111 protein-coding genes, 1 other RNA gene and 1 pseudogene (2 of these 113 only partly in view) are annotated in these 110885 nt (G+C 62.4%); 42 read left to right on the top strand and 71 right to left on the bottom strand.

What is annotated here, in order from left to right:
• Nucleotides 1-40, bottom strand: partial view of a DUF2059 domain-containing protein gene (locus SKZ59_RS17590; protein WP_319992481.1) — the 5' end (the start) only. 545 nt of this gene lie to the left of the window's left edge; 40 of the gene's 585 nt are visible here — the first part of the coding sequence; it begins with the start codon at nt 38-40; its stop codon lies beyond the left edge, outside the window.
• 151 nt (nt 41-191) lie between these two features.
• Nucleotides 192-2870, bottom strand: coding sequence for a DNA gyrase subunit A (gene gyrA, locus SKZ59_RS17585; RefSeq protein ID WP_128140252.1), 2679 nt, complete (start codon nt 2868-2870; stop codon nt 192-194).
• A gap of 138 nt (nt 2871-3008) precedes the next feature.
• On the opposite strand from gyrA, the gene SKZ59_RS17580 reads away from it, so the two are divergent.
• The 5 genes from SKZ59_RS17580 (at nt 3009) to ssrA (ending at nt 6312) form a co-directional block, all read left to right on the top strand.
• Nucleotides 3009-3362, top strand: a complete 354-nt coding sequence (locus tag SKZ59_RS17580) for a hypothetical protein (protein ID WP_319992480.1) — start codon at nt 3009-3011, stop codon at nt 3360-3362.
• A gap of 164 nt (nt 3363-3526) precedes the next feature.
• Entirely contained in the window at nt 3527-4237 is a 711-nt protein-coding gene (gene ompA, locus SKZ59_RS17575) for an outer membrane protein OmpA (RefSeq protein ID WP_034751810.1), read from the top strand.
• 127 nt (nt 4238-4364) lie between these two features.
• On the top strand, nt 4365-5060 hold the full coding sequence (gene ubiG / locus SKZ59_RS17570) for a bifunctional 2-polyprenyl-6-hydroxyphenol methylase/3-demethylubiquinol 3-O-methyltransferase UbiG (protein ID WP_034751812.1): 696 nt from the start codon (nt 4365-4367) through the stop codon (nt 5058-5060).
• 68 nt (nt 5061-5128) lie between these two features.
• On the top strand, nt 5129-5833 hold the full coding sequence (locus SKZ59_RS17565; RefSeq protein WP_219329243.1) for an HAD family hydrolase: 705 nt from the start codon (nt 5129-5131) through the stop codon (nt 5831-5833).
• 118 nt (nt 5834-5951) lie between these two features.
• Nucleotides 5952-6312, top strand: a transfer-messenger RNA (tmRNA) gene (gene ssrA / locus SKZ59_RS17560).
• Between the two features lie 495 nt (nt 6313-6807).
• Here ssrA and SKZ59_RS17555 read toward each other — a convergent pair.
• The 3 genes and pseudogenes from SKZ59_RS17555 to SKZ59_RS17545 form a co-directional block, all read right to left on the bottom strand.
• Entirely contained in the window at nt 6808-7833 is a 1026-nt protein-coding gene (locus tag SKZ59_RS17555) for a hypothetical protein (protein WP_319992479.1), read from the bottom strand.
• Between the two features lie 525 nt (nt 7834-8358).
• Nucleotides 8359-9210: a hypothetical protein gene (locus SKZ59_RS17550; protein WP_219329245.1), complete on the bottom strand. Its 852-nt coding sequence runs from the start codon at nt 9208-9210 to the stop codon at nt 8359-8361.
• 159 nt (nt 9211-9369) lie between these two features.
• A pseudogene (locus SKZ59_RS17545) lies at nt 9370-9960 on the bottom strand (phage portal protein); the annotation flags it as partial.
• 225 nt (nt 9961-10185) lie between these two features.
• Here SKZ59_RS17545 and SKZ59_RS17540 point away from each other — a divergent pair.
• Nucleotides 10186-10605 carry a hypothetical protein gene (locus SKZ59_RS17540; protein WP_319992478.1) on the top strand — a complete coding sequence of 140 codons (420 nt, stop codon included), beginning with the start codon at nt 10186-10188 and terminating at the stop codon, nt 10603-10605.
• A gap of 43 nt (nt 10606-10648) precedes the next feature.
• Here SKZ59_RS17540 and SKZ59_RS17535 read toward each other — a convergent pair whose 3' ends face one another.
• From SKZ59_RS17535 to SKZ59_RS17525, 3 genes are all read right to left on the bottom strand, one after another.
• Nucleotides 10649-11098 (bottom strand): GTP pyrophosphokinase, encoded by a 450-nt coding sequence (locus SKZ59_RS17535; protein ID WP_319992477.1) that lies wholly within the window; start codon nt 11096-11098, stop codon nt 10649-10651.
• 2 nt (nt 11099-11100) lie between these two features.
• Nucleotides 11101-11940, bottom strand: a complete 840-nt coding sequence (locus SKZ59_RS17530) for a hypothetical protein (RefSeq protein ID WP_319992476.1) — start codon at nt 11938-11940, stop codon at nt 11101-11103.
• 134 nt (nt 11941-12074) lie between these two features.
• Entirely contained in the window at nt 12075-13679 is a 1605-nt protein-coding gene (locus SKZ59_RS17525) for a sensor domain-containing diguanylate cyclase (protein ID WP_319992475.1), read from the bottom strand.
• Nucleotides 13680-14009: 330 nt separating this feature from the next.
• Here SKZ59_RS17525 and SKZ59_RS17520 point away from each other — a divergent pair, with 330 nt between their 5' ends.
• Nucleotides 14010-15164: a HAMP domain-containing sensor histidine kinase gene (locus SKZ59_RS17520; protein WP_319992474.1), complete on the top strand. Its 1155-nt coding sequence runs from the start codon at nt 14010-14012 to the stop codon at nt 15162-15164.
• 47 nt (nt 15165-15211) lie between these two features.
• Here the strand turns inward: SKZ59_RS17520 and SKZ59_RS17515 are convergent, their stop codons facing one another.
• Nucleotides 15212-15454, bottom strand: a complete 243-nt coding sequence (locus SKZ59_RS17515; protein ID WP_070303981.1) for a hypothetical protein — start codon at nt 15452-15454, stop codon at nt 15212-15214.
• A 274-nt stretch (nt 15455-15728) separates the two neighbouring features.
• On the opposite strand from SKZ59_RS17515, the gene SKZ59_RS17510 reads away from it, so the two are divergent.
• From SKZ59_RS17510 to SKZ59_RS17500, 3 genes are all read left to right on the top strand, one after another.
• Nucleotides 15729-16478: a hypothetical protein gene (locus SKZ59_RS17510; RefSeq protein ID WP_034759643.1), complete on the top strand. Its 750-nt coding sequence runs from the start codon at nt 15729-15731 to the stop codon at nt 16476-16478.
• 5 nt (nt 16479-16483) lie between these two features.
• A complete protein-coding gene (locus tag SKZ59_RS17505; protein WP_072454415.1) occupies nt 16484-16726 on the top strand; it encodes a hypothetical protein in 243 nt (80 codons plus the stop codon).
• Between the two features lie 63 nt (nt 16727-16789).
• The gene (locus tag SKZ59_RS17500; RefSeq protein ID WP_319992473.1) at nt 16790-17734 is read left to right on the top strand and encodes an SMP-30/gluconolactonase/LRE family protein; all 945 of its coding nucleotides are present in this window, start codon (nt 16790-16792) and stop codon (nt 17732-17734) included.
• Nucleotides 17735-17907: 173 nt separating this feature from the next.
• Here the strand turns inward: SKZ59_RS17500 and SKZ59_RS17495 are convergent, their stop codons facing one another.
• Nucleotides 17908-18975, bottom strand: a complete 1068-nt coding sequence (locus tag SKZ59_RS17495) for an SDR family oxidoreductase (protein WP_319992472.1) — start codon at nt 18973-18975, stop codon at nt 17908-17910.
• A gap of 98 nt (nt 18976-19073) precedes the next feature.
• On the opposite strand from SKZ59_RS17495, the gene SKZ59_RS17490 reads away from it, so the two are divergent.
• Nucleotides 19074-19973 carry a LysR family transcriptional regulator gene (locus SKZ59_RS17490; RefSeq protein WP_319992471.1) on the top strand — a complete coding sequence of 300 codons (900 nt, stop codon included), beginning with the start codon at nt 19074-19076 and terminating at the stop codon, nt 19971-19973.
• Nucleotides 19974-19988: 15 nt separating this feature from the next.
• Here SKZ59_RS17490 and SKZ59_RS17485 read toward each other — a convergent pair whose 3' ends face one another.
• The 13 genes from SKZ59_RS17485 to SKZ59_RS17425 all read right to left on the bottom strand — a co-directional run bounded on the left by SKZ59_RS17485 (nt 19989) and on the right by SKZ59_RS17425 (nt 32354).
• Nucleotides 19989-20924 (bottom strand): ABC transporter substrate-binding protein, encoded by a 936-nt coding sequence (locus SKZ59_RS17485; protein WP_034760291.1) that lies wholly within the window; start codon nt 20922-20924, stop codon nt 19989-19991.
• Nucleotides 20925-20996: 72 nt separating this feature from the next.
• A complete protein-coding gene (locus SKZ59_RS17480; RefSeq protein ID WP_070257549.1) occupies nt 20997-21971 on the bottom strand; it encodes an ABC transporter permease in 975 nt (324 codons plus the stop codon).
• Between the two features lie 20 nt (nt 21972-21991).
• Nucleotides 21992-23530: a sugar ABC transporter ATP-binding protein gene (locus SKZ59_RS17475; protein ID WP_413774569.1), complete on the bottom strand. Its 1539-nt coding sequence runs from the start codon at nt 23528-23530 to the stop codon at nt 21992-21994.
• 54 nt (nt 23531-23584) lie between these two features.
• Nucleotides 23585-24451: a fumarylacetoacetate hydrolase family protein gene (locus SKZ59_RS17470; protein WP_319992469.1), complete on the bottom strand. Its 867-nt coding sequence runs from the start codon at nt 24449-24451 to the stop codon at nt 23585-23587.
• A gap of 21 nt (nt 24452-24472) precedes the next feature.
• Nucleotides 24473-25228 (bottom strand): SDR family oxidoreductase, encoded by a 756-nt coding sequence (locus SKZ59_RS17465; RefSeq protein WP_319992468.1) that lies wholly within the window; start codon nt 25226-25228, stop codon nt 24473-24475.
• A 76-nt stretch (nt 25229-25304) separates the two neighbouring features.
• Complete coding sequence (locus SKZ59_RS17460) at nt 25305-25634, bottom strand: L-rhamnose mutarotase (RefSeq protein WP_319992467.1); 330 nt, start codon at nt 25632-25634, stop codon at nt 25305-25307.
• A gap of 100 nt (nt 25635-25734) precedes the next feature.
• The gene (locus SKZ59_RS17455; protein WP_200873083.1) at nt 25735-26565 is read right to left on the bottom strand and encodes an amidohydrolase family protein; all 831 of its coding nucleotides are present in this window, start codon (nt 26563-26565) and stop codon (nt 25735-25737) included.
• A complete protein-coding gene (locus tag SKZ59_RS17450; protein ID WP_319992466.1) occupies nt 26562-27581 on the bottom strand; it encodes an aldo/keto reductase in 1020 nt (339 codons plus the stop codon). Before SKZ59_RS17450 ends, SKZ59_RS17455 begins: the two co-directional genes overlap by 4 nt.
• 11 nt (nt 27582-27592) lie before the next feature.
• Nucleotides 27593-28816, bottom strand: a complete 1224-nt coding sequence (locus SKZ59_RS17445; RefSeq protein ID WP_319992465.1) for a UxaA family hydrolase — start codon at nt 28814-28816, stop codon at nt 27593-27595.
• Entirely contained in the window at nt 28813-29148 is a 336-nt protein-coding gene (locus tag SKZ59_RS17440; RefSeq protein ID WP_070303651.1) for a UxaA family hydrolase, read from the bottom strand. The genes SKZ59_RS17445 and SKZ59_RS17440 overlap by 4 nt, the downstream gene beginning before the upstream one ends.
• A 25-nt stretch (nt 29149-29173) precedes the next feature.
• Nucleotides 29174-30091 (bottom strand): GntR family transcriptional regulator, encoded by a 918-nt coding sequence (locus tag SKZ59_RS17435; RefSeq protein WP_072454407.1) that lies wholly within the window; start codon nt 30089-30091, stop codon nt 29174-29176.
• Nucleotides 30092-30205: 114 nt separating this feature from the next.
• On the bottom strand, nt 30206-31342 hold the full coding sequence (locus SKZ59_RS17430) for a mannitol dehydrogenase family protein (protein WP_319992464.1): 1137 nt from the start codon (nt 31340-31342) through the stop codon (nt 30206-30208).
• Between the two features lies 1 nt (nt 31343).
• The gene (locus tag SKZ59_RS17425) at nt 31344-32354 is read right to left on the bottom strand and encodes a zinc-binding alcohol dehydrogenase family protein (RefSeq protein ID WP_319992572.1); all 1011 of its coding nucleotides are present in this window, start codon (nt 32352-32354) and stop codon (nt 31344-31346) included.
• A gap of 339 nt (nt 32355-32693) precedes the next feature.
• Between SKZ59_RS17425 and SKZ59_RS17420 the strand changes: the two genes are divergently transcribed.
• Nucleotides 32694-33728: a MerR family transcriptional regulator gene (locus SKZ59_RS17420; RefSeq protein ID WP_319992571.1), complete on the top strand. Its 1035-nt coding sequence runs from the start codon at nt 32694-32696 to the stop codon at nt 33726-33728.
• A 67-nt stretch (nt 33729-33795) separates the two neighbouring features.
• Entirely contained in the window at nt 33796-34875 is a 1080-nt protein-coding gene (locus SKZ59_RS17415; RefSeq protein WP_319992463.1) for a hypothetical protein, read from the top strand.
• Here the strand turns inward: SKZ59_RS17415 and SKZ59_RS17410 are convergent.
• Nucleotides 34872-36074 (bottom strand): D-amino acid dehydrogenase, encoded by a 1203-nt coding sequence (locus SKZ59_RS17410; RefSeq protein WP_319992462.1) that lies wholly within the window; start codon nt 36072-36074, stop codon nt 34872-34874. The genes SKZ59_RS17415 and SKZ59_RS17410 overlap by 4 nt on opposite strands.
• A complete protein-coding gene (locus SKZ59_RS17405; protein WP_319992461.1) occupies nt 36071-36538 on the bottom strand; it encodes a helix-turn-helix domain-containing protein in 468 nt (155 codons plus the stop codon). Before SKZ59_RS17405 ends, SKZ59_RS17410 begins: the two co-directional genes overlap by 4 nt.
• A gap of 87 nt (nt 36539-36625) precedes the next feature.
• Here SKZ59_RS17405 and SKZ59_RS17400 point away from each other — a divergent pair, with 87 nt between their 5' ends.
• Nucleotides 36626-37819: an MFS transporter gene (locus tag SKZ59_RS17400; protein ID WP_072454402.1), complete on the top strand. Its 1194-nt coding sequence runs from the start codon at nt 36626-36628 to the stop codon at nt 37817-37819.
• A gap of 7 nt (nt 37820-37826) precedes the next feature.
• On the opposite strand, the gene SKZ59_RS17395 is transcribed toward SKZ59_RS17400, so the two are convergent.
• The 4 genes from SKZ59_RS17395 to SKZ59_RS17380 all read right to left on the bottom strand — a co-directional run bounded on the left by SKZ59_RS17395 (nt 37827) and on the right by SKZ59_RS17380 (nt 41236).
• Nucleotides 37827-38522 (bottom strand): Crp/Fnr family transcriptional regulator, encoded by a 696-nt coding sequence (locus tag SKZ59_RS17395; RefSeq protein WP_034759676.1) that lies wholly within the window; start codon nt 38520-38522, stop codon nt 37827-37829.
• A 155-nt stretch (nt 38523-38677) separates the two neighbouring features.
• Complete coding sequence (locus SKZ59_RS17390; RefSeq protein WP_034759680.1) at nt 38678-39325, bottom strand: response regulator; 648 nt, start codon at nt 39323-39325, stop codon at nt 38678-38680.
• Between the two features lie 32 nt (nt 39326-39357).
• On the bottom strand, nt 39358-40590 hold the full coding sequence (locus SKZ59_RS17385; protein WP_319992460.1) for a GAF domain-containing sensor histidine kinase: 1233 nt from the start codon (nt 40588-40590) through the stop codon (nt 39358-39360).
• A gap of 64 nt (nt 40591-40654) precedes the next feature.
• Nucleotides 40655-41236: a DJ-1/PfpI family protein gene (locus tag SKZ59_RS17380; RefSeq protein WP_058051378.1), complete on the bottom strand. Its 582-nt coding sequence runs from the start codon at nt 41234-41236 to the stop codon at nt 40655-40657.
• A 171-nt stretch (nt 41237-41407) separates the two neighbouring features.
• Between SKZ59_RS17380 and SKZ59_RS17375 the strand changes: the two genes are divergently transcribed.
• The 3 genes from SKZ59_RS17375 to SKZ59_RS17365 all read left to right on the top strand — a co-directional run bounded on the left by SKZ59_RS17375 (nt 41408) and on the right by SKZ59_RS17365 (nt 42702).
• Nucleotides 41408-41818: a hypothetical protein gene (locus SKZ59_RS17375; RefSeq protein ID WP_319992459.1), complete on the top strand. Its 411-nt coding sequence runs from the start codon at nt 41408-41410 to the stop codon at nt 41816-41818.
• 27 nt (nt 41819-41845) lie between these two features.
• The gene (locus tag SKZ59_RS17370) at nt 41846-42319 is read left to right on the top strand and encodes a host attachment protein (protein ID WP_072454400.1); all 474 of its coding nucleotides are present in this window, start codon (nt 41846-41848) and stop codon (nt 42317-42319) included.
• Nucleotides 42320-42402: 83 nt separating this feature from the next.
• On the top strand, nt 42403-42702 hold the full coding sequence (locus tag SKZ59_RS17365; RefSeq protein ID WP_034759700.1) for an antibiotic biosynthesis monooxygenase family protein: 300 nt from the start codon (nt 42403-42405) through the stop codon (nt 42700-42702).
• Nucleotides 42703-42710: 8 nt separating this feature from the next.
• Here the strand turns inward: SKZ59_RS17365 and pncB are convergent, their stop codons facing one another.
• Both pncB and SKZ59_RS17355 read right to left on the bottom strand, forming a co-directional pair.
• The gene (pncB, locus tag SKZ59_RS17360) at nt 42711-43901 is read right to left on the bottom strand and encodes a nicotinate phosphoribosyltransferase (RefSeq protein ID WP_319992458.1); all 1191 of its coding nucleotides are present in this window, start codon (nt 43899-43901) and stop codon (nt 42711-42713) included.
• 79 nt (nt 43902-43980) lie between these two features.
• On the bottom strand, nt 43981-44844 hold the full coding sequence (locus SKZ59_RS17355) for a cysteine hydrolase (protein WP_319992457.1): 864 nt from the start codon (nt 44842-44844) through the stop codon (nt 43981-43983).
• Between the two features lie 72 nt (nt 44845-44916).
• Between SKZ59_RS17355 and SKZ59_RS17350 the strand changes: the two genes are divergently transcribed.
• On the top strand, nt 44917-45156 hold the full coding sequence (locus SKZ59_RS17350; protein WP_034759713.1) for a TIGR02450 family Trp-rich protein: 240 nt from the start codon (nt 44917-44919) through the stop codon (nt 45154-45156).
• Here SKZ59_RS17350 and SKZ59_RS17345 read toward each other — a convergent pair.
• From SKZ59_RS17345 to SKZ59_RS17335, 3 genes are all read right to left on the bottom strand, one after another.
• Entirely contained in the window at nt 45138-45281 is a 144-nt protein-coding gene (locus SKZ59_RS17345; RefSeq protein ID WP_232731324.1) for a hypothetical protein, read from the bottom strand. The two genes, SKZ59_RS17350 and SKZ59_RS17345, sit on opposite strands and share 19 nt — an antisense overlap.
• A gap of 360 nt (nt 45282-45641) precedes the next feature.
• A complete protein-coding gene (locus tag SKZ59_RS17340; protein ID WP_319992456.1) occupies nt 45642-46148 on the bottom strand; it encodes a hypothetical protein in 507 nt (168 codons plus the stop codon).
• A gap of 144 nt (nt 46149-46292) precedes the next feature.
• A complete protein-coding gene (locus SKZ59_RS17335) occupies nt 46293-46898 on the bottom strand; it encodes an FMN-dependent NADH-azoreductase (RefSeq protein WP_034759726.1) in 606 nt (201 codons plus the stop codon).
• A gap of 133 nt (nt 46899-47031) precedes the next feature.
• Between SKZ59_RS17335 and SKZ59_RS17330 the strand changes: the two genes are divergently transcribed.
• Both SKZ59_RS17330 and SKZ59_RS17325 read left to right on the top strand, forming a co-directional pair.
• Nucleotides 47032-47946, top strand: a complete 915-nt coding sequence (locus tag SKZ59_RS17330; protein WP_319992455.1) for a LysR family transcriptional regulator — start codon at nt 47032-47034, stop codon at nt 47944-47946.
• Nucleotides 47947-48092: 146 nt separating this feature from the next.
• On the top strand, nt 48093-48320 hold the full coding sequence (locus SKZ59_RS17325) for a hypothetical protein (protein ID WP_034759733.1): 228 nt from the start codon (nt 48093-48095) through the stop codon (nt 48318-48320).
• Between the two features lie 3 nt (nt 48321-48323).
• Here SKZ59_RS17325 and SKZ59_RS17320 read toward each other — a convergent pair whose 3' ends face one another.
• From SKZ59_RS17320 to SKZ59_RS17295, 6 genes are all read right to left on the bottom strand, one after another.
• Nucleotides 48324-48635, bottom strand: coding sequence for a MerR family transcriptional regulator (locus SKZ59_RS17320; protein ID WP_070303663.1), 312 nt, complete (start codon nt 48633-48635; stop codon nt 48324-48326).
• 3 nt (nt 48636-48638) lie between these two features.
• The gene (locus SKZ59_RS17315) at nt 48639-49559 is read right to left on the bottom strand and encodes a DnaJ C-terminal domain-containing protein (RefSeq protein WP_319992454.1); all 921 of its coding nucleotides are present in this window, start codon (nt 49557-49559) and stop codon (nt 48639-48641) included.
• Between the two features lie 96 nt (nt 49560-49655).
• A complete protein-coding gene (locus tag SKZ59_RS17310) occupies nt 49656-50336 on the bottom strand; it encodes a beta/gamma crystallin-related protein (protein ID WP_319992453.1) in 681 nt (226 codons plus the stop codon).
• A 160-nt stretch (nt 50337-50496) separates the two neighbouring features.
• Nucleotides 50497-51489, bottom strand: coding sequence for a beta/gamma crystallin-related protein (locus SKZ59_RS17305; RefSeq protein WP_319992452.1), 993 nt, complete (start codon nt 51487-51489; stop codon nt 50497-50499).
• Between the two features lie 101 nt (nt 51490-51590).
• Complete coding sequence (locus SKZ59_RS17300) at nt 51591-52457, bottom strand: beta/gamma crystallin-related protein (RefSeq protein WP_319992451.1); 867 nt, start codon at nt 52455-52457, stop codon at nt 51591-51593.
• A 179-nt stretch (nt 52458-52636) separates the two neighbouring features.
• Complete coding sequence (locus SKZ59_RS17295; RefSeq protein ID WP_319992450.1) at nt 52637-53302, bottom strand: beta/gamma crystallin family protein; 666 nt, start codon at nt 53300-53302, stop codon at nt 52637-52639.
• A gap of 189 nt (nt 53303-53491) precedes the next feature.
• Here SKZ59_RS17295 and SKZ59_RS17290 point away from each other — a divergent pair, with 189 nt between their 5' ends.
• The 3 genes from SKZ59_RS17290 to SKZ59_RS17280 all read left to right on the top strand — a co-directional run bounded on the left by SKZ59_RS17290 (nt 53492) and on the right by SKZ59_RS17280 (nt 58142).
• Nucleotides 53492-54886: an MATE family efflux transporter gene (locus SKZ59_RS17290; protein ID WP_319992449.1), complete on the top strand. Its 1395-nt coding sequence runs from the start codon at nt 53492-53494 to the stop codon at nt 54884-54886.
• A gap of 17 nt (nt 54887-54903) precedes the next feature.
• The gene (locus tag SKZ59_RS17285; protein WP_319992448.1) at nt 54904-55743 is read left to right on the top strand and encodes a PhzF family phenazine biosynthesis protein; all 840 of its coding nucleotides are present in this window, start codon (nt 54904-54906) and stop codon (nt 55741-55743) included.
• A gap of 191 nt (nt 55744-55934) precedes the next feature.
• Complete coding sequence (locus SKZ59_RS17280) at nt 55935-58142, top strand: S9 family peptidase (protein WP_319992447.1); 2208 nt, start codon at nt 55935-55937, stop codon at nt 58140-58142.
• A 69-nt stretch (nt 58143-58211) separates the two neighbouring features.
• Here the strand turns inward: SKZ59_RS17280 and SKZ59_RS17275 are convergent, their stop codons facing one another.
• From SKZ59_RS17275 to SKZ59_RS17265, 3 genes are all read right to left on the bottom strand, one after another.
• Nucleotides 58212-58397: a CsbD family protein gene (locus SKZ59_RS17275; protein ID WP_034759763.1), complete on the bottom strand. Its 186-nt coding sequence runs from the start codon at nt 58395-58397 to the stop codon at nt 58212-58214.
• Between the two features lie 176 nt (nt 58398-58573).
• Nucleotides 58574-59218, bottom strand: a complete 645-nt coding sequence (locus SKZ59_RS17270; protein ID WP_319992446.1) for a class I SAM-dependent methyltransferase — start codon at nt 59216-59218, stop codon at nt 58574-58576.
• Nucleotides 59219-59288: 70 nt separating this feature from the next.
• Nucleotides 59289-61373, bottom strand: a complete 2085-nt coding sequence (locus tag SKZ59_RS17265) for a M13 family metallopeptidase (RefSeq protein ID WP_319992445.1) — start codon at nt 61371-61373, stop codon at nt 59289-59291.
• A gap of 289 nt (nt 61374-61662) precedes the next feature.
• Between SKZ59_RS17265 and SKZ59_RS17260 the strand changes: the two genes are divergently transcribed.
• The gene (locus SKZ59_RS17260; RefSeq protein ID WP_307788907.1) at nt 61663-61914 is read left to right on the top strand and encodes a flagellar protein FliT; all 252 of its coding nucleotides are present in this window, start codon (nt 61663-61665) and stop codon (nt 61912-61914) included.
• Between the two features lie 416 nt (nt 61915-62330).
• Here SKZ59_RS17260 and SKZ59_RS17255 read toward each other — a convergent pair whose 3' ends face one another.
• Nucleotides 62331-63443: a hypothetical protein gene (locus SKZ59_RS17255; RefSeq protein WP_319992444.1), complete on the bottom strand. Its 1113-nt coding sequence runs from the start codon at nt 63441-63443 to the stop codon at nt 62331-62333.
• Between the two features lie 172 nt (nt 63444-63615).
• On the opposite strand from SKZ59_RS17255, the gene fumC reads away from it, so the two are divergent.
• The 3 genes from fumC to SKZ59_RS17240 all read left to right on the top strand — a co-directional run bounded on the left by fumC (nt 63616) and on the right by SKZ59_RS17240 (nt 65738).
• Nucleotides 63616-65010: a class II fumarate hydratase gene (fumC, locus tag SKZ59_RS17250; RefSeq protein WP_319992443.1), complete on the top strand. Its 1395-nt coding sequence runs from the start codon at nt 63616-63618 to the stop codon at nt 65008-65010.
• Nucleotides 65011-65106: 96 nt separating this feature from the next.
• Nucleotides 65107-65328, top strand: coding sequence for an RNA-binding S4 domain-containing protein (locus tag SKZ59_RS17245; RefSeq protein ID WP_035825476.1), 222 nt, complete (start codon nt 65107-65109; stop codon nt 65326-65328).
• A gap of 125 nt (nt 65329-65453) precedes the next feature.
• Nucleotides 65454-65738 (top strand): hypothetical protein, encoded by a 285-nt coding sequence (locus SKZ59_RS17240; RefSeq protein WP_034759786.1) that lies wholly within the window; start codon nt 65454-65456, stop codon nt 65736-65738.
• Between the two features lie 4 nt (nt 65739-65742).
• On the opposite strand, the gene SKZ59_RS17235 is transcribed toward SKZ59_RS17240, so the two are convergent.
• From SKZ59_RS17235 to SKZ59_RS17200, 8 genes are all read right to left on the bottom strand, one after another.
• Nucleotides 65743-67371 (bottom strand): DUF692 family multinuclear iron-containing protein, encoded by a 1629-nt coding sequence (locus tag SKZ59_RS17235; RefSeq protein WP_319992442.1) that lies wholly within the window; start codon nt 67369-67371, stop codon nt 65743-65745.
• 17 nt (nt 67372-67388) lie between these two features.
• Nucleotides 67389-67691: a DUF2282 domain-containing protein gene (locus SKZ59_RS17230; RefSeq protein ID WP_070303676.1), complete on the bottom strand. Its 303-nt coding sequence runs from the start codon at nt 67689-67691 to the stop codon at nt 67389-67391.
• Nucleotides 67692-67956: 265 nt separating this feature from the next.
• Nucleotides 67957-68157, bottom strand: a complete 201-nt coding sequence (locus SKZ59_RS17225) for a YjfB family protein (protein WP_034781856.1) — start codon at nt 68155-68157, stop codon at nt 67957-67959.
• A 57-nt stretch (nt 68158-68214) separates the two neighbouring features.
• Nucleotides 68215-68751, bottom strand: coding sequence for a molybdopterin-guanine dinucleotide biosynthesis protein B (mobB, locus tag SKZ59_RS17220; RefSeq protein WP_058051167.1), 537 nt, complete (start codon nt 68749-68751; stop codon nt 68215-68217).
• Between the two features lie 94 nt (nt 68752-68845).
• On the bottom strand, nt 68846-70318 hold the full coding sequence (locus SKZ59_RS17215) for an alkaline phosphatase family protein (protein ID WP_319992441.1): 1473 nt from the start codon (nt 70316-70318) through the stop codon (nt 68846-68848).
• 100 nt (nt 70319-70418) lie between these two features.
• Nucleotides 70419-71087 (bottom strand): general secretion pathway protein GspB, encoded by a 669-nt coding sequence (locus tag SKZ59_RS17210; RefSeq protein WP_319992440.1) that lies wholly within the window; start codon nt 71085-71087, stop codon nt 70419-70421.
• 1 nt (nt 71088) lies between these two features.
• Complete coding sequence (locus tag SKZ59_RS17205; protein WP_319992439.1) at nt 71089-72732, bottom strand: ExeA family protein; 1644 nt, start codon at nt 72730-72732, stop codon at nt 71089-71091.
• Nucleotides 72733-72783: 51 nt separating this feature from the next.
• Nucleotides 72784-73308, bottom strand: a complete 525-nt coding sequence (locus SKZ59_RS17200) for a hypothetical protein (protein ID WP_070303680.1) — start codon at nt 73306-73308, stop codon at nt 72784-72786.
• Nucleotides 73309-73722: 414 nt separating this feature from the next.
• Here SKZ59_RS17200 and SKZ59_RS17195 point away from each other — a divergent pair, with 414 nt between their 5' ends.
• On the top strand, nt 73723-74001 hold the full coding sequence (locus tag SKZ59_RS17195; RefSeq protein WP_139143410.1) for a hypothetical protein: 279 nt from the start codon (nt 73723-73725) through the stop codon (nt 73999-74001).
• Nucleotides 74002-74052: 51 nt separating this feature from the next.
• On the opposite strand, the gene SKZ59_RS17190 is transcribed toward SKZ59_RS17195, so the two are convergent.
• A complete protein-coding gene (locus SKZ59_RS17190) occupies nt 74053-74340 on the bottom strand; it encodes a hypothetical protein (RefSeq protein ID WP_034759823.1) in 288 nt (95 codons plus the stop codon).
• A gap of 348 nt (nt 74341-74688) precedes the next feature.
• Between SKZ59_RS17190 and SKZ59_RS17185 the strand changes: the two genes are divergently transcribed.
• The 11 genes from SKZ59_RS17185 (at nt 74689) to SKZ59_RS17135 (ending at nt 86794) form a co-directional block, all read left to right on the top strand.
• Nucleotides 74689-75561: a BadF/BadG/BcrA/BcrD ATPase family protein gene (locus SKZ59_RS17185; RefSeq protein ID WP_319992438.1), complete on the top strand. Its 873-nt coding sequence runs from the start codon at nt 74689-74691 to the stop codon at nt 75559-75561.
• A 2-nt stretch (nt 75562-75563) separates the two neighbouring features.
• Complete coding sequence (locus SKZ59_RS17180) at nt 75564-76298, top strand: GntR family transcriptional regulator (RefSeq protein WP_319992437.1); 735 nt, start codon at nt 75564-75566, stop codon at nt 76296-76298.
• A complete protein-coding gene (gene nagA, locus SKZ59_RS17175; protein WP_319992436.1) occupies nt 76295-77407 on the top strand; it encodes an N-acetylglucosamine-6-phosphate deacetylase in 1113 nt (370 codons plus the stop codon). The genes SKZ59_RS17180 and nagA overlap by 4 nt, the downstream gene beginning before the upstream one ends.
• Nucleotides 77397-78410 (top strand): SIS domain-containing protein, encoded by a 1014-nt coding sequence (locus SKZ59_RS17170; protein WP_034759831.1) that lies wholly within the window; start codon nt 77397-77399, stop codon nt 78408-78410. Before nagA ends, SKZ59_RS17170 begins: the two co-directional genes overlap by 11 nt.
• A 132-nt stretch (nt 78411-78542) precedes the next feature.
• Entirely contained in the window at nt 78543-79802 is a 1260-nt protein-coding gene (locus SKZ59_RS17165) for an ABC transporter substrate-binding protein (protein WP_319992435.1), read from the top strand.
• Nucleotides 79803-79809: 7 nt separating this feature from the next.
• On the top strand, nt 79810-80679 hold the full coding sequence (locus tag SKZ59_RS17160) for a sugar ABC transporter permease (protein WP_319992434.1): 870 nt from the start codon (nt 79810-79812) through the stop codon (nt 80677-80679).
• Between the two features lie 12 nt (nt 80680-80691).
• Complete coding sequence (locus tag SKZ59_RS17155; RefSeq protein WP_319992433.1) at nt 80692-81540, top strand: carbohydrate ABC transporter permease; 849 nt, start codon at nt 80692-80694, stop codon at nt 81538-81540.
• Between the two features lie 26 nt (nt 81541-81566).
• Complete coding sequence (locus tag SKZ59_RS17150; RefSeq protein ID WP_319992432.1) at nt 81567-82895, top strand: MFS transporter; 1329 nt, start codon at nt 81567-81569, stop codon at nt 82893-82895.
• Nucleotides 82896-82909: 14 nt separating this feature from the next.
• On the top strand, nt 82910-84043 hold the full coding sequence (locus SKZ59_RS17145) for a sn-glycerol-3-phosphate ABC transporter ATP-binding protein UgpC (RefSeq protein WP_319992431.1): 1134 nt from the start codon (nt 82910-82912) through the stop codon (nt 84041-84043).
• A 160-nt stretch (nt 84044-84203) separates the two neighbouring features.
• Nucleotides 84204-85511, top strand: a complete 1308-nt coding sequence (locus SKZ59_RS17140) for a hypothetical protein (protein WP_319992430.1) — start codon at nt 84204-84206, stop codon at nt 85509-85511.
• 80 nt (nt 85512-85591) lie between these two features.
• Nucleotides 85592-86794: a DUF5009 domain-containing protein gene (locus SKZ59_RS17135; RefSeq protein WP_319992429.1), complete on the top strand. Its 1203-nt coding sequence runs from the start codon at nt 85592-85594 to the stop codon at nt 86792-86794.
• On the opposite strand, the gene SKZ59_RS17130 is transcribed toward SKZ59_RS17135, so the two are convergent.
• From SKZ59_RS17130 to SKZ59_RS17120, 3 genes are all read right to left on the bottom strand, one after another.
• A complete protein-coding gene (locus SKZ59_RS17130; RefSeq protein WP_319992428.1) occupies nt 86791-87912 on the bottom strand; it encodes an acyltransferase family protein in 1122 nt (373 codons plus the stop codon). The genes SKZ59_RS17135 and SKZ59_RS17130 overlap by 4 nt on opposite strands.
• Nucleotides 87913-87976: 64 nt before the next feature.
• Nucleotides 87977-90691, bottom strand: a complete 2715-nt coding sequence (locus SKZ59_RS17125; RefSeq protein ID WP_319992427.1) for a TonB-dependent receptor — start codon at nt 90689-90691, stop codon at nt 87977-87979.
• A gap of 177 nt (nt 90692-90868) precedes the next feature.
• A complete protein-coding gene (locus SKZ59_RS17120; protein WP_319992426.1) occupies nt 90869-93553 on the bottom strand; it encodes a TonB-dependent receptor in 2685 nt (894 codons plus the stop codon).
• Nucleotides 93554-93940: 387 nt separating this feature from the next.
• Between SKZ59_RS17120 and SKZ59_RS17115 the strand changes: the two genes are divergently transcribed.
• On the top strand, nt 93941-94681 hold the full coding sequence (locus SKZ59_RS17115) for a GntR family transcriptional regulator (protein ID WP_034759852.1): 741 nt from the start codon (nt 93941-93943) through the stop codon (nt 94679-94681).
• Between the two features lie 193 nt (nt 94682-94874).
• Here the strand turns inward: SKZ59_RS17115 and SKZ59_RS17110 are convergent, their stop codons facing one another.
• From SKZ59_RS17110 to rpsP, 10 genes are all read right to left on the bottom strand, one after another.
• Nucleotides 94875-96338 carry a nitrilase-related carbon-nitrogen hydrolase gene (locus SKZ59_RS17110; protein WP_319992425.1) on the bottom strand — a complete coding sequence of 488 codons (1464 nt, stop codon included), beginning with the start codon at nt 96336-96338 and terminating at the stop codon, nt 94875-94877.
• Entirely contained in the window at nt 96335-97153 is an 819-nt protein-coding gene (locus SKZ59_RS17105) for an AraC family transcriptional regulator (protein WP_319992424.1), read from the bottom strand. Before SKZ59_RS17105 ends, SKZ59_RS17110 begins: the two co-directional genes overlap by 4 nt.
• A gap of 78 nt (nt 97154-97231) precedes the next feature.
• Complete coding sequence (locus tag SKZ59_RS17100) at nt 97232-97681, bottom strand: CBS domain-containing protein (RefSeq protein ID WP_070303693.1); 450 nt, start codon at nt 97679-97681, stop codon at nt 97232-97234.
• An 81-nt stretch (nt 97682-97762) separates the two neighbouring features.
• Nucleotides 97763-98098 carry a DUF3579 domain-containing protein gene (locus tag SKZ59_RS17095; protein ID WP_319992423.1) on the bottom strand — a complete coding sequence of 112 codons (336 nt, stop codon included), beginning with the start codon at nt 98096-98098 and terminating at the stop codon, nt 97763-97765.
• 225 nt (nt 98099-98323) lie between these two features.
• Nucleotides 98324-99283 (bottom strand): CobD/CbiB family protein, encoded by a 960-nt coding sequence (locus SKZ59_RS17090; protein WP_034759859.1) that lies wholly within the window; start codon nt 99281-99283, stop codon nt 98324-98326.
• Nucleotides 99284-99380: 97 nt separating this feature from the next.
• On the bottom strand, nt 99381-100040 hold the full coding sequence (locus tag SKZ59_RS17085) for a CoA pyrophosphatase (protein WP_034759862.1): 660 nt from the start codon (nt 100038-100040) through the stop codon (nt 99381-99383).
• 195 nt (nt 100041-100235) lie between these two features.
• Nucleotides 100236-100619, bottom strand: coding sequence for a 50S ribosomal protein L19 (rplS, locus tag SKZ59_RS17080; RefSeq protein ID WP_010395528.1), 384 nt, complete (start codon nt 100617-100619; stop codon nt 100236-100238).
• 131 nt (nt 100620-100750) lie between these two features.
• A complete protein-coding gene (gene trmD / locus SKZ59_RS17075) occupies nt 100751-101497 on the bottom strand; it encodes a tRNA (guanosine(37)-N1)-methyltransferase TrmD (RefSeq protein ID WP_034759865.1) in 747 nt (248 codons plus the stop codon).
• Between the two features lie 50 nt (nt 101498-101547).
• Nucleotides 101548-102105, bottom strand: coding sequence for a ribosome maturation factor RimM (rimM, locus tag SKZ59_RS17070; protein WP_058051091.1), 558 nt, complete (start codon nt 102103-102105; stop codon nt 101548-101550).
• 13 nt (nt 102106-102118) lie between these two features.
• The gene (rpsP, locus tag SKZ59_RS17065) at nt 102119-102370 is read right to left on the bottom strand and encodes a 30S ribosomal protein S16 (RefSeq protein WP_010395524.1); all 252 of its coding nucleotides are present in this window, start codon (nt 102368-102370) and stop codon (nt 102119-102121) included.
• Between the two features lie 278 nt (nt 102371-102648).
• On the opposite strand from rpsP, the gene SKZ59_RS17060 reads away from it, so the two are divergent.
• Together SKZ59_RS17060 and SKZ59_RS17055 are read left to right on the top strand one after the other, a co-directional pair.
• A complete protein-coding gene (locus SKZ59_RS17060) occupies nt 102649-103083 on the top strand; it encodes an NINE protein (RefSeq protein ID WP_034759870.1) in 435 nt (144 codons plus the stop codon).
• Nucleotides 103084-103220: 137 nt separating this feature from the next.
• Complete coding sequence (locus SKZ59_RS17055; RefSeq protein ID WP_070303695.1) at nt 103221-103844, top strand: glycine zipper 2TM domain-containing protein; 624 nt, start codon at nt 103221-103223, stop codon at nt 103842-103844.
• Nucleotides 103845-104045: 201 nt separating this feature from the next.
• Here SKZ59_RS17055 and SKZ59_RS17050 read toward each other — a convergent pair whose 3' ends face one another.
• The 5 genes from SKZ59_RS17050 to alaS all read right to left on the bottom strand — a co-directional run.
• The gene (locus tag SKZ59_RS17050) at nt 104046-105836 is read right to left on the bottom strand and encodes an acyl-CoA dehydrogenase (RefSeq protein WP_319992422.1); all 1791 of its coding nucleotides are present in this window, start codon (nt 105834-105836) and stop codon (nt 104046-104048) included.
• Between the two features lie 92 nt (nt 105837-105928).
• Complete coding sequence (locus tag SKZ59_RS17045) at nt 105929-106861, bottom strand: electron transfer flavoprotein subunit alpha/FixB family protein (protein ID WP_034759881.1); 933 nt, start codon at nt 106859-106861, stop codon at nt 105929-105931.
• An 81-nt stretch (nt 106862-106942) separates the two neighbouring features.
• The gene (locus SKZ59_RS17040) at nt 106943-107692 is read right to left on the bottom strand and encodes an electron transfer flavoprotein subunit beta/FixA family protein (RefSeq protein WP_034759884.1); all 750 of its coding nucleotides are present in this window, start codon (nt 107690-107692) and stop codon (nt 106943-106945) included.
• Nucleotides 107693-107935: 243 nt separating this feature from the next.
• The gene (locus SKZ59_RS17035; protein ID WP_010395510.1) at nt 107936-108163 is read right to left on the bottom strand and encodes a sulfurtransferase TusA family protein; all 228 of its coding nucleotides are present in this window, start codon (nt 108161-108163) and stop codon (nt 107936-107938) included.
• Between the two features lie 237 nt (nt 108164-108400).
• On the bottom strand, nt 108401-110885 hold the 3' portion of the coding sequence (gene alaS / locus SKZ59_RS17030) for an alanine--tRNA ligase (RefSeq protein ID WP_319992421.1). 128 nt of this gene lie beyond the right edge of the window; only the last 2485 of its 2613 coding nucleotides appear in the window; the start codon falls outside the window, past its right edge — the gene reads right to left on this strand; the stop codon is at nt 108401-108403.

Genomic DNA, 110885 nt, shown 5'->3' with positions numbered 1-110885 from the left:
GCGAAAACGCGGCGAAGAAGGTGGCGACGATTTTTCTCATGGCGTGCGGGGTCTTGAATGACTGGTAAAAGGGTGGCGGCCGGAAGACCTGTCGGCTTACGCCCGACGGGCTAAGCCGACCTACGCAATTCTGCTGGCGGCATAAGCACGCGCCAATAGCAATTGGGGCTCCCGAAAGAGCCCCAATCATCTTACTCCGGCTGTGCCGGATCGACCGGATCGGCTGGCTCAGCCGCTGCCGGCGCAGGCGCGGCATCCGCCTCCGTCGTCAGCTCGACTTCGTCGATATCCGTTTCCACCACGCGCTGCAGGCCGGACAGCTTGGTGCCGTCCTCCACGGCGATCAGGGTCACGCCCTGCGTCGCGCGGCCCATCTCGCGGATTTCCGACACGCGGGTGCGGATCAAGACGCCACCGGTGGTGATCAGCATGATTTCATCGCTGGTATCGACCAAGGTCGCGGCAACCACTTTACCGTTGCGCTCACTGGTCTGGATGGCGATCATGCCTTTCGTGCCCCGGCCATGGCGCGTGTACTCGGTGATCGGCGTACGCTTGCCGTAACCGTTTTCCGTTGCCGTCAGCACCGACTGCTGCTCGTTCTCGGCCACCAGCAGGGCGATCACATGCTGGCCTTCTTCCAGGTTCATGCCGCGCACGCCGCGCGCCGTACGGCCCATTGGACGCACATCGTTTTCGTCGAAGCGCACTGCCTTGCCCGAATCGGAGAACAGCATCACGTCGTGCTGGCCATCGGTCAGCGCCGCGCCGATCAGGAAGTCGCCGTCGTCCAGGTCGACCGCGATGATGCCGGCCTTGCGTGGATTGCTGAAGTCCTTCAGCGGCGTCTTCTTGACGGTGCCCAGGCTGGTCGACATGAAGACATAATGGTCTTCCGGGAACGTGCGGTTCTCGCCCGACAGCGGCAGGATCACGGTGATCTTTTCGTTGTCCTGCAGCGGGAACATGTTGACGATCGGCTTGCCGCGCGAATTGCGCGAGCCTTGCGGCACTTCCCACACCTTCAGCCAGTACATGCGGCCACGATCCGAGAAGCACAGGATGTAGTCGTGCGTATTGGCGATGAACAGCTGGTCGATCCAGTCTTCCTCTTTCGTCGCCATCGCCTGCTTGCCGCGGCCGCCGCGCTTCTGCGCGCGGTATTCGGTGATCGGCTGGGCCTTCATGTAGCCGGTGTGCGACAGGGTCACGACCATGTCCTGCGGCGTGATCAGATCTTCCGTTTCCAGGTCGGTCGCATTCAACTCGATCTGCGAGCGGCGCACGTCCTTGTTGCCTGCGCCGTATTCGTTCTTCGCCGCCGTCATTTCATCGGTGATGATGACGGTGACGCGTTCCGGCTTGGCCAGGATGTCGAGCAAGTCGGCGATATGTTCCATCACGTCCTTGTACTCGTTGACGATCTTGTCCTGTTCCAGGCCGGTCAGGCGCTGCAGGCGCATCTGCAAAATTTCCTGCGCCTGGTCGTCCGACAGCTTGTACAGGCCATCCGTCTGCATGCCGTAGTGCTTCGGCAGGTTTTCCGGACGGTAGGCATCCACGCCGCCCGGCGTCGTGCCGTCGCCCGTGCGGGCCAGCATTTCGCGCACGACGGACGAATCCCAGGCCTTGGCCATCAGCTCGACCTTGGCGATCGGCGGCGTCGGCGCGGCCTTGATGATGGCGATGAAGTCATCGATGTTGGCCAGCGCGACCGCCAGGCCTTCGAGCACGTGGCCGCGTTCGCGCGCCTTGCGCAGTTCGAACACGGTACGGCGCGTGACCACTTCGCGGCGGTGCGACAGGAAGCATTGCAGCATCTGCTTGAGGTTCAGCAGCTTGGGCTGGCCATCGACCAGTGCCACCATGTTCATGCCGAAGGTGTCTTGCAACTGGGTCTGCTTGTACAGGTTGTTCAGCACCACTTCCGGCACTTCGCCCCGTTTCAGCTCGATCACCACGCGCATGCCCGACTTGTCGGATTCGTCGCGGATGTCGGAAATGCCGTCGAGTTTCTTATCGCGCACGTTTTCAGCGATGCGTTCCAGCAAGGACTTCTTGTTGACCTGGAATGGCAGCTCGTCGACGATGATGGCGATGCGACCGCCATCCTTGCCGTATTCTTCGAAGTGGGTCTTGGCGCGCATGACGACGCGGCCACGGCCCGTGCGATAGCCGTCGCGCACGCCGGACACGCCATAGATGATGCCGGCCGTCGGGAAGTCCGGCGCTGGGATCAGCTCGATCAATTCATCGATCGTGCACTCGGGATTGCGCAGCACGTGCAGCGCACCGTCGATGACTTCGGTGATGTTGTGTGGCGGAATGTTCGTCGCCATGCCGACGGCGATACCGGACGAGCCATTGATCAGCAGATTCGGGATACGCGTCGGCAAGACCGTCGGTTCCTTTTCCTTGCCATCGTAGTTGGGCTGGAAGTCGACGGTGTCCTTGTCGATATCGGCCAGCAGCTCGCTGGCGATCTTGTCCAGGCGGCACTCGGTGTAACGCATTGCCGCGGCGCCGTCGCCGTCGACGGAACCGAAGTTGCCCTGGCCATCGACGAGCATGTAGCGCAGCGAAAAATCTTGCGCCATGCGCACCAGTGTGTCGTAGATCGAGGCATCGCCGTGGGGATGGTATTTACCCATGGTTTCGCCGACCACGCGGGCGCACTTGACGTAAGGGCGGTTCCACACGTTATTCATTTCATGCATCGCGAACAAGACGCGGCGGTGCACTGGCTTCAAGCCATCGCGCGCATCGGGCAAGGCGCGACCGACGATCACGCTCATGGCGTAATCGAGGTAGCTCTTGCGCATCTCTTCTTCGAGGGAAATAGGAATTGTTTCTTTTGCGAATTGATCCATTGGCGGTTCGACTGATCTCAGGCTGTGGTTAACTTATCTGTTACGCAATGTATGACGCAATACTGCATATCCTGGGTGGCTGTCGTCGTGGACGCCGCGCCGCGCGCTGCTGGCGTGGCCCGGTTTCCATGTCGCAGAGTGCCTGAACAAATCGGCGGGCTGGCGGCGCGGCCAGTACGGGTACCGCAAGGGTACGTGCTGGCCGTGCAGTGCCGCCGTGGGCATTTGCTCGACACTCTTAACAGTCAAGCGCACGATTTTAGCATGCGCGCCCAGCTACCTGTACAAATTGGCCATACCGGCAAGATTGGCAGTTTGCATCGGAGCCGTGCATGTTGCCCTGTCGATAATGCACAATGGCAATGTCAGTTCAAGCCACCTGCCCTTAAAAGAGGCAAAAAAAGCGATCAATTGTTACAGATGCGTTACAAATGGGCATTTTCGTTGCGCAAAAACAACGCACGGTCTAAAATCGGGCAAGCTTTGATTTAACCACGGTCGTGTGCCCCTGATGCGTGTGGCAAAATGACTGGGAAGTTAATTGCTAGTTTCGCAATCTGAAACGAGCGCATATGGTCTACATGATAAAATCTTGGCACGTAGCACCAGTAGCGCAGTGTTGTTCTGCGGATATCACCCCCCGAAAGGAAAAAAGAATGAATAAATTTGTAACGCTGTTTTTCGCTGCATCCGCAGTGATTGCTGGCTCGGCTTCGGCCCAAACCCCAACCTCCCCACCATTCGCGCCAGTTACCACTGACATCAAAGCACCAAGCCCAAAAAGCGCTTATGTGCAAGATGCTCGCGGCGTAATCGTGCGTGACCCATTCGGCCTGTGCTGGCGTACCGGCTACTGGACACCTGCTGACGCAGTGCCAGGTTGCGACGTACCACTGTGCGTAGAGCCAGAAACCCTGCAAGACGGCAAATGCGTGGCTCCTCCAGCACCAGTCGTACCTGCTCCAGCACCAGCACCAGTCGTGCCAGTGCCAGTCGTAGTTGCTCCTACCTCGGAAAAAGTCAGCTTCGCTGCTGATGCATTCTTCGATTTCGACAAAGCTACGCTGAAGCCAGAAGGCAAGTCCAAGCTGGACGAGCTGGCCGCACAACTGGGTGGCATCAACCTGGAAGTCATCATCGCTGTGGGTCACACCGACTCCGTCGGCACCGATGCTTACAACCAAAAACTGTCGGTACGTCGTGCTGATGCTGTCAAAGCCTACCTGGTCAACAAAGGCGTTGAAAGCAACCGCGTGTACACCGAAGGCAAAGGCGAAAAACAACCTGTTGCTGATAACAAAACTGCCGAAGGCCGTGCGAAAAACCGTCGCGTGGAAATCGAAGTTGTTGGTACCCGCAACAAGTAATTGCTGAACCCCTGGACTTGCCGCAAGTCATCGCGCAAGTCAAGAACAGCATGAAAAACCCCGCTACGGCGGGGTTTTTTTTCGTCCGTGGCTGCCCAATTGTAAAATTGCCGCTATTATTCGACCTATGAACGCCGACCCTCTCGAAATCCAAAAATTCAGTGAGCTGGCCCACCGCTGGTGGGACCCCACTTCCGAGTTTCGTCCCCTGCACGAAATTAACCCCCTGCGCCTGGAATGGATCAACGCGAAAGTGCCGCTGGCCGGCAAGCGCGTGATCGACATCGGCTGCGGCGGCGGCATCCTGGCCGAATCGATGGCCCGCAAGGGTGCCGACGTGACGGGCATCGACCTGTCCGACAAGGCCTTGAAAGTTGCCGACCTGCACAGCCTGGAATCGGGCGCCAAGGTACGCTACAAGCTGATCGCCGCCGAAGCCATGGCCGAGGAAGAGCCGGGCCAGTACGACGTCGTGACGTGCATGGAAATGCTCGAGCACGTGCCAGACCCCGCCGCCATCGTCAAGGCTTGCGCCGCGCTGGTCAAACCGGGCGGCCACGTCTTCCTGTCGACCCTGAACCGCAACCCGAAAGCGTATCTGTTCGCCATCCTGGGCGCCGAATACCTGCTGCGTTTGTTGCCGAAAGGCACGCACGACTATGACAAATTCATCACCCCGGCCGAGCTGTCGCAATACCTGCGCAGCGCCGGCCTGGACGTCAACAGCATGCGCGGCATGGGCTACAATCCGCTGACCAAGATTTACTCACTTAATAGCGATACCAGCGTCAATTACCTGGTGGCCTGCACCCGGCCGCTGTAACCATCACGCACAATACAAGGCGGCTGCGGCCGCCATTTTTCATTCCCACTTGACACACTTTGCCCGCCATGATCACTGACCATCTGCCAGCCCCGCGCGCCATCCTGTTCGACCTCGACGGCACCCTGGCCGACACCGCGCCCGACCTGGCGGCGGCCATCAACCTGCTGCGCGCGCGCGCCGGCCTGACGCCGACCCCGTATGAGATCCTTCGCCCCACGGCCTCGGCCGGCGCGCGCGGCATGATAGGCGCGTCGTATGGGATAGCCCCCGGCGAAAGCGGCTACGAAGCCCTGAAAGACGGTTTCCTGAACAATTACGAAGCGGCCCTGGCCGTGGAAAGCCGTTTATTTGACGGTATCCCCGCCATGCTGGAAGGCTTGACCGCTCTGGGCCTGGCCTGGGGCGTCGTCACCAACAAAGCCGCCCGCTTCACCGACCCGCTAGTCGGCCAGATCGGCCTGGGCGCCGCCGGCTGCGTGATCTCGGGCGACACCATGTCCCACCCGAAACCGCATCCCGCCCCCCTGCTGGAAGCGGCCCGCCGCCTGGATCTGGCGCCGGAAGACTGCTGGTACGTGGGCGACGACCTGCGCGACATCCAGGCCGGCCGCGCCGCCGGCATGCGCACGGTCGCCTGCGCCTGGGGCTACTGCGGCCCCGTCGAGCCGCAGCACTGGAATGCCGACCATTTGCTTGATACGCCACTGGCATTGCTGGAGCTGGTGACCGGCGTGGTGAAGGCGGCGCAAGAGCGGCAGTTGGCGGCTTGAGGCACATCCCTTTTTGCAGCAGAAAGCTGGGATCTGACCCGGCGGGTCAGATCCCTTTGCCTATGGCACGAATGCATCATGCAAGAGTGGGCAGATTGCGCTACAATGAAGGTTCTGTGGGGACGACCTGGTTTCGACGTGGGTTGCAAAGCAGCGCAGGGCATACCGAGGGCGGGCTACCTCGTAAATACAACCTGAAAAAACTTAACTGCAAACGATAACTCGTACGCACTGGCAGCTTAATCGCTGTTAGCTCTAGAACACCTCGTCCCTGGGGTGGGCCGTCAAAAGCTCTAGAGTCATTTACAGGGACTCGTCGTATGCTGGGTTACTTAGCGTCCGACTAAATAATAGGTAACTCGCTTGCCCATAACGTGCACATCCGTGCTGGCTGAGTTAAATTAAATGATAGTGCTAAGTATGTAGAACTGTCTGTAGAGTGCTTGCGGACGCGGGTTCGATTCCCGCCGTCTCCACCACCGAATAAATAAAAAGGGCTTCCCCGTTTTGGCGGGGAGGCCCTTTTTATTTATTCCATGCATGCAGAACGCGGGCGTCGCATCCGCGTCCGGTACGGACGCGGGGGTTTTGCGGGACTTCGGCGAGCGCAGCTCGGCGCCGCAAAACCGGGTTGCGCTTGCAAGCGCAACCCTCTCCTATTCCTCTGACCAGCTTTTGCGCCGCAGGCGGTTTTCCTATATGCAACATCATCTGATCAAGCCGTGTACGAATGACGGACCTGACCCTCGCCCCCCCCTTGGATGCCGGATGCAGATCAAGCGGCCGGATCAAAAGCGGAAATAGTGTTCGGCCGTTAAGGATAAAGTTTATCTGCTGGCTGTCGTGCAACATTACCTATCCTGACTGATAGGCAGGAAACGTCCAAAAGCGGTCTGTCGAAAAAATGGAAAAGCGGGAGCTCTTGGCAGAAAAACTTTGAAAATAACCGGCTCGACTTATTGAGCCCGGTTAACCTATTGACAATCCCCACTCCCCCGAGATAAAGACAAATATCCAGCTTGAAAACCATCACTAAATGCATATATTTTATATATTAAGCATTTATTTCGATTGGTAAGTACACTCTCGATTACGGGAACAAACTTATCGTGGCTGCTGAAATTATTTTTGTAATCATAATCCGCAAGCGTTGCAGATATTAAGTCAGGCACTCTATTGAAGGAGTCATACCACATCTTACCGGTTTCTTCGGGCACCCCAAAAACGAACCTTTCCGTGTAACCACTATTTTCTGACAACATTAGATTGTGAAATAAATTATTGGCCAAATCAAATATTGCCGGCAGGGGAAATTTTGCTTTTTTATGGTTTAAAATGCTGTCCCTATCAGAAAACCAACCAATAATATCAACATTTACCGATTTACAAACCTGAAATGCTATATAAGCAATGAGATTAGATACAATTTCAATGTTTCTTATATTTCTTAAGTTCGCCCCTGGCTTAGACACTTCGCGAAGTAGAGTTTTATAAGCCTTTTGTAATCGTATGTAGTTTTCTTTTTCGCCTTCATTGCTTATCCAGAAACTTATTTGATTAAGGGCTGTCCTATAGCAAGTCTTTAACAGCTCGCGCTCGTTAAAAGGATCAAGCTTCATATTTTTATCCATTATTATGGATATATTCAAAATCTCGCTTTCGTTGATGAATCGCAAGAATTCGAGATTTACTTTTTTAAGGCTCTTTATATCCTTGAAAGAAATTTTATCAATCAGCTTACTGAGCTCTGTGAACTTAGACGTGTAAGGAAAAATGGAAAAGGTAATTGCGTCATTCGGTTTATTTCTGTCGTTTAGTGCGTAGTCACTAAATATCATCCATTTTGATATGCCTTTGTTTTTTTTGAAAAAATCCAAAAATAAATCATGACTTGATGCGTTAAAAGTTTCATCCAAATGACAGAGAAAGTCATGCATCACAATTCCAGATTTTGACTCGCCATGATGAACCATGTCACGTTCACCTTTTATTACTCTCATATTTACACTCTCTCGATTTCCAGCTTACCGATTTCAAATTAGGTGAAAGAATTACTACTAAAATTAGCAAGCCGTCCACTTATTTTGGTTCGCCAATTCGGCTGAACTAGCCGAATATTTTATTATTAACAATAAACTAAAGCTGCCGTTACGGGTTGATTGTACGTATTTTGCCAGCAAAACCTTCAAGACACCTAAAAAATCTAAGTTTACGGTAGGTTCGATTCCCGCTGTCTCCACCACTGAATAAATAAAAAGGGCTTCCCCGTTTTGGCAGGGAGGCCCTTTTTATTTATTCCATGCATACAGAGCGCGGGCATCGCATCCGCGTCCGGTACGGGCGCGGGGGTTTTGCGGGGTCTTCGGCGAGCGCAGCTCGGCGTCGCAAAACCGGGTTGCGCTTGCAAGCGCAACCCTCTCCGATTCTTCTGACTAGGTTTTGCGCCGCAGGCGATTTTTCATAACGACAACATCAGTGGCTCAGGCCGTGTACAAATAGAGGACGTGAATCTCGCTCCTAAATTTCTACCTTCTTGCAAGACATTCCTTCTCAAACGCAAGTGCCGCCTCTAAATTCCTGTTAAGGCGAGAAACACCTTCAATTGCCATAAACCCACCAATTCTATTTTCATGATACCCAACAATCAGACCACCCGAACAATTATGAGCGCTGCAATTTGATATAAATGATGCATTATTTACAATTAAAATATTAGTTGGCCGAACCAGAATCTCAACGCCATTCTTTAAAAATCTACCTCGATTTATAGTTATTTTATTTGGGGGATTGAATATAATTTCAATCAATATATCCCCCTTTCCTTCTCTTATCGTAAGGCACGTTCCAACAAGCTGAATATCCCATGGAATAGCTGACTGAAACAATTGGTTATTTTTAATGTGCATTACTGGAACATTAAATTCATTAAAAACCACCATATTGAGAAGCAAATGTCCATCAGTAAGTACAAAACCTACCAAAGGGATACCATCAACGCTTACAGGTATCATGACGGTTCCATACCCTTGATCCTTACAGGTAAATCTATTTCCACCAATAACTATTTCTGCTTCATCTCCTTGAAAGTGTAAGTCGTAGGGTTTTTTTACACCTTCACGCAAATTAAATGGATTTCTATTAGCCTTCTCCACAACCTCACGTGGAAGGAGTCCCCCAGTCTTCTCCCTATGATGCTGATCACAAAGCAAGGTTATTTCATCTGCCACATGTCGTTTAACTTCTGCCCACTCCATCATATGCTCATACTCATAAAGTGGCATTCCACAGATCACGCATCCAAAACCGCACCTTTGGCGTACCTCTCGCTGAATAGGAAGTGGAATATTTCTATTCGTACATGTGACCGCATCGTTCATCTCAGCACCCAATAAGTTAAAAAATATATTACCTATAGCCTACCCCAAGTTCCGACTCAGTTAAAGCTCTGAGTAACCAAGGAATCAAATAATCAGCTACAACGTAATTTGTATACTGCATAAACGAGTATTACGATAGATTACGTCGTCAGAATGTCCCAACTGGTCGTCGCGCGTGACGCTCTTGATGTTGAAAAACTCGTCTTTCGCGGCTACGTCCGACACGGGAAAAATCTAGATGTCGTCCTTCTTGCCGTTCGGCGCGTACATGAACAGGTTGCGAAAGTTGCCCGGCCCCTTACTGTCGCGCATGGCCTGGCGCAGGTTGTCCACGTCCTGGGTGTTGGCGGCCGCGTCTGTCATGTAAAAGACGAAACCGGCGTGCGAACCGTTCTTGTAATACTTGCGGCGGAACAGGGTGGCCGCCTCGTTGAGCCAGGCCGATTGCAGCGCGCTCAGGTACTGCGGCACGCCGTACAGCTCCTGGTTCACGTCCGGTTCCATCAGGTAGAACACGCGGCCCTTGTCGAACTGGTGCGCGACCTAGTAGCCGTTCACGACATAATAAGTATCCAGATCGACGCCGCGTCGCATGTGCTTGCTCAGCGCATGCTCAAACTTCAACGCCTTGCCGCTGCGGCTGGACAGGTCTTCCATGTATGCACTACCAAATGTCAGGAAGTCCAAGGCCTTGCGTTTGAAGACGTCGAACGACAGGTATCTGCTGGGAATCAGGGTGGACGTCAATAGAATTAATAAATATGCTACATTTACCAATTCTAAAAACTTACACTTTCATGCCCGGTGAAATCATACGCAGGGGCGCATCGACAAGTCATGGCGACGGCGAGAAAAACAGAATCACAGACGCAGCCAGCGAACCACATCCACCAAAGGCAAGATCATCCAAGTAACCAAGCAAAAACGCCACCTGGCCGAGCGCGATCTCGAAGCATTGGCAAAGAAAACCCAACCATGAAAATTGCTCGCCTGCTTTCCTCCAGTTTCCTCGTGCTAGCTGTGGCCCTCGTCGCTTATGGTCTTTTCGGCCTCTCCCATTTTGCCTGGTACACCGGCGCATACTATGACGAGCGCATGATCTTGTTCGACCACGGATTCTATCCTTTTGCGTGGGGTATCGCACTGCTGCTGATGGGGCAAATCGCCCGCTTGCATCATCGCCGGCCGGCCATGCTGCTCGCCGCCGGCGCAGCCCTGCTGCTCCTTCTCTGGAAGCGTGCGACAGTGCCCGTTGCCATCGCCAATCAGCAACTTTTCCCGGATCCTGCTTTACTGGAGGGACTGATTGTTACCTCTATCGTGTTCATCGTCCTGGCGCTGATAGACCGCCCCGTCGAGCAGGCTATCCGCAAGGCTCTGGGTCGTACCCGGTGACCCCGGGGGCAGATCACCCGGATACGATCTCGGCACTCAAGAATCATTGCTGCGACATAAGTTGCTGAATCGCCCTCCGATACTTCTCCACCCGTTCCAAATCCTTCTGCGTCGGCCTATCTATCCTCGACAAATCGCTATTCTCAGCCAGATCAGCCAGCTTGACGGCCTTGCCCACCGGGTTCAAGGCCGCGCGGGCGATGAACGCCTCATACGACTCGCCTTCGATCTTGGTCACGGCGCGCACGCCGTCGATGACTTCTTGGGAAAATCCTTCACGCGCCAGGTCGTCGAAGGTGACGTTGCCGTCGCTGTCTTCCACCACGTCATGCAGCACGGCGACTATCTGCTGGGCGCCGGGGGCGACGCGCAGCATGACGCGCAAGGGGTGGAGGATGTACGGCGCGCCGCCCTTGTCCGTCTGGCCGGCATGGGTGGCGGCGGCGATTTCAATCGCGCGCTCAAGGGTGCCGCGTCGTGCGTTTTCAGTCATCTTCACTCCACGTTGATTGACGTTCCCGTTGCGCGCCAGCCGCGGCGCTGCAAATGGCAAACGCTGGTGCACAGCAAGGCTGGCAGCAGTAAATTAAGAACCGGGACGAGCATCAGCAAGCACAACAGCAGTCCCAGGGCGAAAATCGCCGGACGCTGTGCGCGGCGCAAGGCCGCTTGCTGTTCTGCGCCGAGCACCTCTTCAGCCACCGCGCCGTAGACCATCTGGACGTTCCAGGCCAGCAAGTACGAAATCAGCACGCACATGGCCCACACGGGAATCAGCAGGGAAAGCAGCAGCAACAGGCGATGCCGCCAGACGGGGCGCGCGGCGGATGCATCCAGGCCGGCCGGGGGCGCCCACGCGACATAGCGCCGCGCCACCACCACCTTGGCGCGCTCCAGCAACAGCCAGCGCAGCGGCAGGCGCGCCGTGCCGATGGCGCCGACGATAAAGACCATGACATAGAAAAAAGCAGCCAGCGCCAGCAATGCCAGGGCGATCTGGCCGATCGACAGCATGGCCTTGACAGCGCTGCCCAGGCCGCCAGCGATATTGCCCATCTGCGACACCGTGGCAGGCCCGTTGGCCAGCGCCCCGACGCCATCCATCACACCCAGGCCCAGCAAGCCGGTGACGGACACCAGCGCCAGCATGGCGCTCAGCTCGACAAAAAAACGGCCGAAGTAGCTATACAGTCCCAGCCACAGCGCCACGACCGCCATGCACCACAGCGCGGAACGCCACCACAGCCCCGCATGACGCGCATCGCGCAGGCCCAGGCCGACGCACGTGAAGGCTTCCCGCCAGGCCCGCAGCCAGGTTTGCAATGTTGGTGTCACGCTAGTGCGTACTCCGCAGTGAAGGGGCGGATACGTCGATCCGGATGTTGCCGATTGTACATGGACAAGGCTGGCGCACGCGCCACCGAGGACGCAGCGCAACGCCGCCCCGGCGCATGCGCCATCAACAATGGCTATCGAAACGCAAAAGCAGTCGCGGCCTGTTCTGCGGCAATTTCGCTAGAAGATTCATAACAGACCTGATTTCTCCCCAATGCCTTGGCCTTGTACAGTGCAGTGTCAGCCAGTTCAACCAGCTCGACCGCCTGGTTTTCAAGGTGCTTCGGCATAAATGCCGCCACGCCGACGCTGGCCGTCACCACGCCGAGGGCATTGCCGCTATGCTCGATTCCCAGCGATTGCACGGCCTGGCGGACGCCTTCCGCCACCGCCAATGCGCCCGGCAACTCCGTACCTGGCAATAGAACGACCATTTCCTCGCCACCGTAGCGCGCCGCAAGGTCGCCCGGCCTGCGCATGCTGTAGCCGACCACTTTGCCGATTTTTCTCAGGCACTCGTCGCCAGCCACATGGCCATAGATATCGTTGTATTGCTTGAAGAAATCGACATCGATCAACACCAGCCCAAGTGAGCTGTCTTCACGCTGCGCACGGCTGAACTCGGCAAGCAGCGACTGGTCGAAGTGGCGCCGGTTCGCCAGCCCCGTCAATCCATCCTGGCTGGCAAGGCGGGCCAGGGTTTCATTGATCATTTCCAGTTCATTGCGCGCCTCGACCAGTCCCGCCTCGCTCTTGACCCGCAAATCGATCTGCCGCACCACGCGGTATCCGATGAAGGCAATCAGCAGTACCAGCACGCCGCCCACCGCGTTTTGCATCACCGTATCGAGCCGCCACGCAGCGAGCACTTCATCCTGCGACAGCGCGGCGGAGACCACCAGCGGGTATTCCTCGACTCTTCGATAGCTATTGATACGCGTCACACCATCGACTCGCGACCGGATCACGGCCGTCCCGACAGGACCTTTGGGCAAATAATCATGAAATACGGGAAATTGCGACAGATCGCGTCCCAGCAAACTTTCGTCGAACGGCCGTCTCAATAAAAGAATGCCCTGTCCATTCGCAATGAAAATGGCGCCTTTTTCACCTATCGAAAAGCGTTCATAAAACAGCCTGAAATAATTCATGTCGATGGTCGCCAGCGCCACGCCGCCGAAGCTGCCGTCAGGCATATTGATACGCCGCGACACGGTGACTATCCAGTCGCCCGTCGATTTGCTGCGCACGGGAGGGCCGACATACGGCCCCCGATCAGCATGCGTTCGATGGTAGTTGAAGTAATCCCGGTCGGCATTATTCAGATTGCTCAACAGCGTTTTCTGAGAATTCACGAGCCAGCTGCCATCGCTGGCATAAATGAAGATGCCGTGCAGCTGGCGCAGCTCGGCGACACGGTTCACCAGCAACTTGTGCATACGGGCCAGTTCAGGATCGGAAACACCGTCTGTTTCCACCCGCTCCACCAATCCGACCAGCACCGTATCGGCTTCCTTGATGGTGTCATAGGCATGCTGGGCAACAGCTTGCGCCAGGTTGGCGCTTTCGCGCCCCGCTTCATCGAGTTGCACTTCGCGTGCGCGCAAGGTCATCCATAGCTGGATCGCCAGCAGCGACAGGCACACCAGCACGACAAATGAGATGGCCAGCGGCAGCAAGGAAAAGCCACGAAAGCCAGCTCCCAGCAATCGTGGCGGCAAGCTGCGTGACCTGGCCATGGCGGCACTCCCGGATTTATATCCGGCAAAGTGTGCACCAAATAGGCGGCAACATACTCACACATCGTCACAAACACGATATAAAAAAGTCACTACCATGGCATCGATGAATCCGATTCATGCTTGCCATTGTTTGCGATACCCTAATTCCAGCCACCTGCACAGCATGAACGCAAGATTTCTTTCATGGTCAAGGGGCCGTTGGCAAGGACATGTGTGACGCCATGGCGCCGGGTCACACGTAGATAACACCCGGCACAGGGAAGCAATCCCCCATCCCCGCCTCAACAGCGTACACTGGCTCCTCTTCCATCAACGCATTGGTCCTCCGTGAAACTATCGCGCTTTATTACCGGCCATCTGGAGCCGATCCTGGAAGAGTGGGAACTCTTCGCCAGGTCGCTGCCCATTCCGGGAGCCGCCATCTCGAAAGTGGAATTGCGCGATCATGCCAAGCAGATGCTGCAAACCATCGTGCGCGACATGGACGTCATCGAGAACGCGGCGCAGCGAAAAAAGAAATCGACCACGGGCGTATCGGAAATAACGGGCAAGGAAACGGCAGCCGCCACGCATGGCTCGCTGCGCCAGCAGATCGGCTTCACGCTGCCGCAGCTGACGGCGGAATTTCGCGCGATGCGGGCCAGCGTGCTGCGCCTGTGGATGGCACAGGTGCCGGTAACATCGAAAACGGCAACGGACGACATCTTGCGCTTCAATGAAGCGATAGACCAGGCGCTGCAGGAATCAGCCATACGCTACTCGCAGCAGAGCGACCGCACCCGCAATACCTTTCTCGCCATCCTCAGCCACGATCTGCGCAGTCCGCTGAGCACGATGACGATGGCCGGTGCGCTGCTGAGCAGGCCAAGCGCGACCTCCGCTTCCACGGTGCAGATCGGTGCGCGGGTCGCCCGCAGCGCGGCCACCATGACAACCATGGTGAACGATCTGCTGGAGTTCGCCAGGACGCAGCTGGGGGGACACATGCCCATTTCACCCGCCTTGGGCGACCTGGGGGAAATCTGCAAGACGGCCGTCGAGGATGCATCGGCCGCTCACCCGCAATGCAAGTTTGAACTGAGCACCACGGGCGAAATGATTGGCGACTTCGATGCGGCCCGCCTGTCCCAGCTTTTTTCCAATTTGCTCAACAATGCCGCGCAATACCGCACCGACGACCAGCCGGTGACCATCACGGCTTTCGGCGATGCCGATACGACCGTGGTGCAAGTGAAGAATTTCGGCCGCCAGATCCCGGAAGCGTCGCTGAAGAGCATTTTCGATCCGCTGGTTCAGCTGGCCAGTTCCGACGATCAGAAGGCGCCCAATGCCACCAGTATCGGCCTGGGTCTGTTTATCGCGCGTGAGATCGCCAGCGCGCACGGCGGCACCATCGGCGCCGAGTCCAGCCTGGAAAGCGGCACGATATTTACCGTGCGCCTGCCCAGGGTATCGCTGAACGACAGAGGGAACGGCGGCTAGGGACTATCCCGGCAGATATCTGCATCCCCTGCCGGGACAGGCTCGCCCTACCTGCGGCTGAGCGGCACATATTCCCCCGGCAAGCTGGCCGCTTCCAGCGCATCGGCAAAGGCCAGCAGAAATTTCGCCGGGCCATGCTCGGACACGAGCAGGGAGGCGCCCTTGTGGCGCAGCAGTTTCAGCACTTCCTGCTGGTGCGCCTGGTACTCGCTGGAGTGGCCGTAAAACGTTTGATACATCTCCAGCGTTTCCATGGCCTTGGCGGCCAGGATGAATTCGGGTTTGTCCATGATGTCTCCTCGTTGTCACTACTGCCAAAACCACGAAAAAAACCTGCAAGAGGTACGGCCGGCGCCGGTCGCACTGCCTTGCGGCAACCACATCCGTATTTCCATCATACGCCTCAACCCGGCCATTGCGCTGTCCTGTCGCGCATCTTTTTCCACCTCGCCCGCGCGGCACCGCCACCATGCATCCATGGCCAGCACCATTCCTCGCGTGCGCGCTAGGCACAGGGGGGCCGCGCATGGCATCATGCGCGTTGCCCATTTACTCTGACGACACATGGATCAATATCACTTCCTGGTAGGCGAATTCAAGAAAGATAGCCCCTTCATCGCCGCCGCGGCAAGCGCGCAGCTGTTTGCCTGGTTCGCACACATCGGCGAACCCGTCGAGCGCTATGGCAACAAGCGCGGCAAGGTAGTCAAATTCTCACAGCGAAATTACGAGAAGATGCTGTTTGCGCCAGAGACCGACAGCATCGAGCTGTTTTCACCGCGCATCGTGCCGCCCGACGAAGCCGACGAGACCACCAACTGCGACGCGCTTGTCGTGTATTCATCGGGCTCGTTGTTCGTGCTGGCCATACGCGCCAGCAAGCTTGCGCTGGCGCCGTTGTTCGACGCTGCGCGGGCCATACCCGGTCTGTTCGAGCATTGCGAGTATATGTACTGCTACGCTGAAACGCAGGGCTATGGCACCGGCTACGCACTCGGCTACCGGCAGCTCGACGAGGCCCATCCGATGACCTTTGGCATTCCTTGCCCCGCAAATAACTGGGCCGCCATCAAGCGGCGCGGACTGCAAGACTCGCACCTGCGCGATGTATATCCCATCAATGGTTTTACGCAAGCCCGACTGGATGCGCTGCCGCCCGAGCGCCGACAAGCCCTGCGCGACGCAATGCAGGCGTATGGCCGCTGCGAAGAGCATGCCGACTGGATCTTCTGGTACCTGCAGCCAGGGGAATTGGAAGCGGCCCGCGCCGCACTGAACGCACACACCATGCTGGGCGCCTATATCAACAACTGACACCCATGAGTACACATTTATCGCTGCACTGCTATCTGCAAGACGAGGCCGCAGAACGTCCCAAACGCTGCTCCGACGTGACCATCCACGCCGACCCGGCCACCCTGCGCGCCATCGCCCATTTTCTGCTGGCTAGCGCGGACACCTTTGATCAGGCGCAGGAACGCGCCGGCATGCATGCCCACCTGCAAGACGAGTGGGACGGCTGGCAAGACGACTTCCCCGACCTGGTCGTCGTGGCCGCCTAGCCAGGCGCCCCGGCTGGCGCACGTCGGGTAACATACGCCACCTTTGCCACACAGAGAACACTGATGTCCCATACCCGATACGCCCTGCCGTCGCTGCGCACGGCCGTGCTGGCCGCCGCGCTGGCCAACCTGTCCGCCTGCGCCAGCCCGCCCGCGCACGAGGCGCTGTTCCTCGCCACCACGTTGACTCCCGCGCATTCCTTTACCAAGGGCATCGAAGGCCCGGCCGTGGATGCGGATGGCAATATCTATGCCGTCAACTTTGCGCGCCAGCAAACCATCGGCAAGGTCAGCCCCGGCGGCACTGGCGAGGTGTACCTGACCCTGCCCGGCACCAGCATCGCCAACGGCATCCGCTTCGGCAGCCGGGGCCAGATGTACTTGGCCGACTACATGGAACACACGATCTACCTGGTCGACCCGGCCACGCGCGCGCTCACCATCCACGCGCGCGAACCGCGCATGACGCAGCCGAACGACATCGCCATCACGGCCGACGACGTGCTGTATGCGAGCGACCCGAACTGGAAGGAAAACACGGGCCGCGTGTGGCGCATCGCGCAGGACGGCACGGTGACCCTGGCGCTCGACACCATGGGCACGGCCAACGGCATCGAGGTCAGCCCCGACGGCAAGATCTTGTATGTAAATGAAAGCGTGCAGCGCAATATCTGGATGTACGACATCGCCGCTGATGGCAGCCTGAGCGGCAAGCGCCTGCTGATCAAGTTCGACGATTTCGGCATGGACGGCATGCGCGTGGACGTCGACGGCAACCTGTACGTGACGCGCTACGGCAAGGGCACGGTGGTCAAATTGTCGCCTCAGGGACGCATCCTGCGCGAAATCAGCGTGCCAGGCACCAAGCCCAGCAACATCACCTTCGGCGGCCCCGATGGGCGCACGGCGTATGTGACGGAAGTGGTGCAGGGACGGCTGCTGCAGTTCCGCGTCGACCGTCCGGGGCTGGAGTGGCAGCGGGCGCAAGAACGGCGCAAGCCCGAATAGCATGTCGGCTTACGCGCTTGCGCGCTAAGCCGACCTACGCACTACCACGACGGCCCGGTACGACATGGTTGGCCGCAATCAGGTCAGCGGGGAGTGACGCGCTCCGCCTTCAGCCCGGTAGGTCGGCTTAGCCGGAACGGCGTAAGCCGACGACATGGTTGGCCGCAACCAGGTCAGCGCGGAATGACGCGCTCCGCCTTCAGCTTGTCGAACAGATTGAAGAAGGCATCCTGGGTATCCTTGTAATCGAGGAACCCCGCCTTGCGGCTTTTGCCCATGTCCGTCATCACTTCCATCGGCCGCCCCAGGTCGGCATCCGTATGCCACCAGGAAGCAAGGCGGCTGACATCAGCCTCCACCAGGCCGTGCTGCTCGGCGATGGCGCGCCACTGCGCGGGGGCGTCCTGCATGCGGTCGGCCAGCGGCGCCATAACCTCCGGCAGATCGGCTGCCTCGACGCCGAAATAAGCGGCCAGGCGCGGCCACAGCCACTTCCAGCGGAACACGTCGCCATTGACGATATTGAAGTCTTCGTTGCGCGCGGCGGGACTGTCGGCCGCCCACGCCAGGTGGCGCGCGATCTGGCCCGCGTCCGTCATGTCGGAGAGGCCATGCCATTGCGCAGGCGAACCGGGAAAGACGAAGGGCTGGCCGCCGGCCTTGCACAGATTCGCATACACGGCCAGGGTCAAGCCCATGTTCATGGCATTGCCCAGCGCGTAGCCGATGATGGTGTGCGGGCGGTGCACGCTCCACGTAAAACCGTACCGCGCGGCCGCGTCGAACAGCCGGTCTTCCTGCTCATAGTAAAAATTCTCGACCGCTTGCCGGCCCTGCTCTTCGCGGAACGGCGTGACGGGCACGCTGCCCTTGCCATAGGCGTCAAACGGTCCCAGGTAGTGCTTGAGGCCAGTGACCAGCGCCGCATGGCGCAAGTGGCCGGCGGGTCCCAGCGCAGCCAGCACATTGGCGACCATGGCGCCATTGACGCGGATGTTTTCCTGCTCGTTGGCCTGGCGTGCCCAGGCCGTGAAAAAGACGTGGCTGGCGTCCAGGCCCGCCAGGGCGGCGCTGACCGCCGCGCCATCCGTGGCATCGAGCGGCAGGCATGCGCAACCGGCGGGGACTGGCGTGCGGCCGCGCGAGACGCCCGTCACCTGCCAGCCCTGCGCCAGCAAGTGCGTAGCCAGATTGCTGCCGATAACGCCGCTGGCGCCGATAATCAATGCGTGCTTATTCATGAATGCTCCCATGCCTGTGTAAAAAGCCATGATATAACGGACAGAAATTCTTATCCGCGATAGTATTTCACCTTATTCATGAAAAATATTCTGCAATCATGTCCGAACACTTGAAAGGCATCGCACCTTTTCTTGCCACCGCCGATGCCGGCAGTTTCACCAGGGCGGCCGAGAGACTGCACCTGAGCAGCTCGGCCGTGAGCAAGAGCGTGGCGCGCCTGGAAGCGCGCCTGGGCGTGATCTTGTTCGAGCGCAGCACGCGGCGTTTGCAGTTGAGCAGCGCGGGGCATGCCTATTACGCCACTTGCAAGCGCGTGCTGCAGGAACTGGTCGAGGCGGAAAACGTGCTGGCCGAGCAGGATGGGGAACTGGCTGGCAAGGTGCGCATCGGCGTGCCCGCGTCATATGGCCGCATGCGCGTGATGCCGGCGCTGATTGATCTGTGCGAAAAATATCCGCAGCTGCAGCCGTCCATCAGCTTCAGCGACCGCTTTGCCGACCTGTTCGAAGAGCGCATCGATATCGCCGTGCGCATCGGCGCACCGGGCAGCTGGCCACCAACGCTGGGGCAGATGCCCTTGGGCGAAGAGCGCCTGATCTTTTGCGCGGCGCCCGCCTATCTGGCGCGGCGCGGCACGCCGCTCGCCATCGCGGATCTCGATGGCCACGATTGCATCGCCTACGGCCGCGGCGACGGCACGGCGGCGCCGTGGCTGTTTTCCGGCAAGGACGGGGTGGAACGGCGGACGGTCAGTCCGCGCCTGACGGTGGGGGACGCCGAGGCGCAGACGGCCGCCGTGCTGGCCGGCCTGGGCATCGCGCAGCAGGCGACCTGGCTCGTGCACGAGCACCTGGCCAGCGGCGCCATCGTCGAAGTACTGCCGGCCTGCGCCACGCCAGGCTTGCCGCTGTCCCTCGCGTGGCCGCTGGCGCGCCAGCTGACCACCAAGACCGGCACGCTGCTCAATGAATTGAAGCAGCGCCTGACGATCAGCTGATACGCAATATGGAACTCAATACAAAACGTTCTTCGCTTCCGGCAGGTCCACATTGGCCTTGGTGACGATCACCACGCCCGTGTTGACGAACGGTGCGACCTTCTTGCCTTCGATCAGGCTGACGAGGGTTTTCACGCCCAGCGCGCCCATCGAGTACGAACCCTGCACGGCGGTCGCATACAGGGTGCCGTCCTTGACGAAGTTTTTCAGGTCTTCATTTCCGTCGAAGCCCACGGCGATCACCTTGCCGGCCTTGCCCGCCTGCGCGATGGCGCGGCCCATGCCCACGGCCGTCGGCTCATTGGCGCCAAAGATACCCTTCAAGTCAGGGTTCGAGGCCAGCACGTCGGTCGTCTGGTTCAGCGCCGTGGCCATTTGCGACTGCGAGTAGTACGTGCCGACGATCTGCAGCTGCGAATTCTTTTCGATATAGCGCTTGAAGCCGCCCACCCTGCCCGTCTCGGAACCGGCGCCCGCCACGTACGACATCACGGCGATCTTGCCCGTCTTGCCGACCTGCGAAATGAGAGCCTTGGCGCTTTGCTCGCCGGCCGCTTCATTGTCGGTCGACAGGAAGGACTGGTAATAGCGCTTGCCGCTGTCGGCCACCAGCGAATCGATCAGCACGACGGGAATCTTCGCTTCCCACGCCTTCTTCAGGGCCGGCACCAGCGCGTCCGGATCCGACGCGGCCAGCACGATGCCGGCCACCTTGCGCGTGACGGCGTTTTCCACCATGCTGACCTGATCGGCGATCGCCGATTCCGAGGCCGGTCCCTGGAAGGTCAGGCTGTAGCCCTTGGCGTCTGCCGCGCTGGCCGTGGCGCCCTTTTTCACGTTTTGCCAGTAGTTGGAATTGGTCGTCTTGACGATCACGGCGATCTCGCCCGGCGCGGCGAAGGCAGCGCTGGAGCTCAGGGCGAATGCTGCGGTCAACAGACCGAGAGACATGGCTTTGATGGTTTTCATTGTCGTCCTCATTTAATTATAGATTTATGGGTGTGACTACTTTCAGCTGCTGCTTCAGGCGCGGTTGCGCTTCTGATCGATCCAGACGGTCAGCAAGATGACCAGTCCAATAATGATTTGCTGGATAAAGCTCGATACCCCGTTCATGTTCAAGCCGTTGCGCAGGATGCCGATGACGAAGGAACCGATGACGGTGCCGGAAATGGTGCCGATGCCGCCGATCAGCGAGGCGCCGCCGATCACGGCGCTGGCGATCGCATCGAGTTCGTACATCACGCCCTCGTTCGGCTGCGCCGTCACCAGGCGCGACATCAGGACGCAACCCGTCAGGCCGGACAAGGCGCCGGACAGGGTGTACACGAGCAGGGTCACGCGGCCCACCTTCACGCCGGACAGGCGCGCCGCTTCCGCATTCGAGCCGACGGCATAGATATGCCGGCCAAAGGTGGTGCGGCTGAGCATGATGGAGACGGCCACGGCGATCACCACCATCAGCACCACCGGATACGGAATGCCGGGAAAGACGACTTCGGGAAAGGTGCCGCCCGTGTCGCGCTCGATGCGCCACAGCACGCCGTTACCGAGTTCGCCGAACGAGTCCCCCAGGCCGGAAATGGCGCGCGCACCCGTCACCTGCAGCGCCAGGCCGCGCGCGATCAGCATCATGCCCAGGGTGGCGATGAAAGGAGGCAGCTTCAGTTGCGTGATGCAAAAGCCGTTGACGGCGCCGCACATGGCGCCCACCACGACGCCGCCCAGCATGGCGACCGGCACGGGCACGCCGCTTTTCACCAGCAGCGCGGCGGCCACGCCGGCCAGCGCCAGCACGGAGCCGGAACTCAAGTCGATGCCGCCCGTGATGATGACGCAGGTGGCGGCAATGCCCAGGTAGGCGATCGACGTCACTTGCAAGGCCACGCTCATGCCGTTGCTGACGGAGAAAAAGGCGTTGCTGGTCAGCGAAAACACGAGCAGCAACAGCGACAGGCTGCCCAGCGCGGCGAATTTTTGGATCAGTTCTTTGTTCATTTTCTTGTGGCTTTCTGATGTTAATGCATTGCTGCCTGGCGGCCCGATGCGAGATGCATGATCTCTTCCTGCGACGACTCGCGCGTGTTGACGATGCCGCTGATGCGCCCTTCATGGAACACGGCCACCCGGTCCGTCATACCCATGATCTCGGGCAGCTCGGACGTGATCAGCACCACGCCGATGCCCTCCGACGCGAGCTTGTCGAGCAGCTGGTAGATGGCGAACTTGGCGCCCACGTCGATGCCGCGCGTGGGTTCGTCGAAGAAGATGATTTTCGATTCGCGGTACAGCCATTTGCTGATGACGATCTTTTGCTGGTTGCCGCCCGAGAGATTGCGCGCGATCTGTTTCGAGGTCGGCGTCTTGATGCCCAGCGCCGCGATGTACTGCTTGGCCACCGCCTCTTCTTTCGCAAAGTCGATGAAGCCGAAACGGTTCGCCAGCCCCGACACATTCGTCAAGGTGAGATTGGCCGCCACCGACATGCGGATCGCCAGGCCGTGGCTCTTGCGGTCTTCCGACAGGTAGGCGATGCCGTGGCCGATGGCGTCGATGGGACTGTCGATAGTGACCGCCACGTCGCCCAGGTGGATGGCGCCGCTGGTGAGCGGATCGGCGCCGAAGATGGCGCGCGCCACTTCCGTGCGCCCTGCCCCCATCAGGCCGGAAAAGCCGAGGATCTCGCCGCGCCGCAAATCAAAACTCAGCGGGCCGAAGACATCCTTGCGGTGCAAATCGGTCACGCGCAGCAGCACTTCAGCCGTCGGCGCCGAGACGCGGTCGGGAAATTTTTCATCGAGGGTGCGGCCCACCATCTTCGCCACGATGGCGTCCAGGGTGGTGGCGGCAAAATCGTCGGTGCAGACGAATTTACCGTCGCGCAGCACCGTCACCCTGTCGATGATGTGCTGCATCTCTTCCAGGCGGTGCGAAATGTAGACCACGCTCACGCCATTGCGCTTGAGTTCATTGATGATGTCGAACAGCTGGCCCGTCTCGCTTTCCGTCAGCGACGATGTGGGCTCGTCCATGATCAGCACTTCCGTATTGAGCGACAGCGCCTTGGCGATTTCCACCATCTGCTGCTGCGCACAGGACAGGTTTTTCACCAGCTGGCGCGGGTCGATGCGCAGCTTCAACCGGTCCAGCAGCGCCTGCGCATCGGCACGCATCTTCTTGCGGTCGATGAAGATGCCGCGCACCGGTTCACGCGCCAGAAAAATATTCTCGGCCACACTCAGGTGCGGGATCAGGTTCAGTTCCTGGTGGATGATGGCGATGCCGGCGGCCTCCGCGTCCACGCTGCAGGAAAAACTGCACACCTTGCCCTTGTAGACCAGTTCTCCCTCGTCGGCCTGGTACACGCCGCTCATCACCTTCATCAGGGTGGATTTGCCGGCGCCGTTTTCGCCGCACAGCGCGTGGGCTTCGCCCTTGCGCAGGCTGAAACTGACGTTGTCCAACGCCAGCACGCCGGGAAAGCGCTTGCTGACCTTGTTCAGGGCCAGTATCTCTTCGGATTGATTCATGGTGTGTCTCCTCCACTCCACTGCCATAGGCCGGCGCGCCGATGTCTGAGCATCTTGGCGGCACGCCGGTCTGCTACTCGTTTAACTGTCGATCAGTTCCGGATTCCACGCATGCACGGTCTGGCTCTGTTCACCGAGACCGCTGATCCCCAGGCGCATGGTGTCGCCCGGCTTCAGGTACACGGCCGACGGCTTCTGCCCCATGCCCACGCCCGGCGGCGTGCCGGTGCTGATGATGTCGCCCGGGTACAAGGTCATGAAGCGGCTGATGTAGCTGACCAGATTGGCCACGCCGAAGACCATCGTTCTGGTATTGCCATCCTGGACGCGCTTGCCGTTCACTTCCAGCCACAGACCCAGGTTTTGCGGGTTCGCCACTTCGTCGCTTGTGACCAGCCAGGGGCCGATCGGGCCGAAGGTATCGCAGCCCTTGCCCTTGTCCCACTGGCCGCCGCGCTCCAATTGGTACTCGCGTTCGGACAAATCGTTCACCACGCAGTAGCCGGCCACGTGCGACAGCGCATCGGCTTCGCTCACATAGCGCGCGGTGGTGCCGATCACCACGCCCAGTTCCACTTCCCAGTCGCTTTTCTTCGAGTCCTGCGGCATCACCACGGCATCGTTGGCGCCGATGATGGCGCTGGTGGCTTTCATGAACAGCACCGGCTCAGCCGGCACGGCCATGCCTGATTCGGCCGCATGGTCGGCATAGTTCAGGCCCACGCACAAAAACTTGCCCACGCCCTTCCACGGCGGCGCGATGCGGCCAGGATTCGCCACCACCGGCAGGCTGGCGATATCGAGGGCGGCCAGGGTCGCCAGGCCATCCTTGCCCAGGGTCGCGCCCGTGATATCGGACAGCACGCCGGACAGGTCGCGCACGACGCCATCGGCATCGATCAGTGCAGGTTTTTCAGCGCCCTTGGCGCCATATCGCATCAGTTTCATGTGTGTCTCTCGTTGTTGTAATTAATTGGACCAACCACCATCGATGACATGAGTCATACCGGTGGTAAAAGCGGATTCATCGGAAGCCAGATACACGGCCAGCGCGGCGATTTCTTCTGCCCTGCCCACTCGACCCATCGGCTGGCGGGCGACAAACGCCGCCTGCACTTCATCGATGCTCACGCCCGTCGCTGCCGCCTGCGCCGCAATGCGTTCCTTCAGCGACGGCGACTCGATGGTGCCGGGACAGATCGCATTGCAGCGGATGCCGCGCGTGACGAAGTCCGCCGCTACCGATTTCGTCATGCCCACCACGGCCGCCTTCGAGGTGCCATAGATAAAGCGGTTCGGCGCGCCCTTCACGCTCGACGCCACGGACGACATATTGACGATGGAGCCGGCGCCCCTGGCCAGCATGCCGGGCAGCACGGCGCGCATCAGCCGGTACATGGAGCGCGCGTTGATGTCGAAGGAACGGTCCCAGGCCGCATCGTCGCAGTCGAGGATGGTGCCGCCGTCGACGAAGCCGGCGCAGTTGAACAGGATATCGACGGGGCCGATCTCGTCGGCCAGCGCGGTGATCGCCGCGCCATCGGTCACGTCGAGCCGGCGGATGGCGCAACCCGTTGCTTCCTTCAGCGCGTCGAGCTGGGCCTGGTTGATATCGGTGGCGATCACGGTGGCGCCTTCGCGCACGAACGCTTCGGCCGTGGCGCGGCCGATGCCTTGGCCGGCGGCGGTGAGCAGGGCGATTTTTCCTTGTAGTCTGACGGTCATGTTGTCTCCTTTTATTTTTTAACCCAACACCTTAACGGCTGGGGTCAGACCCGGCGGGTCTGACCCCGGATTTTTGCTAACTGACGTGAAATACCTGCTCCATCATCGCCCAGTGTTCGCCCTCGGCACGCGAAGCCAGCGGCTCTTGGCACGGTGCGCAAAAGGTCCACCAGCGCTGCGTTTCCGGGTCGGCGGCGATCGCCGCCATGTCGGCCTCAAAATCCTCGCCGTGGTATTCCCAGTAGCCGAACAGCAGGTTTTCCGGCTCGCGCAGGAAGATCGAATAATTGCCGACATGCGCGGCAGCCAGTCTGGCCAGCACCTGCGGCCAGACGGCGGCGTGCAGGGTTTTGTATTCAGCGATGCGCTCCGGCGCGATGCCGATGACCATGCCCATTCTTTGCATTGCGGCTCCTTTTTGCTGGCTTACGCCAACCTGCCAATACCGTTGACGATGACCGTAGGTCGGCTTAGCCGGAACGGCGTAAGCCGACACGCCCGCCACCTCATTCAAAACCATAAAACCGGCACGCATTGCGTCCGAAAATATCGTCCCTGTCCTCTTGTCCCAGATGCGCCAGCAGCGCCTCGCTGGCGGCCAGCCACGCCGCATAGCCGCCGGCCAGGTCGACCACAGGCCAGTCGCTGCCCCAGATCATGCGCCGGGGGCCGAACACGTCCAGCACATGGGCGGCATAGGGGCGCAGGTCGTCCACGTTCCAGCCGGGCCGCGCTTCCGTCACCAGCCCGGACAGCTTGCAGTGCACGTTCGGCAGCGCGGCCAACAGCGCCATGTCTTCGCGCCAGGCGCCGAAGCCGGCATCGGCAACCGGCGGCTTGGCCGCATGGTCGATCACGATGGCCAACTGCGGATAAGCGCGGGCGCAACGCAGCAGCGCGGGCAAGTGGCGCGGCAGCACCAGCGCGTCCAGCCGCAAGCCGTGTTCCACCATGGCGGCCAGGGCCGGCGCCAGCGCGGGATTGGCAATCCACTGATCGTCGTCGAGATCCTGCAGCATGGGGCGCAAGCCTTTGAGCTTCGCCTGCGACGCCAGGCGGGCGATATTGGCCGGCGCGTCAGGTGCCAGCAAATCGGTCCAGCCCACGACGGCGCGAATGAAGCTGGTCTTTGCCGCCAGCGCCAGCAGGTAATCGGTATCGGTAGCCGACGGCAGCGACTGCACCAGTACCGTGCCGGCGATGCCGTGCGCGGCCAGCAGCGGCGCCAGGTGGGCCGGCGCAAAATCGCGGTGGATGGCGGCCAAGGATGGCGGCGGCCAGCTGCCGGCACGCGCGGCCAACTGCCAGAAATGCTGGTGGGCGTCGATGCGCATCATGCGGCCACTCCCGCAGGCAGCGGCGCGCGCGCATCGATCAACTCCGCGTCCCGCAGCGCCAGCCACAGGGCGTCGGGCAGCGGCGTGGCGAACCAGTCCAGGTTTTGCCGCAGCTGCGCCAGGTCCTGGCCGCCCGGGATGCAGGAAGCGACGGCCGGATGGGCGAGCGGAAACTGCAGCGCGGCCGCTTGCAAGGGCACGCCGAATTCACGGCAGACGGCGTCCAGGCGCGCCACGCGCTTGAGTATCGCGGCCGGCGCATCGGCGTAGTTGAATTTGCCGTTCCCGGCCAGCACGCCCGAATTGAACGGGCCGCCGATCACGATGGCGTTGCCGCGTTCCACGCACAGGTCCAGCAACGGCGACAGCGAGGCTTGTTCCAGCAAGGTATAGCGGCCGGCCAGCAAGGTGCAATCGAGGTCGAATTCCGCCATCGCGCGCAGCACGATTTCGCATTCATTGACACCTAGGCCCACGGCCTTCACCTGGCCGCTGGCGCGCAGTTCATCGAGGGCGCGAAAACCGCCACCGGCCGTCAGCTGGCGCCAGTAGTGCTGATCGTGTTCGCCATGCGTGGCCTTACCGATATCGTGCACGAACAGAATGTCGATGCGGTCCAGCCCCAATCTTTGCAGGCTGTCCTCGTGCGAACGCAGCACGCCGTCATACGTATAGTCGTAATGGGGGCGGAACGGCAGCGGCGCGGCAAAGCCGTCGTCGCCGGGACGCACGGAAGCGTCGGGCCGCATCAGCCGTCCCACCTTGGTGCTGATCACAAATTCATGGCGGGGCCGCTCGCGCAGCGCCGCACCGAGACGGCGCTCGGACTGGGTATAGCCATAGAACGGCGCCGTGTCGAAGAAGCGCACGCCGGCATCCCACGCGCCATCGAGCGTGATGCGCGCCTGCGCGTCGCTGACGGGCTGGTACAAGCCGCCTATCGGCGCGCAGCCCATGCCGATGCAGGGCAGCGACAGGCCCCCGCGCGGCAAAGTATGCAATTGTGTGACATCCATGAATCCGGCCCTCAAGCGGCGCGCAATGGGAAGCAGCCTGGCCCCACCGCATCGAATTGTTTATAGGTCAGCACGAATTCCTGGTGGCCCAGGTCTTCCGAGCGGCTCAGTTCTCCGTTGGCGACGTTCAGCACGGCGGCGACGATCTCCGCGCCCACTTCTTCGAGGCTGGCTTCGCCCGTGAGGATCTTGCCAGCGTTGATATCCATGTCGTCGGCCAGGCGCTCGAAGGTTTGCGGATTGGCGCACACCTTGATGACGGGCGAGATCGCCGAACCGACCACCGAGCCGCGGCCCGTGGTAAACAAGGTGATGTGGGCGCCACAGGAAATGAGTTCGACGATTTCCGCGTTGTCCGACACATTCGGGAAGCCGAAGCGCGGCTCGCCGTCCGGCACCACGTCGAGCAGGTACAGGCCGCCGCCGGCCGGCTGGTCGCCCGGTTTCAGAATGCCGACGATGGGTGAAGAACCGCTCTTGGCGTAGGCGCCCAGCGACTTTTCTTCCTGCGTGGTCAGGCCGCCATCGGCGTTTCCCGGCGAGAAGCTGCCATGGCCCATGATGGTGTAGTAGCGGGCGGCCTTGGCCACGGTCTCGACGATGGCATTGCCCAGGTCCGGACTGACGGCGCGCCGCTGCATGTGGTATTCGCAGCCCACCAGTTCGCCCGTCTCTTCGAAGATGCATTGGCTGCCGGCCGCGATCAGGGTGTCGAACGCGACGCCGACGGCCGGGTTGGCGCTGATGCCGCTGGTGCTGTCGGAGCCGCCGCAGATGGTGGCGACGACCAGTTCATCGATCCCCATCGGCACACGCTCCTGCCGCGCCAGGTGTTCCAGCGCCCAGCTGATCCACTCAACACCGCTGCTCACGCTGGGACGGGTGCCGCTGTTTTCCTGGATGGTAATCGTGTGCACGGGGCGGTCGCTGTTGGCCACGGCGCTGGAGAGGCCGTACTTGTTGAAGCCTTCGCAGCCCAGGGAGACCAGCAGCACGGCGCCCACGTTCGGGTGCGTCAGCAAACGGCGCATCACCTGGTCCGCGTATTCATTGGGGAAGCAGCCCGTAAAGCCGATCAGGTGCACGGGCTGGCCGGGAAAGGCGTTGACCATCAGGCGCGCCACATGGTGCGCGCATTCGACCATATAGGCCACGACCACGATATTGCGGATGCCCTTGCGGCCATCGGCACGCAGGTAGCCCGACAGGGCGGGTGTCGTTACGGGAGCGTTCATGCTTGGTCGTCCTTGTCCAGGAAATGGTGGCCGTCCTGGCCCAGGGTAAACGTGGGGATGTAATCGCTTGCCAGGTTGTGCGTGTGGATATGTTCGCCGATGGCGACGGGGGCCGTGATGCTGCCGATCAGGGCGCCGTAGCGCAGCACCTTGTCGCCGACGGCCAGCGCGCGGCGCGCCACCTTGTGGCCGATGTGGATATTTTGCGCCAGGGTGACGGGCACGCCGTCGATGGCGACGACGTCGCCGCAGGCCAAGGCTGTCCTGGCGATCAGGCAGTTATCCTCGGGCGACATCAGCAGCAGGCTGCTAGGCTGGGAAGCGAGGCTCATGGCGCACCCTCCCCGGCAAAGACGGCTAGGCGGCCGGCTGGCTCAGTTTTTCCCGCGTGCCGATCGACGACAGCATGGTGCTGCGCGAGGAATCGAGGTGCGAACGCATGCACTCGAGCGCCTTCGGTATGTCGTGCTCCGCCAGCGCGTGCAGGATCGCCAGGTGTTCCTGCACCGCGTATTTGTTGCGGCCCTTTTCCTCGCCCTTGTCCCACTGGTAGTGATAGTGAAACACGAACGAGACGATATCGTAGAAGCCCTGCGCGAAGCGGTTGTTCAAGAGGCCGATCAGGAAGGTGTGGAACTCGCGGTCCAGCGCCGGAAACGCGTTGTGGCGCGTATCGATCCTGGCGGCCAGCTTCTCGTGCTGTTTGATCAGCCGCGCCAGTTCCGCATACGCCGGATCGCCAAGCGGCAAGTGCGCAAACTGCTCCACGGCCGCCATCTCGAACATGCGCCGCATGTCCGCCAGTTCGGTGGCGAACGAGCGGTCGAACGCGCACAGGCGCCAGCCGCCGCGCGGTTTCTTTTCGATCAGGCCGAAGCGCGAAAAGCCGATCAGGAATTCGCGCACGCTGACGGTACTGGCACCCGCCTCGCGCGCCAGCTCCGCTTCCGAGAATTCCGCGCCGGGCGGCATGTCGCGCTGGTACACGCGTTCCATCAGCACTTGCTGGATGCGCTCGGCCCCCGACTGCAATTCGGAGATATCGAAGTAGTCGCCCGGTATGGGTTTGCGCAGCAGGCGCCGGTCCGCAGGACTGGCGATCAGGCGCCGCGTCGACAGATACGCGATCGCGCTGCGGATGGCCGTACGGCTGCCCTGGCAGATCGTGGTCAGGAACTGCTCCGTCGGCAGCATCTCGCCCACTGCGACATTCTCGGCGAGAAATTGCAACAGCAGGTTGGTACTGCGCTTGAAGACGGTGGCGGGTTTGGACATGGATGAATGAACGCGCTATGCCAGCGAAAGGGAAAGTGGATGAGTGGGCCATTTTAGTCGATATCGGATTGGATCGGCATGCTAAAAAAGAAACAACTGCGCTGAGCGGGGCGTTCATGGCTGCGCTCCCGGCGCCAGCATGGCGCGCAGGCGCGGCTGCGCCAGGGCGGGACACAGCTGCCGCGCCAGCGCCGCCACGGGCGCCATGCGCCGCTCGATCTTGCCGGCGTGGTGCTGGGCGATGTCGGCCAGGCGGTGCGCGAGGAAGGGATTGCCGAAGCGTTCCCTGACCTGCGCCACATACGCCAGCGCGGCGTCGCCGTGCCGCGCGCCCATGGCGGCAAACACGGGCAGCACTTCCTCGTGCCACAGGGCTTCCAGCGCGGCGCGCATGGCGCCATCGTCCATCGCCTCGCGCACCGCCATGCCGGCCGGGCTGCCCCGTTCCATCCACAGCTGCGCCAGATACGTGTGACCGAGGTTGAGCAGGAACAGCTTGCGCTGCTCATACTCGCGCAGGCTGTCCGTCACCACCAGCTGCGGGTGGCGGCACGGCAGCAGCATGCCTTCCTGCGCCTCGATGGCCCACAGCGCATACGGTTCGGCCACCGCGCCTATCGGTTCAATCGGTTCGGAAACGATGCGGTCGACGAGGGAATTGATCCACAGGCAGCCCGTTTGCAGATACCCGATGAACGCGGCATCGCAGCGCCACTGCCACGCCAATGTCACGATCACCTGGCGCAGTACATGACCGTTGTCGGCCACCAGTTCGCACGGAAAAATCGAGACAGGTGCGGCGCCGGCCAGGTAGCGGTCATGCAGCAGCACCAGCAGCTTGGCGGGAAAGCTGGCGGGAACGGTCGCGCCATCGAGCATGCCGGCGTGGTCGCCGTCATCGAGCTGGTAGCCCGTATCGCCCGTATTCGAGATGATCACGCGCGCGGCCACGGCCGCATCGCGCACCTGCCGCCAGTCGCTGCCGGCCTGCCACGCCTGCGTGACGGCGTCGGCGCGGCGCTCTTCATCGACTTGCGCGCCGTCCTGCCAGCCGCGGATGCGCACCGGGTAGCCGCCGGCCTGGCGAAACGCCGCCACCCGCGCCGCGCCCTGCCCGCTGCCGGTCGTTTGCACGATGGTGATATGGCCCAGCGCCTCGCCTTTCTTGGCCGCTTCGCTGACAAACAGGTCGGCGTGCGCCTGCAGGAAGCGGCTGGTGCCAAATTGCAGTATGGGGTTGAGATCGCTCATCTCAGACCTCGACGATGGCCTTGATGACACCGGCCTCGGGCTGCATCCAGCGATCGAGCACGCCCGTAAATTCATCGAGCGTGGTGCGGTGGGTATTGAGCAGCGCGGTGGGAACTTTGCCCGCCTTCATGGCCGCCACCACTTCCTCGAAATCGTCGACGGTGGCGTTGCGGCTGCCCAGCAAAGTCGTTTCGCGCTTGTGGAATTCCGGGTCGGAAAAGGACAGGCGGTCGCGCACGATGGACACCAGTACATAGGAGCCGCCATGGGCGACAAAGTCCAGGCCCCGCTCCATGGCGGCGATATTGCCGGTGGCGTCAAACACCACGTCGAAGAATTCGCCACCGGTGGCATCGGACAGCTGCTCCTTGTCGCCGTCGCCCAGCTGCACCGTGCGGGTGATACCGAGCGCGTCGCGGCAGAACTGCAAACGGTCGGCGCGGCCGTCGAGCACCGTGACGTCGGCGCCTTTCAAGGACGCGAACAGCATCACGGCCATGCCGATCGGGCCGGCGCCCACCACCAGCACGCGCTTGACGGCATCGACCGCGCCGCGCTTGACGGCGTGCGCGCCGATGGCGAGAAATTCGATCATGGCCGCGTCGTCGAGCGAGATGCCTTCCGTCTTGAAGACGAAGCGCTCGGGCAGCGCCAAGTATTCCGTCATGCCGCCGTCGCGGTGCACGCCCAGCACTTCGATGCGGGTGCAGCAGTTGGTCTTGCCCTGGCGGCAGGCCACGCAAGTACCGCATGACAGGTAGGGCATCACGTAGACCTGGTCGCCCACGGCCAGGCGCGAGCCGGCTGGCGCGCTGTCGATATGGCCGGACAATTCATGGCCCATCACGCGCGGATAGCTGAGGAAAGGCTGGGTGCCGCGGAAGATATGCATGTCGGTGCCGCAGATGCCGACGCGGCGTATGCGCAGCAGCACTTCACCCTCGCCTGGCACGGGCACGGGGCGCTGTTCCATGCGCAAACTGCCGGGCGTATCGCAAACGATACTTTTCATCATGGTCGTCTCTCTCGCCGCCCGGATCTTGCCGGTGGCATATTATATTTAACGTACAAACCAACTGTGAAAAAAATCCGTCTGTGCGGATTGTCTTTCCAGCCCTGCCAATGGCGCGTCTTGCTGCGCCGCACAACGATTAATCCGTCATGCCGCCTGGCCCGAACCTGTTTGTTTTGCTGTAGCTGTCGTTCGGTTTTATAAATATACCGTACAAAAAAATGAAGGTCAACGGATTCTTTTGCGGGTTTTTTCGAGGCCTCTGCTACATTCCTGCTTGACCCTGACGTTACGTCAGGCGCCATCGTGGCGGCACGCACTGAAGACAAGGAGAAGACGATGCTGTTGAAAATCGGTGAACTGGCCAGGCTCACGGGCCTGACCATCCGCACCCTGCACCACTACGACAGCATCGGCCTGCTCTCGCCTTCGGCGCGCACGCAAGCTGGCTACCGCCTGTACCAGCACGGCGACATGGACCGGCTGCACCGGATCATGGCGCTGCGCAAGTTCGGGATGTCGCTGGCCGATATCGCCAACGCCCTCGCCGGCCCGGAGCTGCCGCTCTCCTCCATCGTGGCGCGGCAAATCGCCATGCTGGAGCGCCAGATCGCACAGGCTTCCACCCTGCGCGAACGCCTGCGCACCCTGCAAACGCAACTGGTGCAGGGGCAGGCGCCGGAACTGGCCGAGTGGCTCACCACTATGGAGTTGATGACCATGTACGACAAATACTTTAGTCACGAAGAACTGCAACAACTGCCGCTGCTGTCCGATGCGGCCGTGGAACAGGAATGGAAAGCACTGGTAATGAGAGTGCGCGCCGTCAGGGACGCGGGCGCGGGCCCCGGCGATGCGCCAGCGCAGGCGCTGGCCACGGAATGGATGGTCAAACTGGTGCGCGACACGAGCGCCCATCCGGGCCTGTTCGCGCGCCTGAACGACATGCATGCGCAGGAACCATCGATGCAGACGACGACCAGCATCGACGCGGACGTGATGCAGTTCATCCTCGCCGCCTTCAATGCCTCGCGCATGGCGCTGTACAAACCCTTCCTCGACGAGCACGAATACGCGCACCTGGTGGCCAACTACGGCAAGCGTTCGGGCGAGTGGCCAGCCCTGATCGCCGCCGTGCGCGCCGCCATCGATGCGCGCACGCCGCCCACCGATCCGGCCGTGCTGCAACTGGCGCGCCAGTGGCTGGAACTGTTCCGTTCCTACGCGGGCACGGACCCGGCCACGCAGCTGAAATTCCGCCAGGCGCACCAGCAGGAACCGCGTCTGATGGAGGGCAGCTTCGTCGACGCGGCCATGCTGCAATACCTGGGCGCGGCGATGGCTGTCGTGGCGCAGGAGCGCCCCGGCGCATAGGTTCAGGTGTGGCATCTCGTGGGCGCGGCAATGTAGAATCGGCCTTCGCCCACGAGAGGATTAACCGATGCGCCGCTTTCTGTTTGCTTGCCTGACCCTGCCCGCCCTGAACCTCGCCATGGCTGGCGATGCGCCCGTGCAAGGGGTGTGGCAGGGCACCGTGGGCAAGGCCAATATCGTCGCCTGCTTCAACCAGCCCAGCCCCACGCAAGGGTCTGACCGCAGCGGCAGCTATTACTACACGCGCTACAAGACGCCGATCATGCTGGCCAAGCCGAACGGCAAGACCCTGTGGCAGGAACTCGACGCCAAAGGCAATACGACGGGCACGTGGTCGCTGAACGCGCCGCAAGGCGAAAAGGTCACCGGCACCTGGACGGACCCGAAAAGCGGCAAGACCCTGCCCCTGGCCTTGACCCTGCTGGAAGCTGCGGGCGACCGCGAACACCCGTCCTGCGCCAGCGACGCCTACAACCTGGCGCTGGAGACGTTTCCGAGCACCAAGGTAAGTAAACCCCTTACCTTCGAAGGCAAGCAATACCGCAACCTGCAAGTGGGCGACACCATCACCGTGGAACTGATGGCGCCCGGCGATGGCATCGCGAAAATCAACGCGCAGCTGCGCGGCGTGCTGGCGAAGAACAAGAAGGATTTGGAAGACTTCTATGCCACGCGCCGCGAATACCTGGGCCGCAACGGTTTCACGACGGAAGACGAAGTGTATGCGGATCCCACCTACTGGTCGCCGCGCTGGGTGACGGTGAAGTTCTACCGCTGGGCGGCCGGCTATGGCGCCAGCGGCATCTCCATCAAGTTCCGCACCTGGGACGTGAAAACGGGCCAGGAAACGGACGTGTGGAACTGGTTTGGCGCCAGCGCCAGCGATGGCGACGACAAGGCCGAATTGCCGGATCGCCTGCGCCAGGCCCTGTTCAAGGATGTGAAAATCGACGCCGAATGCAAGGGCACGGATTACGACGGCCGCGGCCGCTTCCACCTGTCATTGAAACCGGAAGGCGTATCGTTTTGGCAAGACCCGAACGGCAGCGGCTGCGAAAACGACTTTTTACTGCCCTACAGCAAAGTCGGCCCCTTCCTCACCGTCAAGGGGCGCGCCGCGCTCAGCGACTTGCTGCCGAAGAACTAGCCAGCACCAATCATCGCGGCTACCATCTCCGCCGTGGCGGCCGCCAGGGTCCAGCCCAGGTGGCCGTGGCCCGTGTTGTAGTACACGCCCGGCGCCTTGCCCGGCCCCACTTTCGGCAGCATGTCGGGCAGCATGGGACGCAAGCCGGCCCAGGGCACGACCTTGCGTGTATTCACGCCAGGAAAGCACTCTTCGACCCACTGCAACAGCGGGCGGATGCGGTCGGCGCGGATGTCGTGGTTGACGCCGTTGAATTCCGCCGTGCCCGCCACCCTGAGCCGGTCTTCGCCGAGGCGGCTACTGACCAGCTTGGTCGCGTCGTCGAGCAGGCTGACCTTCGGCGCCGCCGCGCGGCTGGCGGCGTCATCCAATTGCACGGTAATCGAATAGCCTTTCACGGGATACACGTTGACATGGTCGCCCAGCATGGCCGCCATGGCGCGGCTGGCCGTGCCCGCGCAAATGACGACGGCATCGAACACAGTGCTGTCCTCGCCTATGCTGACGCGCACCCCGCCGTGCTCGCGCGCCAGCGCCGTGACTTCCTCGCCATAGCGGCAGGCCACGCCCAGGCGCACGCAGGCGTCGGCCAGGCCGCTGGTGAATTTGTGGATGTCGCCCGTGGAATCGCTGTCCGTGTAGTAGCCGCCGTAGAAGTCGCCCTGCAAAGCCGGTTCGATGGCGCGCATTTCCTGCGGCGTGACGGCGCGCCGCTGCAAGCCGCCCCGCGCCAGCAGGCGCGAGACGCCGGCCGCCCGCTCGAAGCCGGCCTTGTCACGGTAGACGTGCAGGATGCCGGCGCGGCGGTGATCGAAATCAATCTTCTCTGCTTGCGCCCACGCAAACAGATGTTCGCGCGCGGCGATCGCCATGCGGGCCGTGGCGATGGTGTTGCGCTCGTAAGCCGGCATGGCGGCGAGAAACTCGGCAAACCAGCTCAGCTTGTGCCAGCTGGGCCAGGGATGAAGCAGCAAGGGCGCATCGCGCCGCGCCATCCATTTCAGGGCATTCAGTATCGTTGCCTTGTGGTTCCACACTTCCGCGTGCGAGGCCGACAATTGTCCACCGTTCGCATACGAGGTTTCCATGGCAGCATAACGGTGGCGTTCGACCAGGGTCACGTGCACGCCCCGCCTGGCCAGCGCATACGCCGTCGTCACACCCGTGATGCCTGCGCCCAGCACGGCCACGCGCTTCATGCCTCAGGTTCCATTTTCTGCTCCACCTTGTGCACGACCGTGTCGCCCGCCTGCAACACGCGGCCGTCCGGCGCCAGCACGTCCATCCTGCGCACGGGCGCGTGCGTATCACGTTGCAACAAGGTCGAATGCGCCTCGCCCGCTTCAAACAATTGCGCCTCGCTCCACTGGCGCAAACCGACGACGACGGGAAACAGCGCCAGCCCCTTTTGCGTCAGCACGTATTCCTGGTAGGCCGTGCCGTCCGAGGCGGGCGCAACCGTAAAGATACCCTCTTCCACCAAGGTGTGCAGGCGGTCGGCCAGGATGTTCTTCGCCACGCCCAGGCTTTTCTGGAACTCGCCAAAGCGGCGCATGCCGTCGAAGGCGTCGCGCACGATCAGCAGCGACCAGCGCTCGCCGATCACGTCGAGCGCGCGCGCCACGGGACAGGGGTCGGTTTTCAGGCTCTTGCGCTTGGCCACGGGCATTCTCCAGGATTGAGTGGTTGCATTTTAAAACTTCTCGGCGTAGACTCCAACTGGTTTTAATTTGAAACCACTTACAAGACCATGCGCGATACGAACTCCCCCATCACGACAACACTTCCTCCCACCCTCGTCTGGCTGTTTGCCACGGCGGCCGGCCTCAGCGTGGCCAATGTGTATTACGCCCAACCTTTACTCGCCACGCTGGCGCACGAGTTCGGTATGACGGAGGCGGCCAGCGGCATGGTCATCACGGCCACGCAGATCGGCTGCGCGCTGGCCCTGCTGCTGCTCGTGCCCTTGGGCGACATGCTGAACCGGCGCCGGCTGACCCTGTTCCAGCTGGGCATGCTTGCCATCACCCTGGTGGCGCTGGGCTGCGCCCGTTCCACGGCAGCCTTGCTGGGCGGCATGCTGATGGTGGGTTTGCTGGGCACGGCCATGACGCAGGGTTTGATCGCCTACGCGGCCAGCGCGGCGGCCAGCCATGAGCGGGGAAGAGTCGTCGGCATGGCGCAGGGCGGCGTGGTGATCGGCTTGCTGCTGGCGCGCACCCTGTCCGGCGTGGTAGCCGATGTGGCCGACTGGCGCGCCGTGTATTTTGTTTCGGCCGCCATCGCTTGCGCCCTGTTGCTGCTGCTGTGGCGCATGCTGCCGCCGGCCAAGTCGCAAGGCCAGAAGCTCGCCTATGGCGCCCTGCTCGCCTCGATGCTGGACATGCTGCTGCACAACAAGGTATTGCGCGTGCGCGGCATGCTGGCCCTGCTGATGTTTGCCGTCTTCAATATTTTCTGGAGCGCCCTGGTGCTGCCCCTGACGGCGCAAGGCTATAGCCATGCGGCCATCGGCGCGTTTGGCCTGGTCGGCGTGATCGGTGCGCTGGGCGCGGCGCGCGCGGGCGCCATGGCGGACAAGGGCCGCGCGCAATGGACGACGGGTGCCGCCCTGCTGCTGTTGCTGGCCGCGTGGCTGCCGCTGGGCTTTGCCGGTGCAGCCCTGTGGCCGTTAATCGTCGGCATCATCGCGCTGGACCTGGCGGGCCAGGCCATCCACGTGACGAACCAGAGCCTGATTTTCAAGCAGGACAGCGACGCGCACAGCCGCCTGGTGGCGTGCTACATGCTGTTTTATGCGGTGGGAAGCGGACTCGGTGCGATTGCCGCCACCAGCGTGTATGCGCTGGCGGGCTGGCATGGGGTATGCGCGCTGGGCGCGGCGGTCAGCTTGCTCGCCCTGCTGTTCTGGCGGCTGACCTTGCCTGCTGAAAAAGCTGAGTGATAAACGCTTAATTCAGCATGGCCGTGGCGGAACCATGGCGATAGGTTTTCAAGGCATCGGGCTGGATCTGGATCAGCGAACCGCTGACTTTAATCAGGTGCAAGTCCGTCAGCTGGTGCAGCACGCGCGACAGGGTGGCGGGCGCCAGGTTCAGGAACGATGCCAATAAACTTTTCTTCAGGTCCAGCTTGACCTCGTTCGAGCGCTGCTGGTCCGATGCCTGCAGCAAATACTCGACCACGCGCTGGGTGGCGTTCTGCACGGAGCAGCGCTCCACGTTGCGGATGAAACCCATCAGGTGGTGCGACAGGCTGTTCATCATCTGGCGCGCGATGCGGGGCGACTGGTCCAGCAGGCGCAGCAGCGCGTGCGGCGGGATGCGCAGCAGCAGGCAGTGCTCGAGCGCTTCGGCGCAGAACGGGTACGGTTCATCGAGGAAAATCATGGCTTCGCCGAAGCTCTGGCCTGGACGGATCAGTTCCAGAACCTTGTCGGTCCCTTCCATGGAAAACACGCTCAGCTTGACGAGGCCGAAGACCACCACGTAGGCGCCTTCCGCCACTTCACCCTTGCGGAACAGCACTTTGCCTTTTTCCACTTCGACACGCACGACATCCTGGCGCAATTGCTCTAATTGCGAAGGGGAAATATGGCGGAACAGAGCCTGGCTCGATAGCAAGCCATCGACGTTGACCTTATGCATGACACTCTCTTATTAGATTAGCGAATGACTAAGAGTGTAATGCGCAGGCACGGTCAAGGCCATACGTCAAAGGAACTAGGGTTGTCTAGGCCGGAACGCCATGCAGATCAAACAATCGCGGATTCCTTGCCCACTATTTGCGCTTTGTTTGATCTCTATTTGCTTAACTCGCGCTCGACGGCGTAGACGGCGATCTGCACGCGGCTGCTGAGCTTAAGCTTTTTGAGGATGTTTTGCACGTGGATTTTCACCGTGCTTTCGGCCACGTCGAGCTGGCGCGCGATTTCCTTGTTGCTCAGTCCTTGCGCCAGGCAGGCCATGGCTTCGCGTTCGCGCGGCGTCAGTTTGTCATAGTCTTCCTGGGGCGCATTCTGCCCCGCGCGGAACTGCGATACGAGCTTGGCCGTCATGGCGTCGGCGATCACGGATTCGCCGGCGGCGGCGCGGCAGATGGCCTGGCCCAGCTGTTCGGCTTCGATATTTTTCAGCAAGTAGCCGCGTGCGCCCGCGCGCAGGGCCGCGCCGAGGTCGGCCGCGTTTTCCGACACGGTCAGCATCAGCACCACCATCTGCGGCAGGTCCTGCAGGATCAGCTGCAGCGCCTCGACGCCAGTCACGCCGGGCATGTTCAAGTCCATCAGCACCACGTCGGGCTGCAGTTCGGCCGCCAGGCGCACGCCGTCCAGCCCGTTCGATGCCTCGCCCACCACCTGGAATTGAGGATTGCGCTGCAGCAGCAGCTTGACGCCGCTGCGCAGCAAGGTGTGGTCGTCGACCAGCAGGATTTTGATTGGTGCGTTCACGTGTTTGTTGCCTGATAAAGATGATTCATTTGTTACGCGGCCTGGCGCCGGGCTGCCGGCAAGGCCAGCGAGATCGTCGTGCCGCCGCCGGGCGTGCTGTCGATGGCAAATTGCGCACCGAGCCGCTCGGCTCTTTCCTGCATGATACGCAAGCCGATCTGCAATTCCGTTTTCTTGTCGCGCAGGTTGGCGGCGAAGCCTTCGCCATCGTCGCGCACCTGCAGTGCAAAATCGCGCCCGTTTTCCACGCGCAGCGCCACGTTGCTCGCTTGCGCGTGCTTGCGGATATTCGACAGCGCTTCCTGCACGATGAACAGGATCTGCAACTGCTGCTCGGGCGCCAGCGGCGCGCCATTGCCGCTCATTTCCAGGGTGCCGATCACGCCCGTCTGCAGCTCGAACTTGGCCAGCACTTCCGACAGCTTGCTTTCGAGGTCGCTGCCATGCCAGCGCGTGCGAAAGTTGACGAGCAATTCGCGCACGTCCTGGTAGCTTTGCTCGACGCCCATGCGCATCAGCGGCAACACTTCGGCCGCTTCGTCGAGCTGGCCCCGGCGCACGGAATCGTCGAGCATCTGCACTTGCAGGCTGATGAAGTTCAGGCTTTGCGCGATGCTGTCATGCAAGCCTTCGGCCAGCAGGCTGCGTTCGCGCGCGACGGCAAATTCCTTTTCGCGCGCGATCAGGCGCTGGTTTTCGATGGCGATGCCCAGACTCTGGCCCAGGGTTTCCAGCCAGCCCTGCTGCTGCGCCTGCACGGCTTGCGGCTGCGCAAAGTGCAGCGAAAAGCTGCCGACCACCTGCTCGCGCGCAAGGATGGGAAAGACGGCGATGGCAATGAACCCTTCGTCCTGGCAACGGTAGCGCTGCAAGGCTTCGACCTGGCGGAAATCGCGGATCTGGATCACGCCCTGCGCCACGGCCGCGCCGCACAGGCAATCGTTGTTGCGGATGCAGTGCTCCTCTTCCACCATGGCCTCGGAAATGCCCTCGTGCACGATGATGTGCACGGTGTCCTGCTGCGGATCGAGGATGCGCACGGTGCCGCCTTCGGCCTGCGCGAACTCCATCACGTGGCGCAGGAAGCCACGGCACAGCGCATCGATGGCGTGCTGTCCCGCCAGCAAGGTGGAAATCTCGTGCAGGGTGGCCAGCTGGCGTTCCTGCGCGGCGCTCAGGCCCGATGCGGCTTGCGCCAGGCGGCGCTGGCGCCAGCGCGACGCTGGAAGTTGTTTGCGGGAAGGTTGACTGCGCGGCGCATGCATGAAGAACTCGAATCTGAAAAGTGGAGCGCCCGGCAAGCGCTGCGGCCTGCCGGGCTGGTGAAGGTTACAAATGAATCTCGGTACCGAGCAGCTTGACGAACTGCGCCAGCCAGGCCGGATGCGCGGGCCAGGCGGGCGCCGTGACGAACTGGCCATCCGTGACGGCGTCCGTGACGGCGATATCGGCATACGTGCCACCCGCCAGTTTCACTTCCGGTGCGCAGGCGGGATAGGCGGAAATGCGCTTGCCACGGATGACGTCGGCGGCAGCCAGCAATTGCGCGCCATGGCAAACGGCCGCAACAGGCTTGCCCGCCTCGGCGAAATGGCGCACGGCGGCGATGACTTTCTCGTTCAGGCGCAGGTATTCGGGTGCACGGCCGCCGGCGATCATCACGGCGTCATAGTCGGCAGGGTCGATCTCGTCGAAGCTGGCGTTCAGGGTGAACAGATGGCCCGGCTTTTCCGTGTAGGTCTGGTCGCCCTCGAAATCGTGGATGGCCGTCTTGATCGTCTCGCCGCTTTTCTTGCCGGGGCAGACGGCATGCACGGTATGACCGAGCATCAGCAGGGCCTGGAACGGCACCATCGTTTCATAATCTTCTGCAAAATCGCCGGTCAAAAACAGAATTTTTTTCGCTGCCATTTGGTTCTCCTATGAAAGATTGATCCCGCAAGACGTATCTTAGCGCGACTTGGCAGCCATACTGGATATTTATCAAACTTTTGCGCCTTGATCGAGGATTTTACAGGCTGAGGCGGAATTATTTGCAGCCTCGCAGGTCAAATCAAGCACACCTCGTTGAAAGGCAGGGCCATGGACAGCAGCACACTGATACGTATCTTCGACCATTTAGCCGATGCAGAGCGCGCCCGCAACCGGCTGCTGGCCGAAGGTTTCCCTTCTCACGCCGTGCAGCTGGACGCGGGTGACGACGAGGCTGGCCCCGTGCAGGGCAATTTCACGGTCGGCAATTGCGACACCCTCACCAGCCGGCTGGAACGGGCGATCAATGCCCTGTTCGGCGGCGACAACCATATGTACCGGCGCAACTACGGCAAGACGGCGTTCCGCGGCATGGTCCGCCTGGTGGTGGCCACGCGCCACGCCGAGGAGCAGCAGCGCGCGCACGCCATCCTACAGGCGTGTGGCGGCAGCGATATCGAACAGCGTACGGCCCGCTGCGGCCAGGACAGGCACGACGCGATGGCGGCCCTGTCCCACTAGCCGGCGCGCGCAGCAAGGAGAACAAGCATGGACGTCACATGGGTGGTAGTGGCCGACAGTAGCCGGGCGCGGCTGTTTGCGCTGGGACAGCAAAACCAGCTGGGCGAGCTGCAAGATTTTGTCAATCCGGCGGCCCGCGAAAACGAGAACGCCTTGAACAGCGACGCCAGCGGACGCTTCGGCAGCGGCATGCGCGCGGGGACCCAGGCGGGCACGCAGGCGCACACGACCGAGCCACAGGTGACGCCAGTCGAGCATGCGAACGCACAGTTTGCAAGGCATATCGCGCAAGTGCTGCAACAGGGCTTGCAGCAACAGCGCTACAACAAGCTGTGCCTGGTCGCCGCACCGAAGTTCCTGGGGCAGTTGCGTCTAAGCCTCGATGCCCAGGTGGAAAAACGGCTCAGCCATGCCCTGGCCAGGGATGTCGCCAGCATGAACGTGCCCCAACTGGAAGCCTATTTGCAGCAAGCGCTGGACAGGAGCGGCGGCGACAGCTGAACGGCAGTGGCCTCATCGCCATCCGCAAGCGGGCACAATCTGTGGCAAGATCTGCGTTCTTTCTTTCAAAACCGGAACTTGCCATGATTTTTGAAATTGCCCACATCCAGATCAAATCGGCCACGCACGCAGCCTTCGAAGCGGCCGTGACGAAAGCCGTCCCCCTGTTCCAGCGCGCACGCGGCTGCGAGTCGATGCGCCTCGAGCGCTCGATCGAAAATAGCGATGCCTACCGCCTGGTGGTGGGCTGGACAACCCTGGAAGACCATACCGTGCATTTCCGCGGCAGCGACGACTTCCAGGCATGGCGCGGCCTGGTCGGTGAATTTTTCGCCGCCCCGCCGCAGGTCGAGCACATGGATACGGTGGTCACAGGCTTCTAGACCGGCACCTACACTGCGGGGTGGTGAAAGACCTGTCGCAGGTAGGCGAGGAAGGTCTCATCCTTGCACAGGGTCTTGCCCGGCGAATCCGACAGTTTCGCCACGGACTGGCCATTGCAGCGCACCAGTTTCATGACGATGTTGAGCGGCGTCAAGCCGACATCGTTGGTGAGATTGGTGCCGATGCCAAAGCCCGTCATGATGCGGTCGGCGAAGTGCTGGTACAGGGCAAACGCCTTGTCCAGGTCCAGGCCGTCGGAAAACACGAGGCGCTTGGTATTGGCGTCGATGCGCAGGGCCGCGTAGTGGGCCAGCGCCTTCTCGCCCCACTCGACGGGATCGCCCGAATCGTGGCGCAAACCGTCGAACAGCTTGGCGAAATACAGGTCGAAGTCAGCCAAAAAGGCATCCATGCCCACCACGTCCGTCAGGGCAATACCCAGGTCGCCCCGGTATTCCTGCACCCAGTCTTCCAGTGCCGCCTTTTGAAAGTCGCGCAGACGTACGCCAAACGACTGGAATGATTGCATGTATTCATGCGCCATGGTGCCGATTGGCACGATGCCGAGCTTTTTCGCCAGGTAGACATTCGACGTGCCCTTGAAGTACTCGGGCACCTCGCGCGCCAGACGCTGCACCACTTCGTCGTGCCAGGCGCCGGAAAAACGCCGGCGCACGCCGAAGTCGGAAAATTCAAACGGGTGCTTGCGCCGCGGCAGTTTACCGAATTCCTTGACCGCTTCCACTTTCAAGCCCAGGCGGTGGCGCCCTTCGCGCATGGCCACATCGAGGTCGAAGCGGCGGAAATACAGTTCGTTGATGATGTACAGCACGAAAATCTCAAAGCCCATCACATGCACCTGCGGCCCGGCCGCGTGCACGAGCAAGGTGTCGCCATCCGTGCTCACGTCGATGAACTTGCGCTGGAAACGGAACACCGTCAGGAAATCGACGAAGTCGCTCTTCATGAAGCGCAGGGTGCGCAGATAGGCCAGCTCGTCGTCGGCAAACGACATCGAGCACAGGTGGTCGAGCTGTTCTTCCAGCTCGCCCTTCAGTTCGGCCAGGGGAAAGGCGGTGGCGTTGCGGCAGACAAATTCGTATTCGGTATGGGTATTCGGATGACCGTGCAGCAATGCTTGCCACATTGTAAATTTATACAGATCGGTTTCCAGCAAACTGCGCACTATCGGGGTCATGTGTGTTTTCTCCAACTTCCTGAAGCCAGAATAGTACGCCACCGCAAGCATTTCAGCAGGGTTCGCTTGCAGGAAAGCATCAATCGCCTGCGTTTGCCAACAACTCGGGCAAGACGTCGGCGGATGTCGCCAGCCGCGCGCCGCGCTCGTGCATGGCTGCAAGGAAGTCGCGCTGCTGTGCTTCAAAGCCCGTGACGGGGCTCATGCAGTCCGTCAGCAAGATGAGGCGCGACAGGGCCGTCTTGCCTTGCTGCGCTTCCAGGTAGTCGGCGATGTGCTCGGTGCTGGCTTTCACGCAGTGGCTGCCCGCTTCGCCGGTGACATAAATCTGCTGTGCCGGCAGCAAGGTGGCGAGGAAGTCCAGGTTGAGCTGGGTGGCCGCATCCTGTGCGTCGGGCACTTCCGCCATGACGGCCGAGTAATGCTCGGTCCACGGATTGGAACCCTTGCTCAGCTTGGCTACCACTTGCAGGTGATCCACTTCCCACGCGTTGTAGGCGGCGCGCACGGCCGCATGGATATTCTGGCCCCAGCTGCCGATCTCGCAGTGCACGGGCCACACCATCAGCTGATAGCGCCCCGCCTTCTGCAAGGCGTCGAGGTAAGCGAGCGCACGCGGCAAGGCATCGCTGGCGGCGGGCAGGAACAAGCGGTCGCGCACCTGCTGCGCCGTGATCTGCGTGAACGGCGGCACGGCGGCGCCATCGCCCGTGCGCCAGAAAGCGGGGTGGGCAATGTCGTAGCGGTGGTGGGCGTCGAGCGTCACGCTGATCTGCGTCAAGCCATTGCCCCCTTCACGGATCAGCTGCGCCACGCGCAGCATGTCGGCATGGGCGCCGGGCACGGCCAGTGCCGGTGCGGCGCCGGCAGGCAGCCATTCGGCGGGCAAGTCGCAAAAATCGTTTTGCGGGTCGATCACAAGCAGGTGCAGCTGGCGTTTCATGGCGGTCCTCGTGCGTGGCGGGAACTTGCATGATAATGGCAACATCGCCATCACGCCAATCCCGGGCCCGCCATGCACCTTCCACATCGCAATAACTTGCGTCCAAACAAATTACTCAACAGCAAATGGACAGCGGTGACACCCGTCAACAAGGAAAAACATTTTCTCGTCATCAAGGTATGCGCCGCAGCCACGCCAGATGAACCCGTCACGCACGTGGAACTGGAAGCCGTGCATTCGGGCAGAGTGCAGATCCTGCCCTGGCGCGCGCTGCAGGATGCGGCGCAGTGGCATCAAGGATGGAAAACGTAACGGCGCTGGCGCCGCTCGACCAGCTTCAATGCCACCTCGGCCGCTTCGCTGACGGCTTCGGCTTCCGTCGCAAACGGATGGTCGGCCAGCACGCGGTGCTTTTTGACGATATTGTTCCTGTGCATGGGATTGCTCGATGGGGTGTACAGGGACACATAGGCGCCCCACAGTTTGCAACCGCGTAAGGGTTCCGCCGTGTAATTTATTTCATACGTATCAACGTACTTTATCGGCACGATGTTTGCTCCAAAAATGACATCCCCGGGTAGCCTGTCTCAACGGCCCTACCCGGCGTAGGGTTGGAATACATGCAATCGCGCTTGCTCAGGATACTGACTCACTTATCTGCTTTTTATTACGCGGCACAGGGAAAAACTTGAACGCCGACCTCACCTTGAGGCATGGCGGCACGCCCACTGAAAGTATAGACGATGCGAAAAAATTATGAGAAGGCAACTCTGTACTGAACGCCGCTGGCGCCTGCCCTATTTCGCCGCCTCGGCCGCGGCATGCATGGACCAGACGACGCTGAGGATTTTCCATTGACCATCGCGCTTGACCATCTGCCACGCTTCGACGCCATAGTTGGACAATGTGTCGCCGACGAGGAATTCGTAGTCGAAGTTGACCCACGCGACATGGCGGTCCTGGGTGATCTTGACGTTGTAGAATTTTTCTTCCGTGCGCAAGGGTTCGCGCTTGATGTAGTTGGCGAAGCCGACGTAGCCGGCCGCCGGGACGCCGTCGAAGTGGACGTCCGTCGTGTCGCGCATTTTCTGGATGAAAGCGTCATCGGCCGGCGAGGCGAACAGGATGTTCGTGTGCAGCAGCAGCGACGACAGCAGCTTGACATCCTTGGCGATCAGCGCCGCCTGGAAGTCGGCGACGACTTTTTCAATGGCGCGGATATCCTCGGGCGTGGAGGCGCGGCGGCCCACGTGGGACGGCGCGGGAGGCGCGGTCTGTGCCAGCGCAATGCCTGCTGAAAACAAAGAACATCCGAACAATACTGCACTGGCCAACTTGTGGTGCATGAGGGACTTTCATGGCGAACGGCTCGCCGGGCTGGCACGGGGCGTGCCGCCGGCAAGCTTATGCCAAGCATGCCAGCTTGGCAATCCCTCGAAAGGCGTATATCAGGCAGCCAGGGCTTCGATCGACGCGCGGCCCTTGGCGATCGCGCTGGTGACGGCATCGTCGCCCATGGCCACGCCTTCGGCTTGCACGAACTCGATGTCCGTGATGCCGATGAAGCCCAGCGCCGTGCGCAGATAGGTGCTCAAGTAGTCATACGCGGCGCCCGGGCCTTCGCTGTAGACGCCGCCGCTGGCCGTGAAAATAACGGCTTTCTTGCCCGTGGCCAGGCCAACGGGGCCATTGGCCGTGTACTGGAAGGTGCGGCCCGCGCGCGCCACGTGGTCGATCCACGCCTTCAGGGTCGAGGGCACGGAAAAGTTGTACATGGGCGCGGCCAGCACCAGCACGTCGGCGGCCAGCAATTCATCGACCAGGGTATCGGACAATTGCACGGCCGCGGCCGCCTGCGCGCTGCGCTGCTCGGCCGGCGTGAAGAAGGCGCCCATGACTTCTTCCGTCAGGTGCGGCACCGGTTGCGCGGCCAGGTCGCGCACGACGATGGTGTCGCCTTGCGCGGCCAGTTTGGCGACGAATTCGCCCGACAGTTGACGCGACAGGGAACCGCTGTTGCGCACGCTGCTATTGATGTGTAGTACGTTTGCCATGATGCACTCCTTCAAGATCGATAGATGGGGTGCGGCGTTTGCTGCACTTGCACACATCATAGTTCGGGTCTACTATCGATGAAACCGTGTAAAAATAAATGGTTAGCATCGAATTTTTAGATATGGAGTTGTCATGAGAGAACCGGGCCAGCCTTCGCTCGACCAGTTGCGCGTCTTCGTCGCCGTCATCGACGCGGGCGGTTTCGCCCACGCGGCGCGCCAGCTGCACCGCACACAATCGGTAATCAGCTACACCATCGCCAACCTGGAAGAACAGCTGAACGTGGTGCTGCTCGACCGCGGCAAGCGCAAGCCCACGCTGACGGACGCGGGCAAGGCCCTGCTGGCCGACGCGCGGGCCGTGGCGCTGAAGGTCGATGGCATGCGCGCGCGGGCCAAGGCGCTGGCCGGCGGGCTCGAGGCGGAAGTGTCGGTGGTGGTCGACGTGATGTTTCCCACCTGCGTGCTGGTGCGCGTGCTCGAAGCGTTCCAGGCGCAGTTCCCCACCGTCGCCCTGCGCCTGCGCATCGAAGCGATGGGCGCCGTGGCGCAGCTGGTGATGGATGGCAGCTGCCACATCGGCCTCGGTGGCTGGATGACGGCCACGGCCAGCGTCTTCGAGCGTATGGCCGTCGGCCACGTGCGCCTGATTCCCGTGGCCGCGCCCAGCCACGCGCTGGCGCAGCTGGCCGGGCCGATTGCCTCGAGCGTGGCGCGCGAACACGTGCAGCTGGTGCTCAGCGACCGCAGCGTGCTGACGCAGGGCCAGGATTTCGGCGTGCTGGGATTACGCAACTGGCGCCTGGGCGACCTCGGTTCCAAGCACGCGCTGCTGCGCGCCGGCCTGGGCTGGGGCAACATGCCCGAAGCGATGGTGCGCGAGGACCTGGCCGAAGGCCGTTTGGTGCACCTGCCGCTGGCCGTCGACAATGGCGAGAATTACCCGATTTATTTGATCCAGCGCGCCGACACGCCGCCGGGGCAGGCGGGCAAGTGGCTGACGGAGCGGTTTGCGGAGCAGTTGCCGTTGCTGGTGCAGGGGTTTTAGATGCGCGCGGGGACAGGTATCATGCCTCAGCAAACCCCAAACAAGTGCTGGGGTCAGTCCCTGCGGGATCGCAACCCGTCCCATTGGGACTGGTTGCCCCGACGGGTCTGACCCCGAATTCAGATACAACCTTGAAGAGACTTACCATGGCCGGCATCGACGACTTCGTCAACAAACAAAAACCTGGCGCGCGTTTCGTCATCACGGCGCAGATGCTGCGCATGACGCCGCAGCAGTTCGACTCGCTGGCACAGGAATGGATGGAAGACGGCGGTCCCGGCTTCGACGTGGCCGGCATACCGCACCGTGTCGTCGTCGATGGGCAGTTTTATATCGGCAGGATCACCGTGCAGCGGCACGGCGACCCCGCCTGAGGTTTACTCGACGCCCAGCACGTGCAGGCGCCGGCGCAGGCGCGCCACTTCTTCCGACAGGTCGACCACCAGCGCGGCCAGTTCGGCGTTCGCGTCGAACACGGATTCGATTTCATGCAGGCGGCGCGCACGCACCAGGTCCAGACTCGTGAAGCGCCAGGCCGTCAGTTGTCCCGCTGGCGGACCGTCCTGCAGCAGCACGCCCGTCCGCACGTGCTGCACCACCCAGTCCGGCTCCACGGCGCAGGCGCGCGCCAGTTCTTCCAGACTCAGGGCACGGTCTTCCAGCAATTCGCCAATTACCTTGTTTGTCATGATTTAGCCTCCCAGCTTCTGGCGTGGATTGAAAGCCATCTCGCGCGCCATGGTTGCATACAGTTCGCGCGCCTTGTCGTCGTTCGCCGGCGGCAGCACCACTTCCAGCAGCAGATACAGATCGCCCGGCTGGGCGGCGGGAATGCCGCGCCCCTTCAGGCGCAGCTTGCGCCCCGTCTGCGAATTGGGCGGCACGGTGACGGTCACCGTGCCAGATGGCGTGGGCACGTCGATGTCGCCGCCCAGCGCCGCTTCCCATGGAGTGACGGGCACCGTTTCGAAGACGTCGCGCCCTTCCACCTTGTAGCGCGCATCGGGACGGAAGCGGATTTCCAGGTATAAATCGCCAGCGGGCGCGCCGCCGCTGCCGGGATTGCCCTGCCCCTTCATGCGCAACTGCTGCCCTTCCGTGACGCCTTTCGGTATCGTCACTTCCAGGGTGCGCTCGCGCGTCACCACGTGGCCTTGCGCATCCGCTTCGGGCACGCGCATGACAATGTGGCGCTTGGCGCCCTGGTAGCTGTCCTGCAAGTCGATGGTGATGGCGGCGTGGCTGTCCTCGCCCTGCATCTGGAAGGTGCTGTTGGCACGGCGCCGTCCGCCCACGTGGGCGAACAGGTCGGCAAAGAAATCGCTGTCGTCGGCGCCCGACGATTCGTAGCCCGCCCCCCAGTCCGGCGGTGGACGGAATGGCTGGCCTTGTGCGCCAGGGTTGCGACCCAGTTCATCGTAGGCCGCGCGCTTTTCCGCGTCGCCCAGCACGCCGTAGGCCTCGTTGAGGGCCTTGGTGCGCTTGTCGGCGTCCGGCTCCTTGCTCACGTCGGGATGGTATTTGCGCACCAGCTTGCGGTACGCTTTCTTGATATCGGCCTCGGACGCCGTCTTGTCGACGCCAAGCTCCTTGTAGTAGTCCTTGTATTCCACCGTGCATGCTCCCCATGGTTGAACTGCCTATGGGAAGAGTACACGAATTGGACGCCAGGCAGCGTGCGCACAATACAAGGCCGCCCGGCAGCCGGATCAGCGCACGCGGCGCACCGAAGAAATGCGGCGGTCGAGGCCACCGTGCAGGCGGCCGTAGCTGCCAGGTCCCATCACCACGCAGCGGCCGCGGAAGTTGGCGTCGACGCAGAACTCCCAGCGACCGTAATTGACGACGAGCGATTCGGCGCGGTCATTGAAGCCATAGCGGCTCAAATCGTGCACTTCGCGGTCCAGGCGCACGGGCCGGCCGCGCATGCCGGCATCGGGGAACAGCAGCACGGCGCCATTCGCGTCGGGACGGTGGCCGCCGCCGTGGCCCGGATAACCGGGATAGGGGCGCTCCGGCTCCGGACGCGGCGGGCGCGGCGGGTAGGGACGGTGGTCGCCGCCGCCATGGCCCGGGCGGCCCACTTCGCGCACGGAGGAAACGGCGTCGTTCATGCCCGGCATGCTGCCGTAGCGGCCAGGTCCGAAAGTACGGCAGTTGCCACGGTAATTGGCGTCCTTGCACACTTCCCACGTGCCCGAGCGCACGATGATGCTCGAGGTCTTGTCGTTAAAGCCCATGCGCGACAGGTCGCCCGTGTCGTAACGCAGGGTCACGGGGCGGCCACGGAAACCGGCGTCCTCGAACAAGGTGATTTCGCCTGCGGATGCAGCAAGGGGGGCGAGCAAGGTGGCGGCGCACAACAGCGCGGGCCGGAAAGATAAAACCATGACAACTCCAATACTGATGACATTTTCGCCAGTGTAGACCAGGCGGCAGGCGGCGAGTGTAACAAAGGGCAAGCAAATGTCAGCGCACGGCAGCGAATGTAAAAACCGCCTGGCGGGATGAACCCGGCAGGCGGCCTGTCCGCATGGCGGCAGAAGAAAATCAGCGTACGCGGCGCAGTGAAGAAATCTGGTTTTCCATGGCGTTCAGGCGGCCATATTCTCCCGGCCCGATCACTTCGCAGCGGCCATGGAAGTTCGAATCGCTGCACATTTCCCACTGGCCTTCGTTGACGACGATGGACGAGGCGCGGTCGTTGAAGTTGTAGCGCACCAGGTCTTCCGCATTGCGGTCCAGCGCCAGCGGTTCGCCGCGCATGCCCGCTTCGGGGAACAGCAGCACGGCGCCGCGCTGCTGGTACTGCGGCTGCTGGTATTGCGGATACTGCGGCTGATCGTACTGCGGCCGCTGGTACTGATTATCGTACTGCTGCTGGCGGCGCGCTTCGCGCTCGTCGACCATGCGCGCCGACGAGACGCGCCCATCGAGGCCGCGTCCCAGGTCGTCGTGGCGGCCAGGGCCGAAGATGCGGCACACGCCGTTGTAGTTCGAATCGCTGCACAGCTGCCAGTAGCCGTTATAGATGACGATGCTGCTGGTGCGGTCGTTGAAACCGATATTGACGAAATCGTCCGTGTCGCGGTTCAGGCGTGCCGAGCCGCCATTCTGGCCCGCGCCCGAATACACTTCCAGGGTACCGCCACGGCCATAGCCGCCATGGCCCCGGTCCGGATCGCGTCCGGGACGTCCCGGGTTGTAGCCATCGCCGCGCCCCGACTCGCGCACCGAACTGATGGCGTCGTTCATGCCCGGCATCGAGCGGTATTCGCCTGGCCCCAGGGTGCGGCAATTGCCGCGAAAACCGGCATCCGTACACACGTCCCAGGTACCCGAGCGCACCAGGATACTCGACACCTTGTCGTTGAAGCCCATGCGCGACAGATCGTCCGTCGTCTCGCGCAGGTTCACTGCGCGGCCACGCAGATCAACATCTTCGAACAAGGTGATATCGCCCGCATGGGCGGCCGCATGGGCCCCCAGCGAAAGCAGCAAGGTGGCCGCGCATGCCAGCGTGTGTTTGAAAGGGCCCGTCATGATTAACTCCATTCTTCATTCTTTGCTGATGATTTGCCTGGCCAAAACGCCAGGATGCTAGTGTAACAAATACAAGGCTGCGGGAAGGCCCGATCATGCGTTCAGTACAGGCGGCGCAGCGAGGAAATGCGCTTGTCGAGCGCCGTGTCCAGCACTTCATACTTGCCCGGCCCCATGCGCTCGCAGCTGCCGTTGAACTGCGAGTTCGTGCAGACTTCCCAGGTGCCTTCGTTGATGGCGATGGATTCGGCCTGGTCGTTGAAGTTCAGGAGCACCAGGTCGCTGACGTCGCGGTTCACCTGCAGCCCCCGCCCCTTCAGGAATGCGCGGCCATACAGCACCACCAGGCCCTCGTCATTTTGCGGACGGTTCTCCTCGCGCGGATCGACCATGCGCGCCGACGACACACGCCCATTCAGGCTACCCAGGTCATCGTGGCTGCCAGGCCCGAATACGCGGCAGCTGCCATGGTAGTTGGAATCGCTGCATAACTGCCAGTAGCCGTACTCGACGCGCGCGCTGCTGGCGCGGTCGTTGAAACCGATGTCGACCAGGTCGTCGCGGTCCGAATTCACGCCGGCCGACGCGCCACGCTGGCCGGCGTCGGCGTACAGCTCCAGCGCCGGGCGGCGTCCGCTACCGCTGCCCTGCCCGGCGCCGATTTCGCGCACGGATGAAATTTTATCGTTCATGCCCGGCATGGAGCGGTAGTCGCCCCGTTGCAGCGTCTTGCAATCGCCCTTGAAATCACCATGCGTGCACACTTCCCAGCTGCCCGATTCAACCTGGATGCTCGAGACGGTGTCATTGAAATTGACGCGCGACAGGTCGTCCGTCGTATCGCGCAAGACCACTACCCTTCCCTTGAAATTGTCATCGGTGTACAGGCGGATCTCGCCGGCCTGCGCCGCGAGATGGACAAACAGCGAACTGGCGCACAGCAGAGCAAAGGCGAACGGGCGATTCATGGGAAGGTCTCCGGTGGCGGCAAAGGCAAGTGATCGACATGACAACTGATGTCAGTGTAGCCATCCGTAGAAAAAACGGTGTAACAAAGTATGGGAAAAGCACAATAAATTGTTACCAAAAGCAATAGCCGGCCCTGCACGAACCGGTTATTGCGATTTGAGGTACTAGCTGACCCGCATCAGCGCACTTCGCGCACCGACGAGATGCGGTTGCTCATGCGCTCCAGGCTCGCGTACTCGCCCGGTTCCAAGGTGCGGCAGCGGCCACGGAAGCCCACGTCCTCGCACACTTCCCAATAGCCGGAGCGCACGCGCACGCTTTGCACCGTGTCGTTGAAGTCGCGCTCGCGCAAGTCGGCTGAAGCGTTGCGCACGCTCAAGCTGCGGCCGGCGAAATCGTCGCGCGTATAGAAGGTCAGTTCGCCGCCCAGCGAGCGCCCTGGCAAATGGCCGTGCTCGCGCTCGCGTTCCCAGCGGCCGTCCCGGTCGCGCCCACGGTCACGATCGCGGCCCGGATGACCATCCCAGCCGCCGCGCACTTCGCGCAGCGACGTGATCTTGTTGGCACGGTCGTCGAGCGACGGATACTCGCCCGCCTCAAGCAGGAAGCAATCGCCACGGAAATCGGCTTCCTCGCACGCTTCCCAGCGGCCCGAGCGCACGCGGATGCTTTGCGTCGTGTCGTTGAAACGGATGTCTTCCAGGTCGGCGACGGCATCGCGCACGGTCTGCGAGCGGCCGTGATAATCGTCGCGTGAATACAGGGTCAGTTCGCCGGCGCCGGCCAGTTCGGCCGTCATGGCGGCGCCCAGCAACAGGGCGCAGTTCAGGGTGTGTCTCAGCATGGTCTTGCTCCATAGTCAGGGTACTGCGGTTGACTATTTGGTCATTTTGCCAAATAGAGCGCGCAGTCTATCCGCGACTGGCCCATTTAGCTGTAACAAATGATTACCGCGCCCGAGCGCCCGGGGCGCCACGGCGGACAAGCACGGCGAATGCCGGTAGAATCTTGTGTTTAGTCAAGCTTTCCGCCCATGCCACACACTACCTCGTTCACCCTGCCCGCCATCCGCACTGAAGTCTCGTCGCTGTGGAAGCTGGCCTGGCCCATCCTGATCGGCCAGCTGGCCACCGTCGGCATGGGCGCGGCCGACGTGGCGATGACGGGCCATACGAATCCCGAGGAACTGGCGGCCGTGTCGCTGGGCGCGGCCATCTGGTCCATCGTGCTCGTCACGGTGAGCGGCATCATGATGGCGATCAATACCCTGGTGGCGCATGAAATCGGCGCCGCGCGTCACGACAAGGTGCCGCACATCGTGCGCCAGTCGCTGTGGAAGGCGCTGCTCGTGGGCCTGGTCGCCTGTCTGCTGACGAACATGGCGGCGCTCGTGTTCGACCATCTGATGCTCGAACCGGCCGTCGCAGCCAAGGCCAAGCTGTTCGTGCACATCATCAGCTGCGCGCTGCCGCCGTTCGCCGCCTACCGCGCGCTGTACGGCTACAGCACCAGCATCAACCAGACCAAGCCCGTGATGGTGATCGCGCTGGCCGCGCTGGCGCTGAACATTTTCGTCAACTACCTGCTGATCTACGGCCACTGGGGCATGCCGAAGCTCGGTGGCGTGGGCTGCGCCGTGGCCACCACCTGCTGCGTATGGATGATGCTGCTGGCCATGCTGGCCTGGATCAGGATCGCGCCCGCCTACCGCGCCACGTATCCATTCACGCACTGGGAATGGCCCGAGCTGTCGTCCATCGGCCCCATGCTGCGCCTGGGCCTGCCCATCGGCGTCACCTACTTTGCCGAAGTGAGCGCCTTTGGCGTCATCAGCCTGCTGGTCGCGCGCTTCGGCGTGATCCAGGTGTCGGCGCACCAGATTGCCCTGAATTTCTCGTCCGTCGTCTTCATGGTGCCGCTCACGTTCGGCATCGCGCTGGTCACGCGCGTGGGCCATGCCGTGGGCGAAGCCAATTTGCGCAAGGCCCGTTTCATTTCCTGGGTGGGCGTGGCCATGTCGCTGACGGCGGCCATCGTCTCGGCCGCCGTCATCACCCTCTTCCGCCACCAGATCGCGCAAGCCTACACGTCCGACCCGCAAGTGCAGGCGCTGTGCGCGCAGCTGCTGCTGTTCGCCGCCCTGTTCCAGCTGTCCGACGCGACGCAGGTGGCCACGTCCTGCGCCATCCGCGGCTACAAGGTGACGCGCCAGCCGATGCTGATCCAGCTGCTGGCCTTCTGGGGCTTCTCGCTGCCGATCGGCTATGTGCTGGGCCTCGCGCCGGCTGGCTTCATCTGGTCGCCGGCCGAGCCGATGGCCGCCGCCGGTTTCTGGATCGGCCTCGTCACGGGCTTGACGGTGGCCGCCGTGCTGTTGACCTGGTATCTGAACCGGCTGTCGCTGCAGCGCCTGCGCGCGGTGCCATAACTTTCAAGGAATTCGCCATGCCGCAGCCGCGCCCCTTCAGGCAAGTCGATGTGTTCAGCAAGGTGCCCTTCATGGGCAATCCGCTGGCCGTCGTGCTCGACGCCGACGGCCTCGATACCGCGCAGATGCAGGCCATCGCGCGCTGGACGGGCCTGTCGGAAACCACCTTCGTGCTGGCGCCGTGCGACCCGGCAGCCGACTACTGCGTGCGGATTTTTTCGCCCGAGATGGAATTCCCGTTCGCCGGCCACCCGACCCTGGGCACGGCGCACGCCCTGCTCGACTCGGGCATGCAGCCGAAAGGCGCGCGCATCGTGCAGGAATGCGGCGTCGGCCTCGTGCAGATCGAGCGGCAGGCGGGCGGCGGGCTGGCGTTCCAGGCGCCGCCGTGCACGGCGCGCGCGCTCAAACCCACTCTGCTGCCGCTGCTGCAAACCGGGCTGGGCGGCACGCCGGCCGCTGCCGGCACCGTCGTCGACATGGGCATCCGCTGGCTGTGCGTGTCGCTGGCAAGCGCCGCCGCCTGCCTGGCCGTGCGCGCCGATATCGCATCGCTGACGGCCTTGCTGGCCGCAGCCGGAGCGGACGGCCTGGCGCTATACGGCCCGCACGGCGCGGGTGGACCGGCCGACTACGAAGTGCGCGCGCTGCTCAGCGAACATGGCGCGCTGGTGGAAGACCCCGTCACGGGCAGCGCCAACGCCTGCATCGCGCACCTGCTGGCCGGTGGCGACTACACTGTCCGCCAGGGCACCTGCCTGCAGCGCGACGGCCGCGTGTCCGTCAGCTTCCGCGATGGCCACGCCTGGATAGGCGGCGCCTGCCTGAGCGTCGTCACGGGGTCGATATTGGCCTGAACCGGGCAAAGCGCCATCGAATGGATGGTGCCTGGATATTTTTCACGAAGGAAATACGGCCGGCATGCTCATATTCCGTGGCCGGGGCTATCGCATAAAGAGGCACGCTCTGGTATCGTCTTACGCTTAGGCAACGCTCAAGTTCGCCTATGCATGCAGTGCCCTTCATCCTTCCAACTACCGAGACATCCATGCGTTTTATTCTTTGTTTTCTGGCCGCGATGGCCAGCGTTCCCGCATCGGCTGAAAAGCTGACCCTGGAACGCATCCACGCCGATCCGGCGCTGGCCGGCCCCGGCGTGCGCAACCTGAAGGTCTCGCCCGATGGCGAGCGAGTCACATTCCTGCGCGGCCGCACCGACAACCAGTTCCAGCTCGACCTGTGGGAATTCAAGCTGAAAGACAAGAGCACGCACCGCCTGGTCGACTCGAAGGCGCTGGTGCCGAATGAAACGATTTCGCCCGAAGAGCAGGCGCGCCGCGAACGCGAGCGCACGGCCAGCCTGAACGGCATTCTCAGCTACAGCTGGTCGCCCGATGGCAAGCAGCTGCTGGTGCCGCTGGCCGGCAATCTGTACCTGGTCGACGCGGCCCGCCCTGACAAGGCGCGCCTGGTCGCCAAGGGCAATGTGCTCGACCCGAAAATCTCGCCGAAAGGCCGCTACGTCTCGTTCGTGCGCGACCAGAACATCTATGTGATCGACCTGAAGTCGGGCCAGGAACGCCAGCTGACCACCGATGGCAAGGGCACAATACGCAACGGCGAAGCCGAATTCGTGGCGCAGGAAGAAATGGGCCAGCGCACCGGCTACTACTGGGCCCCGGACGATTCCGCCATCGCCTACAAACGCTACGACGAAGCGCCGGTCCCCGTCGTGCGCCGCTTTGAAATCTTCGCCGACCGCACGGACGTCGTCGAACAGCGCTACCCTGCCGCCGGCGACCCGAACGTGCTGGTGCAGCTGCTGATCGTCTCGCCGGAAACGGGAGTGCAGCGCCAGGTGGACCTGGGCACGAACCCGGACATCTACCTGGTGCGCGCCGACTGGAGCGCGGACAGCAAGTCGCTCGTGTACCAGCGCCAGTCGCGCGACCAGAAGACCCTCGACCTGGTCGCCGTCGATGCCGGTACTTTGGCACAGCGCACCCTGCTGACGGAAACGTCGACAACCTGGGTCAGCATCCATGACGACCTGCGCTTCCTGTCGAACGGCACCTTCCTCTGGTCGTCCGAGCGCACGGGCCGCAACCACCTGTATTTGTACGACATGAGCGGCAAGCTGCTGCACCCGGTCACTTCCGGCGCATGGGGCATCGACAGCGTGCTGGCCGTGAACCAGAAGACGGGTAAAGTGTTCGTCGCGTCGAACCGCGACGCCGTGATCGACAAGCAAACTTACGCCCTGGCGCTCGACGGCAGCACGGCCGACAAGCCGCAGCGCGTGACGAAAGCCGATGGCTGGCACGACACGACGTTCTCGCGCAATGGCGAAGTCTTCGTCGATACGTATTCGGACCCCGCCACGCCGCCGCAGGTGAGCATCCGCCGCCCGGACGGCGCCATGGTGGGCTGGCTGGAAGAAAACGCGCTGAACGCGAGCCACCCGTACGCCAAATACAAGGCGGACCACCTGCCGACGGAATATGGCACCTTGAAGGCCAACGATGGCCAGACGCTGTATTACTCCATCGTCAAGCCGTCGAACTTCGACGCAAGCAAGCGCTACCCCGTCTACCTGTCGACGTATGGCGGCCCGCACTCGCAGCATGTGGCGCGCCGCTGGGGCAACAATTTCGACCAGTACATGGCGCAGCAGGGCTTCGTCGTCTTCCGCCTCGATAACCGCGGTTCATCGCGCCGCGAGCGCGCGTTCACGGACGCCATCTACCACAACCTGGGCGCAGCCGAAGTGGCCGATCAACTGGTCGGCATCGACTGGCTGGGCAAGCAAAGCTTCGTCGATGCCAAACGCATCGGCGTATTCGGCTGGAGCTATGGCGGCTTCATGACCCTGCGCCTGCTGTCGGCAGCGTCCGACAAGATCGCCATGGGCGTCTCGGTGGCGCCCGTGACCGACTGGTCGCTGTACGACACCCACTACACGGAGCAATTCCTCGGCATGCCGAAGGAAAACGTCGACGGCTACAAGGCCAGCACCGTGTTCGCCCACCTCGACGGCCTGAAGTCGCCGCTGCTGCTGGTGCACGGCATGGCCGACGACAACGTCTTGTTCAGCAACAGCACGCGCCTGATCGACGCGCTCGTGAACCGCGGCGTGCAGTTCGACCTGATGACGTATCCGGGCGCCAAGCACGGCATCTCGTCGCGCGCGGGCCAGCGCCACGTGTACAAGAAAATCGAGATGTTCTTCAAGCAGAACCTGGGCGTAGCGAAGTAAAGCGCGCCCGCAAATGAAAACCGCCGCCTGTCTCGCGACAGGCGGCGGTTTTTTTATGCGTGCGTCAGATTACGGTTTGCGCGTAACGGTTTCCACCGCATCCTTGACGTCGCCAACCTTCTTCTGCACTTTGCCTTCGACCTGGTTTGCCAGGCCCTTGGCTTGCTGTTCTTCGCTGCCGACGACCTTGCCAGCGGCTTCCTGGATTTTACCGCCGACTTCCTTCAGTTTACCTTCGACTTGATCTTTGTTCATGATAAATCCTCACTGTAGTTGGTACATCTGTTGTCCGGCGCCCGAAGGGCCGGTACTGCGGCTCACACGCCGTTGCAAACTGCTTGCTGCGTGTCGATGTGTCCATATTACGCTTGAGGTTGCAAAAACTATGTACGGTCCCTAACACATGCCAAAAATCAGCTAATTACGCGGAATCAGCCCGCTTTGCGCCATACCGTCGCCAGCCAAGGCTGCTGCTCGCGCGGCAAGCCGGGCGGGCGGTAGTACTGCTCGACCAGGCTGAAACCGGCCGCCTGCACGTATGCGGCCCACGTCGCTTCATCGTGATAGCTGCCGTAGCGCGCGCCGTTCCAGCCCTCCTGGTTCTGTCCGCGCGGATTCGAGCTGAACAGCACGCCGCCCCCCTTCAGGCTCGCGTGCAAAGCGCGCAGCACGCCGGGCAGAACGGCGCTGGGCACGTGGAACAGCACGGCATTCGCGAACACGCCGTCGAAGTGCGCGGCAGGCAAGTCGAGGTCGACGAAATCCTGCTGCCATACGGTGCAGCCGCTGTAGGCGCGCGCCATCTCGACGAAGCGGGCGCTGCCATCGACACCGGTGGCGTGGTGGCCCATGGCCGTGAACGCTTTCAGATCGCGGCCCGGGCCGCAACCGAGGTCGAGAATCTCCACAGGCGCCGGCTTGCCGATGGCATTAAGCAGCGCGCTGATGTTCTGGCTGACGTCGTGGTCGCGCGTGCCTTCGAAAAACTGCTCGGCGCTGGCGTCGTAATGGGCCAGGGTACGTTCGGTGATGGCGTGGATGGGGTCTTGCTGATCTTGCGGTGGGGTCGGCTTCATGGCGGTCCTGTCGATATGTTCCGCCATTTTACGGTGCCGGCGCGCTGTGCGCCGGCACCGTCACCATTTGCTACCAGACGCGCACGCGCTGCTCGGGCGCCAGGTACAGCTGCTGCCCCGGCTTGACGTCGAAGGCCGGGTACCAGGCGTCGAGGTTGCGCACGGTGGCGGCGCGGTATTGCGCCGGCGCATGGCCATCCGTGAGGATTTGCTGGCGCGCCGCTGCCTCGCGCGCCTTGCTGCGCCAGCTGACGCCGTAACCGATGAAGAAATCGCGGTCCGCGCCCGGCTGCGCCGGCTTGCCCTGCTGCGACAGGGTGAACGCGTCATGCGCGGCCGCCACGCCGGCCAAGTCGGCCAGGTTTTCGCTCAGGGTCAGCTGGCCATTCACAGCCAGGTCGGAAAACGGTTTGTAGGCCGCGAACTGCGCCACCAATTGCTTCGAGGCCGACTGGAAATGCGCCAGGTCGGCTGGCGTCCACCAGTCGCGCAGCTTGCCCTGGGCGTCGAACTGCGCGCCCTGGTCGTCAAAACTGTGGCTAATCTCGTGGCCGATGGTGGCGCCGATGCCGCCGTAGTTGGCCGCGTCGGACGCTGCCGGATCGAAGAACGGTGGCTGCAGGATGGCGGCCGGGAAGTTCAGCGCATTTTGCAGCGGCAGATTGACGGCGTTGACCAGCTGCGCCGGCATGGCCCAGGCCTTGCGGTCGGGAGACTGGCCCAGCTTGGCCAGCTCCTGCCGGTAATGGAACTGCTCCGCCCGCTGCACATTGCCCAGCGCATCGCCGCGCACGACGCGCAAGCCCGCATAATTTTCCCAGCGCTCCGGATAGCCGACGCCCACGTACAGGGTCTTGAGTTTTTCCTGCGCCTGCGCCTTGGTGGCGGGCGCCATCCAGTCGAGCTTGTCGATGCGGCGCGAGAAGGCGGCGACGATATTCGTCACCATCTCCTGCACGCGCGCTTTCGATTCAGGCGGGAAATAGCGTTCCACGTAGAGCTTGCCGACGGCGTCGCTCAAGGCCGCATTCGTCGCGGCCAGCGCGCGCTTGCTGCGCAGCGACTGCTGCGGCGTGCCGCTCAGGGCGCTGCCATAGAAAGCAAAGCGCTGGTCGGCGGCCGCCTTCGGCAAGGTCGTGCTGAAATGGTTGATCGCGTGGAAGGCCAGAAAATCCTTCCATGTGGCCAGCGGCACGCTAGCCACCAGGGCCGCGCTGCCCGTCATGGCCGTCGGATGCCAGACGATGAAATCCGTCTGCTGGCCCAGGCCGGCCGCCTGGAAGAAGGCTTTCCAGTCCAGGCCAGGCGCCTTGCTGGCGAAGTCGGCGGCGCGCCACGGATTATTGCCCTTGGCGACATCGGCCGAATCCTCGCGGCTGGCGTGACTGGCGGCAATTTGCTGCTCCAGCGCAAACACGCGCGCGGCCCGGGCCGGCGCATCGCTGTAGCCGGCCTGCTTGAGCATGGCGGCGATATGCGCCTGGTAGCCTGCGCGCAAGCCCTGCATGCGGGCGCTGTCGCTCAGGTAAAAGGCGCGGTCGGGCAAGCCCAGTCCGCCCTGCAGCAGATAGGCCACATTGCGCGTGGTGTCGTTCAAATCCTGCGCCACCCACAGGCCGAACAGGTTTTCCGTATAAAAATTGGTGGAATTGAGCGGGTCGACATCGGCGCGCAGGCTTTCGCCCAGCGCGCGGGCCAGTCCCGCCTGGTCGCGTATGCCATCGATCCTCTTCAGCAGCGGCTTGATCGGCGCCCAGCCCTTCGCTTCGATAGCCGCTTCGTCGATCCAGGAACGGTAAAAATCACTGACCTGGCGCGCGGAGGCATCGGTCTGTGGCGCCGCCGCCAGGCCTTCGACGAGGCCGATGATGCGCTCGTTGGTGGCGTTGGCGAGGATGGCGAACGAGCCCCAGCTGCTGCGGTCGGCGGGAATCTCCGTGTTGCGCAGCCAGTCGCCATTCACGTAGTCATAGAAATCGTCGCCGGGCAAGACAGCCGTGGGCGCCGCCATCGCCGCGGCGGGACTGGCGGCCGCCTCCTGGGCATGCGCGTGGACGGCGCCCCCGGCCAGCGCGATGCCGGACAGGGCCAGCACCATGGCGCGCTTGCGCCAGGGACCGGGGAAAGAGGAAGCGGCAGCAGTGGCAACGCGCATGGTGATCCTTTCAGGCAAAGTAACGACAGTAGTGTGCAAAATCATAACGCGTTTTGAGGCGCCGCAACACACTCCCCTACCACCACGACGCCAGCAGGCATGCGGCTTGGCGGGCGATGTCGGCAACAGCCAAGCAATCATCTAAATTATTTTCACTTTTTTTTCAAAAATACCCTCAAGTTCCCCTTGGACCTGCCGTTAATCTGGACAAGCGGTAATCCATTCACTAGTTACGGGTGTGCTCATGACCTCCAACGACGTTCTTTCGATGTATGAAAATATTGCAGGAATGACCAATAAAATGGTCGTGGCCGCACGTTCGAGCGACTGGGATGGCCTGGATACCCTGGAAAACCAGTGCGCCAGTGCCGCCAGCGCGACCATGACAGGCAAGGTGCCCGCTCTGGCCGGCGCCTCGCGCCTGCGCAAGATCGACTTGCTCAAGCAAATCCTGGCCAACGACCGCGAAATCCGCGCCATCACGGAACCATGGATGACGCAACTGCCGAACGCCATGCAGGGTTCGCGCGCACGCATGTAAAGCTTGCCGCGCCAGAAACGACAAAAGCACCCGCGGGTGCTTTTTTTACGTCTGCCGCCATGCCAGCGAGCGCGCCATCTGCGGCGCCCGGAAAACAAGGAGGGGGAATTGGGAAGGCGAGCCCCAGGTATCTCCTGGCGTCGCCTCGCTGCCGGTTGCATCCGGCGTTCGCGAGCACATCGTCGGCATCGCGAACCGCTTCCAGACCCAGGCGTTTATGCAACGCTACACCCGTTTGCCGCGCCACACTATCGTTGGTGACTGCGCCAGGCTGAGGCTGTTTTGTCGTAGAGCAAGTCCACTGAATTAATCATATCACCATCTTTAAGAAATAGGCAACGCGATTGGCCAGCGTTTCCATGTATTTTTTCAATATCTTTTTTTATATCAAATTTCGGCGCCGCCTTGCCATGTCTTTAACGCGAGAACGGCTCCGGTTCCGGCTCGGCCGCCCCTTCTTCCACGGCTTCCGTCAGCACGGGCACATCCTTCTTCTTGCGGCTAAACGGCTTGCGCAGCAAGACCCAGTACTTCGACGGCGCGCGCGACCCCGCCGCCTGCCTGCGCTTGCGCACGACATACACGATGACGGCCGTCAACAGCAGGAAGAGCAAGGTGCCGATACCGAGCCACAACAGACCGTTGCCGCCCGCCTTCTTGTCCTTGTCCGCGGCGGGCGCCGCGTGCAGTGGCTTGGGCTTGGCATGGGGCACTTCCGCCGCCACCGGTGCAGCGGCAGCCGGCAGTGCCAGCGCCTTTTGCAAGGCGCCGATCTTGCCCTCCAATTCGCCGAGCTTTGCATTGAGGGCCGTGTTTTTCTCATCCAGCGCCACGCACGCTTGCGCCTGCTCCATATCGGCTTGGGGCGCGCAAGCGGCCACGGGCGCCGTGGCGCGGCGCGGCGGTGCCGGGCGCTGCTGCACCGTAGCCGCCGGCGTGGGCGCGGCGGGCGGCGGCACGAACACGCGCGCCGGACGCACGAGGCCCTCGGCGCGCGCGCGGGCCGCCAGCGCGGCGGCGTCGGGCGACGGCGCCAAGGGAGCAGGACGTGGTAACGGCAACGGCGCTGGCACGGGCGCCGGAACGGCAGGCCGGACTGGCGCACTGACGGGGGCGGCGGCGGGCGGCGCCGGCGTCAGCCACAAGGTGCCCAGGCGCACGACGGCGCCGCTACCATTACCCAGCAATAAATACAGATGCACGTGGCCCGCCTGGATCGCTTGCCGCGTACTCACGCGCACATAGTGGCGCCCACCGCGTTCCAGCGGGCTGATCGTCAATGTCTGCAGGGCCGGGTCCATGCCGATGCCGCCACCGCGGTACACATCGGGCGAAGCCAGGCGCACGGCCACGCCGCTGGCTTCCTCGGGTGCCAGGGCCGTCAGTTCGATCTCGGCCAGCAGGGGCTGGCCCACATGCGACAGCACGGCCATCTCGCCCAGTTCGGCCGCGCCCGCCACAGGCGGCAAGGCCAGGCTGGCGGCGGCGCACGCGATCAAAGACCAACGGGGAAAGATGCTGCTCTGCATGGACTGATCGCTTTGATAACAGGATAGATAATCGGGACTCGCCTGCCTTTAACGGCAGGAAATCGCAAAAATATAGATGGGCCAAGGCAAAAATGATGCAATACGGCATCATCCTGTGCATTTTTGACGCCTGGAGTACACTCGATCCACCTCTATCGATGAAAGGGATGTCATGAGTAGCAGAATCGAACGCGACAGTTTCGGCCCGATCGACGTACCCGCCGACCGGCTGTGGGGAGCGCAAACGCAGCGCTCGCTCGAGCACTTCCATATCTCCACGGAAAAGATGCCGCCCGAACTGATCGCCGCCCTGGCCACCGTCAAACGCGCGGCCGCCCACGTCAACCTGGACCTGGGATTATTGGATGGCAAGAAAGCCGTTGCCATCACGCAGGCGGCCGACGAAGTACTGGCCGGCAAGCACGACGCGGAATTCCCGCTGGCCGTCTGGCAGACGGGCTCTGGCACGCAAAGCAATATGAACATGAACGAAGTGCTGGCCAACCGCGGCTCCGAGCTGATCGGCGGCTTGCGCGGCGCCGAGCGCCTGCTGCATCCGAACGACGACGTCAACCTGGGCCAGTCCTCGAACGACATCTTTCCGACCGCCATCCACGTGGCGGCCGCCCTGGCCGTCGCCAACACGGTCTTGCCACCGCTGCGCCAGCTGCGCGCCACCCTGGATGCGAAAGCGACGGAATTTGCCGACATCGTCAAGATCGGCCGCACCCATTTGCAGGATGCGACGCCACTGACCCTGGGGCAGGAATTTTCCGGCTACGTGGCGCAGCTGGACTTCGCCGAACACATCATCACGGCATCGCTGCCGCCGCTGCTGCAGCTGGCCGCCGGCGGCACGGCCGTCGGCACGGGCTTGAATGCCCACGTGGAATTTGCCGGCCGCATCGCGCAAGAACTGGCGCGCCTGACGGGCCAGCCATTCGAGACGGCCAGCAACAAGTTTGCCGCGCTGGCCGCCCACGACGCCCTCGTTGCCGCCCATGGCGCGCTGAAAACCCTGGCCACGGCCCTGATGAAAATCGCCAACGACGTGCGCTGGATGGCGTCCGGCCCCCGCTCCGGCCTCGGCGAAATCACGATCCCCGAAAACGAGCCGGGTAGCTCCATCATGCCGGGCAAGGTCAATCCCACCCAGTGCGAAGCGCTGACCATGCTGTGCTGCCAGGTGTTCGGCAATGACGTGGCCATCACGGTGGGCGGCGCCTCGGGCAATTTCGAGCTGAATGTCTTCAAGCCTTTGATTGCACACAACTTCCTGCAAAGCGCGCGCCTGTTGGGCGACGGCATGCGCAGCTTCGACGAGCATTGCGCGCACGGCATCGCGCCGAACCGCGAGCGCATCGCCGAACTGATGGAGCGTTCCTTGATGCTGGTCACGGCGCTGGCGCCGCACATCGGCTACGACAAGGCGGCGCAGATCGCCAAGCAGGCCCAGCACGAAGGCACGACCCTGAAGGAGGCGGCGCTGGCCTTGGGCTTTGTGACGGAAGAGCAATTCGGCGCGTGGATCGTGCCCCTGGAGATGACGCGGCCCAACAAAAGTTAAGGCTCAGCCTGCATTCTCCCTGGCTTCATGTAAACTATGACCTTAGTTGATGACGTCATCAAGTGTTGAAAACACATCATTGCAATAAGGGATACAATGCAAAAAGTAAGCTTTGATTTAACATCCGAATTCGTCGAGCTGAACCAGCTATTGAAGCTGGTCGGCTTGTGCGACAGTGGTGGCGCAGGCAAGGTCATGGTCGATAGCGGCGTGGTGAAGGTCGATGGCAAGAAGGAATTGCGCAAGACCGCCAAGATCCGCGCCGGCCAGGTCGTCAGCGTGGGCGATATCCGTATCACGGTCGTCGCTCCAGTCTGACCCCGGCATGGGGCGCGAAAGCGGCCCCATGCGTCCAGCCAGCACCCCGCCAGCCGGCTGCCTGCATCAAGCTGCAAACACGTCGTTATTGCCAGATAAAATATCGATTGCAGAAGGGGAGCGCCATGGACCATCCCGAACAAGGTACGCGCAGCCAGGAACGCCTGATCGGCGACTTGCGCCAGGTCATAGAAAACGCGGAAGAATTGCTGCGTAACACAGACAAATACACGAGCAGCCTGTACCAGAGCGCGCGCGCCAGATTGGAACTGGCCCTTGTCGCCGCCACGGCCGAGCTGGCCCGCTTTGAAGAAGAGCAAGTGACGCGCATGATGGACGCCACCCTGGCGGCGAATGCCCTGTACCGCGATCAGACGGGCGAAGCGCGCCTTCTGCGGGCTTTCGAATAAACCGTTACGCCGTCAACACCGCATGCGCCAGCCACTGGCGCAAGTGTGCGGCCAGGTCGAATGCCGGGTCCAGCGCGAATGCCGCATCGAGCGCGGCGCCAAACGTTTGACCTTGCCGTAAAGCCAGCAAGGCCGCATGCGCGGCCGCATCGAGTATCAGCACCTGCGCCTTCCAGCGTGTCCGGCAAACCAGCGCGTAGCTGGCCACCTGCATCTCTTGCGGAAACATCCCCTGCCCGTCTCCCTCCTGATGCGCCCACCACAGGGCCGCCACTTGCCAGTTCGATGCCAGCAAGGCGCAAGCGGGATGCAAGGTAAAACAGCGCGCTTCCAGTTGATCGGGATGCAGGGCGGCCAGCGCATCGGGCGCCAGGCCCTGCGCATCGGCCGCGTAATGGGCCAGGTGCACGGCCCATTCCAGGCGCGCCATGTCCGGCAGGTAGGGCAAGTCGGCCACAGGTGGAAAACTGGTCAGAAAATCGGCGAAACGCTCGCCAAACTGATTCAAATCAGCGCTATCGGATGGCATCTGCCGGCCATACGCGCACGCCAGGCCGCCAAAGAATGCCTCGCCCACCAGCGCCAGCACGACGGGATAGGCGTGGCCCAGGGTGCGGCGCCAGGTGGCGCTCAAGTTGCCGCGGTACAGTGAATAACGCTGCGGTACCGATTCTCCCGCGAACGATGGCAGGGTTGCCGCAGTATCGAGCAAGGCCATGGCAAACGCTTGCTGGCTAGCCGCCAGCGCGTCAGGCGACACGGGCGGCGGGGACGGCGGGGACGGCAGCGCCGCTCCCTGCCATGGTGGCTGCGGCGCATGGCGCGCCAGCATGGACTGCGCCTTGTCCGCTTCTCCCAGCAAGACATCGAGGGCGGGCAAATCCGTATCCCATTCGACGAGGGTGGGAATGGCACCAAAGCGCAGCAAGGCGGCCGCATACAAATCCCAGACGGGATCGGCGATGGCGGCACCGTGGTGGTCGATCACGGCATGCGGCGTCAGCAAGTGGCCGCCCAGGTGCAGCTCGCCCACGCTGCCCGGCGCGATGGATTGCATGGCTGCCAAGGCGTCTTCGCCGTGGTTGCACTGGTTCACATACAGATTATTGATATCGAGCAGCAGCCCGCAGCCGCTGCGGCGCGCCAGCTCCGCCAGGAATTGCGCCTCGCTCATGCCATCGTCGGCAAAACGCAGGTAAGTGGAGACATTCTCCAGCAAGATCGGTCTTTTCAGCACATCCTGCACCCGCCCCACTCTGGCGCACAGCAAATCGAGGGCGGCGCCATTCAAGGCCAGCGGCAACAGATCGTTGAGTTGCTGCTGCGCTACGGCGCCCCAGCACAGGTGTTCCGACACGAGGGTCGGCTCGATGCGCTCGACCACGGCGCGCACGCGCTGCAGGTGCGCTTCCGAAAAGCCGTGTGCGGAGCCCAGGCCCAGGCCCACGCCATGCAGGCTGATCGGGTAATCCTCGCGCAGGGTCTGCAGCACGTGCCAGTCCCAGCCCGATGGCTGCAGATAATTCTCAGTATGCACTTCCAGCCAGCCCGCCCTGGGCCGGCGCGCCAGAAAATCGCGGTAATGCGCGGCGCGCAGGCCGACGCCGGCAAGCGCCTGGATGGGCGGCGGCATGGGCGTGCGGCGGGTGCTTACGGCTGCGTGGCCGGCTTTGCAGCCTTGCCGGCCTTGATGGGCTTGACGGAGCCGCCCGCCTGTTCGCACGTGCCCTTGGCAACATAGGTCCATTCGGTAGGCAGATTGTCCGCCTCGGCCTGGCCTGCGCAGGAATGCGCGCCATCGGACGAGGCGCAATCGTTCTGCCCCGCCTTGGCCACGCCATAGCATTTTTCCTTGTCGCCAGGGGCGGGACCGTCGTGCGCGGCCGCGTTGATGGTGGCGCCGGCACAGATGCCCGCGAGGGCAGCGGCGATGAGAGCTTGACGTTTATTCATGGAAATCCTCTTGCTGGGTCAAAGTAATCGATAAGTAATCATTCAGTCACGGCACGCCCCTGGCTGCACGATGGGCAACGCGAGGTGATGGACGTCATTCTACTGAATCGGCCGTGCCATGGCGAACCATGTTCAATCAGTCAAGCTGGCAGCGGTGGGAAGGAAGGCGGAAGGAAGACAGACAAAAACGCCCACTCGCCACCGTCGATGACGGTGGTGTGGGCGTAGATAGCGCGAGCGCCAGGCTGGCGCCGCCGGACTGCGCTCAGGCAGTCGTATTGATGCGGTTGCCGAGGTGAGCCGGCAGGCTCGGCGCCGACTGTACCGGTGGCAGCGCTGCCAGCAAGGCAGTGGCAGTCGAGCTTTGGATATCCTGGGCTTTTTTCAGGACAGTCAAGCCAACGGCTTGCCGCGTGCCTGTCTCCGCCATCGTGGTTGACAGTTGAGCAATGCTTCCGACGTCCATACGTTTCTCCAATGAGGTTCTACCCTTGTTAACGGATGCCGCCGGCAAACCTTTAGCTTATTTTTCCAGCTTATTTTCCAACTGCAGCAGCAACCAGGCCAGCACGTGCTCGCGCGCATTCAAGTCCAGCCATTGCACGCCCTCGCGCAGGTCGGCCGGCGCCGGACTGTCGGAGGCGACGGCGATCACATGCGGGTCATGCGGATACAGGGGCGCCTGCCCCACTTCCGGGCGGAACACTTCCAGCTTGGGGATGGGATCCGTCTTGAAACCCTCGACCAGGGTCAAGTCTGCCGGCCCCATGCGGGCCAATTGCTGCGCCAGGCTCGGCTCGGGCGCGCCGCGCAGCTCATGCACGATGGCAAAACGGTACGGCGACGCCACCAGCACTTCCGCCGCCCCCGCCATGCGCAGGCGGGCACTGTCCTTTTGCGGCGGTTCCAGCGCCAGGTCATGGTGGCTGTGCTTGACCAGGTTGACGCGCAAGCCGCGCGCCGCCAGTTCCTTCACCACAAATTCCAGCAGGGTCGTCTTGCCGCTACCGGAACGGCCGATCACACCGAGTACCGGGTGGGCGGGCATCGCATCGTGCATGGTCACTCCTTGTTTGAGAAGGAGTGATTATACGCAGCCCCACGGGCGCGACCGCCGGCGCAGGCACCGCGCATTGCCCAAGTCACCACCCAAGTCAAGCGGTTCCGGGTTTTCCGCCATTCCCGGCACTGGCGGGCGCCGGTGTGCCGCCCTGCCGCCGGCGCCTGCCCGCCGGCTTCGGCACTGTCGCGCCTGCCGTTTTACTCGCCGTTTTACTATTTCCCGCCTGCGCATTCCTGGCCGTGCGCGCCAATTGCCGGTGGGCGGCGATCGCGCCCGCCTCGGCATCGGACTGGAACGGCACGGCGGCAGCGGCGGCCACTTCGCCGTCAGGCTGGCAAGCGGGCGCCAGCGGCGCAAAATCCTGCGCCCGCGCATCCGCTTCCCATGCGGCGCGCTGTGCCAGCACAGCAGCGGGCACGGCAGGCGCCGCGCGCGCTTGCGCCAGGGTCAGCACGGCGCCCAGGCCGCTGGCGGCCGCCACGCGCGCGCCCATCTGGGGCAAGCCGCCATCGGCGGCGCGGCAAAAGCGCTGCAGGATGGTTTTGATGATCGACGTGTGGTCGACCACCTCGTGGCTGACGCTGCCCGGCGCGATCAGCGGCGACACGAGCAGCATGGGCACGCGCACGCCGTACTGACGAAACGCGGGATCGTCGTCGATGGCGGGACCAGGCGGCACATGGTCGAAAAAGCCGCCGTGCTCGTCATAGCTGAGGATGAGCAAGGTGCGCGCCCAGGCCGGCCCGCGCGACAGGGCCTGGTAGACCTGCGCCACCAGCGCCTGGCCGGCGCGGATATCGGCCGGCGGGTGGTCGTCATTCTCAAAAAAATGCGGATCGATCCAGCTGACCGAGGGCAAGGCGCCCGCCAGCGCATCGCCGATGAAACCATAGCGGCGCGCGCTGGAACCAAACGGCTCGTACAGCTCGGACGAACGGTAATGGTCGTCCGTCAGCGCCAGGCTCCAGGGTTTCCAGGCGGAATAAAATTTCCAGCTGACCTGGGCGCGGTCCAGGTGGCGCACGAAGGATTTGTTCGTATACAGGGGCACGCGCTTACTGTCGCGGCTGCCGGCAGCCTTGCCGCTGATCGCATACAGGCGGTTGGGCCAGGTGGCGCCCGGAACGGAGCTGTAGCAGCGGTCGCAGACGCAGAACTGCTGCGCCAGGAAATCGTACATGGGTAAGTCGGATGCATTGTAATAGCCCATCACCAGGTCGATGTCGGGGTCGCCCGGATGCGTTTGCGCATAGTCGTCGACAAAGCCGCCATTATTGTTCTGCAATTGCTGCGCCACCGACATGCCCGTATGCGACGGGTCTTGCTGCGGGCCAAACGCCGTGCGCCGCAAATGGTGCACGGGGTAGCTCACGCCCGCATGCACGTTGGCATGGCCGGCCTGCAAGCCGTCGATGTCGGCACGCCCGCCTTCCAGGCTCAGGTAGCCGAGCATGTGATCGAACGATCGGTTCTCCATCATCAGCACGACGATATGGTCGATGCGCGCCAGGTTTCCCAAGCCATGCGCATCAAAAGCACCCTCACCCGCTGCGGCAGCAATCATCGGAACTCCCCGGCCACGCACACGGTCGCAGCGACCCTGGTTCGACCAGGCCAGGCCAGTATGGTTCAGCTACTGCTACCCGGCCTTGATGCACAACAATTCAATACGGCACACGGTAGCGGTAGCCCTTGAAACTGAAGATGGCCGCCTTCGGCTGCAATTTTTCCAGCACCAGGCCCGGCGCCAGTTCCTCGCCTTCGTGGCGCAGGACCTTGTCGATCAGCAGCAGGCGGTCGGCCGGATTCTTCGAATAGATATAGCCGCCGATGGCGACCGGGGGGATTTGCCGCTGTATCGGCTCGGGCAAGTCGCGCATGCCGGGCACGGTCTCTTCGGCCGATGGCGCCGCCGCAGGGACGGGCACGGCCGGCGCCGGAGCGGGGACTGGCGGCTCTTGCTTCGGTTCCGCCACGGGCCTGGCATGCTGCACTGGCGCGGCGACGGCCGCCGGCGGCACGGGCACGGGCACGGGCACAGCCACAGGCGCAGGCGCAGGGACTGCGGGCGGGACTGCTGCCGGCACCGGCGCTGGCACGGCCTGGGCCAGCACGGCAGGCGCCGTGGCCGCCACCTGCCAAGGCTGCCACAACAGCAGTGCGGCAGCCACGGCCACCGCCACGCCACCCAGCGCCAGCCAGACGGGCACGCGGCTCGCCGCGCCCGATGCTGCGCCATCGTGCAGCTGCACTTGCGGTGCGTGGATCGACGGCAACTCGCCCAGCTGGCGCTCGGCTTGCGATTTTTTCAGTGCTTCAAGTATGTAGGACATCTTATTTCCCCGCCACCATCGCCGTCGCAGCGGGCGCTGCCACGGCAGGAGCTGCGCTGCTCAGGCGCGGCTCCGCGTTGTCACCGAGCTGCATCAGGCGTATATACGTTTTCGGGCCCGCCAGGCCATCGGCCCGCAGGTTCTGGCTTTGCTGGAATGCGCGCAACTGGCCTTGCATCTCGGCATCGAGCGGCAGATTGGCGGCCGGCGCCGGCAAGCCTCGCTGTTGTGCCAGGCGCTGCGCCAGCCAGTCCACGTCGGCGCCGCGGGCGCCCAGCGGCACTTCGTCGCGCCAACCGCGCGGGGCGCGCCAGAAGGTCGTGAAACTGCCATCGCTGCGCTGCGCCAGCTGGGCCAGCTGGGCCAGCGGCAGGCTTTGCTGCTTGCCATCGAGCATCAAGGTAGCGCTCCCGTCCTGCACGCGCGTGAGCAGCGCCAGCTGTTCCGCACCATCCGCATCGCGCAAGGCCAGCATGGCGGGTCGGTCCAGCACGCGCAACTCGGCGATACCGCCCCGGCTGTGCAGGCAGCGCAGGCCGGCGCGGGCGCCCGCCTGGCAGGCATCGCCGGCCGGCAACTGCTCGCCCCACAGGGCGGCCAGCTGGCGCAGCACGGCGTTGCGGTCCGGCACCTTGGCGGGCGCGGGCGTGGATGCGGCGGCGGCCGCCACGGCGGAGGCGGCCGGCACAACGGCGGCCACCGCAGGCGCAACAGGCACGGCGGACGGGCGCGGCATGAAATGCCAGGCCAGCGCGGCCGAGACCACGGCCCCGGCCAGCACGCCGCCCGCCACCTGCGGCCAGCGCAAGCCCCGTCCGGCAGCCGGCTTGCCCTCTTCCGCGAACACTTCCTCGGCGGCGCGGCGCAATATCTGGCGCGTCACTTGCGGCTGGTTTTCCACGTAGGCGCCCAGCAGCGCGCGGTCGCACAGCAGGTTGATGCGGCGCGGCACGCCGTGGCTCATGGCGTGAATGTGCGCCATCAGCCGCGGCGCGAACGGCGTCTGCGCCGTGCAGCCGGCCACGGCCAGCCGGTGGCGGATGTAGCTTGCCGTCTCGTCCGCAGTCAGCGAACCGAGGTGATAGCGGGCGATCACGCGCTGCGCCAGCTGCTCGAGTTCCGGCCGGGCCAGCATGGCGCGCAATTCCGGCTGGCCGATGAGGATGATCTGCAGCAACTTGCGCTCGCTCGTCTCCAGGTTCGTCAGCAAACGCAACTGTTCCAGCACGGCGGCGGACAGGTTTTGCGCTTCATCGATGATCAGCACATTGTTCTTGCCCTGCGCATGGCTGGCCAGCAGGTGCGCATTGATGGCGTCGACATAGCCTTTCACGCTGGCCACGCCGGGCGCCAGGGCGATGCGGAATTCCTCGCAGATCGACAGCAGCAATTCCTCGACGGACAGTTTCGGATTGAAGATATACGCGAGCTGGCAGTTTTCCGGAATCTGCTCCATGAAGCAGCGGCACACGGTGGTCTTGCCGGCGCCGATTTCGCCCGTCAGCAACACAAAGCCACCGCCGCTGCCCACGCCATACAGCAAATGCGCCAGCGCTTCGCGGTGGCGTTCGCTCATGAACAGGTAGCGCGGATCGGGGGCGATCGAAAACGGCGATTGCTTGAGCTGAAAATAATGCGTGTACATGGAGACCCTGCGGATGAAACGATCAAAATGCGCAGCGGCAAGCCTATACCCTCATCGGGTGCGGGCGGGCGGCAACGGCTTGTATTTGGCGCAATAGACTTTCGCCTTGCTGCGGAAGTAGACGATTTTACTGCCAGGCACGGAACCACGGACAGGAAAGGCGGAATTGTCGAGTTTATTGAAGCGCAGGCCCGAGACGCCGCGGATGGCCGGCTCCAGCTTTTCCGGTGTCGAGTCCGCCACCACGCCCATGAAGACGAGGGGACTGGTGTCGTCGCTGACGATCACGTCGGTAATCGGCGCGCCCCACAAGGTGGCGTCCGTGCGGAACCAGTAGGCGCCCCCTTCATGCTTGTAGGCGGGGCCGAAGGCCGTCAGCAGATACGCATAGAAGGCCTTGTTGTCGATCTGGTCGATGCACAGCACGGCATTGCCCACCACTTGCCCGAACGTGGACGGCGGCGGCTTTTGCTGCGCCAGCACGCCGGACACGGGCACGCCGCAGGCCAGCAGGGCGAACGCCGCCAGCAGGGCCGGCGCACGCCACGGGCGCATCGATGAACGGCGCACGCGCATGATCAGCGCTTGCGCTCTTCTTTCTTGACCTTCTTGGCTTCCTTCTTTTCCTTCATGGTCTTGGCCGGTTCCTTCTTGGCTTCTTTCTTGCTGTCCTGTGCCTTGCTCATTATCTACTCCATGCCTGGGCGGAAATGCCTGGGCCATTATGACACTCCCCCATGAAAATGCCACGTCATTTCCCCCATGCAATAGATCCCGCCCGGCAAGCACGGGCAGCGCATGCGCTTATTTGCAAAAAGACGTTTGCATTTTTATTTTATTATGTTTTAATACACGAACTTTATAAATAGATATCATTTCGGTGCGGCGTGACCAGCACGGAAACAAGCATACAAACTGGGGACAGGACATGGCCGGCATACGGCACGACCATGTGTAATCGATTTACAGCCCTCGGCGGAAACAGACAATATGATGAGAACAATGATCTTGCTGGGCGCGGCCTTGACGCTCTGGGCCGCTGGCAACACGCAGGCGGCAGAGACGCCGCCGGTTCAGATGGCCGCCTACCAGGCGACACCCCCCACCCTGGCCACGCGCCTGGCCAGTTTCCATTCGCCGGACGCCAGCCTGCGCGTCCCCGCGTCGCATGAACCGGGAACGCATTCGCTGCTGCTGGTCACCATCGTGCTGCTGAGCCTGCGCATGCGCGCCAGCAGCACCACCAGCAGCGAAAAATTCAGCACCTGACGTGAAAACGGCCGCGCAAGGCGGCCGTTCCAGTCACGCGTCAGCGCACGATCAGTGCAGGCACAGACGGCGGCGCGTCTTTTCGATCAGCGCCGCATCGTAGGGATACAGGTTCTCGATAAAGAACAATTCCGTTTCCGCTTCATCTTCCAGGCACATTTCGATCATGACCGGGCCATCGCTTTCGCGGCCCAGGAAATCCTTCGGCCAGCGGTTCTTGCGGTGCGTGCGCATCATTTCCATGCCCAGCGCAGCCAGCGGCGCCGACACGCCAGCGGCCAGCGCCTCTTGCTGCCAGTCGTCCCAGTACTCGCTCTTTGCTGCCTTGTCGTTCATCATGCTCTTCCAACTCAGGTGTAAAAGGCGGACTTTACTCTTCATGGCGTCCCTTGCCAAGCATGCATACAAGCAATATCACACGCCCAACAACAGACCAGTTGCAAAAAATTGGCATTAAACAAGGCCAATTTCAATACCATTCGGCATCCACAAAAAATCCTTTATTAACAAATACTTGCAATCAATCCCTCGGGCATGGCGCGACGCCGCGCAACGCAATTATTAATACCACTTAAATACCTGTTGACAAGCCCTCGGGGCGACAATATAGTGCCTTCAGCTTTTTCGCCGCCCGACAAATAAAAGAACCGAGACAGGCGCACTCAACCAAACGCGGGACTGCACAATATGATCGAATACATAATCGGCGTCGACGGCGGGGGAAGCGGTACCCGCGTACGCCTGGCGCGCCTCGACGGCCACGAGCTGGCACAGGGACAAAGCGGCCCCTCCGGCCTGGGGCTGGGCATCGAACGGGCCTGGAGCTCCGTGGCGCATGCCGTCACCGTGGCCTTCCGCACGGCCGGCCTGGAACAACCGTCATTGCAGCGCATGGCCATCGGCCTGGGCCTGGCCGGCGTGCACAACAAGCAGTGGGCCGCCAGCTTCGTCGAACACAATCCCGGCTACGCCTTGGTGGCGCTGGAATCGGATGCCCTGACCACCCTGCTGGGCGCGCATGCGGGCCAGCCGGGCGCCATCGTTGCCATCGGCACCGGCAGCGTGGGCGAAGTGCTGCACGCGGACGGCAGCCGCCACGAAGTGGGCGGCTGGGGCTTCCCCTCCGGCGACGAGGCGGGCGGCGCCTGGATCGGCATGCGCGCCATCAACCACGCGCAGCAAGTGGTCGACGGCCGCGTGCCCGGCAGCGCCTTCGCCACGGCCGTCATCGACGCCTGCGGCGGCCAGCGCGACGCCATGCAAGTGTGGCTGGCCGCCGCCAGCCAGACCAATTTCGCGCAACTGGCACGGCTGGTGCTTGAACACGCGGTCAGCAATGCCGTGGCGCGCACCATCCTGGTCGACGCAGGCCGGCAGATCGCGCTGATCGCCAGGGCGCTCGACCCGGCCGGCGCCTTGCCCGTGGCCCTGTGCGGCGGCCTGGCGGCGCCCTTGTCCGACTACCTGCCGGCGGAACTGTTGAAACTGGTCGTGCCGGCACAGGGCGACTCGGCCGCAGGCGGTCTGCGCCTGATACGCAAGCACTTGCAGGAGCAATGACCATGCTGGCCAAACTGTCCACCTTCAAACCCAATCCGGCCAGCGACACGCCGCTCTACATGCAGCTGGCGAACATGCTGTCGGACGGCATCGCCAGCGGAGACTGGCGCGCCAACCAGGCCTTGCCTTCCGAGCGCGTGCTGTCGGATATCCTGGAAATCTCGCGCGTCACGGCGCGCAAGGCCATCGACATGCTGTGCGACCGGGGCATGCTGACGCGCAAGCGCGGCTCGGGCACCTACATCACGCCCAAGCTGGAACAGCCGCTGTCGCGCCTGACGAGCTTTTCGGAAGAATTGCGCCAGCGGGGCTTTACGGCCGGCTCGCGCTGGCTGCAGCGCGACATCGGCTCGGCCGCGCCGCTGGAACTGCTGTCGCTGGGACTGTCGCCGCACATGCCGGTGGCGCGCTTGCGCCGCCTGCGCACGGCTGACGAAGTGGTGATGGCGATCGAAACGACCACCATCCCCGCCGTGTACATGCCGGACCCGCAGCAGGTGACCGATTCGCTGTACGGCTACCTGGAGTCGCGCGGCACCATCCCGATGCGCGCGCTGCAGCATATCCGCGCCGTCAACGCGACGGCGGAACAGGCCAAGCTGGCCAATATCAAGACGGGTGAAGCCATGCTGCACATCACCCGTGTCAGTTATCTCGACAACGGCGCAGCGGTGGAACTGACCCACTCGTATTGCCGCAGTGATTATTATGAATTCGTAGCGGAGTCGCGCAGATGAGCAGCACTATCAAAGGCAATATCCTTACCCCCGGCGGCTGGATCCACGGCGCCATCGCCTTCGGCGAGCGCGTCGACAGCATCGAGGGCAACTCCCTCCACCCGTCGAACAACAGCGACGACTATATTCTGCCCGGCTTTATCGACCTGCACGTGCATGGCGGCGCCGGCAAGGACATCATGGAAGGCGGCGAAGCCGTCTACACCATCGCGGCCATCCACGCGCGCCACGGCACCACCAGCCTGCTGGCCACCACCATGACGGCGCCGCCGGAAGATATCGACATGGCCTTGAGCGCCATCGGCATCGCCGCCAACCACCGCCGCCCGAACACGGCGCGCGTGCTGGGCGCCCACCTGGAAGGCCCGTACATCAATTCGGGCAAGCTCGGTGCGCAGCCGAACTTCGCGCGCGCCGCCACCCTGGCTGAAATCGAACGCCTGCAAACCTTGGCCAAGCTGCGCGTCATCACCGTGGCGCCGGAAATCGCCGGCCACCTGGACCTGGTGCGCGCCCTGGCCGACGCCGGCGTGCGCGTGCAGATCGGCCACACGCTCGGTTCGTACGAAGACGGCGTGGCCGCGCTGGAACACGGCGCCATGGGCTTCACGCATCTGTTCAACGCCATGAGCGGCCTGCACCACCGCGAGCCGGGCATGGTCGGCGCCGCCCTGGCGCACGCCGAATACGCGGAACTGATCCCCGACCTGCTGCACGTGCATCCAGGCGCCATCAAGGTAGCCCTGCGCGCCATCCCGCGCCTGTACTGCGTCACCGATTCGACCGCCGCCACCGGCATGCCGGACGGCGAATACATGCTGGGCCGCCACGCCGTGCAGAAATGCATGGGCGGCGTGCGCCTGCCCGACGGCACCTTGGCGGGCAGCACCTTGACCCTGGACCAGGCGCTGCGCAACCTGGTGGGACTGGGACTGGACCTGGCCGACGCGTCCAAGCGCGTGTCGACCAACGCCGCCGATTACCTGGGCCTGGAAGAACGCGGCCGGCTGGCCCCCGGTACTTACGCCGATCTGGTGGTACTCGATCGCGATCTCAAACTCAAAGCTGTGTATATAGAAGGAGAAATCTGTGACCTCAATGATGCTTAAAGAAGCCATTTCCGCCGCCGAATGCGTCGCCCTGCAACTGGCCAGCGACACGGAACGCTACGCGGAACTGGGCCGCAAATTGAGGAGCACCTCGTTCTCGACCGCGCTGACCATCGCGCGCGGCAGCTCGGACCACGCCTGCAACTACGTCGCCTACCTGATCATGGCGCGCCTGGGCCGCGTCGTCGCATCGTTGCCGATGTCGCTGGTCACCCTGAACAAGTCGCCGCTGGTGACGCGCGACACCTTGGCCATCTCGATCTCGCAATCAGGCCAGAGCCCGGACGTGGTCGAGCCGATCCGCTACTTCCGCGACGGCGGCGCCACCACCGTGGCCCTCGTCAACGACATCGATTCGCCGCTGGCGCACGCCGCCGAATGGGCCATGCCCCTGCGCGCCGGCAAGGAACAGAGCGTCGCCGCCACCAAGAGTTTTATTACCAGCCTGGTCGCCGGTGCGCGCATGGTGGCACAGTGGCAGAACGATCCCGAGCTGCTGGGCGGCCTGGAAGCGCTGCCCGAGGCGCTGCTTGAAGCGACCCGCGTCGACTGGTCGCCAGCGATCGACGTGCTGGCCCCGGCCCGCAACATCATGGTCGTCGGACGCGGCATCAGCTTCCCTGTGGCGCTGGAGTCGGCCCTGAAATTCAAGGAAACGTCGGCCCTGCAGGCGGAAGCGTTCAGCGGCGCCGAAATCAAGCACGGCCCGATGGCCCTGATCGAAGACGGCTACCCGCTGCTGATTTTCGCCACGCGCGGCCCAACCCAGGCCGGCCTGCTGCAGCTGGCCACAGAGATGCGCGGCCGCGGCGCCAAGGTCTTGCTGGCGGCGCCCGCCGACGTGGCCGAGCGCGACCTGACCCTGCCCGTGGCGGCCACGCCGGACCTCGACCCGATCGTCGCCATCCAGTCCTTCTACGTGATGGCGGCGAAACTGTCGGCCGCGCGCGGCATGGATCCGGATGCGCCGCGTCACTTGAGCAAGGTCACCAAGACCAACTAGGCACTACCCGGCAGCTACGCCCCCGGCACGGGGCGCGGCTGCCGTCAGAAGTACCCGAATATAAGCGACGGCAAGGGCATGTACCCGCGCCGCGGACTCATGGACATTGGAGCACCACGCTCCAGGATAAAAATGACGATCAAGAGACTGTTGGCGGTTGTTGCCTGCGCGGGCCTGCTCGCGCCGCAGGCATGGGCTGCCGAGAAAATCGAATTCTGGACCTTCAGCATGAAGCCCAAGTTCACGCCGTATTTCAATGCGGTGGTGGCGCGCTATGAGGCGCAGAATCCCGGCGTCAAGATCGAATGGATCGACTTTCCGTGGGACATCATCCAGACCAAGCTGGTCACGCGCATCGTGGCCGGCACGCCGCCCGCGCTGGTCAGCCTGAACGTGCCCTGGGCCGACGAATTTGCGCGCGACGGCTTGCTCACACCCGTCGATGGTCTGATCGGGGAAGCGCGCGCCAGCTACATTCCCAGCGCCCTGGACGACTTGCGCTTCAAGGGCCGCACCTATGGTTTTCCCATGTACAGCAATGTCGCGGTGATCGCCTTCAATACCGCCATCTTCAAGCAGGCGGGCCTCACGCGCGGCCCCTCCAGCCTCGATGAACAGCTGGCGTACGCGCGCCAGATCGCGCAACGCACGGGCAAGGCCGGCATCGCGCCCGCCTTGTCCAAGATCGACGGCCTGTTCATGCAGCAGGGCCTGGCCGTCATCACCGACAACCGCGCCGTCTTCAATTCGCCGCAGCACGTGGCGCTGGTGCAGAAACTGGCCGACACCTACAAGGTCGGCGGCCTGCTGAAGGAAGGCTTGTTCGCCGAAGACAATTTCCCGGCCGTGATCGACGCCTACAAGGGCGGCCGCCTGGGCATGCTGCTGGCGCCGCCGACGGCCATGCAGCGCATCCGCGGCGATGCGAAAGACATCTACGCCATCACCGACGTGGCGCCCGCACCGCTGGGCCCCACCGGCATCGCCGATGGCGGCTGGCTCGTGCACTTCGCCATTCCGAAAGGCGTGCCGGCACGCCAGCTGCCGTCGGTCGGCAAGTTCGCGCGCTTCCTGACGAACGACGAGAACCAGCTGGCCTTCGCGCGCCAGGCCAGCGTCTTTCCCACCACGGTGAAAGCGGCGGCCGATCCGTTCTTCCTCGCCACGCCAGCAAACGCGGGCGCGGCTGAAAAAGCGGTGGCCGCCGGCGCCCTGTCGATGGGCCACTCGCGCACCCTGTACGTGGCCGGCATCGACGACTACGACGAGTTGCGCCGCTCGCTCGTGAAAGCCGTCGAAGCCGGGGTCACGGGCAAGCAGGACGTCAAGCAGGCGCTGGACCAGGCCGTCGCCATCTGGAACCGCAAGCTGGCCACCCTGCCGCGCCACTAAGGACACCATGAAACTCGCCCACCGCCACACCGTGCAAGCCTGGCTGTTCCTGACTCCCGCCCTGCTGCTGCTGGCCGCCTTTTCCTTCTGGCCCGTCGGCTACGGCTCCGTGCTGGCGTTTACCGACTACAGCCTGATACGCGAGACGCGCTTCGTCGGCCTGGACAATTTCCGCTACATCTTCAACAACGAGATGTTCGTCTCGGGCTTGAAAAATTCGCTGATGTTTTTGCTGATGGTGCCCTTCGTGCAGGTGGGCGCCATCGTGCTGGCCGTGCTGGTCAACAACCGCCTGCCCGGCATCCGCCTGTTCCGCGCCGCCTTCTACGTGCCCGTGGTGACCACCGTTTCCGTGGTCGGCATCATGTGGGGCTTCATGTTCCATGAACAGGGCGCGCTCAACTACGTGATGATGACGTTAAAGCTCGTAAACGCGCCCGTGGGCTGGCTGACGAACGACAGCCTGGCCCTGTTTGCCGTCATGTTCGTCACCCTGTGGCGCGGCCTGGGCTGGTATATGGTGATGTATCTGGCGGCCCTGCAATCGATACCGTCGGACATGCAGGAAGCGGCCATGCTCGATGGCGCCAACCGCTGGCAGCGCTTCTGGAAGATCACCGTGCCGATGCTGCGCCCCACCATCATGCTGTGTTCCATCCTGTCCGTGCTGGCGGCCCTGAAGGCGTACCAGGAAGTCGACGTGCTGACCCAGGGCGGACCGATGAATTCCACCTTCACGGCGCTGTACTACGCGTATGACCAGGGCCTCAAACACTTGAAACTGCCGCGCGCGCTGGCGGCCAGCTTCGTCGTCTCGCTGTTCTGCATAGCCATCGCCCTGCTGTGCCTGCGCTATCTGAAACCGAAGCACCGCTAACAGGGAATGACCATGACAAACCGCTCCCGCCCCCTGAAAACGCGCCTGCAGCTCATTGGCCAATACACGGGCCACTACGCCGTGCTGTGCGCGATCGCCGTCGTCTGCATCTTCCCGTTCTGGTGGACCCTGGTGACGGCCATTTCCACGGAAGGCAATATCTTCGCCTTCCCGCCCACCTTCTGGCCGAAGGCGCCGTCATTCGACAACTTCATCGAGGTGTTCAAGGCGATCCCGATCTGGTCGTTCTTCAAGAACTCCGTGCTGATCGCCGTATTCACCGTGTTCTGGAAACTGCTGCTGTGTTCATTGGCCGCGTATCCGCTGGCGCGCCTGAAATTCCGCGGCCGCAAACTCGTGTTCGGCCTGATCCTGGCTACCCTGGTGCTGCCGTCCGAGGTCAACTTCCTCGTCAACTTCATCACCATCACGCAAATGAGCCTGGTCGATACCTACACGGGCGTGATCCTGCCCAACGTGGTGACGGCCGTGGCCATCTTGCTGCTCAAGCAGGCGTTCGAGGAAGTGCCGCAAGACCTGATCGACGCGGCGCGTGTCGATGGCGCGTCCGAGTGGGTCATCTTCAGCCGCATCATGCTGCCCCTGATCACGCCATGGCTGGCCACCGTCGGCATCCTGACGGCCGTCGAATCGTGGAATGAATACATTTGGCCCTCCATCGTCATGAGCAAGCCCGATGAATTTCCCCTGTCGGTGGGCGTGCTGTACTTGCGCGGCACCTTCGGCAGCAGCACGCGCGTGATCGCGGCCGGCACCCTGATCACCATCGTGCCGACCCTGCTCGCCTTCCTGTTTACCCAACGCTTCTTCATGCGCGGCATGGACGGCGCAGTCAAATGAAAACGTCTCTCGATAAGGAAGCCTCCATGCACGACCAGCGCATCAGCATCAGCAAAAAAGCTCGCAGCCCGATTTCCTGGGTGCCCACCCTGTACTTCGCCCAGGGCTTGCCGTTCTACGCCGTGGCCCTGGTGGCCGGCCTGATGTTCAAGAGCATGGGCGTGCCGAACGACCAGATCGCCCGCTGGACGGGCCTGATCGGCTTTGCCTGGGTCTTCAAGTCGCTGTGGAGCCCCTTCCTGGAGCTGACGTCGAGCAAGAAGACCATGGTGGTGCTGTTCCAGTTCCTTGGCGGCCTGAGCCTGGGCCTGATCGCGCTGGCCCTGCAAACGCCGCTGTGGTTCGCCGCCTGCATCGCCGTGCTGTTCGTTGCCGCGCTGGCCTCGTCCACGCACGACATCGTCTGCGATGGCCTGTATATCGCCAGCCTGTCGGACAAGCAGCAGGCGGCCTACGCGGGCTGGCAAGGCGCCTTTTTCAATGCGGGCAAATTCATCTCGCTGGGCGGCCTGGTGATCCTGGCCGGTTACCTCGAGAAGAAAATCGGCGTCAAGCCCGCCTGGTCGGTGATCTTCCTGATCATCGGCGCGATGATGCTGTCGCTGGCCGCCTACCACCTGTGGGCCCTGCCGCAGGTGCGCAACGCGGCCGTGGCAGACAAGAGCGTGGCAGGCATCAGCCGTACCCTGTGGGACGTGCTGGTGGACTTCCTGAAAAAGCCCGGCATCTGGGGCATGATCGCCTTCATCATCCTGTTCCGCGCGGGCGAGGCGCAAGTGCAGACCATCGGCCCGCTGTTTCTGCGCGAAGCGCGCGAGCTTGGAGGGCTGGGCCTGTCGACGACGGAAGTGGGCGCCGTGTACGGCACGGCCGGCACCGTCGCCTTTTTGCTGGGCAGCATCGGCGGCGGCTACTTCACGTCGTGGCTGGGCCTCAAGCGCGCCATGTTCTTCCTGATCCTCGCCATGAACTTGCCGAACCTGGTGTTCTACTACCTGAGCCACAGCATGCCGACCGACCTGACCCTGATCACGGCCGCGCTCAGCGTGGAGATGTTCGGCTATGGCTTCGGCTTCGTCGGCCTGATCCTGTTCATGATGCAGGTCGTCTCGGTCGGCAAATACCAGACGGCCCACTATGCGTTCGCCACCGGCGTGATGCAGCTGGGTTCCGTGCTGTTCAAGATGATCAGCGGCGACATCCAGACGGCGCTCGGCTACAAGACTTTCTTCCTGTGGGTGCTGGTGTCGGCCGTGCCCGTATTGATCCTGTCGCGCTTCATGCGCATCGGCCCGAAGGATACCTCCGACCCATCTGACGCCGGCGCCACGTCCGCGCCGGCCAGCGCAAGCTAGGACAGAAGCACTTCATGGCACATATCGCATTGAAAAATATCGTCAAGCTGTACGACGACAAGCATCCCGTCATCCACGGCATCGACCTCGATATCCGCGACGGCGAATTCGTCGTCTTCGTGGGACCGTCCGGCTGTGGCAAATCGACGCTGCTGCGCATGATCGCGGGGCTGGAAGACATCACGGACGGCGAACTGCATATCGGCGGCCGGCTGGCCAACGATATCGCGCCGGCCGAGCGGGGCCTGGCCATGGTCTTCCAGAGCTACGCCCTGTACCCGCACATGACGGTGTACGAGAACATGGCCTTCGCCCTCTCCCTGGCCGGACATAAAAAGGCCGATGTGCGCGCCGCCGTCGAGCGCGCGGCCGAGATCCTGCAGATCACGCCGCTGTTGAAACGCAAGCCGAAAGACCTGTCTGGCGGCCAGCGCCAGCGCGTGGCCATCGGCCGCGCCATCGTGCGCAAACCCAAGGTTTTTCTCTTCGACGAACCGCTGTCGAACCTCGATGCATCGTTGCGCGTGCAGATGCGCGTGGAAATCTCGCGCCTGCACCAGGAACTGAAGACGACCATGATCTACGTCACGCACGACCAGGTCGAGGCCATGACCCTGGGCGAGCGCATCGTCGTCTTCAACGGCGGGCGCATCGAGCAGGTGGGCAGTCCGCACGAGCTGTATAACAATCCCGGCAACCTGTTCGTGGCAGGCTTCCTCGGCGCGCCGAAGATGAACTTCATCGCTTGCGAGGCTGTCGCCTGCGGCCCCGGTTCCGTGGCCGTGCGCCTGCCCGGCGGCGCCGTCATCGACGTCGAAGCACAGGGCGATGGCGTGGCGCCGGGTGACCAGCTGACCCTGGGCGTGCGCGCCGAGCATGTCAGCCTGCAGCACGGTGCCGATACGGACAACAACGTCGTCGACGCGGCCGTCAGCCATGTCGAATACCTGGGCGACGTGGCCATCGTTTACGCCAGCATACCGGGCGCAAACGAGATGCTGGCGGTCAAGCTGCCGGCCGAGGATGGCTTGCGCCACGCGGGCGACGCCATGCGCCTGCATCTGCCGCCCCAGCGCTGCCTGCTGTTCGATGCAAATGGGCAAGCCCTGGCGCGCACGTTTGCCGCACCCGCTCAGCCGTTTATGTGACAATAGCCGCTTTGTATCATGCCGCTTCTGTTTGACTTATGCAGACAGACTGGCAGAATGTGTTTTTTTCGAGCTTCCTTGCCCCTCTGGCAATGCCACTGCACGATGTTGCGGCTGCCAGCGCCGGTGCGTATTTTTGTTATTGATTGAAGGATTGACCATGTCCCAATTCCGTCTTGCACGCCTTAGCCTGCTCCTGGCCGCCATCGGCCTCAATGTCCTGCCATCCCTGTCGCACGCGCAGGATGCCAAGCCAGCCGCCGCCGCTGCTGCCGCTCCGGCCGATTCGGTACGTCCTGAAGTGTTCAAGCTGCTCGATCCGGTTGCCGTGAAGGCATCGATGGATGCGAAAAACTACGCCGACGTGCAAAGCCGCATCGACCAGGCTGCCGCCATTCCGGCCCTGACGCCGTATGAAACGTTCGTGCTGAACCGCCTGCGCGTGGCGCTGGCCTCGACCACCAACAATGCGCCTATGGCCATGACGGCACTGGAAGCAGTCATCGAATCGGGCAAGCTGGACAAGAAAGCCCAGGGCGACTTCATCCAGGCACTGGCCAACTACCACTACAATGCCAAGGATTATCCGAACGCCATCAAGTGGTTCACCCGTTACCAAACGGAAACAGGCGACGCGACCACCATGCGTCCCTACATCATCCGCGCCTACTACTTCAGCAATGATTTCGCGCGCGCGAAACAGGAATTGATGGCCGACCTGACGGCCAAGCAGCAAGCGGGCAAGACGCCGACCATCGAAGAACTGCAATTGCTGGCCAACACGGGTTCGAAAAGCAAGGATCCAGCCACCTACCTGGTCGCCATGGAAAACCTGGTGCGCTACTACCCGTCCGATGACTACTGGAGCGATCTGCTGAGCCGCACGCAAGGCAAGGCCGGCTATTCCGACCGCTTCGCGCTCGACGTGCTGCGCCTGCAATTCAAGGCCGTGGGCACCATGCCGCCGCAAGATTACAGCGACATGGCTGAAATCGCCTTGCAGAACGCCTTCCCGACGGAAGCGAAAAAAGTCCTCGACGCGGGCTTTGCCAAAGGCGTGCTGGGCACGGGCGCGAATGCCGCCAAACACAAGAAACTGCGCGACCAGGCCAACAAGGCTGCCGCCGATGATGCGAAAAGCATCGCCAGCGGCGAAGCGTCGGCCATGAAGAGCAAGGATGGCACGGGCTTGATCAACCTCGGTTACGCCTTCGTCACGATGGACCAGTTCGACAAAGGTATCGACCTGATCGAGAAAGGCATCGCCAAGGGCGGCCTGAAGCGTCCAGAAGATGCCAAGCTGCGCCTCGGTTATTCCTACGCCATGGCTGGCAAGAAAGATGACGCCATCAAGGTACTGGAAACGGTCAAGGGCGGCGACGGCGTGGGAGATCTGGCCCGCTACTGGATCCTGTGGCTGAACCGTCCTGCCACGGCAGCGGTGGCACCGGCAGCAGCGGCACAGTAATTCCCGCTCCCGCCAGCATGCGCAAGGCAGTTCCCGGCTCACGCCGGGGCTGCTTTTTTTTCGACCTTTGCCCTCCTTCCATGCCGCCAGCCACTGTCGCCACTGCCACCGCCGCCGAACGATTGACCAGCCTAGATGCCTTCCGCGGCTGCGTGATCGTCATCATGATCTGGGTCAACTACCTGGCCGGCATGCCCGGCATTGCCTGGTGGCTCGAGCATGCAGGCCCCCGCGCCGACGGCATCACACTACCCGACCTGGTCTTTCCCGGTTTTCTGTTCATGGTCGGCATGGCCATACCGCTGGCCTTGCAGCGCCATTGCGGCCACGTCACGCCAGCCTTGCTGGGACGCCTGCTGTGGCGTTCCGCCAGCCTGATGCTGGCCGGCGTCGTGCTGGCCAACGCCTACCGCTATGATGCGCAGGCGGCGCCGCTGCCGCACGCCATGTACTTCCTGCTGTTTTATGTGGCGATGATACTGCTGTGGCGCCAGGGCGCGGGCAAGCTGGAGCTGGCCGCCGGCGGCGTGCTGATGCTGGTCCTGCTGGCGACGTTTCGCGGCGAACTGAACGCGGAATTTTCCAGCACCTGGCTGCAACCGTCGTGGTGGGGCATCCTCGGCATGATAGGCTGGTCCTATTTGCTGTGCAGCCTGCTGTACCTGGCGTGCCGGGGTAGCGGCACGGCACTGATGGGCGTATTTTCCCTGCTGCTCGTGCTGTACATGGGCGGCACGGCGGGCAGCCTCGATTTCCTGCCGGCAGGCATCAACGCTTTCGTCAACGTGCCGCAAGTGCTCGGTTCGACGGCGGCCAACGTACTGGCCGGCACCCTGGTGGGCCAGCTGTTCCTGCGCGGCGCCGCCTTGAGCCATGGGCAGCGCATCCGTTTCATGGCGTGGTTCGCGCTGGGCCTGCTGGCGGCCGGCATGCTGCTGCGGCCGTATCACCATATCAACAAGATCGCGGCGACGGAATCCTACACGCTCGTGTGCAGCGCCCTCATCCTGGCCCTGTTCCTCGTGTTTTATGTCGTCATCGACGTGTGGCGCTGGCGCGCCTGGGCCGTGGTGCTCTTGCCCGCCGGCACCAATGCCCTGTTCGCCTACATCGTGCCCGACCTGTGGCAGCAACTGGCGGCCGTGCTGCACTTGCCGCCCGTCTGGTGGCCGTATCTGGCAACGGGCGGCGCGGCCGGCCTGTGGAATGCGGCCGCCGTCACCGCCCTGATGCTGCTGTTGACGGCCATGGCCACGCGCTACGGCCTGAAATTGAAATTCTAGACCTTGATGTAGATCTTGCGCTTGTCCATGGCGTAGGCGATCAGCCAGCACAGCAGCATGAAGCTGACGGCAAACAGCAAGGAGCCCACGCGCGCCGGCGCCCAGCCCGTAAACCAGTGCTGATACAGCCACTGGTACAGGTTGCCGCCACCGGTGCGCACGGTAAACGCGATGATCACCAGCACTTCCGACACGAGGTAGATGAACAGCGTGTTCTTGCCGAAGACTTCAAAAAAGTAGGTCCAGCCCGTGATCTTGCGCACGTCGATGACGAACATCAGCAGCGCCAGCAGCAGCAAGTCCAGGCCGATACCGAGCATCACGTAAGAGCTGGTCCACAGCTTCTTGTTGATCGGGAACACCTCATTCCAGCACAGGGCCACGGCCACGCAAATGACGCCGGCCACCACCAGCCGATACAGCGCCGCACGCAGCTGCGCCGGCGCCGTCTGGCGCAGGAAACTGCCCGCCAGGTAGCCGGCAATCACATTGACAATCGATGGCAAGGTGCCGAGGATACCTTCCGGATCGAAGGCGATGCCTTCTCCGTGGTACAGATGGCTGTCGCCCAGCAAGATCAGATCGAGCTTGGCCGGCGCGTTGCCGTGCAAGCTGTAGTCGCCCCACGTCGCGAGGATGGCCCAGTAGCCGAGCAAGGCGCAGGCGCTGAAGACGAGCGCGCCCCGCGTCTTCCAGTAATGGAGGACCAGGGCGGCGGCCAGGTAGCACACGGCGATACGCTGCAGCACGCCGGGAATGCGCGTGTGCGACAGCGGCGACCAGGCGAACTGGCCCGCATCGTCGATCTTGAAGAAGGGAAACCAGTACAACAGGAAGCCCAGCAAAAAGATCAGCGCACTGCGCTTGCACAGCTTGGCCAGCACGGCGCCATGGCCGAGGTGTTCATATTTCCTCAGCGCAAAGGCCAGCGCATTGCCGACGACAAACAGAAAGCTGGGAAAGACGAAGTCCGTGAGCGTAAAGCCATGCCATTCGGCATGCAGAAACGGCGCATACACGCTGCCCCAGTCGCCAGGGGTATTGACGACGATCATTAGGGCGACGGTCAGGCCGCGCAGAACGTCGAGGGCGAGGTAGCGTTGGGAAGCAATAGTCATGGTCAAACAGTTCCAAAAGATAAAAACCGGCTCCCCGTTTGTGGCGGAAAGCCGGTAAAAAAACCTACAGTTTGGCGCGCAGGCCAAAGTAAAACTGACGGCCGTTCGAATACAGGGCCGTCGGCTGATCCTGGTTGGCGCCGTAATACTTGAGCACCGGGTTATTCAGGTTCAGCACGTCGAACGTTAACGAGTAGCGCTCGTCGATCTTGTAGTTGATCGACGCGGCCAGGTTGCCCACGCCATGCACATACTGGGGAGAGCTGCTGAACAGGCCGGCCAGAAAGCTGGAGCGGTAGGTGTAGGCCAGGCGCGCGCTCAGGCGCTCATCCTCGTAATAGCCTTCGAGGTTGTAGGTGCCGCGCGAGCTGCCCACGACGGCGGCCCCATCGTCCGCCTTGCCATTCGTATAGGTGTAATTGCCCACCACGCCGAAACCGCCCCACAAGCCCTGCTGGTAACTGAGTTCCACGCCCTTGTTCTTGGCGCCGATATTCGTCGGCGACTGGATCACATAGGTGTTGAATTTCTTGAAGGTATTATTGTAGTAGCTCACGGGCGCCGTACCAAACGTCACGTACGATTTCATGTCCATATAGAAGGCGCCCACCGACAGCATGGCCTTTGGCGCGAAATACCATTCCAGGGTGGCGTCGTAGTTGGTCGAGCGTATCGGTTTCAAATCCGGATTGCCGCCCGTGCCCGTCAGCAACTGGTCGTTCAGGTTGACGGCGCCCACCAGTGCGCTGTAGTCGGCGCGCGCCATGGTTTTCGCCACAGCCGCGCGGGCCACCAGGTCCTTGCTCAAGTCAAACTTGATATTCGCGCTCGGCAGCACATCCGTGTAGCTGTGCTTGACGACGGTGGGCGTATAGGTGCCGAAGATGTTTTCCTGCCCGATCGGATTTTCGCCGCCAGGCACGTTCGTCACCGTTGTCTGCTGCGTGCGCACGACGCGCACACCCACATTGCCGCGCCACTTGTTGCCTGCCAGGTTGGCCATGATGTAGACCGCGCTATCCTTTTCCTTCACGTCCAGCTCGGCCGGCCAGTTGCGCGAATTCGGCCCGCCGGAATTGTCGTACTTGTTGGCCCACGCCACCAGGTCGGCCGGATCGAGCTGCCAGTAGCGGCCCTGCGCGCTGCCGCCCAGGCCCTTGCCGTAATCGCCGGGATAGGTGCCGCCATTCCACTTCGGCAAGGGCGCACTCGTCGTGCCATCGCACACGGAGCAACTGCGGTTTTCCGGCCAGGACACATTGCGGTGGTGTTCCGCGTAGCGCGCGCCGAATTTCAACGACTCCAGCACGCCATAATCCATGCTCAGCTCGCCATCGGCCTGGCCATATTTTTCCGTGTCCAGGGTTTCCACATGCGAACCCCAGGCCGATGCCGTGACCGCGTTGGAGAATTTGGAAATGTCGAGACCCGGGAAATTCAGCCTGGCCGGCGACAGGCCGTTCAGCTGGTACGACACGCCCACGCCCGTCAAGCCCGCCTCATAGCCAAGGTCGACGGGCGTCTCGCCAATGCCGCGCGTGTAGCCGAGGCTGCCCGTGATGCGCAGGCGCTCGCTGGCGCGGTAGCTGCCGTTGAAGTCGATGTAGGCCGTCGACGAGTTCGAACCGGGACGGTAGATCTGGTCAACCAGGGCCGGATACAGCTGGCCGTTATAGGGCGTGGTAGCGTTAGCCAAAGGAAATTGCGACGCGGGAAACTCGGCTGCCACCAAGGTATTGTTCTTGACCGTAAACGTGCGGGGAATCACGCCCACGTGCTTGCCGTCATTGTCGACGGCATTCAGGTTGGCGCCTGGCTGGTTGTAAAAACTGCGGTTGTAGTTGGCCGCGTCCAGCTTGGAATAGAAGCCGTTGACGTCCAGCATCAAATCGGAAGTCGGCTTGAATTGCAGGTCGATACTGCCGCCCTGGCGCTTGCGCACCTGTTCGAACAGGGCCGAGTTGATGCCCAGCGGTGCCAGCACGCCGGCCAGTTGCGGGTACTTTTGGGCGGCCGGGCTGTTGGCGTCGATCGCGCCATAGCCGAAGAATTCCTGGCCGTCGCGGCGCTCGTGGCGTTTTTCGGAAAACACCTGGAACAGCACGCCCATGGTCTTCGCTTCGTTCTTCCAGTTGAACAGGGCATTCATTTGCGGATCCGTCTTGCCCGGCAAGTCCGCATAGATCGCCTGCAAGGCCAGCTCGGCAGTAAATGGCTGCTTGAAACTGAGCGGCTTGCGCGTCTCGATATTGATGGAGCCGGCCACGCCCCCTTCCACCAGGTCCGCCTGCGCGCTCTTTTGCACGGTGACCCGGCTGACGATTTCCGACGGCAGCAAGGCAAAGCTGACGCTGCGCCCTACCGTGCCCACCTGGTCCGTGACGAACCAGTCGCCCGTGCCCACGGCATGGCCGTTGATCAGGGTTTGCGTCAGGCTGGGGCTGGTACCGCGGATGCTGACCCGGTCATTTTCCGAGAAGCCGCCCTCGCCGCCAGCCGACGAGGAAATATTTACGCCCGGCACGCGTTGCACGGCGTCGGCCACGTTCTTGTCGGGCAACTTGCCGATGTCTTCCGCGCTGACGACATCGATCACGGAATCGCTGTTGCGCTTCTGGCTCAGCGACTGCTCCAGCGAAGCGCGGATGCCGGTGACGACGACTTCCTGCATGGCCGGAGCGGCGGACGGGGCCTGCTGCGCCTGGGCCGCCATGCTCATGGACAGCAAGGCGGCAGCGGCGGCGATGGGGTGCAATACGGGTTGCAAACGACTGTTCATAGACTCCTCGTTATAGATGTCCGCCACGGTAGCGGAACGGTTTTATATGAGTACAGACGGCAGGTGCCTTGTCAGTGGGCGTCGAAAAAAAAGGCAAGCTCCCGAAACAGGAACTTGCCTTGAAAAGACCGAGGAAGACCAGGCCTGACACGATCGTATCAGGCCGGATCGACTTGCTTACAGCTTGGCGCGCAGGCCCAGGTAGAAGGTGCGGCCGTTGCTATAGAAAGCGCGTGGCTGATCCTTGTTTTCCGCGTACATCTTGATGGTCGTGTTCGTCAAGTTAAGCGCATCGAACGTGATCGTGAAGTGTTCGTTGATCTTGTAGTTGAGCGAACCGGCCAGGCCGCCCGCGCCGGCAACGTGCTGGCTGGCGCCACGGTCCACGCCCGCCTTGTAAGAGGAACGGTAGTTGTAGGCCAGGCGTGCGCTGAGGGCGTTGGCTTCATAGAAGGCCGTCAGGTTGTACGTGCTGCGCGATGCATTGACCAGTTCATCACCATTGTCCAGCTTGCCGTCGGCATAGGTGTAGTTGGCCAGGATGCCGAAGTCGCCGAACAGCGGTTGCTGGTAGCTGAATTCCGCGCCCTTGTTCTTGCCGCTGGTATTGAATGGCGACGTGATCTGGTACACGGCATTGGCATTGCGCTTGCTGTTGAAGTACGTGGCGTTGACGGTACCATTCGACACGACCGATTTCAGGTCCATGTAGAACAGGCCCACCGAGAAAGCCGACCTCGGTGCGAAATACCATTCGGCGCTGACTTCGGCGTTGTCCGACTTGACCGGGTTCAGGTTGACGTTGCCGCCGCTGCCACTCAAGGCATCGTCGTTCAGCGATACCGAACCGCCCAGCGCGCTGTAGTCGGGACGGGCGATGGTGCGGGCCACGGCGGCGCGCACGACCAGATCGTTGCGCACATCGAACTTGATGTTGGCGCTCGGCAGGTAGTCGTTGTAAGTGCGCTCATACAGATGCTGCGAGTATGGGCCCCAGTCGGAACCGGTGATCGGGCCACCAGCCTGGTTCACCAGGGTCGACTGCTTGGTGTGGACGGCGCGCAGGCCGAAGTTACCGCTCCAGTTGTCGCCCGTCAAGTTGGCCATGGCGTAGACAGCCGAGGTTTTTTCCTTCAGCTTGAATTCGTCGGTCCAGTTATGACGACGCACGTAGTCGAACAGGCGGTTGCCAGGTGCGGCACCCCACGCGCCCAGTGCCGAACCGTCGTACTTGAAGTAGTTGCTCGACAGGTTGCCGCCCAGGTTGTTGGCGAAGTCGCTCGGGTACATCGAGCCATTCCACGCTGGACCTGGATTCGAGAAGCCCAGGGCGCCCGGACGGGTTTCAAACGGATGCTCTGCATCGCGCTTGTGATCGGTCAGACGGCCACCGAACTTGACCGAATCCCAAATGCCGGAAGACAGGCGCAGTTCCGCATCGATCTGGGCATATTTTTCCTGGTCGACGGAGCGCGATTCGCCGCCACCGGCCCAGGCCGTCGAACCTGGCTTGTTGGTGGTACCGCCAGGATAGGAGACACTGGCAGGGCTCAAGCCATTCAATTGATACACCATGCCGCCATCGACGTTGTTCTGGTAGTAGACATCGTCGCGGTCATAGCCGACGCCGTGGGTCTTGCCCAGTTTACCGGTCAGTGTCAGGTCCTTGGTGGCACGGTACTTGAAGTTGAAATCGAGATAGTACGATTCGCCGCCAGCGTCAGGGCGGTAGATATTATCGACTTCGCCCGAGTTCCTGGCGAAGGTGGCGCCCGTCAGCGTGCCATTCTTGACCGTGTAGTTGGTAGGCACCTGGCCGGTCGACACGCCTTTATCGTCCGTGCTATTGATCGAGTTGGCAGGCGCAGCCAGCCAGTTGGTGTTTTGATGCGGTGCCTTCAATTGTGAGTAGAAACCGTTCACATCCAAGGTCAAGTCCTTGCTGGGCTTGAATTCGATGTCGAATGCGCCGCCTTCGCGGGTTTTCTTTTGCTCGAACAGGCTGGCGCCGATAAAGGTCGGCACTTTCACGCCGGCCAGTTCAGGATGGGCCTTGGCCGCGTTGCTGCCTGCGGCGATCGGCGTGTAGCCGAGGATTTCCTGGCCGTCGCGGCGCACGGTCGATTTTTGCGAAAAACCTTGCACCATGATGCCCAAGGTATTCGTGTCATTCTTCCAGTTCACCAGGCCGGAGAACTGCGGGTCGGTCTTGCCGGCCAGGTCATTGTGGAAAGCCTGGATCGAACCTTCCGCCGTGATCCGGTTCTTGAATTCCAGCGGACGGCGGGTGATCACGTCGATCACGCCCGATACGCCGCCTTCAGGCAGGTCGGCGGTGGCGCTCTTGTGCACGACAACCGAGCTCACCAGTTCCGAAGGCAGCAAGGAAAAGCTGCTGCTGCGGCCGACGTTGCCGCCGAACTGGTTCAGCACAAACCAGTCGCCCGTGCTGATGGCGTGGCCGTTGAACAAGGTTTGCTGGAAGCTGGGGCTGGTGCCGCGCAGGCTGACGCGGTCGTTTTCGCCGAAGCCGCCTTCGCCACCGGCGGACGATTGGGTATTCACACCTGGCAGGCGCTGGATCGCGTCAGCCACGTTACGGTCTGGCATCTTGCCGATATCTTCAGCGGTGACCACTTCCACCACGGAATCCGCATTACGTTTTTGCTTCAGCGATTTTTCCAGCGAGGCACGCACGCCGGTCACCGTCACAACGGTGGCCACCTCTTCGGCGGGCGCTTCCTGCGCCTGCGCCGAAAAGGACAGACCGGCGACCATCACGGCAACGGCCGCAGCGATCGGCGTACGGCTACGCAAGCCGGATTTCACGACGGCAGCTGCAGGTGTCAAATTGCGTTTCATGTACTCCCCCTTGATTTAGGCCCCAGGATTGGGACCTTTTCATTTTTAACGTAGGTCTTCTTTCCAGCCCGCCTACTCTCGCGGCATGCTGCAGACCCTTCGGCACAACCACTTACAAAACCAATTCAACGCCAATATACTACTATCCAATACCAGAACACTACCAGTTGCAACTTTTTTTTTATAACGTTGTTTGAATCACACAGACCACTTCACCGAAATCAATTTGTAGCCCGTATGGGCCCGTTAAATACCAGCGGGACCACGCATAAATTGCCGGCCTGATAATTCAAATTGGTTTTACAACGGTCTTTTTTGGTATTATCCAGCGACACAAAACAGATACAGAGCGCGTCTGCAACGCGCCGTAACGGAGACCCTCAGCGTATGACAACCCTGGCTCACATCATGCAAGGCCTGGGGCAGACGAGTAGCCTGCCCCTGTACCAGCAACTGCAGCGCGCGCTGCGCGAAGCGATCGACAAGCGCATCCTCGGCCCCGACGAAGCCCTGCCGGCCGAGCGCCAGCTGGCCAGCGACCTGGCCGTTTCGCGCATCACCGTGCGCAAGGCCATCGATGGCCTCGTCAACGAGGGCTTGCTGGTGCGCCGCCCCGGCTCGGGCAATTTCATCAATACGCGCATCGAGAAGAACTTCGCCAAGCTGACCTCGTTTTCCGAAGACATGCGGGCGCGCGGACGCACGCCGCGCAGCGTGTGGCTCAAGCGCGCAGAGGGCACCGTGACGCCGGAAGAGGCCTTGCGCCTGCGGCTGTCGCCAGGCGCGCCCGTGTACCGCTTCCACCGCATCCGCTATGCGGACGAGGTGCCGATGTGCCTCGAATACGCGACCATCGTCGCCAGTTGCCTGCCGGCGCTCGACGCCGTCGACGTATCGATGTACGACGCGCTGGAACAGGCGGGCAACCGGCCCGTGCGCGCCTTGCAGCGGCTGAGCGCGCTTTTATTGACGGGGGAGCAGGCCAGCCTGCTGCAGGCGGAGGAAGGCGACGCGGGCTTGTCGGTGGAAAGGCTGGGCTTTTTGCGCGATGGCCGCGCCGTGGAATTTTGCCGCTCCTACTTCCGCGGCGATATGTATGACTTCGTGGCTGAATTAAGTACCAATTAATACCAGCCTCGCCATTTCAGCAATACCAGATAACACCACTTATTGCGGTGCAATATATATGCCGACATCGCGTTTCAATATGCACGGCAATGGTGCAATCATCGGCGGCGATTATGTGGCGGCCTGCGCGGGAATATAAAAGAAGGCCGCGCAATGCGGTTTTGCGCATTGCAGCAAAACGGTGCGCCACCCATCAGACAGCAGGGCCGGCGCGGCGGCCAACGCACAACAACATCGCACCCAGCGCCACGCACAGCCAGCCGAACAGCGGCCCCAGCCATCGAGCCCAGGTGGCAATGGGCGGGTGCGCCGGCAGCGGCGCCAGCAAGGTACTGCCCGGCATGGCGCTGCTGGCGCGCTCCGCCAGCACGCGGCCATATGCATCGCTGACCGTCAGCACGCCCTCGCGTGCCGCGCGCAGCACCGCATAACCGTTTTCCACGCCGCGCACGACCGTCATGCGCGCCCCCATCCAGGCGTCCAGCTGGAAATCCCAGGCCGGCACCAGCATCGTTTGCGCCCCGGCCGCGCCATACGCGTGCCCCAGGGGCGCGAAATGCATGTCCTTGCAGATGGCCAGGCCCATGGCCTGGCCCGCCACCGGCTGCACGGCATATGCGCCGCCGGCAAGAAACTCGCGCTCGGGCGGCGCCAGATGATGTTTTTGATAGCTGACGGGCGCGGCGCCATCGGGCGCGAACAGCCAGGCCAGGTTGCGCCGGCCGGCAGCGTCCTGCACGCCGACACCCACGGTGATCCACGCGCCCGTGCTGCGCGCCAGCGCCTGGAAACGCTGCCGCACGGCGTCCGCCTGCTCAGGCGCCAGCACCGCTATCTTTTCCGGCAACAGCACCAGCCTGGCGCCCTGCCCGGCCAATTGTTCGATGTGGCGCGCGTACTGGTCCCAGATGGCTTGCGCGCGCGCCGGCGGCGTGGCCGGGCCGATAAAGTCATCGATGGCCGCCAGCCCCGCCAGCGGCCCGCCAGATACAGGGGTACCGTGCACGCGCCAGGCGCCACCGGCGAATGCGGCCGCCAGCAGCAACACGGCCGCACACGCCGCTGGCGCATACGCGCGGCCACCGGCCAACAGCAAGGCCAGCGCGGACGGCGCCAGGCACAGCAAAAACAGCAGGCCAGGTACGCCCGCCAGGGCCGTCACCTGCAGCACGGCAAGGTTATCCGCTTGCGAATACGCGAGGCTACCCCAGTTACCGTCCGGCAGCAAGGCCGCCATCAGCGTATCGATGGCCACCCACAGCACGGGATACGCCAGCACCGTCCAGCTTGCCCGATAGCGCAGCACGAGGCGCCGCGTGGCCAGCACCACCAGCAGCCACAGCAGCGCCTTGACGGTGATCGCGGCCAGCACGGCCGGCAAGGGCATCAGCAGGCGGAAATAGGCGACGTTGGCTGACAGCCCCAGCGCGGCGGCCAGCAACGTCATCCAGGCCGCATCGCGGCGCGACGAGCGCAGGGCCAGCCACAGGACGGGCAGCGGCGCGCACCAGGCCAGCGGGCCCAGCGGCTGTGGCCCCAGCACCCAGTACAGAGGCAGGCCGGCCGCCAGCGCGGCGGCAATTTGCAACAGGCGCTGGCGCAGCGCGGTACTGCCAGCAAACAAGGCTGGTGCAGACAAGGTATTGAACATGCTCATGCTTTCAAGGGGAGCCAGATTTCCACGCCACCAACACCGCTGGCGGGATCGAAATGCCGGTCGTAGCGTTCGAAGTCGGGCGCATCGGCCACTTCCAGCCCCGACAGGGGCAGCCACTCGTTCCACACCGTGCGCCAGGTGGCGCGGATGGTGGAAATATGCCCGCGGTGATGAAACACGGCATAGCGCTGCGGGGCGATGCGCAACCGCATCCAGTTCTCAGGCGCCTGGGGAAAGTCGCTGACCGGCATGGCGCACAGGTAATCGAAATTGCCCGCGTCGTCATTGTTGCAGCACACGCCATACACCAGCTGGCCGGGCGCCACATGGGGCAGGAAGCGCTGCCACAGGGCTGGGATGCCGGCAGCCGTCTCTGCGCGATAGCGTTCGACGAGTCCCGCCACCAGCAAGGCGGGTCCTTGCTCGAAACGGGGCGCTTCCAGGGGAACGCCTGGCGCCACATCCATTTTGATGGCGCCCACCAGCGCGAGGTTGGCGACGTGGCGCTGGGCCCGCACTTTTTCCGGCGTGACATGGAACTGGTCGCGAAAGGCCCGCGTAAATGCTTCATGGGAACTATAGCCTGCTTCCAGGGCGACGGCGAGGATGTCTTGCGCGCCCTGGGCCAGCGCGTGCGCCGCCTCGCTGAGCCGGCGCGCCCGCACATAGCGCATCATGGAGTGGCCCGTGGCCAGGCCAAACGCACGCGTCAGGTGGTACGGCGAGGCGCCGCCCACGCGGGCGATGTCACCGAGCGAGAGATTCTGCGCATAATGCGATTCGATATACCAGAGTGCCTTGGCCAGATAATGCATGAACGCTTCCCGTTGAACGAGCAGCGACTGTAGCATTTTCAAGTAACGAGGATTTGATTGGAATTGCGCAATGCGGACTTATTTGCGCGTGCGCTTTTCATGTACGAGCTGGCCGCTGCTGATGCGCGCCAGCTCGGCCATCTCTTCGGCCAGGAAGGCCAGCAGGTCGTCGATGCTGACGACGCCCGAGAGCGCGCCCAGGCTGTTGACCACAGGCAGGCGGCGGATGCCGTTGATGCGCATGCGTTCGATGATGTCGTAGACGTCTTCGTCTTCGCTGGCCGTGAGCAGCTGCGCGCTCATGATGTCGCCCACCAGCAGGCTGGCCGGGTCGAGGCCCAGGGCGATGACGGAAATGACGATGTCGCGGTCGGTGAGGATGCCGATGGGCACGCGTTCGCCGTTCGGCTGTTCGGCCACGATCAGGTCGCCCACATGGTGCTGGCGCATCAGCAGCGCCGCGTCCTGCACACTGGTGTCACGCTGGCAATGGATGGTGTGCAAGGTACAGATATCGCCGATACGCATGTCGCCACTCCGTTTGAGGCAGAGTGTCCACGCTACGCCAGCCCGCCGTGACGGGTTTGAGGCACATCAATTGAAATGATCTTATTTTTCTTCGGGGGGCGGCAGGAAGCAGGCTTCGACGATTTGCAGGTCGTTATCCTTGGCAAATTCGCGCACGAAGTGAAACGCCATCGGCTCGATCTCGCGCAGCTTGGTGTTGACCACCACCGACTTGACGCCATTGACGACGGTCGGGCGCACGTAGGGCGAATACTGGAGGTGCGCATTGCGCCCGCCAACTTCGGGATTGAAACAGGACATCACTCCACAAAGGCGCTCGGCCCAATCGCTGGGTCGGAATTGCTTGCCATTGCTGGTGAGACCAAGGATGAAGAACTCGTCTGAGAGTTCCCCTGTTTTTTGAGATAACTCGGCCATGTGGCTTGTCGGGACTGGATTGCGTGAATGGCCCCGGCGGGTAGGCCGGGCTGGTAATTCAACTACGTTTGCTGCGGTAAGCCAGTATTATATCTTATAGAAGACTTGGGTTCTACCTCGATCTGCCCTGACGATGCAAACAGGGGCCGGCACGCATCACGCGCCAGCCCCTATTTTAACCTTGTTCCACGCGCAAGGCGCATGGATGGCGCGTGTGCGCCCGCGTCAGCCGAGGAAAACGGCGCCCGACATCAGCAACAGCAGCAGCATCCACAGCAGCAAGGCTCGCCAGACGAGGCCGACCGTGCTCTGCAAGGCGCGCGCGCCCGGCTCTTCGCCAGGCAGGATATCGCTTTCGCTGTCGCTGTCATCGACGGCCATGTCCGGCGTGACGAGCACGCGGGCCGCCGTTTCCGCTGGCGTGCCCAGGCGTACGCCCATGGCGCCGCCGCCGGCTGTCAGGATGATGCCGATGGCCTCGTCCTGCCAGCGCTGGGCGAAATTGCGCCAGGCGTAGATCGCATCCTCGAAATTGCCGACCACGGCAAACGCCACGGCCGTCAGGCGCACGGGGATCCAGTCGATCCAGTAAAAGGCGCGCGCGGCGAACTGGCCGAATGCTTCATTGCGCATGTGCTCGGGTTCGTTCCAGGCGCGCGCCAGGTATTCGGCCACGCGGTACATCACGGCGCAGGCAGGGCCCAGCGGCATGAGGAACCAGAAGAACACGCCAAACACGTTGCGGTGCGTGGTGACCAGGGCTTTTTCCACGGCGATGCGGGCGATTTCACTCGCTTCCATGCCCACCGTGTCGAGCTTGGTCCACTCGGCCAGCAAAGTGCGGGCGGTCGCTTCGTCGCCGGCGCTCAGGGCCAGCTGGATGGACGTAAAGTAATGGCTGTAGTGACGGAAGCCCAGGGTCAGGTAGACGATGAGGACGTTCCAGGCAAAGGCCAGCAGGGTCAGCTGATAATGCTGCAAGAGCCAGTAAATGCCTGCCGTGGGCACCATCAGCACGCCGATCATGAGGAACCAGCCCATGCGGCCGTGGTTGGCGTGGCCGGCATTGAACCAGGTCTCCATGCGCATTGCCAGGCTCTTGATTTCGGCGTAGATCGGATTGTCCGCGCGCAAAGGTTTGAGCTGCTCGATCAGCAATGCGCAAAGTATGGAGAGAAATGTCATCAAACGTCCTTTTTGTCTTTTTCAGCAATACCGCAATGCCCGCTACGATAGCGCAGTGCAGTGCTGGAATCAAACTTATTACGTGCGGGACGCCATTTTACGCGCGCAAGAGGTGAAACAGATTGCGCAGCATGCCGGCGGTGGCGCCCCAGATGTAGAAGCGCTCGTACGGCATGGCGTAGAACGAGCGCCGTCCGCCCGGCAACTCCACCGACAGGCGCTGATGGTTGAGGCCATCCATGAGGAAAGCCAGCGGCACTTCGAAGATTTCCGCCACTTCCGACGGGTCGGCGCGCAGCTCGAACGGCGGCGTCACCAGGCCCACCACGGGCGTGACCTGGTAGCCGGTGCCCGTCAGGTAATCGGGCAAACAGCCCAGCACTTCGATGTGCTCGCGCGCCAGGCCCACTTCTTCTTCCGTTTCGCGCAGGGCCGTGGCGATGGGCGACGCATCGAACGCTTCGCTGCGCCCGCCGGGAAAGCTGACCTGCCCTGCATGGCTGCTCAGGTGGTCCGTGCGCATGGTCAGCAAGATGGTCAAGCCTTGCGGGCGTTGCACGAGGGGAATGAGTACGGCGGCGCGCACGGGCACGGCGCGGGCGGAAAGGAAATCTTGGGTAATCTCGGGCTGCCAGTCGGGCTGTTCGGCCAGGCGCTGGCGCAGCCAGTCCGGCGTCAGGCGCACGGCGTCCAGCGCCGCCTCGCCGGCGATCGAATCGATGGCAAGTTGTTTGGGATCAAATGCGATGGTGGCCATTGCCCCTCCCTCATGATTAAAAGCACTTGGCAAAACCGTCGCGAGCGGAAGGAAGAGGTAGCCGAGACGCGCAACCGTGCTCTAGCACGGTGAGCATCGCAGGCTGCCCATACCGACGCGCAGCAGGTTTGGCCAGGTGTCACCATAAAAAAAAGGGCACCCTGAGGCACCCTTTTCCCAACGCAGACGCTGATATTACGCGCTTGCTTTCGCCACAACGCGGCGATTTGGCAATTTTTCTTTGATACGCGCCGATTTACCCGAACGCTCACGCAGATAGTACAGCTTGGCGCGGCGAACATCACCACGGCGTTTCACTTCGATCGAAGCGATCAGCGGCGAGTACAGTTGGAACGTACGCTCAACGCCTTCGCCGGACGAGATCTTGCGAACGATGAAGTTCGAGTTCAGGCCACGGTTACGACGGGAGATAACGACGCCTTCGTAAGCCTGGGCGCGCTTGCGCGTACCTTCGACTACGTTGACGCTGACGATAACGGTATCGCCTGGTGCGAATTCAGGAATGGTTTTACCCAGACGAGCAATTTCTTCCTGCTCTAATTGTTGAATCAAGTCCATTTTTAACACTCCGAAAACCATCATGCCGGCGCACTGTGGATAGCAAGTATCCGCCCGGTAGAGGATGGGTAACACAATATGGGCAACATGCCCGGCACTACTGGCCATCCTGCCCGCCGTCCGGAGACGGCTTACAGGCTGGCCAAGAATTTTTCGTCGGTCTTGCTGAGCAAGCCGGCGGCGCGCGCACTGACCAAGAGGTCAGGCCGCTTTGTCGCGGTCGCTTCCAGCATGCGCTGGCGGCGCCATTTGACGATCTCGGCATGATTGCCACCCATCAAGACGGGCGGTACGGCCATGCCTTCATATGTTTCCGGCCGCGTGTAGTGCGGCGAATCGAGCAAGCCATTGACGAAGCTGTCCTCGATGGCCGATGCCTCGGTGTTCAAGACACCCGGCAACAGGCGGATCACCGCATCCATCAGCGCCATGGCAGGCAATTCACCGCCCGACAAAACGAAGTCGCCGACGCTGATTTCCTCGTCGACGCAACGGTCCAGCAAACGCTGGTCCACGGCTTCATAGCGGCCACACAGGATCACCAAACCAGGTTCGGCTTTCAGCTGCGTGACGCGCTCGTGCGTCAACGGACGGCCTTGCGGCGACATGAACACCACGCGGGGCGCCGCCAGTCCCAATGCGGTCTGGCGCTGCTTCGCGGCATTGATTGTCGCTTCAAGGGGACGGGCCATCATCACCATGCCGGGGCCGCCGCCATAAGGGCGGTCATCCACGGTACGGTGATTGTCGGTCGTGAAATCACGGGGATTCCACAGCGACAAGCCACATTTCCCCTGCTCGAAGGCGCGCCGGGTCACACCCGACTGCGTCAGCGCGGCAAACATTTCCGGGAACAGGGTCACGACATCAAATTGCATCGTTCACCATCCTGCAAAGTTTGCCCGGCGCATTGTTAAGCGCAGGCGGTTTAATAATCGAGGCCCCAGTCGACCGTGATCTTGTTGGCAGCCTTGTCAACGTTAATGACAAACTGGCCAACAAACGGGATCAGGCGCTCAGGCGCCTTTTCAACGGTCTCATCAGCAGTGGCGACGGGCGTAACGCGCAAGATCGACTGCGGACCATTGCTCATCATGTCGTGCACTGTGCCGAGGCACTCGCCTTGCAAATTCTCGACTGTCAGTCCGATCAGATCGGACCAATAAAATTCATCGGCCGTCAGCGTCGGGAAATGGCTACGCGGAATTTGCACAGAGACGCCTTTCAGCGCTTCTGCGGCATCCCGCCCGACCACACCCACCAGCTGGGCCACGACGTCGCCGCCGTGTAACTTCGCTTGCCTGACTTGAACATCATGCAAGGTCGGTTTATCAAACCACCAGGTTTTGACGCTTAATAATGCATCCGCGTCGTCGGAGAAAGGAGTGATCCTGACTCCGCCAGCAATGCCATAGGCACCGGAGACATAGCCTACCTGTACCAGGTCATCGGGGACTTTCACCCCGGATGCAGTCTTGACCGTCAAACCAGTGATCTAATTAAGCTGCTGCTTTGTTGTTGCTAGCTACCAGGCGAGCAACGGTTGGCGACAATTGTGCGCCAACGCCTTGCCAGTAGGCCAGACGGTCTGCGGTGATACGCAGTGGAACTTCGCCACCTTGCGCCATCGGGTTGTAAAAACCGATACGCTCAATGAAGCGACCATCGCGGCGATTGCGCGAATCAGTAGCGACGATGTTGAAGAACGGGCGCTTCTTGGCGCCTCCACGAGCTAAACGAATAACGACCATAATATTTCCAAAAAGTGTGCTGAGGCGGAAAAAGCCGCAAATTATAGCGCGCTTTACCGCCAGGCAGCAAGCGTTATGATGACGGGCGTGTAATTTGGGCTAATCAAACATTATGACCAGTCATGGCCGAAGACGCAATAGGCGCGTGCGTCTATCGTGCCGCCGATGCCACGTCCAGGCGGTGACGGCATCGCCTGAACACGGCACGAAAGTGCTATCGTTGCGGCAGGGAATGACCGATACTGACAATCTTTACCGATGAGCAACTCTGGAGTCCCATGACCACCGCTACCATTTTGCAACAGTCGCACAAGAACAAGGCATTCACCAGCCTGCTGGCCTTTTTGCTGGGCTGCCTGGGCGCCCACCGCTTCTACCTGCACGGCGCCAAAGACCGCTGGGGCTGGCTACACCTGGCCGCCCTGCCCGCCTCCCTGCTGCTGCGCCAGCTGTTTCCCGAGGCGGACTGGTTTTACCAGATATTGCCGCTGACCCTGTCCGCGCTGGGCGGCTTCCTGGAAGCGCTGGTGCTGGGCCTGATGCCGGACGACAAATGGGATGCGCGCTACAACGCCGCCTCCGGCCGCGCGTCGGACACGGGCTGGCCCCTGGCCGTCGTGCTGGTCGCTACCTTGATGCTAGGCGCGGGCGTGCTGATCGCCACCATGGCGCGCCTGTTCGACTTGCTGTACACAGGCGGCGCCTACGGTTAATTTCCATGCGGCAACCACCGCCATCAAGGCGCGCCGCGCGCACATGTAAGTGTTGGTAAGCAATCATGATTTTCCTCTATACTGCATTCACAATGCCGACATTACTGGTTCATTTAACACCCCCCTAGGAGAAGATCATGATTCGTCGCCCACTCATCCTCGCAGTTGCCGTCACGGCCCTGTTCAGCACCTCCGCCTTCGCGCAAAACCTGTCGCCGAAGGCGCAATACGCGTACGACACGAAGCAAGCCAGCACCCGCTACGCGGACGACAAGAAATTGTGCGCAGAAGAAACCAGCTCGAAAGCCCGCATGCAATGCCTGCGCGACGCCAAGGGCGAATACGACCAGGCCATCATCAACGCCAAGGCCGCGCAAAAGGCTGGCAACTCGTACGCTGGCCAGAACAGCAAGCCTGCCCAGCAGATCTGCGCCGAGTGCGGCAAGGTGCTGGCAGTCAACGTCACTGAAAAAGCCGGCGAAGGCGGCGCCCTGGGCATGATCGGTGGCGGCGTGGCCGGCGCCCTGCTGGGCCGCCAGGTCGGCGGCGGACGCGGCAAGGACCTGGCCACCCTGGCCGGCGCCGCTGGCGGCGCTTACGCTGGCAAGCAAGTCGAAGGCCACATGAAGAACGCCAAGACGTGGACCGTCACCGTGCAATACGAAACGGGCGCCAAGGCTGACTTCGCGTTTGATCAGGATCCAGGGCTGGCGGCTGGCGACCTGGTGCGCAATTCGGGTAATGGCATTGCCAGAAGGTAAGCTGAACCCAAGAGCAAGGACTGGGGTCGGACCCTCAGGGTCCGACCCCGGCACTTACGTTTGGGGTTAAAAAAAGCGCTGGAGAGTGATCTCCAGCGCTTTTTTTGCATTCAGCCTGCCTTCAGCAAACTGCTGGGGTCAGACCCTCGCCAACGCTAACATCAAAGCTCGGCGTTAGCGGACGAGGGGGTCTGACCCCGGTTAAAACTGCTCTTCCGACAGCGCCATCACGCCGGCGCTGCCATCGATGATGGTGGCCCGCAATCCTGGCGCTTGCGACAGGATGTGGTCCGCAAAGAAACGGGCCGTGGCGATTTTCGCCTTGTAGAACGCGGCGTCGCCGCTGCCCTCGCCCAGCTTTTGCTGCGCCACCACGGCCGCGCGCGCCATCTGCCAGCCGCCCAGCACGATGCCGGCCAGTTTCAGGTACGGCACGCTGCCCGCAAACACGGCCTTGATGTCCGCCTTCATGTTCGCCACCACATACTCGACCACGGCTTCCAAGGCCGCGCTGCCTTCGGCCAGGTGACGCTGCATGGCCTGGAAGTCGGCGCCCGTCAGCTCGCCCAGCTGGGCTTCCGTGGCACGCACCTGGGCGATGATGGCTTTCGCCACGGCGCCGCCGTCGCGCACCGTCTTGCGGCCCACGAGGTCGTTCGCCTGGATGGCCGTCGTGCCTTCGTAGATGGTGAGAATCTTGGCGTCGCGGTAATGCTGGGCCGCGCCCGTTTCTTCAATAAAACCCATGCCGCCATGCACTTGCACGCCGTCGCGCGTGACGTCCTGCGACATTTCCGTGGCCCAGCCCTTGATGACAGGCACCAGGTATTCATAGGTGGCCAGGCTTTCCGCACGCACTTCCGCATCGGGATGGTGGTGCGCCACGTCGCTGATGGCCGCGCCCACGTAGGCCAGCGCGCGCGCCGCCTCCGTTTGCGAACGCATGGACATCAGCATGCGGCGCACGTCCGGGTGGTGGATGATGGAAACGGGGCCAGGCGAACCGGCCAGGTCGCGCGACTGCACGCGGCCCTTGGCGAACGCCACGGCTTGCTGATAGGCGCGCTCGGCCAGGCCGATGCCTTGCAGGCCGACGCCGAAGCGGGCCGCGTTCATCATGATGAACATGTACTCGAGGCCGCGGTTTTCCTCGCCCACGAGGCTGCCGATGGCACCACCGTGGTCGCCGAATTGCAGCACGGCCGTCGGGCTGGCCTTGATGCCCAGCTTGTGCTCGATCGACACGCAATGGGCGTCGTTGCGCGCGCCCAGGCTGCCGTCCGCGTTGACGAGGAACTTCGGCACGATGAACAGCGAAATGCCTTTCACGCCAGCGGGCGCGTCCGGCGTGCGGGCCAGCACCAGGTGGACGATGTTTTCCGCCATGTCGTGCTCGCCGTACGTGATGAAAATCTTCGTGCCGAATACTTTATAGGTGCCGTCTTCCTGCGGCACGGCGCGCGTGCGCACGGCGGCCAGGTCGGAGCCCGCTTGCGGCTCCGTCAGATTCATGGTGCCCGTCCACTTGCCGGAGACCAGGTTTTCCAGATAGACAGCTTTCTGTTCGTCGCTGCCGGCCGTCAGCAGCGCTTCGATGGCGCCGTCCGACAGCAGGGCGACGAGGGCGAACGAGATGCTGGCCGAGTTGAGCATTTCGATGCACGGCGTGGCCAGGAGCTTGGGCAAGCCCTGGCCGCCGAACTCGGTCGGATGCTGCACGCCCTGCCAGCCCGCTTCGCCATAGGCCTTGAACGCTTCCTTGAAGCCTTTCGAGGTGGTCACTTGCCCGTCATGCCAGAAGCTCGGCTCCTTGTCGCTGGGGCCGTTCAAAGGGGCCACCACGCCGCCGCAGAACTTGGCATTCTCTTCCAGCACGGCTTCGGCCGTGTCGGGCGTGGCGTCTTCGCAACCCGGCAAGGTGTGGATTTCGGCCAGGCCGGCCAGTTCGTTCATCACGAACAACATGTCTTTCAGCGGGGCTTGATAGCTCATCTTCTTTTCTCCAAGAAAAAAGCCACGCGCGGCTCGCCGTGTGGGGCGGGCCGGCGTGGCTTTGTCAGTAACAAAACCGGAAGGGGTGTGACTTAACCCAGTTCTTTGACCAGTTGCGGCACGATCTCGAACAGATCGCCCACGATGCCGTAGTCGGCCACGGCAAAGATCGGCGCTTCCGGATCCTTGTTGATGGCGACGATGGTTTTCGAGTCTTTCATGCCGGCCAGATGCTGGATCGCGCCCGAGATGCCGACGGCGATGTACAGCGATGGCGCAACGATCTTGCCCGTCTGGCCCACTTGCCAGTCGTTCGGCACGAAGCCGGCGTCGACGGCGGCGCGCGATGCACCCATGGCGGCGCCCAGCTTGTCGGCCAGCGGTTCCAGGATGTGGAAGTTCTCGGCCGAACCCATGCCACGGCCGCCCGACACGATGATTTTCGCGGCGGTCAGTTCAGGACGGTCGGACTTGGCCAGTTCGCGGCCCACGAAGGCCGATTTGCCGGCATCGGCAACGGCGGCGACGGTTTCCGTGGCAGCCGAACCGCCGGTGGCGGCAGCGGCGTCGAAACCGGTCGTGCGCACGGTGATGACCTTGATCTTGTCACCAGATTGCACGGTAGCAATCGCGTTACCGGCGTAGATCGGGCGCTCGAAGGTGTCAGGGGAATCGACCTTGGTGATTTCCGAGATTTGCGCCACGTCCAGCTTGGCGGCCACGCGCGGCAGGATGTTCTTGCCGTAGGCGGTGGCTGGCGCCAGGATGTGGCTGTAGTTGCCGGCGATGGCCAGCACTTGCTCGGCCACGTTTTCGGCCAGGCCGTCGGCAAAGTACGGCGCGTCGGCCACGATGACTTTCGTCACGCCGGCGATTTGCGCGGCGGCAGCGGCAGCGGCCGATGCGTTCGAACCTGCGACCAGTACGTGCACGTCGCCGCCGCACTGGGCAGCCGCGGTCACGGTGTGGTGGGTGCTGCCCTTTAAGGTAGCGTTGTCGTGTTCAGCAATAACTAATGCGACCATGATTATTCCTAATAGTTAGCAAGTGCCGGGGTCAGACCCGCCGGGTCTGACCCCAGATTTTATGTTTTGGCGGCAAACCGCTCAGATAACCTTGGCTTCGGTACGCAGCTTGGCGACCAGGGTAGCGACGTCCGGGACCTTGATGCCGGCCGAGCGCTTGGCTGGCTCGACAACTTTCAGGGTCTTCAGGCGTGGCGCAACGTCGACGCCCAGGTCTTCCGGCTTGACGGTCTCGAGCGGCTTTTTCTTTGCCTTCATGATGTTCGGCAAGGTCACATAGCGTGGCTCGTTCAAACGCAGGTCGGTGGTGATGATCGCTGGCAAGGTCAATGCCAGGGTTTCCAGGCCGCCGTCGACTTCGCGGGTGACGGTGACTTTGCCGTCTTCCAGCACGACTTTCGAAGCGAACGTGGCTTGCGGCCAACCCAGCAGCGCAGCCAGCATCTGGCCGGTCTGGTTGCTGTCGTCATCGATCGCTTGCTTGCCCAGGATGATCAGTTGCGGCTGTTCTTTCTCGGCCAGGGATTTCACCAGCTTGGCCACGGCCAGCGGTTCCAGTTCGGTCGTCGTTTCCACCAGGATGCCGCGGTCGGCGCCGATGGCCATGGCCGTGCGCAGGGTTTCCTGGCACTGCGTCACGCCGCAGGAGATGGCGACCACTTCAGTGACCTTGCCAGCTTCTTTCAGGCGCATCGCTTCTTCCAGCGCGATCTCATCGAAAGGGTTCATCGACATTTTGACGTTGGCGGTATCGACGCCAGTGCCGTCACTCTTGACGCGGACTTTGACGTTATAGTCGACCACGCGTTTGACGGGTACCAAGACTTTCATAGCTATGCCTTTGGGAAATTATAAAAATGACGGATCAAGTGCTGATTGTGCGTTCGATTATAAGAGAAATTTGAATCTTGAACCGAATTTAAGCACGATCGTGCGATTTTTTGTTAGAGCAATCCATCTAAACTGTCCAGCTTCGGGGATTTCAAGGGTGTCCGCCGCTACGCTGCAGGGCAGCAAAAGGGCTGGCTCGGGAAGGAAAACCAGGCCGCGCCACGGCGGCCCCGGCTGGCAGAATTATTTGCGTTGCATCAGGAAGACGAATTCGGTACCCGTCTGCACGTGCGACAGCAGGGCATTGCCCGTTTGCTTGGCGAAAGCCTGGAAGTCGCGCACGGAACCGGGATCGGTTGCCATGATGCGCAGCACTTCCCCGCTCTGCAGCTCTGACAAAGCCTTTTTCGCCTTCAGAATCGGCAACGGGCAATTCAAGCCCCGCGCGTCGAGTTCTTTGTGAAATTCCATAATCTCGGTATCAAGTAGTGTGTCGCTCATCATCAATATCCCACCATTGTTTTGTTGTACTGATTTTCGACATACTACTCTAAATCAGGGGCATTGACGCGCTGCACCAAAATAGTTCATCGGCTGTTGTGGTGTCACAACGAGATTCCACACGGCAAAACGGCCCGCAAACACCGTCTGCGGGCCGTTTTCAAGAGGCTGTGGGGCGAAAACCCCGCATGCCTGCTAGCTTACGCTTTATTTTGCGCGCTCGCCGACCCAGGCCGGCACGCCAGCCAGGGCGTTCGCCAGACCGCTCGGATCGGTACCGCCAGCCTGCGCCATATCGGGGCGTCCGCCGCCTTTTCCGCCCACTTGCTGTGCAACGAAGTTCACCAGCTCGCCCGCTTTGACCTTGGAAGTCGCGTCCGCCGTCACGCCGGCGATCAGGCTGACCTTGCCGTCCGCCACGCTAGCCAGCACGATGGCGGCCGTTTTCAGCTTGTCCTTCAGCTTGTCCATGGTTTCGCGCAAACGGGCCACGTCGGCGCCGTCCAGTACGGCCGCCAGCACCTTGATGCCGTTGACATCGACGGCTTGCGTGACCAGTTCATCGCCCTGGCCCGAGGCCAGTTTCGATTTCAGCGCGGCCAGTTCCTTCTCCAGCGCCTTCACGTGGTCCTGCACCTGGCCGATGCGGGCAGTCAGTTCTTCCGGCTGCGCCTTCAGGGCGTTGGCCGCTTCGACCAGGCGGCGGTTGATGGTTTGCACCAGCGCCAGCGCGCCCTCGCCCGTCACGGCTTCCACGCGGCGGATACCGGCGGCAACGCCGCTTTCGCCGATGATCTTGAACAGGCCGATGTCGCCCGTGCGCTGCACGTGGACGCCGCCGCACAGCTCTTTCGAGCTGCCGATGTCGAGCACGCGCACTTCATCGCCGTATTTCTCGCCGAACAGGGCCATCGCACCATGCTTGACGGCATCGTCAAACGACATCAAGTGGGCTTGCGTGGCGCGGTTTTCCAGGATCTCTTTATTGACGATGGTTTCCACGGCGGCGATCTGCTCGGCCGTCATCGGCGCATTGTGGCTGAAGTCGAAACGGGTCTTGTCCGGGTCAACCAGCGAACCCTTTTGCGCCACGTGGCTGCCCAGCACTTCGCGCAAGGCCTTGTGCATCAAGTGCGTGGCCGAGTGGTTGCGGATCGTGCGTGCGCGCTTGGCCGTATCGACTTGCGCCGAGACGGCGTCGCCCACTTTCAGCACGCCCGATTCGAGCACGCCGTGGTGGCCGAACACGTCCGCCTGGATTTTCAGGGTATCGCTGACGGCAAAGCTGCCGGCGCCCGAGGCGATCACGCCCTGGTCGCCCACCTGGCCGCCCGATTCCGCGTAGAACGGCGTCGTGTCGAGCACGACGATGCCTTCCTGGCCAGCTTTCAGTTCAGCTACCTGCGTACCGGCCGCGTACAGCGCGACCACCTTGCCGCTGAACGTCAATTGATCGTAGCCGACGAATTTATTTTTCTCGCCCGTGTACTCGACCTTGCTGTCCTTGTGCGTCTTGCCGCCCTTGCGCGACAGTTCCTGGCTTTCCTTCAGGGCCGCGTCGTAGCCGGCCTGGTCGAACGTGATATTGCGTTCGCGGCAGATGTCGGCCGTCAAGTCCGGCGGGAAGCCGTAGGTTTCGTACAAGGTAAAAGCGGTGGCGCCGTCGATGCCTGTGGCATCCTTGGCCAACTGCGCTTCCAGCACTTTCATGCCCGTTTCCAGGGTTTCGCCGAAACGCTCTTCCTCGGCCTTCAGCATATTGGCGACGTTGTCTTTCGCTTCTTCCAGCTCGGGATAGGCGCCGCCCATCTCGATGGCCAGATCGGCCACCAGCTTGTAGAAGAACGGTTTCGTCTGGCCCAGCTTGTGGCCATGGCGCAAGGCGCGGCGGATGATGCGGCGCAGTACATACGCGCGGCCTTCGCTGCCTGGAATGATGCCGTCGACGATCATGAAGGCGGCGGCGCGGATGTGGTCGGCGATCACGCGCAGCGACTTGTTTTCCAGGTCCGTGGCGCCCGTTTCGCGCGCGGCGGCGCGGATCAGGTGCTGGAACAGGTCGATTTCATAGTTCGAATGCACGTGTTGCAGCACGGCTGCCAGGCGCTCCATGCCCATGCCCGTGTCGACGCATGGCTTCGGCAGCTTGTGCATGACGCCCGCTTCGTCGCGGTTGAACTGCATGAACACCAGGTTCCAGATTTCAATGAAGCGGTCGCCGTCTTCATCAGGCGAGCCCGGCGGGCCGCCAGGAATGTCGGCGCCGTGGTCGTAGAAGATTTCCGTGCAAGGACCGCATGGGCCCGTGTCCGCCATCTGCCAGAAATTGTCCGATGCGTAGCGCGAACCCTTGTTGTCGCCGATGCGGATGATACGCTCGACAGGCACGCCGATTTCTTTCGCCCAGATATCGTACGCTTCGTCATCTTCGATGTAGACGGTGACGGTCAGCTTGTCAGCCGGCAAGCCATAGACTTTAGTCAGCAGTTCCCACGCGTATTGAATCGCGTCGCGCTTGAAATAGTCGCCGAAGCTGAAGTTGCCCAGCATTTCAAAGAAAGTATGGTGGCGCGCCGTGTAGCCGACGTTTTCCAGATCGTTGTGCTTGCCGCCGGCGCGCACGCAGCGCTGCACCGAGGTGGCGCGCGTGTAGGGACGGCTGTCCGTGCCTGTAAACACATCCTTGAATTGC

It is taken from the genome of Janthinobacterium sp. GMG2 (assembly GCF_033949445.1).
Taxonomy (GTDB): Bacteria; Pseudomonadota; Gammaproteobacteria; order Burkholderiales; family Burkholderiaceae_D; genus Janthinobacterium; species Janthinobacterium aestuarii.
The sequence above is the reverse complement of the archived record's forward strand: the minus strand, read 5'-3'. Positions and strand labels throughout refer to the sequence as shown.

Excerpts from the sequence above, each read along its gene's own strand:
- gyrA (WP_128140252.1), bottom strand. The coding sequence starts at position 2,870 with ATGGATCAATTCGCAAAAGAAACAATTCCTATTTCCCTCGAAGAAGAG.
- ompA (WP_034751810.1), top strand. The coding sequence starts at position 3,527 with ATGAATAAATTTGTAACGCTGTTTTTCGCTGCATCCGCAGTGATTGCT.
- ubiG (WP_034751812.1), top strand. The coding sequence starts at position 4,365 with ATGAACGCCGACCCTCTCGAAATCCAAAAATTCAGTGAGCTGGCCCAC.
- SKZ59_RS17565 (WP_219329243.1), top strand. The coding sequence starts at position 5,129 with ATGATCACTGACCATCTGCCAGCCCCGCGCGCCATCCTGTTCGACCTC.
- SKZ59_RS17555 (WP_319992479.1), bottom strand. The coding sequence starts at position 7,833 with ATGAGAGTAATAAAAGGTGAACGTGACATGGTTCATCATGGCGAGTCA.
- SKZ59_RS17550 (WP_219329245.1), bottom strand. The coding sequence starts at position 9,210 with ATGAACGATGCGGTCACATGTACGAATAGAAATATTCCACTTCCTATT.
- SKZ59_RS17540 (WP_319992478.1), top strand. The coding sequence starts at position 10,186 with ATGAAAATTGCTCGCCTGCTTTCCTCCAGTTTCCTCGTGCTAGCTGTG.
- SKZ59_RS17535 (WP_319992477.1), bottom strand. The coding sequence starts at position 11,098 with ATGACTGAAAACGCACGACGCGGCACCCTTGAGCGCGCGATTGAAATC.
- SKZ59_RS17525 (WP_319992475.1), bottom strand. The coding sequence starts at position 13,679 with ATGGCCAGGTCACGCAGCTTGCCGCCACGATTGCTGGGAGCTGGCTTT.
- SKZ59_RS17515 (WP_070303981.1), bottom strand. The coding sequence starts at position 15,454 with ATGGACAAACCCGAATTCATCCTGGCCGCCAAGGCCATGGAAACGCTG.
- SKZ59_RS17510 (WP_034759643.1), top strand. The coding sequence starts at position 15,729 with ATGGATCAATATCACTTCCTGGTAGGCGAATTCAAGAAAGATAGCCCC.
- SKZ59_RS17505 (WP_072454415.1), top strand. The coding sequence starts at position 16,484 with ATGAGTACACATTTATCGCTGCACTGCTATCTGCAAGACGAGGCCGCA.
- SKZ59_RS17500 (WP_319992473.1), top strand. The coding sequence starts at position 16,790 with ATGTCCCATACCCGATACGCCCTGCCGTCGCTGCGCACGGCCGTGCTG.
- SKZ59_RS17495 (WP_319992472.1), bottom strand. The coding sequence starts at position 18,975 with ATGAATAAGCACGCATTGATTATCGGCGCCAGCGGCGTTATCGGCAGC.
- SKZ59_RS17490 (WP_319992471.1), top strand. The coding sequence starts at position 19,074 with ATGTCCGAACACTTGAAAGGCATCGCACCTTTTCTTGCCACCGCCGAT.
- SKZ59_RS17485 (WP_034760291.1), bottom strand. The coding sequence starts at position 20,924 with ATGTCTCTCGGTCTGTTGACCGCAGCATTCGCCCTGAGCTCCAGCGCT.
- SKZ59_RS17480 (WP_070257549.1), bottom strand. The coding sequence starts at position 21,971 with ATGAACAAAGAACTGATCCAAAAATTCGCCGCGCTGGGCAGCCTGTCG.
- SKZ59_RS17475 (WP_413774569.1), bottom strand. The coding sequence starts at position 23,530 with ATGGCAGTGGAGTGGAGGAGACACACCATGAATCAATCCGAAGAGATA.
- SKZ59_RS17470 (WP_319992469.1), bottom strand. The coding sequence starts at position 24,451 with ATGAAACTGATGCGATATGGCGCCAAGGGCGCTGAAAAACCTGCACTG.
- SKZ59_RS17465 (WP_319992468.1), bottom strand. The coding sequence starts at position 25,228 with ATGACCGTCAGACTACAAGGAAAAATCGCCCTGCTCACCGCCGCCGGC.
- SKZ59_RS17460 (WP_319992467.1), bottom strand. The coding sequence starts at position 25,634 with ATGCAAAGAATGGGCATGGTCATCGGCATCGCGCCGGAGCGCATCGCT.
- SKZ59_RS17455 (WP_200873083.1), bottom strand. The coding sequence starts at position 26,565 with ATGATGCGCATCGACGCCCACCAGCATTTCTGGCAGTTGGCCGCGCGT.
- SKZ59_RS17450 (WP_319992466.1), bottom strand. The coding sequence starts at position 27,581 with ATGGATGTCACACAATTGCATACTTTGCCGCGCGGGGGCCTGTCGCTG.
- SKZ59_RS17445 (WP_319992465.1), bottom strand. The coding sequence starts at position 28,816 with ATGAACGCTCCCGTAACGACACCCGCCCTGTCGGGCTACCTGCGTGCC.
- SKZ59_RS17440 (WP_070303651.1), bottom strand. The coding sequence starts at position 29,148 with ATGAGCCTCGCTTCCCAGCCTAGCAGCCTGCTGCTGATGTCGCCCGAG.
- SKZ59_RS17435 (WP_072454407.1), bottom strand. The coding sequence starts at position 30,091 with ATGTCCAAACCCGCCACCGTCTTCAAGCGCAGTACCAACCTGCTGTTG.
- SKZ59_RS17430 (WP_319992464.1), bottom strand. The coding sequence starts at position 31,342 with ATGAGCGATCTCAACCCCATACTGCAATTTGGCACCAGCCGCTTCCTG.
- SKZ59_RS17425 (WP_319992572.1), bottom strand. The coding sequence starts at position 32,354 with ATGAAAAGTATCGTTTGCGATACGCCCGGCAGTTTGCGCATGGAACAG.
- SKZ59_RS17420 (WP_319992571.1), top strand. The coding sequence starts at position 32,694 with ATGCTGTTGAAAATCGGTGAACTGGCCAGGCTCACGGGCCTGACCATC.
- SKZ59_RS17415 (WP_319992463.1), top strand. The coding sequence starts at position 33,796 with ATGCGCCGCTTTCTGTTTGCTTGCCTGACCCTGCCCGCCCTGAACCTC.
- SKZ59_RS17410 (WP_319992462.1), bottom strand. The coding sequence starts at position 36,074 with ATGAAGCGCGTGGCCGTGCTGGGCGCAGGCATCACGGGTGTGACGACG.
- SKZ59_RS17400 (WP_072454402.1), top strand. The coding sequence starts at position 36,626 with ATGCGCGATACGAACTCCCCCATCACGACAACACTTCCTCCCACCCTC.
- SKZ59_RS17395 (WP_034759676.1), bottom strand. The coding sequence starts at position 38,522 with ATGCATAAGGTCAACGTCGATGGCTTGCTATCGAGCCAGGCTCTGTTC.
- SKZ59_RS17385 (WP_319992460.1), bottom strand. The coding sequence starts at position 40,590 with ATGCATGCGCCGCGCAGTCAACCTTCCCGCAAACAACTTCCAGCGTCG.
- SKZ59_RS17380 (WP_058051378.1), bottom strand. The coding sequence starts at position 41,236 with ATGGCAGCGAAAAAAATTCTGTTTTTGACCGGCGATTTTGCAGAAGAT.
- SKZ59_RS17375 (WP_319992459.1), top strand. The coding sequence starts at position 41,408 with ATGGACAGCAGCACACTGATACGTATCTTCGACCATTTAGCCGATGCA.
- SKZ59_RS17370 (WP_072454400.1), top strand. The coding sequence starts at position 41,846 with ATGGACGTCACATGGGTGGTAGTGGCCGACAGTAGCCGGGCGCGGCTG.
- SKZ59_RS17365 (WP_034759700.1), top strand. The coding sequence starts at position 42,403 with ATGATTTTTGAAATTGCCCACATCCAGATCAAATCGGCCACGCACGCA.
- pncB (WP_319992458.1), bottom strand. The coding sequence starts at position 43,901 with ATGACCCCGATAGTGCGCAGTTTGCTGGAAACCGATCTGTATAAATTT.
- SKZ59_RS17355 (WP_319992457.1), bottom strand. The coding sequence starts at position 44,844 with ATGAAACGCCAGCTGCACCTGCTTGTGATCGACCCGCAAAACGATTTT.
- SKZ59_RS17350 (WP_034759713.1), top strand. The coding sequence starts at position 44,917 with ATGCACCTTCCACATCGCAATAACTTGCGTCCAAACAAATTACTCAAC.
- SKZ59_RS17345 (WP_232731324.1), bottom strand. The coding sequence starts at position 45,281 with ATGCACAGGAACAATATCGTCAAAAAGCACCGCGTGCTGGCCGACCAT.
- SKZ59_RS17335 (WP_034759726.1), bottom strand. The coding sequence starts at position 46,898 with ATGGCAAACGTACTACACATCAATAGCAGCGTGCGCAACAGCGGTTCC.
- SKZ59_RS17330 (WP_319992455.1), top strand. The coding sequence starts at position 47,032 with ATGAGAGAACCGGGCCAGCCTTCGCTCGACCAGTTGCGCGTCTTCGTC.
- SKZ59_RS17325 (WP_034759733.1), top strand. The coding sequence starts at position 48,093 with ATGGCCGGCATCGACGACTTCGTCAACAAACAAAAACCTGGCGCGCGT.
- SKZ59_RS17320 (WP_070303663.1), bottom strand. The coding sequence starts at position 48,635 with ATGACAAACAAGGTAATTGGCGAATTGCTGGAAGACCGTGCCCTGAGT.
- SKZ59_RS17310 (WP_319992453.1), bottom strand. The coding sequence starts at position 50,336 with ATGGTTTTATCTTTCCGGCCCGCGCTGTTGTGCGCCGCCACCTTGCTC.
- SKZ59_RS17305 (WP_319992452.1), bottom strand. The coding sequence starts at position 51,489 with ATGACGGGCCCTTTCAAACACACGCTGGCATGCGCGGCCACCTTGCTG.
- SKZ59_RS17300 (WP_319992451.1), bottom strand. The coding sequence starts at position 52,457 with ATGAATCGCCCGTTCGCCTTTGCTCTGCTGTGCGCCAGTTCGCTGTTT.
- SKZ59_RS17295 (WP_319992450.1), bottom strand. The coding sequence starts at position 53,302 with ATGCTGAGACACACCCTGAACTGCGCCCTGTTGCTGGGCGCCGCCATG.
- SKZ59_RS17290 (WP_319992449.1), top strand. The coding sequence starts at position 53,492 with ATGCCACACACTACCTCGTTCACCCTGCCCGCCATCCGCACTGAAGTC.
- SKZ59_RS17285 (WP_319992448.1), top strand. The coding sequence starts at position 54,904 with ATGCCGCAGCCGCGCCCCTTCAGGCAAGTCGATGTGTTCAGCAAGGTG.
- SKZ59_RS17280 (WP_319992447.1), top strand. The coding sequence starts at position 55,935 with ATGCGTTTTATTCTTTGTTTTCTGGCCGCGATGGCCAGCGTTCCCGCA.
- SKZ59_RS17275 (WP_034759763.1), bottom strand. The coding sequence starts at position 58,397 with ATGAACAAAGATCAAGTCGAAGGTAAACTGAAGGAAGTCGGCGGTAAA.
- SKZ59_RS17270 (WP_319992446.1), bottom strand. The coding sequence starts at position 59,218 with ATGAAGCCGACCCCACCGCAAGATCAGCAAGACCCCATCCACGCCATC.
- SKZ59_RS17265 (WP_319992445.1), bottom strand. The coding sequence starts at position 61,373 with ATGCGCGTTGCCACTGCTGCCGCTTCCTCTTTCCCCGGTCCCTGGCGC.
- SKZ59_RS17260 (WP_307788907.1), top strand. The coding sequence starts at position 61,663 with ATGACCAATAAAATGGTCGTGGCCGCACGTTCGAGCGACTGGGATGGC.
- SKZ59_RS17255 (WP_319992444.1), bottom strand. The coding sequence starts at position 63,443 with ATGCAGAGCAGCATCTTTCCCCGTTGGTCTTTGATCGCGTGCGCCGCC.
- fumC (WP_319992443.1), top strand. The coding sequence starts at position 63,616 with ATGAGTAGCAGAATCGAACGCGACAGTTTCGGCCCGATCGACGTACCC.
- SKZ59_RS17245 (WP_035825476.1), top strand. The coding sequence starts at position 65,107 with ATGCAAAAAGTAAGCTTTGATTTAACATCCGAATTCGTCGAGCTGAAC.
- SKZ59_RS17240 (WP_034759786.1), top strand. The coding sequence starts at position 65,454 with ATGGACCATCCCGAACAAGGTACGCGCAGCCAGGAACGCCTGATCGGC.
- SKZ59_RS17235 (WP_319992442.1), bottom strand. The coding sequence starts at position 67,371 with ATGCCGCCGCCCATCCAGGCGCTTGCCGGCGTCGGCCTGCGCGCCGCG.
- SKZ59_RS17230 (WP_070303676.1), bottom strand. The coding sequence starts at position 67,691 with ATGAATAAACGTCAAGCTCTCATCGCCGCTGCCCTCGCGGGCATCTGT.
- SKZ59_RS17225 (WP_034781856.1), bottom strand. The coding sequence starts at position 68,157 with ATGGACGTCGGAAGCATTGCTCAACTGTCAACCACGATGGCGGAGACA.
- mobB (WP_058051167.1), bottom strand. The coding sequence starts at position 68,751 with ATGCACGATGCGATGCCCGCCCACCCGGTACTCGGTGTGATCGGCCGT.
- SKZ59_RS17215 (WP_319992441.1), bottom strand. The coding sequence starts at position 70,318 with ATGATTGCTGCCGCAGCGGGTGAGGGTGCTTTTGATGCGCATGGCTTG.
- SKZ59_RS17210 (WP_319992440.1), bottom strand. The coding sequence starts at position 71,087 with ATGTCCTACATACTTGAAGCACTGAAAAAATCGCAAGCCGAGCGCCAG.
- SKZ59_RS17205 (WP_319992439.1), bottom strand. The coding sequence starts at position 72,732 with ATGTACACGCATTATTTTCAGCTCAAGCAATCGCCGTTTTCGATCGCC.
- SKZ59_RS17200 (WP_070303680.1), bottom strand. The coding sequence starts at position 73,308 with ATGCGCGTGCGCCGTTCATCGATGCGCCCGTGGCGTGCGCCGGCCCTG.
- SKZ59_RS17195 (WP_139143410.1), top strand. The coding sequence starts at position 73,723 with ATGATGAGAACAATGATCTTGCTGGGCGCGGCCTTGACGCTCTGGGCC.
- SKZ59_RS17190 (WP_034759823.1), bottom strand. The coding sequence starts at position 74,340 with ATGATGAACGACAAGGCAGCAAAGAGCGAGTACTGGGACGACTGGCAG.
- SKZ59_RS17185 (WP_319992438.1), top strand. The coding sequence starts at position 74,689 with ATGATCGAATACATAATCGGCGTCGACGGCGGGGGAAGCGGTACCCGC.
- SKZ59_RS17180 (WP_319992437.1), top strand. The coding sequence starts at position 75,564 with ATGCTGGCCAAACTGTCCACCTTCAAACCCAATCCGGCCAGCGACACG.
- nagA (WP_319992436.1), top strand. The coding sequence starts at position 76,295 with ATGAGCAGCACTATCAAAGGCAATATCCTTACCCCCGGCGGCTGGATC.
- SKZ59_RS17170 (WP_034759831.1), top strand. The coding sequence starts at position 77,397 with ATGATGCTTAAAGAAGCCATTTCCGCCGCCGAATGCGTCGCCCTGCAA.
- SKZ59_RS17165 (WP_319992435.1), top strand. The coding sequence starts at position 78,543 with ATGACGATCAAGAGACTGTTGGCGGTTGTTGCCTGCGCGGGCCTGCTC.
- SKZ59_RS17160 (WP_319992434.1), top strand. The coding sequence starts at position 79,810 with ATGAAACTCGCCCACCGCCACACCGTGCAAGCCTGGCTGTTCCTGACT.
- SKZ59_RS17155 (WP_319992433.1), top strand. The coding sequence starts at position 80,692 with ATGACAAACCGCTCCCGCCCCCTGAAAACGCGCCTGCAGCTCATTGGC.
- SKZ59_RS17150 (WP_319992432.1), top strand. The coding sequence starts at position 81,567 with ATGCACGACCAGCGCATCAGCATCAGCAAAAAAGCTCGCAGCCCGATT.
- SKZ59_RS17145 (WP_319992431.1), top strand. The coding sequence starts at position 82,910 with ATGGCACATATCGCATTGAAAAATATCGTCAAGCTGTACGACGACAAG.
- SKZ59_RS17140 (WP_319992430.1), top strand. The coding sequence starts at position 84,204 with ATGTCCCAATTCCGTCTTGCACGCCTTAGCCTGCTCCTGGCCGCCATC.
- SKZ59_RS17135 (WP_319992429.1), top strand. The coding sequence starts at position 85,592 with ATGCCGCCAGCCACTGTCGCCACTGCCACCGCCGCCGAACGATTGACC.
- SKZ59_RS17130 (WP_319992428.1), bottom strand. The coding sequence starts at position 87,912 with ATGACTATTGCTTCCCAACGCTACCTCGCCCTCGACGTTCTGCGCGGC.
- SKZ59_RS17125 (WP_319992427.1), bottom strand. The coding sequence starts at position 90,691 with ATGAACAGTCGTTTGCAACCCGTATTGCACCCCATCGCCGCCGCTGCC.
- SKZ59_RS17120 (WP_319992426.1), bottom strand. The coding sequence starts at position 93,553 with ATGAAACGCAATTTGACACCTGCAGCTGCCGTCGTGAAATCCGGCTTG.
- SKZ59_RS17115 (WP_034759852.1), top strand. The coding sequence starts at position 93,941 with ATGACAACCCTGGCTCACATCATGCAAGGCCTGGGGCAGACGAGTAGC.
- SKZ59_RS17110 (WP_319992425.1), bottom strand. The coding sequence starts at position 96,338 with ATGAGCATGTTCAATACCTTGTCTGCACCAGCCTTGTTTGCTGGCAGT.
- SKZ59_RS17105 (WP_319992424.1), bottom strand. The coding sequence starts at position 97,153 with ATGCATTATCTGGCCAAGGCACTCTGGTATATCGAATCGCATTATGCG.
- SKZ59_RS17100 (WP_070303693.1), bottom strand. The coding sequence starts at position 97,681 with ATGCGTATCGGCGATATCTGTACCTTGCACACCATCCATTGCCAGCGT.
- SKZ59_RS17095 (WP_319992423.1), bottom strand. The coding sequence starts at position 98,098 with ATGGCCGAGTTATCTCAAAAAACAGGGGAACTCTCAGACGAGTTCTTC.
- SKZ59_RS17090 (WP_034759859.1), bottom strand. The coding sequence starts at position 99,283 with ATGACATTTCTCTCCATACTTTGCGCATTGCTGATCGAGCAGCTCAAA.
- SKZ59_RS17085 (WP_034759862.1), bottom strand. The coding sequence starts at position 100,040 with ATGGCCACCATCGCATTTGATCCCAAACAACTTGCCATCGATTCGATC.
- rplS (WP_010395528.1), bottom strand. The coding sequence starts at position 100,619 with ATGGACTTGATTCAACAATTAGAGCAGGAAGAAATTGCTCGTCTGGGT.
- trmD (WP_034759865.1), bottom strand. The coding sequence starts at position 101,497 with ATGCAATTTGATGTCGTGACCCTGTTCCCGGAAATGTTTGCCGCGCTG.
- rpsP (WP_010395524.1), bottom strand. The coding sequence starts at position 102,370 with ATGGTCGTTATTCGTTTAGCTCGTGGAGGCGCCAAGAAGCGCCCGTTC.
- SKZ59_RS17060 (WP_034759870.1), top strand. The coding sequence starts at position 102,649 with ATGACCACCGCTACCATTTTGCAACAGTCGCACAAGAACAAGGCATTC.
- SKZ59_RS17055 (WP_070303695.1), top strand. The coding sequence starts at position 103,221 with ATGATTCGTCGCCCACTCATCCTCGCAGTTGCCGTCACGGCCCTGTTC.
- SKZ59_RS17050 (WP_319992422.1), bottom strand. The coding sequence starts at position 105,836 with ATGAGCTATCAAGCCCCGCTGAAAGACATGTTGTTCGTGATGAACGAA.
- SKZ59_RS17045 (WP_034759881.1), bottom strand. The coding sequence starts at position 106,861 with ATGGTCGCATTAGTTATTGCTGAACACGACAACGCTACCTTAAAGGGC.
- SKZ59_RS17040 (WP_034759884.1), bottom strand. The coding sequence starts at position 107,692 with ATGAAAGTCTTGGTACCCGTCAAACGCGTGGTCGACTATAACGTCAAA.
- SKZ59_RS17035 (WP_010395510.1), bottom strand. The coding sequence starts at position 108,163 with ATGGAATTTCACAAAGAACTCGACGCGCGGGGCTTGAATTGCCCGTTG.